Genomic DNA, 112,586 nt, shown 5'->3' with positions numbered 1-112,586 from the left:
CGAGCGCTCGGCGTCGACCTTCAGCCGGGTGCGCGCGGCGAGGAAGGCGACGCCGTCCAGCAGCCGCTCGACATACGGGTCCGGACACGGGACCGTGTCGAGCGACAGGTTGCGCGCCACCGCTGGATGCATGTCGGCAAATTCCGCCGCGAGGCCGCGGATATGGGTCAGTTCTTCCTCGTAATATTCGACGAAGACCCGATCCATCTCAGGCGTCCCTAATTTCGGTCCGCGCCAAGCCGTTATCGAGATTGATCGTGGTGCGCAGGCGCATGCGTTCCGGCGTCGGCGTCATGATCAGCACAGCGTCTATCTCGATCTTCAGGCCAACGGTCTTGTCGCCAAGAGTGACCGTAACCTTTGTTGCGCTTTCCCTAAGGCGAGGCTCGAAGGTGGCGAGCACCGCGCGGATCTCACGCGCCAGCACGTCGCGATCAAAGTCGCGGGACGACCGGCCCGAGAAGGAAGGCACGCCGTAATTGACCACGCTTCGACGCACCTCCGGAAAATCGGCGAGCGACGGCGGGTTGTCCGACACCTGTTCGTTTTCCAGATCGGAAAGAAGCGGTGTGGCCTCGAAGCGCTCGGTGTTGAAGAGCGCCTCGATGTCACGCCGTACCGCCTCCCTGAGCACGCGGGCCGATACGACCACGCCGCGGCTTTCGATCTCGACGCGGTGCTGGGTCTGAAAGGCCAATCGATGCAGACGCCGTTTTTGATCGGGTGTCAGCTCCGCATCGGCGTCGATGGTCCGCGCACTGCCGGCGACGAGGGTGTCGAGACGGTCCGCGCCAAGCTCGTCGTGCAGGACTTGGCGCAGCCCATCTATCTCCGAGGTCAGGCCCGGCAGGTCATTGACGAGGCGATCCCAAAGTGACGGCTGGACGGCCTCGCTTTTTGCCCGCAAGCTGCCGGTAGTCTGCTGCTTGCCCGCGCCGGGTCGCCGAACCTCACTTGCCGACATAGACATCCATTTCGGCTTCATCGTTGCCGTCATAGACGAACTTGATCTTCTTGTAGGCGAAGCTGACCTCTTCCTGAATCAGGTCTTCCTCATCCTGCGCCTGCGACATGTCGTATTCCATAACGAAGGCGTCGGTCAGGGTAACGACCAGATAATCCTTGCTTTCGCCATCGATGGTCCGGCGTGCCGAAAACACCACCTCATCAAGGGCCTTGTTATCGAACAACGCCTTTTTCAGGTAGGGCGAGGATTTGTCGTAGTGTTTGGTGAACTTGATCATGCCCATGGACACGCGGCCACGGCGTGAGATCGAATTCGGATCATAAGGTGCGACCATCTTGTAGTCGACGCCATGGATTTCGATCTCGTCATCGTGGCCGTCGCGGGTGCTGGGGCCTTTGATATCAGGAACCTTCAGAAAACCATCAATCTTCACTGGCATTGTCTTTCTCCACCGCTTTCAAACAAAACAAAGTCTGGTTGCTGCAAATCAAGTCTTCACGGACGGTAGTTCCGACACCAGTCGGAGCGAGGCATTGATGCCCTCCAGCTGGTAATGCGGGCGCAGATAGAAGCGGGCAGCGTAATAGCCGGGCCGCCCCTCCACGCTGTCCACCTGAACCTCGGCGGCGGCAAGCGGGCGCTTGGCGCGCGCCTTGTCGTCGGCAAAGGCCGGGTTGGCCAGCACGTACCGGTTGATCCACTCGGTCAACCAGATCTGCATGTCGGCGCGCTCCTTGAACGAGCCGACCTTGTCGCGCGCAATGGCCTTGAGGTAGTGCGCAAAGCGCGAAACCGGGAAGAGATAGGGCAGGTTGGCGCTCAGCCGCTCGTTCGACTGCGCGTCGGGGTCGACCAGCCGTCCCGCCCGCGTCTCGTCATCCTGCAGTGAGTGTGCCCCGATGAAGGCCGCGAGATCGGTGTTCTTTCGATGCAGGATGGGCATCAGGCCGAGCTTGGCCAATTCCGCTTCGCGCCGGTCGTCGATGGCGACTTCGGTCGGGCATTTCATTGCTATCGACCCATCATCGGTCGGGAAGCTGTGCACCGGCAGGTTTAGCACCGTGCCGCCGTTCTCGACGCCGCGGATCTGCGTGCCCCAGCCGAACAGCTTGTGGCTGCGGTTGATGTTGACGCCCATCGGGAAGGCAGCATTCATCCAGACATATTTGTTGTGGTCGCCCTGCACCTCTTCCTCGAAGGTGAAGCCCTTCACCGGAACGGTGTCGGTGCCATATGGCAGCCGGGCCAGAACGCGGGGCATGGTCAGGCCGATGTAGCGAGCGTCCTCACTCTCGCGCAGCGACTGCCACGAGGCATAGGCCGCATTGGACACGATCTGCTGCAGGTCTTGCGGGTTCGGCAATTCCTGCCAGCTGTCCATGCGGAACAGGCGCGGTGAGGCAGCTGCGATAAACGGCGTATGCGCCGAGGCGCAGATGCCGGAGATGTTGCGCAGCAGACCGACGTCGCGCGGGTGGTTGGAGAATTCGTAGGCGCCAATCACGCAGCCGATCGGCTCGCCGCCAAGCATCGAATACTCGTCCGTATAGACTTTCTTGAAGATCGGGCTCTGATCCCACATCTGGCCTTCATAGTCTTCGAGCGTATCGGCCAGCTGCTCCTTGGAAATGTTCATCACCCGGATCTTTAGCTTCTGATCCGTCTCGGTGTTGTTGATGAGATACCAGAGGCCACGCCATGTGCCCTCCATTTCGCGCACTTCCGGCGCGTGCAGGATCTCGTTGACCTGTGTCGTCAGCATCTTGTCGATGCCGGCGATCAGCGACTTGATCGACTTGATCGCATTGGACGAGATGGTCGTGGTGTCGGAACGGGACTGCGCCGCGAGCGCGAGATTGCGCACGAGTTGCTGCAGCTTCTCGCTGTCGTCCTTCTTGACCTTGAAATCCTTCTCGAGGAGTCCGCTGAATTCTCCAAGGTCTATGGCTTCGGCCTCGGCGGCGACGGCGGCGGTCTTTTGCTGTTCGGCCATGATTTACTCCCCAACCTTGTCGTCGTCGGCCAGCGCCTGGCCGGCGATCTTTCCAAGCAGCGGTTCGTTGTTCAGAAGCTGCGCAATGCGCTTTTCGGCGTCGACGCGGCCATCCATGAAGCCCAGCAATTCCTCGAGCTGACGACGCATCTTGAGGATCTCGGCCAGTTGCGGAACTTGCGCGGCGATCTTGTCAGGGGCGAAATCACCCATTTTGGTGAAGGTCAGATCGAGCGCCAGTTCCTCGTCGCGCTCCTGGCCTTCGGCCTGCGGCAGCGTGTTCTTCACCCGGGCTTTGACGCGGGGCCCGAGCGCCTCCATGAACTTGGGGAAGCGGTTCGCGTCGGTCTCGACAAAGGAGCGGTCCAGCACCGACTTTGACGCTTCCTTGGTTTGCGAAGCACCGGAAAGGTCGGCCATCACGCCCATCACAAACGGCAGTTCGATCGTCGTCGGGCTGCCGTAGGTTTCCACGTCGTAGGCGATCTGCACCCGCGGCGCGCGATTTCGTTCGATGACCTTCGCTTTGCTTTCGGCTGGCATGTGTTGTTACCTTTCATCCTTCTGAGCCGTCTTCTTGACATCGGGAACCCCGGCAAGGAGCCGGAATTCCTTCAGCCCCGACGGGGCGAGATCTTCCATCAGTTCAACGAAATCCATGTGCACCATCCGGCGCACACGTCGCGCCAGGTGCGGAATCGGGCTCGACGGCTCGGTGCGATCATAGAAGGCGACGACGAGGTCGAGGCATTTCACCACGTCGTCGCGCGAGGAAATCCGGTCGGGAAGCCCCGTGCTCGAGTCCGCGTAGCTTGCCATACTTGCCATCGTATCGGCTCCATGACCGTTTCGAGCAGGCGTTGCCGGTTCTGCCGGCGGGGGTGGCTTGGCCGCGCCATTCGCCACGGCGCCGGCTGCCGAATTCCGTTCGAGGGTCGTCAGCAAACGCTGCAGAAACCGCTTTAATTCCGGGACAGGAGCGCCGCCGCCCTCGAGGCGAGCGTTGAGCGCGGTCTCGACCGCATCAAGGGCCGCGATCGCTGCCCGGGCGTCGGCGATAAGCAAGACCATCTCTGCGTTGGCTTGATCGATCTGTGCCGCACATCCGGCACGCACCCGGTTCAGGAGTTGTCCGTGCGCACTGGCCAATGCGGCCTTTTCTGCCGCATTCAAACCCGAGGCGGCTTCCTGGAGCATGACCCGGTCGTCGAGCGCACCCTTTTCCAAGTCTATGCCCTGAATCGGGCCGATTGCGCGCGGCGCGAAGAACGTCATTTGCCGCAGGTTCGCCAACAACCCGTCCTGACCATTCTGCAGGTCGAGCAGCGCATTGATACGACGCAAGGCGGCATCGCGTGGCGAAGCGTTGGGCCGCAGTGCCGGATGCATGGTTTCCCAATGCTGATCGAAGGTCTGCGCAATGAGGGTCAGGCCCTGCACGAGCCCGGCCAGTCCTTCTTCATTGGCCAGCGCGCGGGTGACGATGACGAGCAGGCGCAGGTCCCGGCCATGCGCGCGCAATTCCTCCGCCTTTGCGAGCACTGCAGCCCAGTCGACCGGAATGGTGCTTTGCGAGGTGGCCTTGTTGTTGCCGTCGTGGACGACCTTGACCTGGGCTTCGGTCAGGCGCTCCAGCTCATGAAAAGCCGGGTCGTTGCGCAAATCCTCCCCTGACGGATTTTCACCGTCGAGCGGAGTAAGCCAGAGTGCGAGATCAATCACACCAACCCCCAGCGACCGGCCCTCAAACCGTACGTGACGCAACGTTATCACACCGTTGTACTTTACCACAATTCAACGACTGCTCAAAAATTAACAGAAGCTAAACGCGACCGCCCTGAGTGCCGGCTGACCCGTGCATCGAGCCCCCGCCCATCACGCGCTTTGTCAAGTGACGGCTTATGTGGCAGGTTATCGGCTGGCAGATTGCAGGAGCACGTTCGATGGAACCGCGCCGGTCATCGCAGACCTTCAAACGCAAGGAACTGGTCGGCAAGCTCAATCCTGTCGGTGTGCGCGCCTTCAAGGCTGCGGCCGACACCGCCAAACTGCGCGGCAATCCTTACGTCGAACTCGTCCACTTCATCGAGCAACTGGTGCTTTCCGACCGCTCGGATGTGCAAATGATGATCGCCGATGCGGGACTGGATGCGAGCCGGCTCACCGCCGATATGACCCGCGCCGTCGACAAGCTGCCTTATGGCGCAACGTCGATCGAGGAATTTTCCGACCATATCTTCCATGCCATCCAGGAAGCCTGGAACCTGGCAACGCTTGAGTTCAGCGTCGAGGAAGTCCGCAGCGCACATATTCTCCTTGCCTGCCTGAAGACGCCGGTGCTGGAAGGCCTGCTGTCGAAGATCAGCGGCGAGTTTGACAAGATCGACGCCGATGCGGTCATCGCGCGGTTCGCCGATGTCATGGAAGGTTCGCTCGAAGCCGGCGCCGCCACCGCGGTTCCCGCAGCCGAAACGCCGAAGCGGGCCCTAGGCGGGGATTCGGCACTGGCGAAATACGCCACCGACCTGACCCAGCGCGCTCGCGACGGCAAGATCGATCCGGTCGTCGGCCGCGATCCGGAGATCAGGCAGATCGTCGATATCCTGATGCGACGCCGGCAAAACAACCCGATCCTGACCGGTGAGGCCGGGGTCGGCAAGACGGCGGTCGTCGAGGGCTTTGCCTTGCGTATCGCCCAGGGCGATGTGCCGCCTACACTTGAAGGGGTAAGCGTGCGCATGCTCGATGTCGGATTGATGCAGGCGGGTGCAAGCGTGAAGGGCGAGTTCGAAAAACGGCTGAAGGCCGTTATCGACGAGGTTCAATCGTCCGAAACGCCGGTCATCCTGTTCATCGACGAAGCCCACACCTTGATCGGCGCCGGCGGCGCAGCAGGAACGGGCGATGCCGCCAATCTCCTGAAGCCGGCGCTGGCGCGTGGCGAACTTCGCACCATCGCGGCAACGACCTGGGCCGAATACAAGCAGCACATCGAGAAAGACCCGGCGCTGACCCGCCGTTTCCAGGTGATAAAAATCGACGAGCCGTCGGAGGCCGTGGCCCTTCTCATGTTGCGCGGCGTGGCCGGCGTTCTGGAGCAGCACCACAAGGTGCAGATACTGGACGAGGCGATCGAGGCGGCGGTCGGCCTGTCGCATCGCTACATCCCGGCGCGGCAACTGCCCGACAAGGCGGTAAGCCTTCTCGACACCGCTTGCGCCCGTGTCGCCATATCGCAGCACGCCACGCCGGCCGAGGTCGAAGACATCGTGCGCCGCCGCCAGGCGTTGGAGGTCGAGCGCGGTATCATCAGCCGCGAGGCTGCGATCGGCATCGAGGTGACCGAGCGGCAGGCACGGGTCGACACCGGACTTGCCGAAACCGAGGTTACGCTGGCCGCGGCGCAACAACGTTGGGATCGGGAAAAAGCCCTGGTTGCCGAGATACTCGAATTGCGTGCCCGTCTGCGCGGCGAAGGTGTGCCGCTCGATGCGGTGGAGACGCCTGAGACCGATACCGAGACAGCAGGCGCGGACGCAGCCGAGACCGAGCCCCCCAAGACCGAAACGACAAAAACCGAGACGCCCAAAACCAAAACGGCCAAGACCAAAACGGCCAAGATCGACGTGGTGGCACCGGCGGCGGCCAATGTCCCTCAACCCGATCCGGCCGCCGATCTCGCCCGGCTGCGCGAACTGATGGCCGAACTGGCCGAGGCGCAAGGCGAAACGCCGCTGATCCTGCCGTCGGTCGACCGCAATGCGGTGGCGGCGGTCGTTCAGGACTGGACGGGAATCCCGACCGGGCGGATGCTGTCGAGCCAGACCGAAAAGGCGCTGCGGCTCGCTGCGACCCTGTCCGAGCGCGTGGTCGGCCAGGATCACGCCATGGAGATGATCGCCAAGCGTGTGCAGACCAGCCGCGCCGGGCTCGGCGCGCCGGAAAAACCGGTGGGCGTGTTCCTGCTCTGCGGTCCCTCGGGCGTCGGCAAGACCGAAACCGCATTGGCGTTGGCCGAAACGCTCTATGGTGGTGAGCAGAACCTCATCTCGATCAACATGTCCGAGTTCCAGGAGGCACATACGGTCTCTACCCTGAAGGGCGCTCCGCCCGGATATGTCGGCTATGGCAAGGGCGGAATCCTGACCGAGGCGGTCCGCCGCAAACCCTATTCGGTGATCCTGCTCGACGAGGTCGAGAAGGCCCATCCGGACGTGCACGAAATCTTTTTCCAGGTTTTCGACAAGGGCATGATGGACGACAGCGAAGGCCGGCGTATCGATTTCAAGAACACGCTGATCCTGCTCACCTCGAATGTCGGCTCGGAGGTCATCATGGACCGGACCAGGAACGGCACGCTACGGGCCGGGCTCAACGATCTGGACACCGCGCTGCGCAGCCCGTTGCTGAAGGTCTTCCCTGCGGCCTTTCTCGGCCGGGTGGTGACCATTCCTTACTATCCGCTCTCGGATTCGATGATCGAAGCGATCACCCGCCACCAGTTTGCCAAGATCGCTCGCCGGCTGCGTGCAACCAACGACGCGGAACTGGTGATCGGCGACGGTGTCATGGATCTGGTCAAGGCCCGCTGCACCGAGATCGAATCCGGCGGCCGGATGATCGATGCCATCCTGACCAACACGCTTCTGCCGGAATTGAGCCGCGGCGTGCTGAACCGGTCGCTCGGGGGCGAAAAGATGACGAAGGTGACCGTCGGCGCCTCCAAGGAGGGCTTCACCTATTCCTTCGAGTAGCGGAGGCTGGGCTTCCTGTTAGCGAAAGGCTGGCACATGAAGTCTTCAGCCTTCCGATGCACCCCTACCTGGACGAAGCCACGCAGGACTTCATTGTCGAAGCAATTCATGAAGTCTTGAACCCGTCGGTTTGATTCAATGCATGTCGCTCAAAAGTGGCCCCGGTTTTGAGACAACGACATGCATACAGACAAAGACTTAAAGCGCGTCGCATGAATCCGTTTCGACGCGACGCGCTTTGGCGGCGTTCGCGGAGATTTCGAGGCCGCCCAGTCCGGGCCGCGGCGTTTATGGGTTCAGCTTGTCGGGCGAGCCGACTGAATGAACGATCCGGATGGGATATTTGGGTGACGAAAAAAATCAACTAAATCAAATAGTTTGGAAATTTTGCATCTTTGATCATGTCAGATTTCAACGATGTTCGTAGTGTTGTCTCACATATTGACGTTAAATTAACAACTCTATATGGTTCGTTCAGTCCGCAAGGTACCCGCCGCTTTGTATCGCTGTTGCCCCTTGATTGTCGTTATATCTGTCGCCCTTGCCCCAGCCTGCAGGATTGTCGTGCAGTGCGCATCGCCAGTTGCTGAAAGAGGCGGTGATCATGCCCAGTTTGCTCGGAATCGATAACGGTCTCACGGTTACCAAGGCGGTGATCTTCGATGCCGATGGCACGCAGTTGTCGGTGGCGCGTCGCCGGGTGCCGCAGTCAATGCCCCATGCGCGCTGGGTGGAGCGCGACATGGCAGGCCTCTGGCAAGCGACCGCCGACGCAATCAAGGAAGCGATCGCGCTCTGCGGCCGGCCGGCGGACGACATCGGGGCGGTGGCGGCGACCGCGCATGGCGACGGCCTCTATCTGCTCGACAAGGATCGTCGGCCGCTAGGGCCCGGGATCCTGTCGCTCGACAGCCGCGCCGGCGAGATTGTCGAAAGATGGTCGGCGGATCTGGTCTTCGACGAAGCGCTCGCGTGCACAGGCCAGGCGCCGCATGTCTCGGCGCCGTCGGCGCTGCTTGCCTGGCTCAAGCAGAACGATCCGGATCGCTATGGTCGCATCGGCCACGTGCTGGCCTGCAAGGACTGGCTTCGCTTTTGCCTGACCGGCACGATCGGTACCGACTGTACGGAGGCGAGCACGTCGTTCACGGATTTCCGCACGCAGGCCTACGCGCCGGAAGCGATGCGCCTCTTCGGATTGGGCGACCTTTTCGACGCGCTGCCGCCGGTGGCGCATTCGGCCGACATCGTCGGCCACGTCACCGCCGATGCCGCCGAAATGACTGGCCTTCGCAAGGGAACGCCGGTCGCGTGCGGCCTGCACGACGTGACCGCCTCGGCGCTTGGCATGGGCGGCCATGAGGAGGGCGTGCTCAGCATCGTCGCCGGGACCTATTCCATCAACGAAGTCGTCTCTTCGCAACCGCGCGTCGACCGGCGTTGGTTCTGTCGCAACGCCATCGATGCAGGCCGCTGGAACAACATGTCGATATCGCCGGCCTCGACCGCAAACTACGACTGGTTTCTCGACAATTTCTGCCGCTCGGAGCAGGACAGGACGAACGCGGATGGCGGCTCCATCCACGAACTGCTGGCAGCAGAGATCGACGCGGCGCTGAAGAAGCCTTCGACCATCCTGTTTCATCCCTATCTGTTCGGCTCTCCCTATGGCGACGTTGCCAGCGGCAGTTTTGTTGGTCTTCACGGCTGGCACAATCGTGGCGACATGCTGAAGGCGGTTCTGGAAGGCATTGTTTTCAATCATCGCACCCATGTCGAAGCCCTGCGTGAGGGCTTTGCCGTCCGCGAGATACGCCTGACCGGTGGCGGTTCGCGCAATCCGGCTTTCGTTCAGATGTTTGCCGACGTGCTGAACGCCCCGGTCACCATCACCTCGACCGATGAGGCCGCCGCCTTGGGTGCTGCCCTTTGCGCCGGTGCCGCGGTCGGCATCTTCGCGACGCCGCAACAGGGTGCCAGGCAGGTCGGCATGACGGCGCGCCAGTATCAACCCGTGCCTGCCTCCAGTGCTGTGTTCAGCGACCGGTTTTCCCTCTACTGCCGCATCGCCGAGCAGCTGAAGCCGCAATGGCCGGAGATCGAAAGACTGGCACGGCCAGACACCAGGGGGACTGCATGATCAAGGCCGACGAACGACGCGAAGAGATCGCCGAGTATGTGATCAAGCTCGGCCAGGTGCGCATCGACGATCTGGTCGAGCATTTCGGCGTATCGCGCATGACCATCCACCGGCACATCGACCGGCTGGCGCAGCAGGGCGTGCTGCGCAAGCTGCACGGTGCGGTGACGGTTCAGCCTTCCGGCCTCTACGAAAGCGCCTTCCGCTACCGGGTGACGGTCAACAGAGCCGAGAAGGATACCCTGGCGCGGGCGGCACTGGATTATGTCGAAGCCGGACAGGTGGTCATGCTGGACGATTCATCGACGGCAAACGCCGTCGCCACGCTGCTGCTCGACGTCAAGCCGCTGACCGTCATCACCAACAGCGTGGCGACGGCTTCGCTGCTGACCAATGTCGACGACATCGACTTCATCTGTCTTGGTGGCAAGTACCACGGCACCTACAATGCCTATATCGGCATCGTCTGCGAGAACGCCGTGGCGCAGCTTCGTGCCAATGTTCTGATCTGTTCGGCTTCCGCCATCACCGGGACCACGGCCTTCATCCAGGATCCCAATGTCGTGCGGGTCAAGCAGGCGATGATGGCCGCATCGGTGAAACGCATCCTGCTGGTCGACCATGCCAAGTTCGACCGGATCGCACTGCATGTCTTCGACGATCTGACCAGTTTCGATGCCGTGCTGACGACCGAGGGCCTGGGCGATGCACAGGCACAGAGCCTCGAACGGGCTGGCGTGAAGCTGCGCATCGTCAAGACGACGGCACAATGAGCCCAACTGACGGAGCAGGCGCGGAAAATGCCGCCGGGCGTCTCGCCGCCATGGCCGGGACCGGCGAGGTCGACGTGGTCATTCTTGGCGCCGGCATTAACGGAGCGGGCCTGTTTCGCGACCTGTGCGCGCAAGGCGTCAGCTGCCTGATCGTCGACAAGGCGGATTTCGGCTCGGGCACCAGTGCCGCGCCATCGCGGCTCATCCATGGCGGCCTGAAATATCTCGAAACCGGCGAGTTCGGGCTGGTGGCGCAGTCGACGCTCGAACGCAATCTGCTTTTGAAAACCGCACCGCACTATGTCAGCCCGCTGCCAACCGTCATCCCGATCTTTTCCTGGAGCAAGGGCATGCTGGCGGCGCTGCGAACGCTGTTCGGCTCGACCAGCGCGCCGCGCAGCCGCGGCGCCATCCTGATCAAGATCGGCCTGATGATCTACGATTTCTATGGCTCGCGAAACCAGGTCATGCCGCGCCACCGCATGGTCGGGCGGCGGCAGGCGCTCAGTGAGATGCCGGCGCTCAACCCTTCGATCGTCGCCACCGGCACCTATTACGATGCCAAAGTAAGCCATCCTGAAAGGCTGGTGCTCGAGTTGATCCTCGATGGGTTGCAGGCAAATGCAGCCTCCGCCAGCGCGAACTACACGACGCTGGTGACTTCGGCCGATGGCGTCCTGACCTTCCAGCCGGAAAACGGCGGCGCATTTTCGGTGCGGCCAAAACTGGTGGTCAATGCCGCCGGCCCCTGGATCGACGATGTCAACGCCTTGCTGGGTGCACCGTCGAAGATGATCGGCGGCACCAAGGGCTCGCACATCCTGCTGCAGCATGACGAACTGGTAAAAAGCCTGGCCGGGCGGATGCTTTATTTCGAGGCCGATGACGGCCGCATCTGCCTTGTCTACGACTATCTCGGCCTGGCGCTGGTCGGCTCCACCGACATCAAGGCCGACAACCCCGACGAGGTCCGCTGCGAACCCGACGAAGTCGAGTATCTGCTCGAGAGTGTGCGGACGCTGCTGCCGGGCATGGCGTTCGAACGCGACCAGATCGTCTATGCCTATAGCGGTATCAGGCCGCTGCCGGCCTCGGATGCAGCGCTGCCGGGCCTGATCAGCCGCGATCATTCTGCCCCGGTCGCCGAGCCGGACCGGGACAGGCCCTTCGCGGTCATTTCGCTGGTCGGTGGCAAATGGACGACATTCCGCGGCTTTGCCGAGGAAGTCGCCAACGCCATACTCGACCGTCTGCAACGCAGCCGCAAGGTAACGACGCAATCCATGCCGATCGGCGGCGGCAAGGACTTCCCAGCCAATGCGGCGGCGCGCACGGACTGGCTGGCTCGGGCGGAAACAGGCATCGAGGAACGACGTCTCGACCAATTGCTGTCGCGCTACGGGACCAAAGCCCTGGAGATCGCCAGGCACGGGCTGGATGGCGTGGGCCATCTGCCGGACTCCGACGGCTACAGCAAATCGGAGATCGACTACATCGTCCGCAACGAATTCGTCGAACACCTGGCCGACATCGTCATGCGTCGCAGCACCCTGGCCATAGGCGGTACCCTGACATGCCGGGACCTGCAGGAGATTGCCGCGATCGCCGGGCGGGCACTGGGCTGGAGCGCCAAGCGTATTGCGCAGGAAGTCGAAGCCGCTGTTGTGGAGCTTGAAGGCAGGAACCTGATGCGGCTGGACTGATCGCGCCATCGACAGGGCCAATGCCCTTTCTTGAGGCAATCCGATCGGTTTGCCCATGGCTGCGTCGCATCCGCAAAAACGTTCCAACTCACAGCCGGATTGGGATTTTTATCCCATCGGATATATGTGATTAAAAACAGATGCTTAATGGATAATTCGGCGGCGATGACCTTTGTGCTGCCGCCGTCGGCGGCGTTAAATAACATAGATTGACGTTAAATTAACATCACCATATGATCAACTAACATGCTGACCTCCTAATAGGCCGAGGCTGACTGCCGATGCGCCGGCAGGCGGGGATCGGGGAGGGCGAGGCCTGTTAATTCCCCCGTCGCGGCTTGGGGCCAATCCGCGGAGGGATTGACAGCGATGCAGGGATGTGAAAATTTTTGCACACAAAGATAATAATATCATCTCAGGGAGGAGATGGCTTGAAATCCGGCGGAACCGCTAACCGCGACCACGAGTCCAGTCTCGCCACGCGCGCGGCCTGGCTTCACTATGCCGGCGGTCTCACTCAGGCCCAGGTGGCCAAGCGGCTTGGCCTGACCAGCCTCAAGGCGCATCGGCTCATCACCAAAGCCAACCAGGAAGGTCTGGTCAGGGTCTTCATCGACGGCGACGTCGCCGAGTGTGTGGAGTTGGAGCAGCGCCTGACCGCCGCATACGGGCTCGACTATTGCGAGGTGGTTCCGGATCTGGATCAGGAAGACCTGCCACTGAGGGGGCTGGGCATCGCCGGCGCGCAGTTTCTGAAGCGCGAGATCGATCGTGGCGAAGACATGCTGATCGGCGTCGGCCATGGCCGCACCCTGGCCGCAAGCGTCGAATATCTGACGCGCACCGCAGCCCCCCATATCCGTTTCGTCTCGCTGCTCGGTGGCGTGACGCGAAAGTTTGCGGCCAACCCGCACGACGTCATGCATCGGCTGGCCGAGCGGACCGGCGCGCAGGCCTATGTGATGCCGGTGCCTTTCGTCGCCAACACGACGGAGGACCGCGAGGTGCTGCTTGGCCAGCGCGGCATCAGTGACGTCTTCGCTCTTGCAAGCCGGTCCGACCTGATGTTCGTCGGCATTGGTACCGCCGAGCGGGAAGCCTCGCTGGTTGCAACCGGCATGATCGAACATTCCGAAATCGACGAGGTCAAACGCGATGGCGGCGTCGGCGAGCTGCTCGCCCACTTCTTCGACGACAAGGGGCGCCCGGTGGAAACAGCGCTGTCGGAACGAATCCTGGCGCTCCCGCGCGACCAATTGAAAGGCCGCAGGATCGTCGCCGTCGCTGGCGGCAAGGTGAAAGTGCGGGCGATCAAAGCGGTGCTCGAAAGCCGTTACCTGAGCGGCCTGATCACCGATGAATGCACCGCCCGTGCCCTTGTCGAACTGAACCAATCCAATGGAACGCCCGGCGTGGCGAAGCACCATGTGAACGGAGGATCGTCGAATGCGTGACAACGGCAAATCCGCTTTGCTGGCGATTGCGTCATGAGCGCGAAGGCCACCACGGCGCCAACCCGTCAGGCCTCGCCTGGCCTGCGGCGGACCATCGCTGCCGCCGCGGCCCTGGTTCTGCTCGGCGCCATGGCGCTCGACACCAAGGTCATCAAGATCGGATCCGCGGGCGACGTTCGCAGCGCCGTCTTTTCCGCGGCCGACTATGGCAAGTCGGAGTTTCCCAAGGTTCAGGCCGATGTCGAAGCACGCGCCGCCGACGCGGTGACGGTGGCGACGGCGATCGCCAAGGACAGGACAACTGCCGAGAAGGAATACGGCATGCCTGCGGGCGTCGGACCGGTCATCTCGGTCAAGTTCAATGGCGTCGTCGGCGAGGGAAAATCGGGCATCTACAAGATCGCCGTCGAGGGCGTGCCGGATACGTTGCAGGTTCGCGTGCAGACGGGGCCGGCGATCAACGGCACCGAGCTGCGCGACGCCACCGGCAAGATCACATTTGGCCAGTTCACCAATCAGATCGAATACCAGGACGCCGGCTCGGCGCTGAACAACGAGATGAAGAAGGAAGTCCTGGCAAAGGTCGATACCAGCGCCCTGACCGGCAAGACCATATCGGTGGTGGGCGCGTTCAAGCTGGTCAATCCGAAGAGCTGGCTCGTCACTCCGGTGAGGCTGGAGGTGCAATGAAACCGGCTGCCGAGACCGCGCCCGCGACTGGCGACGCCGTGCTTTCGGCGCGCAACATCGTCATGTCGTATGGTGGCGTTCATGCGCTCAAGGGCGTCAATTTCGACATCCATCGCGGCAAGGTTACTACGCTTTTTGGCGAGAATGGCGCCGGCAAGTCGACGCTGATGAAGATCCTGTCCGGTGTCGTCACGCCGACATCCGGCGACATCGTGCTCGACGGCAATTTTGTCAGTTTTTCCTCGTCCTCGGACGCGCGCGATCGTGGCATCTCGATCATTCACCAGGAACTCAGCCTGGCGCCGAATCTCAGCGTTCGCGACAACATCTTCATGGGCCGTGAGCTGCGCACCAGGACTGGCCTCGACTTCGCCGAGGAGTCGCGCCAGGCGCGCGCGCTGATGGCCGATCTCGAAGAAGACATCGACCCGATGACGCTGGTCGAGGATTTGCGCCTCGGGCAGCAGCAGATCGTCGAGATCGCGCGGGCGCTGTCGGTCGACTCGCGCATCCTCATCATGGACGAACCGACCTCGGCGCTCAGCGCAACGGAAGTGGAGGTGCTGTTCAAGGTTATCCGCGACCTGACCAGCCGCGGCGTCTCCATCGTCTACATTTCGCATCACCTCGAAGAGGCGCTGCAGATCACCGACTACGCCGTTGTCCTGCGCGACGGCGCGATAACGGCAACGGCCGAAGCCAGGGACATCGATCTCGAGTGGATCGTCCGCAACATGGTGGGCGAAAACTTCGATCTCGGCTCGCCGCCGACCGGCCATGAGTTCGGCGAGGTCGCCCTGTCGATCGAGGATGTCAGCGTCATAGACGCTTCGGGTTCAGGCTATTCCGTCGTCGATCACCTGTCGCTGGATGTCAGGGCGGGCGAGATCGTCTGCATCTATGGGCTGATGGGCGCCGGGCGCACGGAATTGCTGGAAGCCGTCGCCGGACGGATGCCGATGGCGGGCGGCCGGGCGCTTCTGGAGGGCGAGGACGTCTCGAGACTGAGCATTGCCCAGCGCATCGCCAAAGGCCTTGTGCTCGTCCCCGAGGACCGCCAACGCGACGGGCTGGTGCAGACGATGACCGTCGGCCGCAATCTTTCGCTTGCCAGCATCGAGGCGTTTGCAAAAGGGCTGTTTCTGTCCCGCTCCAGGGAGCGAGAGCTGGTCGAAGACTCGATCCGCAAGGTGACCGTCAAGACCGCGGGCGGCAATGCCATGATCGGATCGCTGTCGGGCGGCAATCAACAGAAGGTCGTCATCGGCAAGATGCTGACGACAAACCCAAAAGTCATCCTCCTCGACGAGCCGAGCCGCGGTATCGATGTCGGCGCCAAGGCCGAGGTCTTCCGCTTGCTCAGCGAGCGTGCCGCGCAAGGCCTGGCGGTCGTCTTCTCGACTTCCGAGGTCAACGAGTGCCTCAGCATCGCGCACCGGATCGTCGTGATGCGCCGGGGCAGGATTTCAGCAGAGTTCGGCGCCAGCGCCACCAAAGAGCAGATCATGGCCGCCTCCGGCGAAGCCGTGGTCGCCTGATCACCAGGAATTTCGGAGCCCCGATCATGACCGACGTCAGCCAGGCCAGAAAACAGTCCAGTCCAAGCGCGCGCGGCGAAGGCTTCGATCTTGCCAAGCTGCTGCTCGAGGGCCGGGCCTTCTTTGCCCTGATCGTCATCATCGTCGTCTTCTCGATCCTGTCGCCCTACTACCTCTCGGTGGCGAATTTCCTGACCATGGCCTCGCATGTCGCCATCTTCGGAATTCTCGCGGTCGGCATGCTTCTCGTCATCCTCAATGGCGGCATCGATCTGTCTGTGGGCTCGACGCTCGGGCTTGCCGGCGTCGTTGCCGGGTTCCTGATGCAAGGCGTGACGCTGACCTGGCTGGGCGTCGTTCTCTACCCGCCGGTCTGGGTGGTCGCGGTGATTGCCTGCATGCTGGGCGCCGGCGTCGGGCTGATCAACGGCGTGCTCATCGCGCGCTTCAAGGTTCCGGCCTTCGTGGCCACGCTGGGCGTCATGTACATGGCGCGCGGCCTGGCGCTGCTGATGACCAGCGGCCTGACCTACAACAATCTCGGCGGCAAACCGGAGCTGGGAAACACCGGATTTGATGCGCTTGGCTTCAACCGCCTGTTCGGCGTGCCGACCGGCGTGGTGGTTCTGGCGGTTATCGCGCTCATAGGCAGCATCGTCTTGAACCGCACCGCTTTCGGGCGTTGGCTTTACGCATCAGGCGGCAACGAGCGTGCGGCCGAACTGTCCGGCGTTCCGGTCAAGACGGTGCAGGTTTCCGTCTATGTGCTTTCAGGTATCTGTGCCGCCATTGCCGGCCTGATCCTGTCCTCGCAGCTGACCTCGGCGGGGCCGACCGCCGGCACCACCTACGAATTGACGGCCATCGCGGCTGTCGTCATTGGCGGCGCGGCGCTGACCGGCGGGCGCGGCAACATCCGTGGAACCCTGCTCGGCGCCTTCGTCATCGGCTTCCTTTCCGACGGTCTGGTGATCATCGGCATCTCATCCTACTGGCAGACTGTGTTCACCGGCGCGGTCATCGTGCTCGCCGTGCTCCTCAATGCCGTTCAGTATCGCCGCCGCAGCAAGCTCCCAAGCTCGACAGGTGGCCAACCGACTTCTCAGCAACGGGGGAAGGCCGAGCCGGCCAATCCTGCCCAAGGGAAGACTGCCAGGTGACTGGCAGCAACACCGCGTAAATCATTTGGAGGAAATGTACATGAAAACCATGCTGAAAAGTCTGCTTGCCGCCGCGATGGTTGTCGGGTTTACGGCCGCCGCGTCGGCCGCAGGCCTGATCTCGATCATCGTCAACGATCCGGCCAACCCCTACTGGCTGACCGAGGGCAACGTTGCCAAGGCCGAAGCCGAGAAGCTCGGCTATACGGCCAACGTCGCCGCCCACAAGGGCGACACCAACACGGAAAGCAACCTGATCGACACCGCCATCACCAACAAGTCCGTGGCGATCATCCTTGATCCGGCCAACGCCGACGGCTCCGTCGGCGCGGTGAAGAAGGCGATTGCCGCCAATATCCCGGTTTTCCTCGTCAACGCCGAGATCAATCAGGAAGGTCTCGCCAAGGGGCAGCTCGTTTCCAACAATGCCCAGGGTGCTGCTCTGGGCGCCCAGCAATGGGTGCAGGCAGTTGGCGAAAAGGGCAAATATGTCGAACTGCTCGGCGCTCCGTCGGACAACAATGCCGCCACGCGCTCGAACGGTTACGCGACCGTGCTCAGCCAATATCCGGATCTCGAAAAGGCTGCCTCGCAGGTCGCCGACTGGGATCGTACCAAGGGCCATGACAAGATGCAGAGCATGCTGCAGGCCAATCCCGACATCATCGCCGTGATCAGCGGCAATGACGAAATGGCGCTCGGCGCGGTTGCGGCGCTGAAGGAAGCCGGCAAGCTTGCCGGCATCAAGGTCGGCGGCTTCGACGGCTCTCCGGACGCGGTTGCGGCGATCAAGTCCGGTGAACTGCAGTACACCGTGCTTCAGCCAGTGGCCATCTTCTCGGCCAAGGCCGTGCAGCAGGCGGACTCGTTCATCAAGTCGGGCGCCACAGGTGCTGCGACCGAGAAGCAGCTGTTTGATTGCCTTCTCATCACCAAGGACAATGTCGACAAGTACACCGCACCCTTCGTGCTGTCGGAATGAAACCTGCACAGGGGGTGTCCTTGCGGACACTCCCTGCCTCTTCTACGGCTGAGACAGCAAGACTGTCCTTGTGAACTGCCTTCGTAACCAACCGGAATTTGCGGCATGAAAGATCTGCTGATCGGGATCGACGCGGGAACGTCGGTGATCAAATCGGTCGCTTTCGATCTGTCCGGTCGGCAGCTCGCCATGACGTCGGTGACCAACAGCTTCGTCACGCTGGAAGGTGGCGGCGCCGAGCAGGACCTCGATCAGACCTGGCGCGACATGGCACTGACGGTTCGCGACCTGGCGACCAAAATTCCCAACCTCGCGCAACGAACCGCGGCGGTTGCCATCACCGGGCAGGGCGACGGAACCTGGTTGATCGATGGCGACGGCTTGCCTGTCTCGCGCGCCTGGCTGTGGCTCGACGCCCGCGCCGGACATCTGGTGGACGAGATGCGCGCCGATCCCCGCGATCGCACGCGGTTTGAACTGACCGGCACGGGGCTCAATTCCTGCCAGCAGGGCGCCCAGCTTGCCTTTATGAAAAAGAACAATCCGGACATGCTGAAGCAGGCGGCGACCGCGCTGCATTGCAAGGATTGGCTCTACTTCAAGATGACGGGCGAACGCGCCACCGATCCGTCAGAAGGAACCTTCACCTTCGGCGATTTTCGCTCGCGCAGCTATTGCGACGAAGTCTTCGACATCCTGGATCTGACGACGCATCGCCGCCTGTTGCCTCCGATGCTTGAAGGCACCACCGACCATCATCCGCTATCGCGATCGGCGGCAGGAGAGACCGGCCTGCTTGACGGTACGCCGGTGGTCCTGGGCTACGTGGATATGGTCATGACAGCGCTCGGAGCCGGCCTCTATGATCCGAGCGGCAATGTCGGCTGCACGGTCATCGGCTCGACCGGCATACACACGCGCTTCGCCCGCACACCCGGCGATGTCGTGCTCAACGACGATGGGTCCGGCTACACGATCGCCATGCCTATTCCGGGTGCCTTTGCACAATTGCAATCCAATATGGCGGCGACGCTCAACATAGACTGGCTGCTTGGCCTTGCGCGCGACGTGCTCACCGCCGGCGGCGCCGAGCTCTCGCGTGACGAATTGCTGAAAGCGCTCGACGTCTGGGTGGAGGGATCGGAGCCGGGATCGCTGGTCTACCAGCCTTACATATCGCTGGCCGGCGAACGCGGACCATTCGTCGACCCCAATGCGCGCGCAGGCTTCATCGGCCTGTCCGTCAAGCACGGGTTTGGCGATCTGGCGCGCGCCGTTCTTGAGGGATTGGCCTTCGCAGCCCGCGATTGCTACCAGGCGATGGGCACGGTGCCGAGCGAGATCCGGCTGTCGGGGGGTGCTGCGCGCAGCCCGTCTCTGCGTCGCATCATCGCAGCGGCGACCCGGGCGCAAGTGCGAACGAGCAGCCGCCAGGAAGCCGGCGCGGCGGGTGCCGCGATGATGGCCGCCGTCGGCCTTGGCGTCTATCGCTCCATGGACGACTGCGCTGCCGAATGGGTGACGCCGCTTCTCGGCGACTGCGATGCCTATGACGAGGCGCTATCGCAAACCTACGATGCGCTCTTCCCTTCGTTCGTTGCGGCGCATCAGGCACTTCGGCCGGTGTGGAAGGGCATGGCACACCGCACAGGAGCAAAATCTTGAGCAATACAGCAGATGTCGTCGATCTCTTCGTGATTGGCGGCGGCGTCAATGGGGCCGGCATAGCGCGCGACGCGGCAGGTCGCGGGCTGTCCGTCATCCTGTGCGAAAAGGACGATCTCGCGCAAGGCACCAGCTCGCGCTCCGGCAAGCTTGTGCATGGCGGCCTGCGCTATCTGGAATACTACGAGTTTCGGCTGGTTCGCGAAGCGCTGATCGAGCGCGAGGTTCTGCTCGAGGCGGCGCCGCATATTATCTGGCCGATGCGCTTCGTTCTTCCGCACAGTCCCGAAGACAGGCCTGCATGGCTGGTCCGGCTCGGGCTGTTTCTCTACGATCACCTTGGCGGCCGCAAACGGCTGCCGGGAACGAGGACGCTTGATCTGAGAACAGCGCCGGAAGGGGCGCCGATCAAGGACGAATTCAAGCGCGGTTTCGAATATTCCGACTGCTGGGTCGACGATGGGCGCCTGGTGCTGCTCAACGCCCTGGACGCCAGGCAGCGCGGCGCCAGGGTGCTCACGCGCACCGCTTGTGTCGCGGCGCGCCGCGAAGACGGCCTGTGGTCGATCGACATGCAGGATGGCCGCTCAGGCGCGGTGACCAAAGTCCGCGCGCGGGCGCTGGTCAATGCGGCAGGGCCGTGGGTCAATGACATCGTAAGCCGCGTCGCCGGTCAGAATTCCACCCGCAATGTTCGGCTTGTAAAGGGCAGCCATATCGTCGTGCCCAAATTCTGGGAGGGACGGCAGGCCTATCTCATCCAGAACAGCGACAAGCGGGTGATCTTCGTCAACCCCTACGAGAACGATCTGGCGCTGATCGGCACGACCGACATTCCCTATGAAGGCAGGCCTGAGGAAGTGGCTGCTGAGCCAAGCGAAGTCGATTATCTGATCAAGGTGGTCAATCGCTATTTCAAGCGACAGCTGACGCCGCGGGACGTGGTCTACAGCTTCTCCGGCGTGCGCCCGCTCTATGACGACAACGCCGACAATCCAAGCGCGGTGACGCGCGACTATATTTTCGAACTCGACGCCCCGAGCGGCGGCGCACCGCTGCTTTCGGTATTCGGCGGCAAGATCACCACCTTCCGCAAGCTGTCCGAACATGCGCTGGAAAAAATCCAGCCGTTCTTTCCGACAATGGGGAAGGCCTGGACGGCCAAGATTCCCTTGCCGGGGGGCGACCTGCCGAACGCAGATTTCGAACAGTTCCTGAGCGACTTGCATACCGAGTTTCCGTGGCTCAGCCCGTCGCTGGTGAAGCACTACGCTCGAAGCTATGGAAGCCGTGCCAGACAATTGCTCGCCGGCACACAAAGCGAGGCGGATCTCGGCCGCCGCTTCGGCCCCGATTTTTATGAACGGGAGGCAAAGTTCCTGGTCGAGACCGAATGGGCCGGCACATCAGCCGATATCCTGGAACGTCGTACCAAACATGGCCTGCATATCAACGCGACCGAGCGGAAGACATTCGAGGACTGGTTCGGCAACATCATGGCGGTGGCAGACTGATGGCCTTCACGCTTTCCCTCAACACCAATCCGCTGGTCAATCGCTTCGCCGATCCCGACGACCTGATCGACGCGATTGCCTATGGCATCGGCATCCGCGACGTGCAGCTGACGCACGAATTCGTCAATCCGGGCTGGCCGGCGGCGACGATCGCCAAATTCCTGCGCCAGTTCAACAGCGCGCTTTCGCGGACCGGTGTCAGGATCACCTCCGGGATGACCGGACCCTATGGCCGGCTCAATCATTTCGGCCATCCGGACCCGGATGTCCGGCGCTACTATGTCGACTGGTTCAAGACCTTCGCCGACATTTCCGCCGAACTCGGTGCACCAAGCATGGGCACGCAGTTCGCCATATTTACCTACAAGGATTATGACGATCCGCAGCGGCGGGCAGTGCTTCTCGACATCGCGCTTGAATGCTGGCGCGAGGTCGCCGAACACGCCAAGGCGGCGGGCCTGACATATCTGTTCTGGGAGCCGATGTCGGTGGGCAGGGAATTTGGCCACACGATCGAAAGCTGCGTCACGCTGCAGGGCGCCATCGATGCGGCGAAGCTGCTGATCCCGATGAAGATGATGGTGGATATCGACCATGGCGACGTCACCTCGCCAAATCCCGCCGATACCGATCCTTATGCCTGGGCGAAAGCGTTTCCATTGCAATCGCCGATCATCCACATCAAGCAGTCTTCGATGAACAAGGGCGGGCACTGGCCGTTCACGGCTGCCTACAACAAGGACGGCCGCATAATTCCGCAGAAGTTGCTCGACACGGTGCGGCAGGGCGGCGGAACCGACAACGAAATTTGCCTTGAACTTTCCTTCAGGGAGAGGGAACCGGTCGATCATCAGGTTATCGAGATGATCCGCGAGTCGGTGGATTTCTGGGCGCCTTACATCGACAGCGGCCGCGATAGTCTCAAGCCTCGGGCGTGAACGAATACGTCGCCTAAAAGCCGGCGCCGACGTCGGCCGGAAAAGTATCGAAGGAGAAAAAGAATGACCCCATATTGGGTCGGCACGAGCTGGAAGATGAACAAGACGCTGGCGGAGGCGCTGGAGTTTGCCGATGCACTGGCGGCATTCGTGCCTGGTTTCGATCAGGCGATACAACCTTTCGTCATTCCGCCATTCACCGCCGTGCGCGAGGTCAAGGCGGCGCTGGCTGCGACCCGCGTGAAAGTCGGCGCCCAGAACATGCATTGGGCGGACGCCGGTGCCTGGACGGGGGAGGTTTCGCCGGTAATGCTCAGGGATTGCGGGCTCGACCTGATTGAACTCGGCCATAGCGAGCGCCGCGAGCATTTCGGCGAAACGGATGCGACTGTTGGATTGAAGACGGCCGCAGCGGTCAGGCACGGTTTCGTGCCGCTGATCTGCGTTGGAGAGACGCTGGCCGAGCGTGAAGACGGACGCGCCGATGCGGTGTTGACCGCCCAGGTTCTCGGTGCGCTGCAAGGTCTGAAGGACGCCGAGCTGTCGGCAGAAATCCTCTTTGCCTATGAACCGGTCTGGGCGATCGGCGAGAAGGGCATTCCGGCCAGCGCCGACTATGCCGACAAGCAGCAGACGCTGATCAAGCAGGTGGCTGCAAGCCGGTTGCCGAACGCGCCGCCTGTGCTTTACGGCGGCAGTGTCAATCCCGGCAACGCGGCCGAGCTGATCGGCCAGCCGCATGTCGACGGCCTATTCATCGGCCGCTCGGCGTGGCAAGCGGAAGGCTATATCGACATCCTGAAAAAGGCGTCGGCCGCCATCGGGCGCTGACCGTCAGAGCAATTCCAGGAAAAGTGTGAAACGGTTTTCCCGGGAAAAGCGCGTAGCACTTTCCCTAGGGAATTGCGTCAAAACAAGCTCTAAGACACGAAGCAAAGGAGTTCATTGCATGAAAATCGCACTCGGAGCCGACAGCGCCGGCAAGCCGCTGCTCGATGTCATCGCCAAGCATCTCGCCACCAAGCCGGAGCTGCAGGTCGTTGATCTTAGCCAGGCCGGATACTACGCCGATATCGCCGCCAAGGTCGGCCACGAAATTCTGGACGGCAGCTACGACCGGGCCATCCTGTTCTGCGGCACCGGCATCGGCGTCAGCATATCCGCCAACAAAGTCCCGGGCATTCGCGCCGCATTGACCCACGATACCTATTCCGCCGAGCGTGCCGCCAAGTCCAACAACGCCCAGATCATCACCATGGGCGCCCGCGTCATCGGTCCCGAACTGGCGAAATCGATCGCCGACGCGTGGCTGGCCTCGGAGTTCGATCCGAACGGCCCCTCCGCCGCAAACGTCCAGGCCATCGACAAGCTCGACAGCAAGCGCTGAAGACACGAGGGGATCGCAGTTGACCTAGTCGGTCAAGGCGACGCGCATCGCCTCGATCACGGTTACGGCGGACGCGGCGCCTGGATCCATATGGCCAAGCGAGCGTTCGCCGAGGCGGGAGGCCCGGCCCTTGGTGGCGATCATCGCCTTGGTCGCTTCCGCGCCTGCCTTTGCCGCCTGCACTGCTGCCTCGAGACTGCCCGCCAGACCCTTGCCGGAGGCCAGCGCCTCGCCCGCCGCCTGCGCTGCCGGCGCCCATGCATCCATCATTGTCTTTTCGCCAGGCTCGGCCTTGCCGCGATCCTGAATGCCCTTGGCTATGGCCTGGAACATTGCGACTGCGTCGGCGTCGTCGAGCGTTGCCTTGCCCTTGACGGCTGCCGCGCCGCGCATGAACGCGGTGGCATAGAGCGGACCCGAGGAGGCGCCGACGGCATTCAGGAACGATTTTGCCGCCGTGTTCAGCAAGGTGGTCGGATTGGTGGCCCCGGTGTCCAGCGCCGCCACCGCATCGCGTGCCGCGGAAAATCCCAGCTCCATCGCAATGCCGTGGTCGGCGTCGCCGATGATACCGTCAAGCGCGCACAGCCGGTCCCTGTCGGCGGACATGGCGTCTGCGATGGCCGCGAACATGCTGGCAAGGCGGGCAGTGTCGATTGTCGTCATGTCTTTGTCCCTTGCCGCTGAGCAGGTTTAGCCGGCGCGAAACATGGCGCAGTCGCAGGGGTGGTCCAGCATAGTCTGCAACTCCCCGTCCAGCCGATGCAAAGTGATCGAGGCCCCGGCCATTTCGAGCGAGGTGCAATAATTGCCGACCCAGGTCGCGTGAATGGATACGCCGATGTCATCAAGCCTCTGCTTCACCCGCCGGTTCATGATGTAGAGCTCCATCAGCGGCGTCGAGCCCAGCGAATTGACGAGCACGGCGACCTTGTCGCCGCGCGCCGGCGCCATCTCGTCGAGGATCTTGTCCAGCATCTCGTCGGTGATTTCGTCGGCTGTTTTCAGCTTTCCGCGCACGGTGCCGGGTTCGCCGTGGATGCCCATGCCGATCTCCATCTCGTCCGGCCCGATCTCGAAATTCGGCCGGCGGGTCTGCGGCAGCGAACAGGGCGACAGCGCCACGCCCATGGTGAAGGTGTGGTCGTTGGCCTTGCCAGCGATACGCTCGCATTCGTCGAAGGACAGCATCCGGTCGCAGGCGGCACCGGCCGCCTTGAAGATGAAGAAATTGCCGGCGACGCCGCGCCGCTTGTGCCGCTGGTCACGCGGTGCCGAGGCGACGTCGTCGGTGCTCAGCACCGTGCGCACCTCGATTTCGTCCATCGCCGCCATCTCGGCGGCCATGTCGAAATTCATCACGTCGCCGGCATAGTTGCCATACATGAACAGAACGCCGGCGCCGCCGCTGACCGCCTTGGCGCATTCGAGGATCGGATCGGGCGGCGGCGAGGCGAAGACGTTGCCGATGGCCGCCGCATCGGCCAGCCCCTTGCCGACGAAGCCAAGAAAGCTCGGCTCGTGGCCCGAGCCGCCGCCAATGACGAGGCCGACCTTGCCTTGGCGCGGTCCGTCGCGGGCGATGATCGAGCGTGGACTGCCGTCCAGGCTTTTGAGATAGCGGGGATGCGCGGCCAGGATGCCTTCCAGCATCTCGTCGACGGCACGGTTGCCGTCATTGATGATCTTCTTGGTCTGCACCGGCAGCCTCCCGATTTCGATATTTTTTAAAGATAGTACCGGGTGTTATCGGGATTTCCACCCGGCTGCGAGTATTTCACGCGTTGCGGTGTTCTCGCGCCGCCGTTGTTGACAAGCATGCCTGGGCGGACGCGGTTAGTCCGGTTTTGCCAGGCCCGAATTGAACTTGCGGCGGGCGTTTTCGAGATGCTCGCGCATCGCTCGCCCGGCCGCTTCCGGATCGTGCCGCTCGATGGCTTCGAACACGCTTTGGTGGCCAGCAAAACTCCTGCGGTTTTCGACCTCGGTGTTGGCCATGTGGATGCGCTGGTTGATCAGCCACTCCACCAGCGCTTCGTGCGCGGCGAGGAAGATCGGGTTGCCGGGGATTGCGGTCAGCACGCGGTGAAACGCGACGTCGGTGACGGCGAAGGCGCGGGCGCGGGGAATGGCGCGTTCGTTCTCCGCCAGCGCCGCGGCAAGCGCGTCAACCTGCGCGCGCGTCGCCACCTCGGCGGCATGGCGCGCGATCGAGACTTCGAGAAACAGCCGCAACTGCTCGAAATGGCCGATGCCGTCGGGTTGGTCCATCAGCAGATGTGCCGTGCCCGTCAGCTGCTCCAGCATGTTGCGCGGCGTTGGCCGCGTCACCTTCGGCCGCTCGCCGCTGTTGATGCGCACCAGGCCCATCTTCTCCAGCGCAAACAGCGCTTCGCGCACTGAAGGGCGGCCGACATCGAACATCGACATCAGGTCGCGTTCGGACGGCAGTGAGGCGCCGACCGGATAAACCTCGTCCCGGATCATCTCCTCCAGGCGGAGGCGGACTTCGTCGGACAATTTTTTTCGAACCGGCATATTGTGCATGGTCTACCTTTTAAGCTATTAGACCAATCGCCGCAAGCGAGGACTTGCGAGACCGAAGGGTTGGATGAGGCCGCCGCCGACTGACGGCGCGGCGGTCGGCGCGACAGGCGAGGGCTTGGCGCGGAAATCGGCCTGGAGCAGGGGCATTGTCCCGATTTCGGCCGGCGGAAAGCAACGGGAGGAGAATTCCATGAGAAGACTGTTGATGAGCCTTGTGCCGGCGCTGGCGCTGATGTTTGCCGCGGGCCTCGCCAAGGCCGCGGATGGCGGCACGTTCCGCTCGGCCATGCGCACCGGCTGCATCGAGATGGGCACGCTGCACACTACGTGTGGCCATAGGCTCGACGAGACCGTGCTGCAGGGGCTGGTCCACATCAAGTGGACAGGCGACGACGTGCAGCCGATGCTGGCCGAAAGTTGGAAGACGCCGGACGGCGGCAAGACCTATATCTTCAGCCTGCGCCATGGCGTCAAATGGCATGACGGCACCCCGTTCACCGCCAAGGACGTGGTGTTCAGCCTCAACCTCTACGCCAATCCGAAGGTCAACTCGCCGTGGTCGCAGAAGCTCTCGGCGGTGGCCGGATACAAGGCGTTCCAGGATGGCTCGGCCGCCTCGCTTGCCGGGGTCAAGGCGCTTGACGACATGACCGTTCAGGTCGAGCTCGACAGCGCCAAACCGCTCTGGGTGCAGTTGCAGCTTATCGCCATCAGCATCTTTCCCGAACACATTCTGGGCAAGGTCGCGCCCGGCGATATCAAGGGCAATGCCTTCTGGGTCAACCGCGTCGGCACCGGCCCGTTCATCTGGAAGAAATACGAGAGCGACCAGTATGTCGAGGTCGACCGCAATCCCGACTATTTCCTCGGCGCGCCGAAACTCGACCGCATCATCTACCAGATCTACAAGGACGTGCCGCCGATCATCGCGGCACTCGAAACGCAGGAGGTCGACGCCATGTCCTATGAGGGCGGCGGCGTGCCGATCTCAGAGCTCGCCCGCCTGCAGAAACTCGACTATCTGACGGTACTGCCGAAATTCTCCGCCGGCCTGCCGACCTACCTGCAGTTCAACCTGGAGAACAAGCGCTTCGCCGACGTGCGGGTGCGCCAGGCGATGCTCTATGCCATCGATCGCAAAGCCATCATCGAGACGATCAAGCAAGGTGCCGGCGAATTGTCGAACACGCTGTTCCCGCAGGATTGGGCGCGCGCCAACGACCTCGAGCCCTACGACTACAATCCCGACAAGGCCAAGCAATTGCTTTCCGAAGCGGGCTGGGATGGCAGCCAGCCGGTCGATTTCATCTACTATTATTCCGACCAGATGAACGTCGACACCGTCACTGCCATCCAGAGCTATCTGGCCGCTGTCGGCGTCAACATCCAGCCGCGCCTGCTCGATCCGGCGGCAATCAACCAGACCTATGCCGACGGCAGCTTCCAGATGGGCTTTTTCGCCAATGGCATGGGGCTCGATCCATCGCTCGGCTCGCCGGTCGTCGTTTGCGGCGCAAAGCCTCTCAGCATGGGTTATTGCAATCCCAAGGTCGACGAACTCTTTAACAAGGGGCTGGAATCGGCCGACCGCGCCGTGCGCGCCGAGAGCTATCAGGAGGCCTCGCGCATCCTCAACAAGGAGTTGCCCAAGGCCTGGCTGTGGAACGAGGTGCGGCCGCTGGCTTTCAACAACCGCATCGTCGGCCTCGCGCAGCACTTCAAGGAGCAGCCGCTCGTGATCTTCAACCACCCGGTCTACAACGAAGTCGAGAAGTGGGAAGTGGCCAAATAGCCGTTCGAAAAAACCTCATTCACCGATCATGGGGCTCCGCCGGAGCCTCATGATCCACCGCCTCAAGAGCCTTCTTCAGCCATAGGAGAAGCCGATGCTAAGCTATCTCCTGCGAAAACTGCTGCTCAGCATTCCGGTGTTGTTTGGCGTCACCGTGATCGTCTTCGCCATCGCTCACGCTATGCCTGGCGATGCCGTGCTGGCGATGATCACGGCGGAGGCGCCGTCGAGCGAAGCACTGATCGCGATGCGGCGCGGCGAGCTCGGCCTCGACCAGCCGCTCTACATCCAGTACCTCAACTGGATCGGCCAGATCCTGCACGGCAATCTCGGCCGCTCCTTCGTCAATGGCCGCAGCGTCGGCGAGATCATCGGCGAGCGCCTGCCGATGACCCTGGAGCTGATGGGGGTGGCACTGCTCGTCGCCTTCATCATCGGCACCACGCTCGGCGTGATCTCGGCGCTCAGGCAATACCGGCTGACCGACTATTCGCTGACGCTTGGCGGCTTTGTCGGCGTGTCGATCCCGGATTTCTTCATGGGGCTGCTGCTCGTCTACGTCTTTGCGCTGGAGCTGCGCTGGCTGCCGTCGTCTGGCATTTCGACGGCCGGCGACAATTTCTCGCTCCTCGACAATCTCAGGCATCTGATCCTGCCTGCCGCCGCACTCGCTCTGTTCCGCGCCGCGATCTTCATGCGCTATGCCCGCGCCGGCATGCTCGACGTGCTGAACCAGGACTATATGCGCACCGCCAAGGCCAAAGGCCTGCGTCCCAGCACGATCACGCTGCGCCACGGCCTGCGCAACGCGCTGATCCCGCTGGTCACCGTCTTCGGCCTGGCTCTGCCGACGTTGTTCGGCGGCTCGGTGGTGATCGAGACGATTTTCCAGTGGCCGGGCATCGGCCTGATGTTCATCGACGCGGTGGTGAACCGGGATAGCCCCGTCATCATGGACTATGTGCTGATCACCGCCATCATCGTCATGCTGGCGAACCTTGCGACCGACCTTGCCTACAGCGTGCTCGACCCGCGGGTGAACTATGACTGACATCACCGCCGCCGATGTGACGATTGCCGCCGGCGCCTCGCGCGGCTTGTGGGGCGAGGCGTCGCGCCGTTTCTTCAATCACCGTCTGGCGACGCTTGGGCTGGTCATGCTCGCCATCATCGTGCTCGCCTGCGTGCTGGCACCATTGATCGCGCATTACGGCCCCAACGACATCGACCTGCGCGGCCGCAACCAGCCGCCAGGCGGCGTCCACTGGCTCGGCACGGACGGCACCGGCCGCGACATCTTTGCTCGCATCCTCTATGGCGGCCGCATCTCGCTGACGGTGGGCTTCGTCGCCGTGGCGATCTCGGCGGCGATAGGCATCTTCGTTGGCTGCGTCTCCGGCTATTTCGGCGGCAAGGTCGACCTCCTGCTGATGGGTCTGATCGACATGGTGCTGACCTTTCCGCGCCTGGTCATCATCATCGCTTTCGTCGCCGTGGTCGGACCCAGCATCTTCAACACCATGGTGGTCATCGGCCTGCTCAGCTGGCCGTCGATCGCCCGGCTGACGCGCGGCGAGATCCTGGCGCTGCGCAACCAGGAATTCGTGCTTGCCGCGCGCTCGCTCGGCACCTCGCCCTCGGTCATCATCCTCGAGCATATCCTGCCCAATGTGCTGAGCCCCATCCTGGTGGCGATCACGCTCGACGTCGCGACCGTGATCCTGCTCGAGGCGTCGCTTTCCTTCCTCGGCCTCGGCGCGCAGGCGCCGGCGGCCAGCTGGGGCAACATGCTGCGCGATGCGCGCACGCTGTCGATCCTGGAGAGCCAGCCCTGGATGTGGATCCCGCCCGGCGCGATGATCGCGATGGCCGTGCTCAGCATCAATTTCGTCGGCGACGGCCTGCGCGACGCGCTCGACCCGCAGCACATCATGGGCGGGGGTGCGAAATGACCGGTCTCGATGTGCTCGCCGGTCGCAAGCCAACAGCAGCGCCGGGGCAGGGACCCGTACTCGACGTGCAAGGGTTGAGCGTCGAGTTCGGCCCAAAAGGCCGCTCCGTCTATGCCGTCAACGATGTCTCCTTCCAGCTTGCCGAAGGCGAGTCGCTGGCCATTGTCGGCGAAAGCGGTTCCGGCAAGTCGGTCACCGTGCAGACGCTGATGGGGCTGATCCGCAAGCCGCCCGGCCGCGTCACCGCCGGCCGTGCGCTCTATCGCGGCCACGATCTTCTGGCCGTGCCCGACAGCGAATTGCGCCATATCCGCGGCCGCGACATTGCGATGATCTTCCAGGATCCGATGTCGTCGCTGAACCCGGTGCTGACTGTCGGCCTGCAACTGACCGAGGCGCTGTGCGAACATCAAGGCCTGAGCCAGGCGCAAGCCGAACGCCAGGCGCTCGACATGCTCGACCTCGTCGGCATCGCCAACGCGCCGCAGCGCATGCGCGCCTTTCCGCACCAGTTCTCCGGCGGGCAATTGCAGCGCATCGGCATCGCCATGGCGCTGGTCTGCAAGCCGTCGATCCTGATCGCCGATGAGCCGACGACGGCGCTCGACGTCACCATCCAGGCGCAGATCGTCGAGCTGGTCGCACGCCTGCAAAAACAGCTTGGCATGGCGATCATCTGGATCAGCCATGACCTCAGCCTGGTTGCCGGCTTCGTCGATCGCGTCGCGGTGATGTATGCCGGATCGATCGTCGAATGCGCGCCGGTCGATGAGCTGTTTTCGGCGACGACGCACCCCTATACGATCGGCCTGTTGAACTCGATTCCGTCGCTGACGGCGGCAAACACCAGGCTGGTGCCGATCAAGGGGGCGCCGCCCAACGTCACCCTGGCGCCGACCTTCTGTGCCTTCGCACCGCGCTGCGGCTATGCCGAGGCGCGCTGCCGCGAGGCAAAGCCGCCGCTGGAAACGGTCGGCGGCGGCCACACCACCGCGTGCTGGCGCTGGCGGCAAATGGAGCATTTGCCGCGGCCTCAGGCGGCAGCACCAGGCATGACGCGGGCTGCCGCGCCAAAGCAAGAACCGCTGCTCGTCGTTTCCGATCTCAAGGTGCATTTCCCGATCCGGCGCGGTGTGCTCAGGCGGCAGGTCGGCGCGGTGCACGCCGTTGACGGGGTGAGCTTCGAGGTGCTGCGCGGCGAGACGCTGGCGCTGGTCGGTGAAAGCGGTTGCGGCAAGTCGACGACCGGCCGTGCCGTGCTCGGCCTCGAGCGTCCGAGCGCCGGCAGCATCCTGTTCGAGGGCAGGGACTATGCAGGGGCAACAGGCGAACAGCTCAAGCAGCGCCAGCGCGCCATGCAGATGGTGTTCCAGAACCCATTCGGCTCGCTCAACCCGCGCATGACCGTCGGGCGCATCATCGGCGAGGGGCTGCGCGCCCAGAAGATCGGCACGCGCGCGACGCGTGACGCCCGCGTCAGCGAATTGCTGGCGCTGGTCGGCTTGCGGGAAGCGCTGCGCAACCGCTACCCGTTCGAGCTCTCCGGCGGCCAGCGCCAGCGCGTCGGCATCGCCCGCGCGCTCGCTGCCAATCCGAAATTCATCATTGCAGACGAGCCGATCTCGGCGCTCGACGTCTCCATCCAGGCACAGATCGTCAACCTGCTCGACGATCTCAAGGCGCGCCTCGGGCTGACCTATCTGTTCATCGGCCACGATCTGTCGATGATCCGCTATCTCAGCGACCGCGTCGCGGTGATGTATCTGGGCCGGATCGTCGAGATAGGCACCACCGTGGCGGTGTTCGGCAGCCCGCTGCATCCCTATACGCGCGCGCTTCTGTCGGCGATCCCGGTGCCCGATCCCAAGGCTGGCGGAACACGCCGGCGCATCGTGCTGGGTGGCGCGGTGCCCGATCCGTCGAAGCCGCCGCCCGGCTGCCATTTTCATCCGCGCTGCCCGATGGCGAGCGACATCTGCACCAAGGTGGAGCCGCAGGTGCGCGATTTCGGCTCGCCCGTCTCCGGCCAGCATCTCGTCGCCTGCCACCACGCCGGCGAGGCCACCCTATGACACTCCTGGAAAGACTGAGGATCCCTAAATGACCAAGGAATTGGTGGGCATGTATGCCGCCCTGATGACCGGACTGAGCGACGCCGGCGAATTCGATCCGCAGCGCCAGCGCAACATCAACGACTATGTCCTGCGCCAGGGTCTGGCCGGGCTTTATGTCGGCGGCAGCAGCGGCGAATCCGGTCTGCTGACGGTGGACGAGTTGCTGGCTCAGCAAGAGGTGGTCTTCGCCGGCGCGGCAAGCACCGGCACCAGGCTGATCGCCCATGTCGGCATGCCGAACCTGCGCGATTCCATCCGCCTGGCGCGGCAGGCGCAAAAGCTCGGCTATCACGCGCTGTCGGCGCTGCCGCCGCATTCCTATCCGTTCTCCGACGAGGAGGTTTTTGGCTACTACCAGGCGCTGGCGGCGGCGACGGAATTGCCGCTGATCGTCTACGAGATCCCCTTGCGCACCGGCCGGCCGCTGCCGCTCGACTTGCTGGTCCGGCTGCTCGATCTCGGCAATGTCGTCGGCATCAAATTCACCTCCACCGACCTGTTCAAATATTCGCTGCTGCGCAAGCGTCAGCCGGACAAATTGTTCTATTACGGCTTCGACGAGATCTATGCCGCCGCCGGCATGCTCGGCACCGATGGCGGCATCGGCACCACCTACAACCTGCTCGGCAGGCTGTATGTGGCGGTGGACCAGGCGATCCGCGCCGCCGACCTGGAACGGGCGAAAACGCTGCAGATGGTATCGCAGGACTTCGTCGAGGTGCTGCTGGAGACCGGCGTGTTGCCGGGCATGAAAGCGGCCTTCCGCGTTATCGGCGTCGATTGCGGCCCGACCCGCGCCCCGATGGCACCGGCTGTTGCCGACGCCGACGACCGGATGCGCGCGGTTCTTGCTCGCCCGGCGGTGAAAGAGTGGCTGGCGTGAACTGCGCCAGCATCGACGATTATGGTCTCGGAAAAGACTTGGGCTAGCCGGGATTGCGGCCTGCGGACCTCCCTGTCCGCGAAAACGACGTGCGAAGGCGATAGCGGTCGCCGGCATATCGGATCGTTGAGGAGAGCAGCGGCCGGCCGGCCGCATCGACGATGAGCTGACGCATCACTAGGGTGGATTTGCCGACGTCGATGTCGAGGTGGCGCGCCAGTATTGGGTCGGCGCCGCGCGCCTCGATCGTGGTTTCGGCGCGCGCAAGATCAACGCCGGCATCGATCAGCAGGCCGAACAGCGACGCGGTGCGGAAGTCGACACGGCTGAGATCGGGGACGAGGGCGAGGGCAAAAAACGAGGTGTCGACTGCGACCGGAACCTGGTCGAGGCGCCGGATCCTCTCCAGGTGAAACAGCGTCGCGCCGGGCGCGATCGAAAGCTCCTCGGCCTCGTCCAGCGAGGCAGGCGCTTCCTCGGCGCGCAACACGTCGGAGGAGGGTGTCAGGCCGAGACGCCTGGCGGTCTCGCTGAAGGATTCCAGCGTGTTGGGAAACTCCTTCGGTACCTTGGCCGAGACGTACCAGCCGCGCCCATGCGAAGGCGTCAGCACACCCTCGTCGACAAGGCTCTGCAAGGCCCTGCGCAAGGTCACCCTGCTGATCGACATGCGCGTGAACAGATCGCGCTCGGCCGGCAGCCGCGCGCCCGAGGCAAGCTTGCCGGCGGCGATCTCCTGCAGGATCGCATCGGCCGCTTGCCGCCAGAGCGGTTCGGGTCCGTCCGACTGCAGTGGCGAGCCCTCCATCTCAGTTATCCATCCGCCCTGATCTTTTCCCAGACGCCCGTTCGCATCGAACGGTAACAGGCATCAATTACCTGGTTGACGATGACGCCGTCCTCGAAGGTTTCCAGTGGCGTTGTCCCCGCCGCGAAGTGTTCCACAAAATGCCGCATCTGTTGTGAAAAACCGTAGGCCCGGGTCTCCTCGGGCACCGGATAGACCCAGCCGGTCTCGGAATCCGCCTTTTCGACGAGGTAGCCCACGGGTTTTTCGATAAAGCCCCAGACAGGACCGACGGACGTGTCGGTGACGATGCGGCCGGCGGAGCCGACCAGTTCGTGGCGAAGCTGCATGCCGCCTTTCTCGATCCACGACGATTCGATCGTCGCGAGCTGGCCGCCGGTGAATTTCAGCAACGCGATCGCCGTGTCTTCTCCGGTCGTCTTGTCGCCATGGACCAGCGTTGCGCCCCACGCCATCACCTCGGTGATCAGATTGTCCTTGCCGAAGAAATGGCGGGCGCTTTCGACGGTGTGGCAGCCCATGTCGAGCAAGGCGCCGCCGCCGGCGAGCTCGGCGTTCCAGAAATGCGGCGCATGCGGCCCCGAATGCGCTTCCCGGGCGCGCATGGTGAGAAGATTGCCGATGCCACCCGCCTGTATCATCTGATGGGCCTTGGCAATGTTGGGGGAAAACACGGCGCATTCGGCATAGCCGTGCCATATGCCGGCACGCTGGACGATATCGAGGATTTCCTGCGCTTCCTTGCCAGTGCGCGCCAGCGGTTTGGTGCAGATGACGGCCTTGCCGTGCCTGGCTGCGATCCTGACAGCTTCGAGATGGATCTCGTTGGGCAGCGCGATCACCACCAGCTCGACAGCCGGATCGGCGCATAGGGCATCGATATCCCTGTGGGCAGTGACCTTTGGGCCCCACTTCTTGGCGAAGGCTTCCGCGCGCTCGAAGCTGCGCGAGGAGCAGGCCACGAGTTCGGCGTTGCGTACGTCGAGCAGCGAGTCCGCATAGGTCTCGGCAATGAAGCCCGCGCCCAGAATTCCAACTCCAATCATCAAGTCCTCCCAAATCCAGACCTTGTGCCCTGTCTGTTTGCCATGCCCGGTCGGGACACGAGGCCATTCAACAGGAAAAGACAACACAATACCACTTGTCACAACATGTATCAGTAGGTATGGTCCCAGACAACAGTGCAAAATCGTGAATCCACACGAGGCACCATCTTGAGGGAGAGCAGGAAAATGCGTTCCATACGTGTATCGATCCCGCTGGCGGCGACGCTTGGCGTGATGTTTTCAGGCGGCGTAGGCGCCGCGTTTGCAGACCCCGTCACCATCACCTTGAACAGCTGGCGCACCGAGGACATCGCGGTCTGGCAGGACACCATCCTGCCCGCCTTCGAGGCCAAGCATCCCGACATCAAGGTCGAGTTCGCGCCGATCAACACCAATGAATACAACGCCGCCGTCCAGTCGCAGATCGAAGGCGGCGCTGGCGGCGACCTGATCACCTGCCGCCCCTTCGACGTGAACCGCGAATGGATCAAGCGCGGCTATTTCGAGCCGCTGGAAGGGCTGCCGGGCCTGGAAAACTTCGATAAGACGTCCCGCGCGGCGTGGTCGGGCGCCGATGACAAGGCCTACTGTCTGCCTGTCGCCGCCGTGCTCGCCGGCTTCTACTACAACGCCGACATCTTCAAGGAACTGGGGTTGAAGGTGCCGACCACCAGCGCCGAGTTCATCGATGTCCTGCAGGCGATCAAGAAGGACGGCCGCTACACGCCGCTGGCCTACGGCTCGGCCGAATCCTGGCAACTCGCCTATAATGGTCTCTACAGCATCGGCCCCGCCTATTGGAAAGGCGAGGAGGGCCGGCTCGGCCTGATCGACGGCAAGAAGAAGCTGACCGACCCCGAATTCGTCGATGCCATCGCCGCGTTCGAAGCCTGGAAGCCGTTCCTGCCCTCCGGACAGGAGAGCCTGAACTATGCCGACATGACGCAGCTGTTCACGCTCGGCAAGGCGGCGATCCTCCCCGACGGTTCATGGGACATCAACCAGGCGACCTCGACCGGCCTCAATGTCGGCGTGTTCGGTCCTCCGGTGCCGAAGGCCGGCGACCAGCGCTTCCTGCAGGAGATGCCGGACATGGGCATCGGCATCAACGCCAAGAGCGCGCACAAGGAAGCCGCCAAGACCTTCCTCGACTGGGTTGCCGGGCCTGAATTCCAGGAACTCTACGTCAATGCCGCGCCTGGCTTCTTTGCCATGAGCAGCAAGCCGGTCACCTACAAGAACAAGCTGGCGCAGGATTTCGCCGATCTGAAGAAAGGTGCTGAGCTGACACCGCGGCTGGCGCTGGATCGTTTGAGCGCCGGCACGCCGCCGCTCGACGACGAGACCTGGCGTTTGCTGCAGGTGATGTTCACCAAGTCGGACGTCACGCCGCAGCAGGTTGCCACCGAGCTTCAGACCGGGCTCGCCTCCTGGTACGGGCCGCAGAAGAAGTAATCCGGGAACGCCTTGTGCATGCCTTGCCAGCCGGCGAGGCATGCGCGAAGCCTTCGGGCACGCCGGCACATCCATGCCGGCGTGAACATGAGGTCATCAATTGATATCTCCCGCTGCCGCCTACAGAAACCTGTTGCTGTTCGTGCTGCCGGCTCTGGCCGTCTATCTGGTCTTTGCCGTGCTGCCGCTGGCGACCTCGATCGTGATGAGCTTCTTCCAGACCAGTGGCACCTCCAGTGACACCTTTGTCGGCCTCGCCAATTACGAGCGCCTGTTCACTCACCCGACGATCAGCGGCCGCTTCTGGAATGCGCTTCTGAACAACATGCAGTATTTCGCCATCCATCTGATTGTCGAAGTCCCGATGGGGCTGCTGCTGGCGGCGTTGCTGACGTCGGGAAAACTGGCGCGGTCGGAAGGCATCTACCGAACGCTGCTGTTCATACCGGCGACACTGTCGGTGGTCATCGTCGGCTTCGTCTGGCGCCTGATCATCAATCCGCTCTGGGGGCTGGTCGGCTTTCCGCTGCTGGGCACGGAATCGACCGCACTGACCACCATTTCGCTGATGTCGGTCTGGCAATATTTCGGCATCCCAATGGTCTTCCTCTACAGCGCCCTGCTGGCGGTGCCCAACGAGCTTGTCGAAGCCGCCAACATCGACGGCGCCGGCGGCTGGACGACGTTCTGGAAGATCAAGTTTCCGCTGATCGCGCCGCAATTCGGCCTGATCGCGATCCTCACCTACATCTGGACGTTTAACGGCTTCGACCTGGTGTTCGCGCTGAACGGTTCGGCGCCCGGGCCGAACTACAGCACCGATATTCTCGGCACCTATTTCTACCGGACCTTCTTCGGTTCGAGCGGACAGCTTGCCGATCTCGACCTTGGCGCCGCGGTCGCAACGATCATCTTCCTCACGGTTCTGTTGGTGACCGCAGCCTATTTCTGGCTGATCCAGCGCCGCCTGAAATCATACTCGGTCTAGGAGCGGACATGAGCGCCCCGGACCTCACCATACCCGTTGCCCGCCGCCGCCAGGACCGCGAACCCTGGACGCTCGAACGCATCATCGTCCACGCACTGCTGATCTTCTTTGTCGTGCTGGCCATCGGACCGGTGCTGATCGTCATCATCAATTCGCTGAAGACGACACCGGCGATCTTCGGTGGCCCGTTCGACCTGCCGACGGCCAAGACCTTCAGCCTCGAAGGCTACAAGCGGGTCTTCACCCGTGGCAATTTCATCGTCAACTATCGCAACAGCCTGATCGTCACGGTGACGACAATCGTGCTGACGGTGGTGCTGTCGACGCTCGCCGCCTTTGCCCTGGTCGAATACCGTGTGCGGCTTGCTTCGCTGCTCGGCGGCCTGTTCGTGCTCGGCATTATGTTGCCGATCCGGCTCGGCACGATCCCGCTCATTCAGATGATGCTCGCCTGGAAACTGATGGATACGCTGGCGGCCCTCATCCTCGTCTACACCGCCATGAGCATCCCGATCGCGGTGACGCTGATGGTCACCTATTTCCGCACCGTTCCGACCGATCTCAAGGAGGCGGCGCGCATGGATGGCGCCAGCGAGCTGCGCACCTTCTGGATCGTGCTGCCTTTGGTCAGGCCGGGGCTCGCCGCGGTGGCCGCGCTGACCATGCTGCCGGTCTGGAACGACCTCTGGTTCCCGCTGATCCTGGCTCCAAGCCGGCAGAACCAGACGGTGACGCTCGGCGTGCAGCAATTCGTCGGCCAGTTCATGAACGACTATCCGGCACTTCTCGCCGCGCTGACGCTTGGCGCGGTGCCGCTCGTGCTGCTGTTCACCCTGTTTTCGCGGCAATTCATCAGCGGCCTCAGCAAGGGCTACAGCAAATAGCCGGACGGCCGACAGGCAGATTTTCAGAAGACCCTCCAATTTCGAACTGATGGAACACCAAGATGCAGATAGGCACTTACATCCGCCGGCAGCCCTCGACCCTGACCGGGCTGCCCGCCGCCATCGGCGCGGATCTCGACAGTTTCGCCAGCCTGCGCCAGAAGCCGGAGCGGATCGTACTGCTTGGCACCGGTTCCTCGATGAATGCGTTGCTGGCCGGCGCCGAAGCGCTGGAGGAGGGGACGGGCGCATCGGTGATCGCCAAGGAGCCAGAGGCTTTCCTGCGCCTGCCGCCCAAGGCATCGGGCCAACGCACGCTGGTTCTCGCCGCCTCGCAGTCCGGCATGAGCATCACCACGATCGAGGCGGTGCGTTTGTCCGTTGCGCGCGGGTTTCCCACCCTTGTCATTACTGGTGAGGAGGGCAGCCTGATTACGGAGGCGGGCGCCGAGGTGATCGTCATGCCGATCGGCCCGGAGACGGTCGGCCCCAAGACCATGGGCTATACCGCCACCGTTATCTCGGTGCTGGCGGTCGCGGCCAAGCTCGCCAACAAGGCGGTCGATCTGTCGGGGTTGCTTGCGCAACTGGAGCAGACAGCGGAAACCGGTCTGGCGGCTGCAAAGGATCTGATCACGCGGTTCGGCGTCCCCGACTACATACTGGTCGCCGGACAGGCGACGCATCTTGGCACCGCGCTTGAGGCGTCGCTCAAGATCGCCGAGATCAGCGGCGTGCCGACAGCCGCCTTCGACACCGAAGAGGCTTTGCACGGTCATGTCTATGGCACGACGGACAAGAGCCTGGTGATCGCCATCGCACAGACCGCGACCGAAGCGAAGGTCGCCGCCAATCTTGGCGAGGCATTGGCCGAACTCGGACCGCGAACGGTCGTGCTCAACCTCTCCGGCCGTCCAACCCGTTTCGATCTCAATGTCAGCTGGCCGACGGCGCCGGAACAGCAATGGCTCGCCGGTTGCTGGGCGCCGATCCCGCTGCAATGGTATGGCTGCGAGCTGGCGATCGCGCGTGGCATCGATCCGGACAAGATGATCTACCCCAATCTCGGACGCAGGCTCAACGTGCGCATCCGCAAGGAGGCCTGATGGTAACCGCGATCGGAATCGACATTGGTGGCAGCCTGGTCAAGCTCGGCGCCGTCGACGGATCGGGCAAGGTGCTGGCGCGCGGTACTGTCCCGGTGCATCGGGATATCGAGTTTTCGGATTTCGTCCATCTGGTCACCAAGGCCACCGAGGAGCTGACGCGGCAGTTTCCGGACATCGCGGCCATCGGCATTGGTGTGCCGGGCACGCCAAATCCCGAGACCGGCATGCTGAACGGTCGCTGCCCGGCGATCCCGGCGCTGTTGAAGGGGTCGCTGTCAAAACTGTTCGGCATTCGCTTTGGCGTCCCGGCCATCGTCCGCAACGATGCCGTCTGCGCCACCCATGGCGAAATGCGGCACGGCGCCGGCCGTCCCTTCTCCCGCTTTGCGCTGCTGACGCTTGGCACCGGCATCGGCGGCGCCATGGTCATCGACCGCAAGGTCATCGACGGTCCGGACGGTTTGCCGCCACAACTCGGCTGCATCTCGCTCGATCCGGCCCGCACCGACATTGCCGATCCGGTGCCTGGCATGGTCGAGAACCTGGCCAGCGCCCGCGCGCTCGTCAACCGCTATCGCCAGCTCAAGCCGGACACCGACGCCACCAACGCCGAGGCGGTCTGCGATCTTGCCAAGCAGGGTGAGCCGATCGCGCTGCAGGTTGTCGACGAGGTGGCACGCTGGCTCGGCCAGATGATCGGCATCATGTCGAACATGCTCAACATCGAGGCGGCGATCATCGGCGGCGGTCTGGCACTGGCCGGCCCGTTCTTCACCGACCGCATTGCCCGCAATGTCAGGGATTTCGTGCTGCTCAAGCCCGGCCGCCCGCCGGTGATCGTGGCGGTGGAGCATGGCAACGACGCCGGCGTGATTGGTGCCGCGGCGCTGGCGCTCGACATGTTCGCGCCGGCCAGAAAGGAATAGCGCCATGGCGGATGTCGAACTGAGGCAGGTTTCCAAGAGCTTCCAGAATCTGAAGGTCGTGCACGATATCGATCTCGATATCGCCGAGGGCGAATTCGTCGTCCTCGTTGGGCCATCCGGCTGCGGCAAGTCGACGACGCTGCGCATGGTGGCGGGACTGGACAGGCCGAGCGGCGGCGAGATCCATATCGGCGGCAGGCTGGTCAACAACGTTCAGGCCAGGGATCGCGATATCGCGATGGTCTTCCAGAGCTACGCGCTCTATCCGCAGATGACCGTGGCGCAGAACATGGCTTTCGGCCTGCGCATCCGCAAGGTGCCGGATGGCGAGGTGACGCAACGCATCGCCCGTGTCGCCGACATCCTCGACCTCAGCGAACTGCTGCAACGCAAGCCGCACCAACTGTCCGGCGGTCAGCGCCAGCGCGTTGCGATGGGCCGCGCCATGGTGCGCCAGCCGAAAGTGTTTCTGTTCGACGAACCGCTCTCCAACCTCGACGCCAAGCTCAGGGTGAAGATGCGCGCCGAGATCAAGAAGCTGCACCAGATGGTCGCGACCACGACAGTCTACGTCACCCATGACCAGGTCGAGGCGATGACGCTGGCCGACCGTGTCGTGGTGATGAACAAGGGGCGTATCGAGCAGATCGGACCGCCCAACGACCTCTACCATGAGCCGGCCAGCCGCTTCGTCGCCGGCTTCATCGGCAGCCCCGGCATGAACTTTTTCAAGTGTCGCCTGGAAGCACGCGGCGACCGGCTCGCGGTCGTGCTCGTCGATGGCACAGCACTCGCCGTCCCGGCTGTCCGTACCGCACGCTATGCCAGCCATGTCGGGCGCGAACTCGAATTCGGCTTGCGTCCCGAGCACATCACCGAGCAGCGCGAGCGGCCCGACGTTGTCGACATCAAGGCGCCGGTCGAGGTGGTCGAGCCGATGGGCATGGAGACGCTGCTGCATGTGCTGATCGCCGGCGCGGAGGCAACGGCGCGCATCGATCCAGCTTCGACACCGAAGCCCGGCGAGGTCGCGACACTCTCGCTTGGCATGGCCCATATGCACCTGCTCGATCCCGACAGCGGCAAGGTGCTCTGAGCGCCACGGCGTATCGCCACGACCTGCGAAGGGCCCGGCCTAGGGGATGATGGTTCCCTGCCACACTTTCGTGTGTCAGAAAGCAAAAACAATATATTATTTGTTGACAAATATAATTTTGGAGCGAATTTTTAGGCGCGGTTCCGAAAGACCGCGATGGCCTTCGACACGCCCGGCCATCTCACCGCAGTCCCAGGAATTTGCCGGTCATGATCGACATCCAAAGCGTGTCAAAATCCTTCGTGACCAGGGACGCCGATCCGGTTCACGCGCTGAACGAAGTCAGCCTGGAAATCTACGATAATGAGTTCTTCACGTTGCTCGGCCCGTCGGGCTGCGGCAAGACGACCCTCTTGCGGCTGATCGCCGGCTTCGAGGCGCCGAGCTCGGGCGTCATCCGCATCGCCGGCAGCAATGTCGCCGCCTTGCCGCCGCAGAAGCGGCCGGTCAACACCGTGTTCCAGAGCTACGCGCTGTTCCCGCATATGAGCGTCGCCGAGAACATCGCGTTCGGGCTCGAGATGCAGAACGCGCCGAAATCGCTGATCGACGAGCGCGTCAGGGAAGCGCTGGAAATGGTGCGGCTCGAGGGCTTTGCCACGCGCCGCCCGGCGCAATTGTCGGGTGGCCAGCAGCAGCGCGTCGCGGTGGCGCGTGCCCTCGCTCCCAAGCCTAGTGTGCTTCTGCTCGACGAACCGCTGTCGGCTCTCGATCTCAAACTGCGCAAGGGCATGCAGAGCGAGTTGAAGCGCCTGCAGCGCGAAACCGGCATCACCTTCGTGCTGGTCACCCACGACCAGGAAGAGGCGCTCGCCATGTCCGACAGGATCGCGGTGATGCGCAGCGGCGACGTGCTGCAGGTCGGCACGCCGCGGGACATCTACGACAATCCGCAGGACCGCTTCGTCGCCGACTTCATCGGCGAGTCCAACCTGCTGCCGGGTGCAGCGCTTGGCCGCGACCCGGCCAAGACGATCGTCGTGCGTCCGGAGCACATCGTCGTGTCACCGGCATCGGATGGCGCCAGAGGTCACGCCAGGGGAGCCGTTTCAGCCATCACCTTCCTCGGCTCCGACACGCTCTACGAGGTTGTCCTGGAAGAGGGAGCAAGGCTGCATTCGCGCTCGCGCGGTGGTGCGGCACTCGCGACGGGTGACATGGTCGTCGTCGACTGGGCCCGCGACGTCGAACGCGAACTGGCGAACTGAGACGGCGATGGGTCCGAACCGCACCTATCTCTTGATTGCACCGGCCATGCTGGTCATCGGCATCTTCATGGTGCTGCCGCTCTTCCTGGCGGTCGCCTATTCCTTCATGACCGCCAACCCTTATGGCGGCGTCACGGCGCCGGCGACATTCGACGCCTATCTCCAGTTCCTGTATCAGCGCGACTTCGACGACGGCCTGGTTTTTTCGCCGAGCTATGCGCTGATCATCCTGCGTTCGATCTACCTTGCCATTGCCACGACCGCTATCTGCCTCGTGCTCGGCCTGCCGGTTGCCTGGTACATCGTTTGCCAGACGCCGGAGCGCCGGCGGATCCTGCTGTTTGCCGTCACGCTGCCGTTCTGGATCAACACACTGATCCGCACCTATTGCTGGATCCTCATCCTGCGCGACGAGGGCCTGGCGAACGGCGCGCTGCGCCATGCCGGTATCATCTCCGATCCGCTGCCACTGCTCTACAATGACGGGTCGATCCTGCTCGGCCTCGTCTACACCTTCCTGCCCTTCATGGTGCTGCCGATCTATTCGACGCTGGAGCGCATCGACCCCAGGCTGATCGAGGCCGCGCACGACCTCTACGCCAGCCGCGCCGCCGTCTTCCGCCGCATCGTCTGGCCGCTGGCGAGACCCGGTGCGCTGGCCGGCGCCACGCTTGTGTTTGCGCCGGCGCTCGGTTCGTTCCTGGCCCCCGACCTGCTTGGCGGCGGCAAGAAGCTGCTGATCGGCAGCCTGATCCAGATGCAGTTCACCTCGTCGCGCAACTGGCCGTTTGGGGCCGCGCTGTCGACCGTCGTCACGGTCGTAGTGCTGACCGTCTTCGTCATCCGTTCGCGCAAGGCACAGGAGGAACGGCGATGACCGGAGCGAAACCCTTCGACTGGCGGCACACGCCCGGCCTGTCGGCCTACACCGCTCTGATATTCGTGTTCTTCTACGCGCCGTTGCTGATCCTGGTGATCTATGCCTTCAACTCGAGCCGGCTGGTCACCGTATGGGCCGGCTTCAGTTTCAAATGGTTCGTGGCGGTCGCCAACAACAACTCGATCCGCGACGCCGCCTTCAACAGCGTCATCATCGCCATCGTCGCCACCATCGCCTCGACGGCCATTGCCACGGCCGGTGCGCTGGCGCTGGAACGCGGCCGGCTACGCTTCGGACGCAGCGCGGCAACGGCGCTGATCGCGATGCCGCTGGTGGTGCCGGAGATCGTCGTGGCGATCACCACGCTGATCTTCTTCTCCGGGCTCGGCATGCATCACGGGCTCATCAACCTGATGATCGCCCACACCGTCTTCTGCATCCCGTTCGCGCTGTTGCCGATCCAGGCACGGCTGCGCGACATGGGCGGTACGCTGGAGGAGGCCGGCCGTGACCTCTACGCCGACGAGTGGCGGCTGTTTCGCCGCGTCACGCTGCCCTTGCTGCTGCCGGCGATCTCGGCCGGCGCCATCATGGCCTTCGTCGTCTCGCTCGATGATTTCCTGATCTCGATGATGGTGTCGAGCGCCGGCTCGACCACCTTGCCGGTCTACATCTACGGCATGATGCGGCTTGGCGTGACGCCGGAGGTCAACGCCATCTCCACCATCCTTCTTGCCGTTTCCATCGTCTTCGTTGCGGCGGCATTGCTCGTCGGACGGCGCAACAGATTTGCCTGAACCATGATCCCGAAAAGTGGAAGCCGGTTTTCGGAAAAGATCATGGTCACAACAAGAAAACAAAACCAGAGGAGAACGACCGTGACCAAATGGAAAGAAGGACTTTCAGGAATAGCCCTGGCCACCGCCATCATGGGGGCCATCACCACCACCGCGCTCGCCGATGCCGGCGAACTGCGCATCTACAACTGGACCGACTACACGTCGGACGAAATGATCAAGAAATTCGAGGCGGAGACCGGCGTCAAGGTCACCATCGACACCTACGATTCGAACGAGACCGCGCTCGCCAAGCTGAGCTCGGGCGCTGCCGGCTACGATGTGATGATCATCAGCAACGACTTCGTGCCGATCTTCGTCAAGCAGAAGCTGTTCCAGGAGGTCGATGCAGGGGCGATGCCGAATTTCAAGAACGTCGATCCGAAATGGCAGCACCGGTCTTGGGATCCGGATGCGAAATACACCGTGCCATGGGTGTGGGGCACCACGTCCTATTCGGTCGACACCGCCGTCTACAAGGGTCCGACCGACAGCTTGAAGCCACTCTTCGATCCACCGGCGGAGCTCAAGGGCAAGGTCGGCATGTTCGGCTCGCCGACCGAGGTGATGTCGCTGGCGCTCGTCTATCTCGGCAAGGACCAGTGCAACAGCAATCCGGCGGACTTGAAGGAACTCGATGCCTTGCTCGAGGCGCAAAAGCCTTTCGTCAAGGTCTACAATTCCGACGGCATAGTCGAGCGCCAGGTTGCGGGCGAGACGGTCATGCACGAGCAGTGGTCGGGCAAGGCGCTGGCGACACGCCAGCAGAAGTCGACGGTCAAATATGTCTATCCCAAGGAAGGCGTTGTCGGCTGGATGGACAATGTCGCCGTGCCCTCGACGGCGCCGAATGTCGAGAACGCCAAGAAGTTCCTCAACTTCCTGATGGACCCGGAAAACATCGCGTTGCAGCAGAAATACACCGGCTACCAGAGTGCGATCGCTGGATCGAACAAATATCTGGCGGCGGATATTGGCGGCTCGCCGGAGTTCAACCCGCCGGCCGACCTGAAAATCTCGTTTGCACCGTCATGCGACGAGAAGGCGATCCGTGCCTATGACCGGATCTGGACCAATCTGCGCCAGTAGGCCCGTGACGCAAAACGCCGCCCGTTTGTACGGGCGGCGTTTTTACATCCTGTCCGAGGAACTCGAAAATGAAACGCTATGCCCGCACAATTGTCTTGCGCGCCGGCAGGTCATCGGCTTCGGCGGCCAGCAGGATGTCGGTGGTCACCGCCAGATGCGCCGCCAGCAGTTCGGCTGCCTTCTCGGTATCGCGGTCGAGCACGGCATTGGCGAGGTCCTGATGTTCCTTGCTGATGTTGCGGGCATTGGGCGCCAGCGAGACCGAACGTCGGCGGTAGCGCTCGCTCTGATCGTAAAGCTGGTCGCGCAGGCGCAGCAGCCAGCGGCTGTCGCAGCCGCCGACCAGGGCCTTGTGGAAGGCCGCATGCGCGGTCGCCCATTCATCGCTCGAATGCACCGGATCATCCGGTGTGTGCTCGGGCGTGCGCGACAGCCGATGCAGGGCGGCGACCAACTGCGATTCCCAGGCGACGTCGCCGACCTCGATGGCACGGCGGATGCACAGCGTCTCGATCTGGATGCGGGTCTTGGTGAGGTCGAGCAGGTCCTCGGCCGAAATCGGCGCGGCGCGAAAGCCGCGCTGCGGCTCGGCCACGACAAGGCCCTCGGACGTCAGCCGCGACAGTGCCTCGCGGATGGCACCGAGGCTGACGGACAGCCTGTCGCACAGTTCCTGCACCTTGAGCCGGCTGCCGGGCGCGATCCGGCACGACAACAGGTCGGCGCGCAGATCCTCATACGCGCCCTGGGTGAGATTGATCGAGCCTTCCCTAGCCATTGGTTCGCCCGCGGCCGAATCTGTCCATCGAATGCCCCTCATACATTATCCCAGGCAGGAATCAGAATGCAAAATAATATATTCTCTGTTGACAGATATATAATTTCTGAACAAAGTCCAGCCTTCACAAGCGAGGATGTGGCCAGTGCGATTTGCAGCCTATAAATCGTCGCGGGGACCCGGACTGGCAATCGCATTGCCGGAAGGTGAGTTCCGCGGCATCGACGAAAGCGATGCGATGTTTCCCGGACGATTGGAGGACCTGATTGCCGAAGGCGCGCAGGCGCTGCAGGCGGCCGGCGAGCGGCTGGCCAGCGGACGACGGATCGATCCTCAATCGGTCGAATGGCTGCCGCCGATATCGGCGCCGGGCAAGATCATTTGCGTCGGTCTGAACTATGTCGACCATTCGATCGAGAGCGGCTTCGTGCCGCCGACCTATCCGACGCTGTTTGCCCGCTTCTCGACCAGCCTGATCGGGCATGGCGCGGCCATCCGCCGTCCGGAGGCCTCGATCCAGCTCGACTACGAAGGCGAGATGGTCGCCATCATCGGCAAGGCCGGCCGCCACATTGCCCCCGGCCAGGCGCTGAGCCATGTCGCCGGTTACTCCATCTTCAACGATGCCTCGATCCGCGACTTCCAGACCAAGTCGCCGCAATGGACCGTCGGCAAGAACTTCGACGGCACCGGATCCTTCGGGCCGATCTTCGTGACGGCGGACGAATTGCCGCCGGGCGGCAAGGGGCTGCGCATCCAGACACGCCTCAACGGCCAAATCGTCCAGAGCGCCTCGACCAGCGACATGATCTTCGATGTCGCGTCGCTGATCTCGATCATCAGCGAGGCGATCACGCTCGAGCCGGGCGACATCCTCGTCACCGGCACGCCGTCCGGCGTCGGCATGGCGCGCAAGCCGCAGCTGTTCATGAAGCATGGCGACGTCTGCGAAGTGGAGCTGGAGGACGTCGGCATCCTGTCCAATGTCGTTGCCGACGACGTCATATCAGCGCAAGCCGTCAACCAATAAAACCCGTCAACTCCGAAAGGACGATGTCATGACAAGAGTGATGTTTCGAAATGCCATGATCTGGGACGGCACCGGCGCCGATGCCTTTCCGGCCGATCTGCTGGTCGACAACGGCCGCATCGTCACCATCGCGCGCACGCCCGGGCAATTGTCCGGCGACGGCGCGACGACGGTCGAGTGCCGCGGCATGACGCTGATGCCGGGCCTTGTCGAAGGCCATGCCCACATCTCCTTCGGCGGCGCGATCAAGGATTCCGACCTCGGCCTGATCCCGCCCGAGGAGCACCTTCTGCTCACCATGCGCAATGCCAAGACGTTGCTCGACCATGGCTTCACCAGCGCCTACAGCGCCGCGACCTCGAAGCTCAGGCTCGACATCGTCATCCGCAACGAAATCAATGCCGGCCGCCTGCCGGGGCCGCGCATGCGTGCCGGCAGCCCCGAGATCACTGTGACCGGCGGCCTTGGCGACGAGCGCCAGCAGCATATGTATCACGAGAGCTTCGGCATGATCGCCGACGGCGTCGAGGAGATCACCAAGGCGGTGCGCCTGTGCTGCCGCGAAGGCGCCGACAACATCAAGATCAACATTTCCGGCGATGATCTGAGCCCTGCGGCGCATGGCGGCCTCACCGTGATGAGCGAGGCCGAGGTGATGACGGCGGTGTCGGTCGCGCGTGACTTCGGCAAGAAGATCAACTGCCATGCCCGCGCCGCCGGTTCGGTGAAGCGCGCGGTGAAGTGCGGCGTCGACGTCATCTACCACTGCGAATCCGCCGACGAGGAAGCGCTCGACGCGCTGGAATCGGCCAAGGACCGCATCTTCGTCGGCCCGGCCATCGGCATCATCTACGGCACGCTGTACGAGGGCGAGCCCTTCGGCTTCACCCACGAGATGGCGGTCAAGTTCGGCATGCAGCGCATCCTCGACGACAGCCGCAAGGTCTACACCGAACTGCGCAAGCGCGGCGTGCGTGCGCTGATCGGCGGCGACTATGGTTTCGCGCAGACGCCGCAAGGCACCAACGCGCGCGACCTCAAGCATTTCGTCGACCTGCTCGGCTATTCGCCGAGCGAGGCGTTGCAATGCGGCACGCGGCTCGGCGGCCAGGTGATGGGCCTCGGCGACGAACTCGGCATGGTCAAGGAAGGCTTCATCGCCGACCTGCTGCTGGTCAATGGCGACCCGCTGAAGGACCTCGACATGATGGTGCATGAGAAGAACCTCGTCGTCATCATGAAGGACGGCGAGCTCTACAAGGACCAGTCGGCGTCGGTCGCCGCGCAGCGTCAAGCGGCCTAGGCATCATGCAGCCCGCGGTTCCGATCGATGTCGACGAGACGAGCGGCATCTGGCGGACCGACGGGCTGCCGATGGTCTACATGCCCAGGCACTTCCTGGTGAACAATCATCTCGCGGTCGAGGCAGCGCTTGGCCGCGACGCCTATCGCGCCATCCTGCGAGCGGCGACCGCAAAGTCCGCCATCGAATGGTGCGAGGAGCAGGTGCGCGGTAAGGGCCTCGATCCCGAGGCGACGTTCCGCCACTATTTTCAGCGTCTGTCGCAACGCGGCTGGGGCCAGTTCTCGATCGACGCGCTGGATGTCGCCGGCCGTCATGGCAGCATCAGCCTGAGGAATTCGATCTTCGCGCTGGAGGCCGGGCAGGGGCCTGGCCAGCGCGTCTGCTACATGTTCGAGGGTTTTGTCACCGGCGCCTCCTCGTTCCTGCTCGGTCTTGCGACAGCGACGGAAGTCGAATGCGAGGAGACATGCTGCGCTTGCGAAGGCCGGCACGACCATTGCCGGTTCGACTTCGCGGCCAAGCCGTAGCCAATCACTGCCGTCTTCGCCGCAGAACTCGCGGCCTGCAGTCAAGATTTGTTGACCTCCATCCAGGCAGAAATGACTACCGTTCCGCTTTTTGTCGGATCATAAGACAGGCCGCGTGATCAGGTCCCAACTGATCGCACACAGCCGCCGGAATTGGTCACAGCATTGGAACAGCCTCAATTTGCCACCGAGCGTGACCCGAGGCTGAGACTGATCATTCCGACAATCGTCGCCATCGCCTTTCTGATGGAGCAGCTCGATTCCACCATCATCACCACCGCAATCCCGGCCATCGCGCGCAGCCTCGACACGACGCCGGTCAGGCTGAACCTGGCGATCACCACTTACATTCTGACCTTGGCCGTGTTCATTCCCGTCAGCGGCTGGTTCGCGGACAGGTTCGGCGCACGACGCGTGTTCGCGCTGGCGCTTTTCACCTTCACCCTTGGCTCGGCGCTGTGCGGCATCGCCAACAGTTTCGGCATGCTGCTGGCGATGCGCGCCCTGCAGGGGCTGGGCGGCGCCATGATGACGCCCGTCGGGCGGCTGATCCTGCTGCGCAGCTTTCCGCGCAGCGGGCTGATCACCGCCATGACCTACATGACCTTGCCCGCCATCATGGGACCTGTCATCGGGCCGCTGCTCGGCGGCCTGTTGACCACCTATGCCTCGTGGCGCTGGATATTCTATGTCAACGTGCCGTTCGGCTGCCTCGGCATTCTGGCCGCGCTGCGCTTCGTCGACGATTTCCATGAGCAAGCGGTGCAACGCTTCGACTTCGCCGGGTTCCTGATGGTGGGGTGCGGCGTTGCACTGCTGCAATTCGGGCTGGAGAGTATCGGCCGGCCGATCATCCCTGTTTCGGCGACAGTGCTGGTGCTGGCCGCGGCGGTCCTGCTGCTGCTCGCCTTCGGGCGCTATGCGCGCCGCGTCGTCGCGCCGGCAGTCGACCTGACGCTGTTTCGGTTTCGCTCGTTCTGGGTCGGCACGCTGGCCGGCGGCCTGTGCCGCGTCGGCCTCAACGGCGTGCCGTTCCTGTTGCCGCTGATGCTGCAGGTCGGCTTTGGCATGAGCCCGGTCACCTCCGGTTCGCTGACATTCGTCGGCAGCTTCGGCGCCTTGCTCATCCGGCCGCTGCTGTCGCCGCTGTTGCGGCGCTTCGGCTTCAATGTCGTGCTGATCGGCAGCGCGCTTGTCGGCTCCGCCGCCGTAGCGGGCTTCGCCCTGATCGGCGCCGACACGCCGCACTGGATGATCGGCCTCTACGTCTTTGTGTTCGGCATCATCCGTTCGGCGCAGTTCATGACTTCCAACACGCTGTCCTATGCCGACCTGCCGGCGGACAAGCTCAGCCGCGCCACCAGCCTCGGCGGCGTCCTGCAGCAGCTCAGCGTTTCGCTCGGCGTTTCAATCGCCGCCATGGTGCTGGGTCTGGTTGCAGGGGAAACCCACATCGTGACACCGGAGCGCTTTCATGAGGTGTTCCTGCTGACCGCGATCATCCCGCTGCTGTCCATTCCCGGCTTCCTGTATCTGCGTGCCGAGGACGGCGTGCAGGTCAGCGGTCACGTTCGGAAGGGCAGTTCTCGCAAATAAGGCGACGGACGTGGCGTAGCCAGTTTCGAGGCATGCTCTCCTTGCCATGATCCACCGGCGCCGTGCCGATCCTTGCCGCCGCCGCCTGTCTGACGGCGCGTATACGGGCATACTTATATCCATGCAGGGAGTCTTCGGTTAGGCTGGGCGACGTGTGAAAAGGAGCATCGCTTGCGAGGGTTTGCGGAAAGCGTGATGCAGGGCCCGCGGACCGTGGCCGAGCAGGTCGCCAATGTCCTGCGCGAGGCGATTGCCAATGGCACGATAAAGGCAGGCACTCCGCTTCGCCAGGACGAGCTGGCCGAGCAGTTCGGCTTCAGCCGGATGCCCATTCGTGACGCCCTTCGCCAGCTTGAAGCCGAGGGTATTGTTTCCATCCACCCGACAAAGGGCGCGCATGTCGCCCGGATGGACAGCGCCGAGATCAGCGAAATCTATGCATTGCGCGAGCTGCTCGAAAGCGAGGCGCTCCGGCTCTCTGTACCCGGCCTCGCCGGCGCGAAGCTCGAGGAGGCTGAACAGGTGCTCGACCAGATCGACGCGGAGCGCAATGTCGGCCGATGGGGCGCGCTGAACCGGGCCTTTCATCTGGCTCTCTACCATGCCTGCGGCAACCGGCGATTGCTCGGCCTGATCGAGGCGCATCACAACGCGGCTGATCGTTATGTCCGTATCCTGCTGTCGAACCTGGACTATCGCAACCGCTCGCAGACGGAGCACCGCGACCTGCTGGCTGCCTGCCGGCGGCGCGACGGCGACAAGGCCGTAAGCATTTTGATGCAGCATCTTCGCGAAGGAAGCGAGACGCTGGTCAACGCGATAGAGGGAGATGGTCTGTCGCGAAAATCCTAGGCCGTGGTGAAGGCGTGCTCGGAGTCCAGTGGCGGGTGCCGCGCACAGCATGATCCTGGTGGCGGCAACACCGGTCCTGCTGCTCGGGCTGGAGCGCATCACCGCGCGCCACCGGCTCATAGGAATTGCCCCGAGTTTCAGCTCCGCGCCGGCCTGCGTTCGACGATGTAGATGTGGTCGGCTGCCAGCACCACGTCCCCGCGCTGGTTGATCACTTCGCAGCGTTCGATCACCCGTCCGGAGCCCGGCCGCTTGGGATCGTCCTCCTTGGCCGCGATGGTGGTGCGCGTGCGGATCGTGTCGCCGATGAACACCGGCTTGATGAAGCGCAGCCGGTCGTAGCCATAGGAAAAGGCGACGGGATTGACGATGGTCGCCGTCAGCCCGATGCCGATCGAGAACACCAGCGTGCCATGGGCAATGCGCTGGCCGAACGGCGTCATCTTCATGAACTCGGCGTCCATGTGATGCGGGAAGAAATCGCCGGTGTGGCCGGCATGGACGACAAAGTCGGTCTCGGTGATGGTGCGGCCGCTGGTGAGGCGCGAAGCGCCGATCTCGTAGTCTTCGAAATACTGGATCTGTTCCATCAGGGTCTTTCCGCGATCGGCGTCGCCGGTGCCGCACTCGACTGATAAGCGGCCTCGACCAGCGCCATGGTGTACCACGCATCCTCGACCGGACTGATCAGCTTCGCGTCCTCGCCGGCCGCAAAACGCTGGACATTGGCCATGCGGCCGACGAAGGCATCGGGGAACCATGCTCCGGCCAATGGCACCGCGATCCAATCGGTTCCGCCTTTCGGATAAATTTCCAGCACCTCCGGTTCGCCGCGCGGATAGTCGAGGTTGAGGCCAAGCTTGAGATAGGCCGCGCCCTCGGTGCCGCAAATGCGGAACTCGGAGGCCTGGTGCCGGCGGCCGAATTTGTGGTCGTGATTGATCGACAGTGCGCAGCGCACGGTATCGCCATAGTCGAGAATGGCGCTGGTGCGCGTCTGCGCTACGGCATGGTTGGGATGGCCGAGCGTCTTGGCGTGCACGCCATGCGGGTCGCCGAGCAACTGCCGGATCAGGTCGAGATAGTGGATCGAATGCATGGCGATCTCGACGCGCGGCGCCTTGAGCAGGAACTCCCACAGCTGCCATGGTGTCGCCAGCGCCAGCCAGGCGTCGAAGTCGACGATCTCGCCGAGCCAGCCCTTGGCGATGGCATCCTTGAGCGCCAGCACCATCGGCGCGAAACGCGCCTGGAAATTCACCGCCGCCTGCAGCTTCTTGGAACGGCAGATATCGAGGATTGCGGTCGCCTCGGTAAGGTTGCTGCCCATCGGTTTCTGGATCAACGCCACCGCGCCGTCAGGCAATGCGTCAAGCACATCGGCATGGTGAGTGGGTGGCGTCGCGAGGTCGAAGATCGCACCCTCGACAGTGGCCGCTTCCTCGGGCGTGCGGAAGACCGTCACACCCCATTGGCTGGCCAGCTTTTCCGCTTTGGCATGATCGGGATCGTAAAGCCCGGCGATCGGGAAGCCGGCCTTCCTGTAAGCCGGGAAATGCGCATCGCCGACGATCGAACCGGCGCCGAAGGTGACGATCGGCCGGGGCGTCGAGGGTTTGGGCCAGGACTGGACGAGTGAGGCAGGGTCGAAACCGCCCTCAATCATGATGGAAAACCTCGTCCATCGCTGCCCACCATTCGCCTTCCCCGCGCGTCGCCAGCGGTTCCTGGCAAGGCATGCAAACCGCCCACCATTCCTGCGTCTTCGGGTCGGCCGCCATCCTGGCCATGTCGGCCGCGTAGTCGGTGCCGTGGTATTCGAACGTGCTGAACAGCAGGTTCTCCGGTCGCTTCAGGTAGATCGAGTAATTCTTGATGTTGCAGGCCGAGATCATGGTCAGCACGTCGGGCCAGACGGCGGCATGAAGGCGGACATACTCCTCGACCTTTTCCAGCTTCAGCCCCAGAACCATCCCCATCCGCTGCATGTCCGTCTCCCTATCTGGTGATCGCCGTGGTGAATTCGGCGATGCTCATGGCCTTGACCGCGTCCCAGTCCCAATCGATGCCGATGCCCGGCTCGTCGGGCGCCAGCGCCTGCCCATCCTCGATGCGCATGTGCTTGCCGGTCAACTGGTCGAGCTGCGGAATGTACTCGACATAGCGGCCGTTCTGAACAGCGCAGGTCAGGCTGACATGCAGTTCCATCAGGAAATGCGGGCAGACCGGAATGTCGAAGGCCTCCGCCGCATGGGCGATCTTGAGCCAGGGTGTGATGCCGCCGATGCGGCCGACATCGACCTGGACGATCGAGCAGGCGCCTTTCTGCATGTATTCGCGGAAATGGCGGATGGAATAGAGCGACTCGCCGATGGCGATCGGCGTCGGCGTCGAGTTCGACAACCGCACATGCCCGTCGATGTCGTCGGCCGGCAATGGCTCTTCGATCCAGGCGAGGTCGAGCTCGCGCAACCTGGCCGCGCGCCGGATCGCCTCATCGACCGAGAACCCCTGATTGGCGTCGGTCATGATTTCGTAGCCGTCGCCAACCGCCTTGCGCACCGCCGACAGGCGGGCAAGATCTTCCGAGCCGTGCGGCTTGCCGATCTTCACCTTCGAGCCGCGAAAGCCCTTGGCCTTGGCGGCCAGCGCATCGTCGACCAGCGCCTGCGTCTCGATGTGCAGCCAGCCGCCTTCGGTCGTGTAGAGCGGGCAGCGGTCCTTGGCACCGCCGGCCAGCTTCCACAGTGGTAGCTTCTGCTTCTTCGCCCGCAGATCCCACAGCGCCGTGTCGATCGCCGCGATCGCTATGGCCGTGATCGCACCGATCGTGGTGGCATGGGTGGCAAATTCGAGATCGTGCCAGATCGCCTCGATCATGTCGGGGTCGCGGCCGATCAGGCGCGGCGCGAGATGGTCGGAAAGGAGCCGCATCACCGACGAACCGCCGGTGCCGATCGTATAGCTGTAGCCGGTGCCGACCGCGCCGTCGGAATCGGTGATCGTCACGATCGGCGTTTCCTGGCTGACGAAGCTCTGGATCGCGTCGGTGCGCTTGACCTTGGGGACAAGGTCCACCATCCGCAGTTCGACTTTCTCGATTCTGGCCATGTCCGTCAGCTCCGCAATGTCTTCCCGGTGTCGGCGGCAAACAGATGTGCCTGCGACATGTCGAAACTCATGGCGATCCGCTCGCCCGATTTCAGCGGCCTCGGATTCAGCATGCGCGACACCCAGTCAGTGCCGTTGAATTCGACGAACACCAGCGTCTCGTTGCCGAGCGGTTCGGTCACCGTGATCGGCAGTTCGATCTGGTGGACGTCGGCGACGCCGCCGGAACTGATGCCATGGCCGGTCGGATAGATGTCGTCCGGCCGCAGCCCGAACACGACCTTGTCACCGGTAGCGACATTGGTCTTGAACTGGCCTGGCAGCGGCAGTTTTTCACCACTGCCGAAAATCATCTGGCCACCGTCGATCGTGGCCTCGTGCAAGTTCATCGGCGGCGAGCCGATGAAGCCGGCAACGAAGCGCGTCGCCGGTCGCCGGAAAACCTCGTCGGGGGTGCCGACCTGTTCGATGTAGCCGTCACGCATGATGACGATGCGGTCGGCAAGCGTCATCGCCTCGACCTGGTCATGGGTGACGTAGATCACCGTCGACTGCACCTTGGCATGCAGTTTCTTGATCTCGGTGCGCATCTGTGTGCGCAGCTTGGCGTCGAGGTTGGAAAGCGGCTCGTCGAACAGGAAGACGTCGGGATCGCGTACGATGGCACGACCCATGGCAACGCGCTGACGCTGGCCACCGGACAGTTGCGACGGGCGGCGGTCCAGCAGCGTGTCGAGGCCGAGGATGGCCGAGGCCTCGGCGACGCGGCGGTCCATGTCTTCCTTGGCCGCACCGGCGATCTTCAGGGAGAAGCCGAGATTCTCGCGCACCGTCATATGCGGATAGAGCGCGTAGGACTGGAACACCATCGAGATGTTGCGCGAGCGCGGCGGCAGGTCGTTGACGACGCGGCCGCCGATCTCGATCGAGCCGGCGCTGATCTCCTCCAGTCCGGCGATCATGCGCAGCGTTGTCGACTTGCCGCAGCCGGAGGGGCCGACCAGCGCGATGAATTCGCGGTCGGCGATGTCGAGATCGATGCCGTGCACGATCCCGACATTGCCGTAGCGCTTGGTCAGCTTGGTGAGGGAAACAGTTGCCATGGATCAGCCTTTCACCGCGCCGGAGGTCAGGCCGCCGACAAGGTGTTTCTGGACGATAAAGGTGAGGGTGAGCGCCGGAATGATCATCACCACGGCGAGCGCGCACATGCCGCGCCAGTCGATGGTGAACTCGGCCGTGTAGTCGAGCAGGCCGACCGGCAGCGTCTTGGCGCTCACCGAGCGGGTCAGCTGCGAGGCCAGCGCGAATTCATTCCAGCAGGTCAGGAAGGCGAAGATCGCTGCGGAAGCGATGCCCGGCCCGGCGAGCGGGAACTCGACCTGCCAGAACGCCTGCCAGCGCGTGCAGCCATCGATCTGCGCCGCTTCCGCGAGGTCCTTCGGCACCTGGCGGAAGAAGCCGTCGATCAGCCAGATCGTGAACGGCACGTTGAGCGCGACATAGGCAAGGATCAGCCCGAAATGCGTGTCGATGATGCCAAGCCGCACATAGAGGAAGAACAGCGGCAGCGACAGAGCGATGCCTGGCACCGTGCGTGTCAGCATCAGGCCAAGGAAGACACTCGATTTGCCGCGGAAGCGGTAGCGCGCAAACGCATAGCCGCCGGCCATGCCGATGGCCACGGCAATGACCGTCGAGGTCACCGAGATGATCAGCGAGTTGCGGAAGTACTCGATCACCGGGATGCCGCCCTTGCCGATGCCGCTGAACATGGCGACATAGGCGTCGAACGAGATCTCCTGCGGGATCCATACCGGCGGCTTGGCCATGATCTCGACGGTCGGTCGCAGCGACGACAGGACGATCCACAGACCAGGCAGACAGATGGTCAGCATCGCCAGGAACAAGCCGATGCGATAGACGACGCCTACGAGCCGGCGCTTCAAGCGGGCGGAAGAATTCTCGTCCATTCTCACCACTCAGCACCGATCTGCGTGCGCGCCGCGGCGAGCTTGTTGAAGAAGTAGACGGTGAAGGCGATCGACAGCAGGATCGAGACATAGGCCATGGCGTTGGCCATGCCCATGCGCCCGTCGCTATAGGCGGTGCGCGCCACCAGCGTCCAAAGAAGTTCCGTGCGGCCCGCCGGTCCGCCATCGGTCATGATCTTGACGATGTCGTAGGCGCGCGCCACGTCCAGCGAACGGATGGTCATGGCGATATAGGCGAAGGGCATGACGAACGGCCACGTCACATAACGGAATGTCTGCCAGGGCGTGCAGCCGTCGACGCGTGCCGCCTCGATCGGCTCCTTGGGCATGGCGAGCAGGCCGGCGAGGATCAGGATGGCGAAGATCGCGGTCGACGACCAGATTTCGGCGATCGAAATGGCGATGAAGGCGAGGTGGCTCTCGATCAGCCACGGTATGGCGTCTTGCGTGATGCCGAGCGACTGCAAGGCATTGTTCACCAGGCCGATATTGTCGTTGAACATGAACTTGAACTGGAAACCGACGAGGATCGGCGAGAACATCATCGGAAACATCATCAGCGTGCGCAGGATGCGCTGGCCGCGCGTCGCCTTCTCGACCAGCATTGCCAGGCCGAGGCCAAGCAGCATCTCGAGATTGAGCGCGATCGTCAGCAGCAGCACCGTGCGACCGAACGCCCACCAGAAATCGGTGTTGGACAGGATCGAAAGATAGTTCCTGATGCCGATGACGACGAAAAATGTCTCGGGCCGCGTCAGGCGGAACGGCGTGAAGCTGGAATAGAGCGACAAAAGCAGCGGCACCACGACCACCGCCGCCAGCACGATCATGGCCGGAAGCAGCAGCAGGAATGGCGCAGATGGCTTGAAGCCCTTCATCAGGATCCTGTCAGGTAAAGTGAACTGAGTGATGGAGCCAGGAGCAGCTAAGGACGATCGTGAATCCTCGGCTGCCCTCATGGCGCAAGGCGCGATCGCCTCCCCCATTGCTGATGGGGGAGGCAGCCTTGGGAGCGGTTGCTAGAGTTTGCCGGCGTCTTCGAGAATTTGCGTCGCCTTGGCGGCGGCTTCATCCAAAGCCTGCTTGGACGTCTTGTCGCCAAGGATAGCCGCCTGCAATTCAGGATAGACAGCGTTCGAGATCTCGATCCACTCAGGCGTCTGCGGCACGGCGAAGGCGTGCTTGGCCTCTTCCTGGAAGGCGGCGAGAACTTCCTTCTTGTAAGGATCGTTTGCCGCTTGCTGGAGGTCCCAGTCCCACACCGCGGTGCGGGTCGGCAACGGACCAGCGGCCGCCTCGAGCTTCTGGCTGTCCTCGTTGGTCAGCCACCACACCAGGGAAGCCGCGGCCTCCTTATTGGGGCAGTTCTCGGTCACCGAGAAGCCGTGGAAACCGGACCAGCCGGTGCGCTTGCCCGACGAGCCCTTCGGCGCAACCTTGACGCCGACATTGCCGGCGACCTTCGACGACTTCGGATCGTTGAAGAAGCCGGCCCAGCCCGGCCAGTCGAGATTGATGGCGACGGTGCCTGAAGCAAAGCCCTGGCCGAGATCGTCCCACAAATAGTTGGTCGTCCCGGCCGGCACGGCCTTGGCCTTGTAGAGGTTGACGAACCAGTCGAGCGCCCTGATGCCGGCCTCGGAGTTGAAGACCGGCTTGCCGTCCTTGTCGAGGTATTCGCCGCCTTCGGCGACGACCATCTCGTAGAAGCGGCCATTGATCGCCTCTTCCTTGCCGGCAAACTGCGTGCCGTAGAAATTGGGTGGGTTGGCGAAGAACTCGGCCTGGTCGGTGACTTCCTTCCAGGTGTCCGGCGGCATCAGATCATAGCCGTATTTCGCCTTGAACTTGGTCTTGTTGTCGGCGTTCTCGTACAGGCTCTTCTGGTAATAGAGCGCCGAAACGTCGAACTGCGCGCGCGGCAGCATCTCCAGCTTGCCGTCGATGGTCGCCGCCTTGATCGTCGAAGGCACGAAGGCGTCGATCTCCTCCTTGGGCAAGAGCTTGCTGAGGTCGGTGTAGAGGCTCGTATACTGCGGCGCGAACGACGAATGGTTCCAGCCGACGCACCAGTTGGTGCTGCCCGAGGCGATGTCGGATTTGAGCTCCTTGTCGATGTCGAAGCCGTTTTTCTTGGTCAGGATGTTGACCTTGGCGCCGGTCAGCTTCTCCCATTCAGGGATGCGCTCATAGAGCTTTTCATATTGCTGGCCGCCGATCAGCTTGGCGTCGATGGTGACGCCTTCGAACTTGCCGGGCAGGTCGCCGGCAAGGGCCGTGCCTGCACCGAATGCAAGCAACAATGCGCCGGCGGACACGCCGGAAAGCAGTCTGTTCATTGGTATCCTCCCTTGGTGCGCCTCAGCGGCGACCGCAACTCGTCTGATGACAAGAAGTGCTACATTCATATACAAACAAAACATTCACGAATACGTCAAGGCGAAATTTGTTTCCGTCGACAGCATTCCTGCGTATATGAAGAATCGAATTCACTGGAGGGATGAGCCATGGACGACAGCGAAGACGAGCGCTATCGCGCCCCGGCGCTCGACAAGGGGCTCGACATCCTCGAACTGCTGGCCGGCGTCGACGGCGGCCTGACGCAGGCCGAAATCGCCAAGAAACTCGACCGCAGTCCCAATGAATTCTACCGCATGCTCGACCGGCTGGTGCGGCGCGGCTACGTCACCAGGCTGGATGGCGACCGTTATTCGCTGACGCTGAAGCTGTTCGGCCTGGCGCAATTGCACGCGCCGGTGCGGCGGCTGGTTTCCTACGCCACGCCGCTGATGCGCGAGCTGGCCGAGACATCGCAGCAGGCCAACCAACTCGTTGTTTTTGATCGTGGTTCCGCCGTTGTGATTGGCCAGCAGGAGGCGCCGAATTACTGGGGCATTTCGATCCGCGTCGGCTCACACATCAGCCTGTTCGACACCGGTTCGGGACATGTGCTGCTGGCCTTCCGTTCGCAGGAAGAGCGGCAGATGATGATATCGGAACATATCCGCAGCACTGACAAGGCGGCGCAGTCGGCCGAGTTCTTCGCCCGCCTCGACCAGATCCGCGACCGCGGCTACGAGATGATGGCTTCGATGCAGACCGCCGGTGTCTTCAACCTGTCGGCCCCGGTGCGCAGTTCCGATGGCAAGGCCATTGCGGCACTGTCGATTCCCTACATCACCGTCGTCAACGCGCCTTCCGCGCCCGACATCACCAGGACCATCGAACTGTTGCTGGTCACGGCCGAAAAGCTTTCGCACCTAGCCGGATCGGCGGTCGGCTCGTCGACGTGAATTCTTATTTGAATGAAGAATTCCTCCGTGAGATGATTTAACCGCCCAAGAGGAGGAGCTACAGTGATCGTCGACACCCATCTGCATCTCATCGATCGTTCGGTGCTGCGCTATCCCTGGCTTGCTGGTGTGCCGGCGCTCAATCGCGATTTTTCTTACGACGAATACGCCGTGGAGGCCCATCGCGTCGGCGTCGAACGCGTGCTGCATATGGAGGTCGATGTCGATCCCGCCGACATCGAGGCCGAGACCGCTCGTGTCGAAGGACTGTCGCGGCAGCCCGGCAGCATGCTGGCCGGAGTGATCGCATCCTGCCGGCCGGAAGAGGCGGATTTTGCAACCTATCTCGAACGGCAGCGAACAAATCCCTTCGTCAAAGGGTTCCGCCGCGTCCTTCATGTCGTGCCCGACGATCTCTCGGAAGGCGCACTGTTCCGGGACAACATCAAGCGGCTTGGCGGCACCGGCCTGAGCTTCGATCTTGTCGTGTTGCCGCACCAGATTCCCAAGGCGACAGCGCTTGCTGATTTGGCGCCCAATGTGCAGTTCGTCCTCGACCATTGCGGCGTCCCTGACATCAAGGGCAATGGCGAACATCCATGGCGCGAACACATGAGCGAGATCGCGCGCCGCCCGAATGTCGCGGCCAAGGTCTCCGGTGTCGTCGCCTATGCCGAGCCCGGCAGTTGGACGGCCGAGACACTGCGGCCTTATGTCGAACACACCATCGGTGCGTTCGGCTGGGACCGCGTCGTCTGGGGCAGCGACTGGCCGGTCTGCACGCTCGGCGGCGGCCTCTCGACCTGGGTGGCGGCGACCCATGCGCTGCTGTCAGGTAGCAGCGTCGATGAACGCGACAGGCTCTTGTTCGCAAACGCCAGCAAGCTGTGGCAGCTCGATTAGCCGGTCTCGTTCAGGCTCCTCCACCGTCAGCGCCGGGCGCCGGAACACTCTCCCGGAACAGGCGATTGAGATCGGCAACGACCTGGCCAGCCCGATGCCTGGAAGTCAGGCCGGCGATGATGCGATCGGACGCCGCTTGCTGGAACGCCATGGAGCCATCGTGGCGCGGTCGCACCCATGCGCCCTCCAGCGTCGCGCGCGTATCGCGATAAAAGTTGCCGGTCGCGGCATTGACGGCCTCGTCCTCCCAGGCCGCGGCGTGGCCGGGTTGGCCGCCGGCGGCGGCATAGGCGCCGCGCTGGACATCGCCGCTGGCGACCCAGTAGGCGAAGTCGATCGCGGCATCTTTTGCTTTGGAAAAGGCTGAAACCGCTATGCCGGTGCCACCAAGCGCCGAACCGATGGGACCACTGGCACCGATGACCGGGATGTCGGCAAAGGCCAGTCGGTTCACCCGAAAACCCGTCACCGCATAGGAGACATAACCGTAGATCAGCGGCGCGCAGACGATTTTGGAATCGGCTTCTGCCATACGTTCCGAAACGGCGATTGGATCCATCTCGAAGCAGGCCGGGTCGACCAGTGCCGCGATCTCGCGCATCGCCTCGAAGACTTCGCCGCCGGTCGCAATGTCGATGAGATCGCGGGACGGATCGGTCGCGCACGAGTGTCCGAGATTGCCGGCAAGCGTGTAGAACACCATCAGTGAGTGGGGTGGGCGCAGCGGCAACAGCACGCGGCCTTGCCGGGCGAGATCGAGCACGTCGCTCCAGCGCGCCGGCGGCGCATCGAGCGCATCCGGCCGCCATGCCTGGACTTGGCTGGCCGCATCGATCGGAAACGCCCATTGCCGTCCCTGCCAGCTGTAGCTCGGATAGGACTGGCCGACGCTGCCTGAGGCAAGGGCTGTGCGCTCCGCCTCGCGGCCGGCGACATCGAGCGGCTCGAGGCAGCCCTCCGCTATGATCTGGCCGACATGCGGATGGTCGATGACGATAAGGTCATAGGCCCGCGCCAGTTCCTCGACCGGGAAGGACTCGAAATCCTGCAGCGAGCGCTTGTCCCATTCGATCGCAACGCCGGTCTTCTGCTGCCAGAGCGACGAACAGGCGACCATCGGATCGTAGCCGCGCGGATGGCTCCAGGTCATGCCCCTGAGGGTGGGCACGAGCGTGCGCACGCTCACAGCCCGAACTCCTCACGGATTGCCGCACTGTGCTCGCCGATCCGCGGTGCTGCCCGGTCGACCTTGGCCCTGATACCGTCGACCCTGAGCGGCGAGCTGGTGGTCAGGATCGACACGTCGTCCTCGCGCGTCACCGTCTGCAGCATGTCGAGCGACTGGAACCCTTCGCTTGCCAGCATCTCCGGCCAGGTCAGCACCTTGGCGCACCAGATGTCGGCAGGCTCGAGGATATCAAGCCATTCGTCGATGGTCTTGGTGGCGATCCTTTGCGCGATGATCGCCTTGATGTCGTCGCGCGCGGTGAACCACGATGCCGGCCTGTCGCGATAGGGCGCCAGTTCGCCAAGCGACAGCAGGTCGGCCAGCTTGGGGATCGGCGTCATGGCGATGGCGAGATAACCGTCCTTGGCGGCATACACGCCATAAGGCGCCGACAGATAGGCATGAGCACTCCGGAAGCTGGAGCGCCGGGGCAAGCGGCGGCCATCATTGAGATGCGTGGTCAGCACCTCGAACTGGAAGTCGACCAGCGCTTCGAGCAGGCTGGTTTCGATATGGCTTCCCTGGCCGGTGATGCCGCGCCGCACCAGCGCCGCCAGGATGCCTTGCGCGCAGGCAGCGCCCGCCAGCATGTCGCCGATGGCAAGGCCGAACGGCACCGGTCCCTGGTCTTCGTCGCCGTTCAGCCACATCACACCGGAGCGCGACTGGGCCAGAAGGTCCTGGCCGGGCCGCTTGACCCAGGGACCGTCCTCGCCATAGCCGCTGATCGAGGCATAGACCAGGCGCGGGTTGATCTTGCGGACGGCCTCGTAGTCGAAGCCCAGCCGTTCGATGACGCCCGGCCGGAAATTCTGGATCAGCACATCGGCATTGGCCAGGAGCCCGCGCAGCACCTTGAGATCGGCCTCGTTCTTGAGGTCGATGGCAAAACTTTCCTTGGCCCGGTTGATGGCATGGAAGATCGTCGAGTCGCCTCCGATCTCGGTGTCGCTGAGATAGAGCCGGCGCGACAGGTCGCCGCCATCCGGACGCTCGATCTTGATGACGCGAGCGCCGAGATCGAGCAGCCTGAGCGAGCAGTAAGGCCCGGACAGGAATTGGCTCATGTCGACGACGACGAGACCGGCGAGCGGCAATTCGGCTACTGCCGGCATCGTTATTTCTCCGTCTTGCCGACGAAGTCGGTAGGGTTGCGGTACTTCACCGTCTGCAGATGCTCGCAGTAGAGAACGAGTTCGCCTTCGCCCTTGAACACCTCGTAGCTAGCGCGGATCAGCCCCATCTCCTTGTAGCGGGGCTTCTTGTCGAGGTTGGAGCGGATCGAATAGATCGTATCGCCAATGAAGACAGGCTTTATGAAACGCAGCCTGTCGTAGCCATAGGAAAAGGCATTGATACAATTGGTGGCGACCAGTCCGAGACCAGCAGAAAAGACGAAAGCGCCGGCGATCAGCCGCTTGCCGAAAATGCCTTCGGTCTCGGCAAACATCTGGTCCTGCACATAGGGGTGGATGTCGAGCACCAGCGTGTTGAACAGGTGGCTGTCGCCCTCCGCCATGGTGCGGCGCAGCGAGCGGATCTTCTGACCGACCGGCCAGTCCTCGTAAAACCAGTTCTCGGCGTTCCAAACCGGCAGCGCGGCGTGCTCCTCAGGCATATTTTTGGGGTGCGTCGAGGCGACGCCGACGGTGGGCGCGAAGTCATTCATGGCTGGCCCCGTACGGCCAGCAGGAGATTGCCGGCAACCGTTGGAACACGCATCAAAGCGCCTGAAAGCACGACGTCTCCTCCCGTCAATCTTCTTTTGTAAATAGTATTTTCACATATGGGGTTGCGTTGCAAGCGTGAACAGGCGAAATTTTGGCCGTTCCCGCGCGCCGCAGCGCCGGCGGGCAGGGGAGGAAAACATGGGCAATGCCTGTCTGGTCTTCGTCGGCAGCCTGAACCGTGAGGCGCCGTATTTTCAGGGCGCGCGCGGCGTCGGTCTCGGTGTCTACAGCTTCGACGAAGCGACGCCGATGTGCGTCAAGATCGTGCGCTGAACGCCCGCAACCACCCATCACATCTGCATCGAAGCCTCGGACAAAACTGGCCGGGCTCAAGCCTGTTGTATTGCCGACAGCTTCCAGCTCGAGCCATTCTCACGCATGAATGTCCACAGCTCGGTCGTCTCTGTCGGATGATCATCGTCGCCCTCGACGACCTTGCCGCTGGCCCGTTCGCGCGTCACGTCACGAGACTCGTAGCGCAATGCGGCCGTGGCGTAATCGCGGTCATCCTCGCGCCAGCTTTCCGCGATGTCGGCCTGCAGTAAGGTAATGTCCGTTACCTCGTTCCTGAGACCTTTCTGGGCATTTTCGGCCAGCTCTTCGGACAGATAGGACACCATCTCGGGGGTCACCGCCCGGCGCAGAGCGGCATGGTCTTCGCGCCCGAATGCTTCCTGGACATCAGTCAACAGCTGCTGGAATGCGTCGAGGTCGGTCTGGGCCAGCGTGATCTCATCAGAACCGGTGGCCGGGGAGCCTCCGCCCGAACCGCCGCCAAAGCCGGGAATTGTGAAGGAGCGTGCAGTGTCCGTCTGCTGCTGTGGCGATGCGAGGTTCTCAAATTTCGAACCTTGGGCATTGGAAGCTTGGGCATTGCCGGCGCCGGCGAGCGCAGGGGCAGGACCACGCGCGGATTGCGACCGGAAGTAGCGAATGGCCAGCATGATTGCGCCACCTATGAGCAGGGCCTGAAGCAAGAAACCGAACATGCCGGCCAAGCCGCCGAAGCCTTGGCCCACGAGCAGGCCGATCAGGCCGCCGAGCAGCAGGCCGCGCATCATTGTTCCACCGAAGCCGCTCATGAAGCCGGGCCTCTGCAGGCCGGCCTGCGGCTGCCGGGCCGGAGTGTTCACACCGGTGTTGGGCGTCATCGAACGCTCGACCGGGGCGGTCGGCGCCGGTGCGGTTCTGGTCGGCGGTGCCGATTGGAACGTGCGCGTGCCACGACTGCCGAAACTGCCGCCGCGACGAGCCTCGGCATGATCCATCGCGACCATGGAGAATGCAAGGAACAGGCCTGCAAAGAGGGCGGCAAATCGGCTTGTGCGGGAAGTCATCTGGGATGGACCTTTATCGATGCGGTTTCGGAAGTTTTCAGCAAACGGTGCCCGGGTACCGGGCGTCATGCGGTCAATCGAACAACTCTTCGAAGAATGATTTCTTCCGCTTCGGATAGCGGTGGTTCTGCGAACGGGGATAATCGTCGCCGCCGCCGTGGCCATGTTGCGGCTGGGAGAATGCTGCCGGGTGAGGTTGCGGTGCGGGCGCCGCGTCCCTGCCGGAACGCTCGATTATCTTGTCGAGTTCCCCTCGATCAAGCCAGACGCCGCGGCACTGCGGACAGTAATCGATCTCGATACCCTGGCGTTCGCTCATCACGAGCGCGACGCGGCAGGAGGGGCAAACCAAACCAAGGAGGGAAGATGTCATGCGGGGCTCCGAACCGAAAAGGAATGAGCCCGCTTGACCGAAAAGGATGGAAACGGGCCCGTTACAGCGGTCCGACATCACAATCGCCCAAAAGCGATAGTCAGAGGGGCCCGGCCCGCATGCAACAACTAGGAATGCAGAGCCGCGCCTTCAAGGGTGATGTTGCCTGCAAGAATGATTTGTTTCGCCATCGCAGGCTTTGGTCTTGTCGGAGTGCGGCTGGGGCCGGCATATTCGGCCGGAGTGCCGCCACGCAACATGATCGTGTCTTGAGCGCGGCGGTCTGATGCCTGAGCTGATGACGGGGAAGGTTGGCGCTCAAACCGTCACAACGATTTTGCCGAACTGCTCGTTCGATTCCAGAAAGCGATGCGCCTCGACGATCTGCTCGAACGGGAAAGTTCTGTCGATGATCGGCCTCAGCGCGCCGGTCTCCAGGCCTTCGAGGATGAAGGCCTTTGCTGCCTCCAGCTTCGCCGTGTTGCCGGTGATCTCGTGGACGAGATAGCCGCGCAGCGTCAGCGTCTTGGCCAGCACGACGGACAGCGGGAACGGCGTCGGCTCGCGGCTGAGGCCGCCATATTCGATGAGAATGCCGCCCGGCGACATCGCCGCCGTCAACGGCTCGAAGATCGGCCCGCCGATCGCATCGAACACGACGCGCACGCCTTGCGGCCCGGCGATCTCGTTCAGCCGTGCCGCCAGATCCTCCTCCGCCGAGGCCACGACATAAGCCGCGCCGGCGTCGAGCAGGGCCTGCTTCTTCGCCGATGTCCGCGTCACTGCGATCGCGATCGCGCCGACCCTGTTGGCGATCTGGATCGCGGCAAGCCCGACACTGCTCGATGCCGCGGTGATCACCACGACATCTCCGGCGTGCAGCCTGGCGATATCGATCAACGCGCCATAGGCGGTGAGATATTGCATCCAGATCGCCGCCGCCGTTTGCCAGTCGAGCGATGACGGGTGCTTGACGACGAGCCCGGCGGGATAGGTTGCAAGCTCGCCATAAGCGGGCCAGCGGATCATCGATTGCGGCGGGATGATGCTGACGCTGTCGCCTGGCGCGAAGTTCTTCACGCCTTCGCCCACCGCCTCGATGATACCAGCCGCTTCGAGGCCAAGCCCCGAAGGCAGCGTCGGCGTCTCGATATAGGCACCCGCGCGCAACAACGCCTCGGCGCGATTGAGGCCGAGCGCCTTGACGCGGATTTGAACTTCGCCCGAACCCGGTCGGGGAAGCTCGACATCCTCGATGCGCAGGACTTCGGGGCCACCATGCTGGTGGAAGCGAACAAGACGTGCCATTCGGTCTACTCCAAATTATTTGAACTGAATGAGCTATGCAGACAAAGATTCGCGGCAATAAATGGCTGTGCAGATAGAACAGTAAAAACCAGGAGTTCCGAATATGGATCGGCTTGAGAGCATGGCCGTGTTCGTCAAGGCGGTCGACCTCGGCTCGTTCGCGGCCGCGGCAATCGCGCTCGACCTGTCCGGACCGATGGTCGGCAAGCATGTCCGGTTTCTCGAGGAACGGCTGGGCGTGCGGCTGCTCAACCGGACCACGCGCCGGCAGAGCCTGACCGACTTCGGCCGCGCCTACTATGAACGCTGCCGGGTCGTGCTGGCCGAGGCCGACGCGGCCGATGCGCTCGCCGCCGACCAGTTCACCGAACCGCGGGGAAAACTGCGCGTCACCATGCCGGCGCATTTCGGTCGCCACTGCGTGACACCCGTGCTGCTGCGGCTGGCACGGCAATATCCGATGCTGGAACTCGACCTATCGCTCAATGATCGCTTCGCCGATCTCGCCGACGACGGCTACGATCTTGCCATCCGGACCGGTGCCCTGGACGACAAGGCCGGAGTGATCGCGCGCCGCGTCGCGCGCCAGGGCATGGTCGTCTGCGCTGCACCCTCTTATCTCCAGCGCCACGGCGAACCACGGCGGATCGAGGATCTCGCCGACCATCAGGCCATCGTCTACCGCCGGCTTGGCCAGGTCGTTCAGCCGTGGCTGTTCGTCCGCGAGGGGCAAACCGCGCAGGAGATCATGCCGACCGGCCGGCTGCGGCTCGACGATCTCGATGCCATCGCCGATGCCGCGGTCGAAGGCATGGGCCTTGCCTGGTTGCCCTATTGGCTGGTTCGCGAGCGCATCGAGGCCGGCGCGCTGGCGGCACTGTTGCCGGATCAGCCGCGATATCTCTACGACTGTTATGCGCTTTGGCTGCAGACACCGCATCTGCCGTTGAAGGTCCGGCTTGCCGTCGATGCGCTTGCGGCTGCCTTGCCGAAATCGATGGCCTAACCGCAGCGGTGCCATCGGAAGTTCTGCGCGGCTCAGGCCACCTTGCGGTGCCTGAGCTGCGCAGCTAGTTCGCTACAGTTTGCAGTAAGGCGTCACCGGTGCGATGACGCCGAAATCCCTAGCGATCTCGTAGCCGATGCCATCTGCCACCGCCTTGCCGACATAGGAATGGCAGAGCGTGTGGTTGTTGGTGGCGTCGACGCGGATCTTGCCTTGCGGCGCATCGAACTCGATCGATGGCAACGCCGCCAGCACATCGTCGTCCTTCAGCGATCCGGCCTTCTCGGCGGCCAGCGCGTAGAGGTGCAGGCCGTTGTAGCCGGCCTCGCCAATGCCGTTGACCATCTTCTCCTGGCCGAACTTTTCGCGGAAGCTCGAGATGAACTTCTTGTTGACCGGGTTGTCGAGCGCCATCCAGTAGGGCTGTGGCGCGTAGGTGCCTGCAGCCACGCCGGCCGGCAGTGCATCCTTGTTGAAGACCTCGTCGAGCGGTGCGATCAGCGGCTGCTTGATGTCGAAGCTGCGATACTGCTTGAGCTGGGTGACGGCGTCGTTGCCCACCACCATCGACCAGACGACATCGGGCTTCAGCGACTTGATCTTCTGGAAGGCCGGACCGAAATCCGTGGTGCCGAACGGATAATAGTCGGCGCCGATGATCTTGCCGCCGGCCTTCTCATAGGCCGCCGTGATCGCTTCGGTCATCTTCTGCGGCCAGGCATAGTCGGAGGCCATGACATAGATCGTCTTGCCGAGGTTCTCGGCCACCCACGGCATCATCGGGTCGACCTGCTGCATCGGGATCGGGCCGGTGGCGACGAAGTAGCGGTTGCATTCGCCGCCCTCGAAATTGGTCGGGTAGAAGAACAGCTTCTTGGCCTTCGCGGTCACCGACAGCGTGGCACTACGCTCGGGCGAGATGATCGTGCCCATGATCACGTCGACCTTGTCTTCGTTGATGAGCTTGCGTGCCTTGTCGATCGCGCCCTTGGTCGTGGTCTGGTTGTCCTCGATGAACAATTCGACCTGGCGGCCGCCAATGCCATTGGCGGCGTTGAGTTCGGCGGCGGCCAGCTTGTAGCAATTGAGCAGCGTCTCGCCGAGGATCGCCTGCAGTCCGGTGATCGGGATCGACAGGCCGACCTTTACGGTGTCGGCGGCGCGCAGGATTGACGGCGCGCCGACCATTGCGAAGGCGGCCGCGGCGCCGCCCGATTTCAAAACAGTTCTTCTGCTTATCATTTTTGTGTTCCCTTCCAGTTCCAGGCGCGCCCCATGCACGCCTTACAAAGCCAACAGGTCCCAGGCGCGCTTCAGGCGCGCCTTATAAAGCCAACAAATCCTTGAGCAGGGTCTCGTCGGCGAACGCCTCCGGCGCGCCTTCGTGCACGATCCTGCCCTTCTCCATCACCAGGCAGCGGTCCGCCGCCTTGAGAACGAGATCGAGATTCTGCTCGACGAGAACGATCGCGATGCCGCGTTCGCGGGCGATGCGCGGCACCAGCTCGGCGATCGACTGCACGATGTTCGGCTGGATGCCTTCCGAGGGTTCGTCAAGCAGCAGCACCGATGGCAGGCCGCACAGCGCGCGGCCGATCGCCAGCATCTGCTGCTGGCCACCCGAGAGCGTTCCGGCGACCTGCGCTTCGCGTTCGCGCAGGATCGGGAAATAGCCGAAGATGTCGGTCGGAATGCCGCCGTCGCCACGCTCCTTGGCGGCGCGGGTGCCGACTTCCAGATTCTGCCGCACGGTCAGCTGGTTGAAGATGCCGCGACCCTGCGGCACATGCGCGATGCCGGCCCGCGCCCGGCGGAAGGCCGGAGCATTGGTGAGGTCCTGGTCGCCGAGAACCACGGCGCCGCCACTTGCCCGCAAGGCGCCAGCGATGACGCGCAGCAGCGTCGTCTTGCCGGCGCCGTTGCGGCCGAGCAGGCCGACGACTTCGCCCGGCGCGACGCTGAGGTCGATGCCGTTCAACACCGGGAGCAGGCCGTAGCCGGCCGAGATCGCTAGTGTCCGCAGCATGGTCAGCGCCTCCCCAGATAAACGTCGCGGACCATCTCGTCGGTCTCGATGTCGTGGAAAGGACCGCTGCGCAGCCGGCGCCCCTGATGCAGCACCAGCGTTTCGCAATTCAGCGCCCGCACGAAGCGGATGTCGTGTTCGACCGCGACGATCGAGAACTCGCCCTTGAGCCGCAGCAGCATCTCGGCCGTCGCCAGTGTCTCCTGCGGCGTCATACCGGCGGTCGGCTCGTCGAGCAGGAGCAGCCGCGGCTCGATCGCCAGCGCCATGCCGATCTCCAGCCATTGCTTCTGGCCGTGCGCGAGTTCGCCGGCCAGTGTGGCGGCACGATTGGTGAGCGCAACCAGCTCCAGCAACTCAGCGACCGGGCGGACCGGTGAGGGCGCGCCCCACCGCGCCACCTTCAGATTGTCCTCCACCGACAGGCTGGGGAAGACCGACGGGATCTGGAACTTGCGGGCGATGCCGAGCCGGGCGATGCGGTGCAGCGGCAGGCCGGCTATATCGCGGCCGCGAAAGCGCACGCTGCCGCTGGTCGGGCGCAGCGTGCCGGTCAGCACGTTAAGGAACGTGCTTTTGCCGGCGCCGTTCGGCCCGATGATGCAGCAAAGCTCCTTGTCGCGCACGGTGAGATCAAGCGCCTCCAGCGCTTGCAGCCCGCCAAAGCGGATACCGACATTTTCGGCCTGGAGCAGGACGTCGCTCATTGCGCGCGCCTCCGGCCTTTGAACAGGCTCTTCAGCCGCGCGTAGATCGACAGGATGCCGTCCGGTAAGACGAAGACGATGACGACGAAGACACAGCCGAGCAACAGCGGCCACAGGCTCGGGTTGAAGCTGCTGATCGTCTGCTGCGCCCGCTGGATGAAGATGGCGCCGAGCACCGGACCAAGCAGCGTGCCGCGCCCGCCGACAGCCACCCAGACGATGACTTCCGTCGACAGAAGCAGCCCGGAAAGGTCCGGCGCCACCAGCCCCGCCATGCAGACATAGAGGGCGCCGGCAAGTCCGGCGATGGCCGCGGACAGGACGAAGGTGACGAGCAGCCGCAAGGGTGCGTTGTGGCCAAGTGCTGCCGCCCGGACCTCATTGTCCTGGATGGCGGTGAGCACCGTGCCCCAGCGCCCGCGGCTGATCGACCACAACGCCAGCACGGCCACCGCAACGATGGCCGAGACGAAGATATAGGAGGGCAGGTCCTGGCTGAGATCGACAGGCAGCCCGGCAACATCGAACTCGATCGGCGGAATGCCGATCAGCCCGCTGTCGCCGCCAGTGACCGAGCTCCAGGAGACCGCCGCCTGCTGACAGATGACGCCCATCGCCAGCGTGACGATGGTGAAATAGCTGCCACGGATGCCGCCGAAGAACAGGAAGTAACCGATGATCGCGGCGACGAAAGCCGCGCCAGCGACCGCGCCGGCAAGGCCGAGCAGGCTGGCAAAGGGGATGGCGTCGTTGAGCGTGACCAGCGCCATGATGTAGCCGCCAATGCCGAAAAAGGCGGCGTGGCCGAAACACAGAATGCCGGTGCGACCCCAGAAGAAGTCGAGGCTTGCCGCGAACAGGCCGAAGATCAGTGCGTCGCGGATCACCGTCAGCTGATAGCCGTCGGCAATGAACGGATAGAGGATAGCCAGCGCCACGCAGACGACGAAGATCAGCAGCCAGTTGCGGTCCCGGGCGATCATCGCGACGCCCCGTTGAACAGGCCGTTGGGCCGCAGCCGCACGGCGACGATGGCCGCCAGCAGCACGATCGCTTGCGCCAGCGATGGCGATATCTGGTAGTTCAGAACACTCGTCAGACCGCCGACGAAAACACTGCCGGCGACGAGGCCGCCGATCGAGCCGACGCCGCCGACGATGACGACGAAGAAGGCATTGGCGAGATAGTTCACCCCCATCTGCGGCAGTACGATCGCCAGCGGCGCGACCAGTCCGCCGGCGAGGCCCGCGATTGCCGCGCCGAAGGTGAAGGCGATGGCATAGGTGCGCCGCGTGTTGATGCCGACGCCCTCGGCCATTTCACGGTTCTGGATGACGGTGCGGATATCGAGGCCGAAGGACGTTCGGCTGATCAGCAGGACGACGCCGAGCAGGGTCAGCGCGGCGATGGCGATCAGGATCAGCCGGTAGGCCGGATAGACGGTGAAGACGAGATCGAGCGTGCCTTCGATCGGCGGTGTCACCGGCTTGGCGCCGAGACCGAAGGTCAGTTCCAGCCCTTGCTGCAGGATCAGGCTGACGCCCCAGGTGGCGAGCACGGTCGAGACCGGCCGCGAATAGAGATGGCGGATGATGGCGAACTCGAGGATGCAGCCGACAACCGCGCCGGCGATGGGCGCAGCGGCCAGCCCCAGCCAGAAGGAACCGCCCATGCTCTGGACGAAATAGACCGCGAAGGCGCCGACGGTGACGAACTCGCCATGCGCCAGATTGGTCACGTTCATCAGTCCGAAGCTGATCGCCAGCCCGAGGCCGACCAGCATCAGGATGCTGATCAGCGTCAGCGCATTGAGGAGCGTGGTGACGACAAAATCCATCGCGTCAGGCCGCGCCGGCGAGGCGTTGGCGCAGGCCGGCGAGCAGGCCTTCGGCGGCATCGATCACATCGGCCTGATGCGGCTGCAGATTCTGCCCGGCCCATTCGTCGATATGGTCCGACAGCGGGTCGACCACTTCGGTACGATGATTGGCCAGCGTCTCGATGACGGCATGGCCGCAGAACGGCACATAACCTTCGGAATAGCCGCCCTCATGGCTCATGATCAGGCGTCCGTTCGACGTCTCCGCGGCCAGCGCCACCATGCGTGCGGCAAGGCGCCGGAAGCACTCGCTGTTGAGCATCATGCGGCCGAGCGGGTCGAAACCCGATGCGTCGAAACCGGAAGCGACGATGACGAGGTCCGGCTTGAAGGCGCGCAGCGCAGGGGCGATGACGCGGTCGAAAGCCAATTCATAGGCGCCGGTGCCGCTGCCCGCCGGCAACGGGATGTTGATGTTGTAGCCTTCGCCGGCGCCTTTGCCGTTGTCGGCCAGCGCACCGCGCCCGGTCGGATAGAGATTGTCCTGATGTACGGACATAGTCAGCACCGACGGGTCGGAATAAAACACCGTCTCGGTGCCGTTGCCGTGATGCACGTCCCAATCAACCACCGCCGCGCGGCCAAGCAAGCCTTCATGCTGCAGCCGGCGCACGGACACGCCGATGTTGGAGAACAGGCAATTGCCCATCGCCTGGTCTGGCTCGGCATGGTGCCCCGGCGGCCGCGCCAGCGCATAGGCGTTGTCGACCCGGCCGGTCAGCACGGCGCGCATGGCGGCATAGGTGGTGCCGGCCGACAGCAGGGCGATGTCGAAACTGTTGAGGCCGATCGGCGCCTGCGGGCCGGCGAAGCCGGAACCGCGCTCACTGAGCATTCTGATATCGTCGACATGGCGTTGCGTATGCACGCGCAGCAGGTCCTCGACCGAGACCGGCTCGGGAATGATCGGCACGAGGTGGCGCGACAGGCCGCTGACCTGGATCAGGTTGTTCAGCCGACGCTTCGAGCCGGGCGATTCCAGATGCCGGCCAGGTTCCACAAAACGGCCGGGAGGCATCATGTCGGCGCTGGAGCCGGTGTCATGCCACATCAGCTGTTCGTGAAAAACGTAGCCTGTCGCCATCCGCAGCGTCCTCTAAAAACCAGGTGACGCTAGCAGGCTAACGATGACATGGCCCGACCCGAAAGAGGGGTTGTGCCAGTTATCTATGCCCCTCCTTTCGGAGGGGTGTGGAGGTTTGCGGAGCCTTGCGCGGCACGCACGGCCTGGACCCGGTTGCTCACCGCCAGCTTGCCGAAAATGTTTTTGAGATGCCACTTCACCGTCGTTTCGCTGACCGACAGGGCAAGCGCGATATCGCGGTTGGACATGCCTTCGGTGAGATAGCGCAGCAGCTCGGCCTCGCGCTGGGTGAGGTGTTCCTTCTCGGCGGCTGGCGTGGCCGGCTTGCGCGTCGCCACAGGCGTCGTCTGCGCGGCATCGATGATGCGCGTGGCGTAGGCTGACAGCGCCGGATCGGTCTTTGCCTGTGCCGCACGCAGCCGCATCAACCCATCGATAACGGGCCTTCCCTCATCGACGAAGGAGCGGATGAAGCCAGAGGGGTGGGCGAGGCGCAGCGCCTCGAGCAGATAGCGGTCGGCCTCGTGTGGGTCATGGCCGGCACTCTTGGCGCGCAGGATCAGCGCCAGGATATGGCGGCGCATGCGCCCGCTGTTTTTCGTTCGCTCCAGCAGCGCGTCGAAGACACCGGCGGCCGCGGCATAGGATTTCTCCGCCGTCAGCAGTCTGCCCTCGGCGAAGAACTCGAATTCGTTGGCGACAGTGGGAGTGGTCTCGGCCCGTTCGCTGCGATGCTCATTCAACAAGGCGCGCGCCTCGGCGCTGCGGTTCTGGTCGAGCAGCAGCCTGACGCGATCATGCACGAGCACCGAAGCGAGGCGGCGATACACGGAGCCGCGCACACGTTGGTAGACGCGCTCCAGCATATCGAGCGCGGCCTCCGTGCGACCGGTCAGCTGCAGCACGCGGGCATAGGTCGGCACGCTGGCGAGCGGATAGACGATGACCGCTGCCCCCTCGATCAATGGCCCGAGATTCTCGACCAGCGTCAGCGCCTCGCCCGACGCATTGGTCTCGTAAGCGAGTTCGGCAAGCAGCGTGCCGGCCAGCGCTTCGGCGTAGGAATTCGGGCCGATCCGCGCCCTGGCCTCGGCGATTGCGTCGCGCAGCAGCCGTTCGGCGGCGGGCAAGCGACCGGCCGAGCGCTCGATGACGGCCATGTAGCAATTGGCAATGGTGACGCCGAGCAGGCTGCCGCTTCGCTCATGCGCCTTGCGCGCCGCGTCCACCGCCGCGCGTGCGCCGTCGAGGTCGCCCAGCGCATAAAGATTGTAGCCGATGACATTGGCCGTCGCGCCTTCCATGAACCAGGCATCGGGTGCGATGACGCGCAGGGCCGCCAGTGCCGTGTCGCGCGCCTGATCGAACTGCTCCAGCGTGCTGTGCACGGCAGCGGCGAGCACCACGAGTTCGGCCTCGATCGTGGTGCCGGTCAGCGTGCCGGGGTCATTGCTGTCAGCCGGCCCGGTCTCGACCAGCTTGCGCGCATTGTTCAGCGTCTGTTGGGCAAGCTCGGGTTGGCTGCTGTGCACCGCAAGCCACAGCACGACCAACTGCAGCCGGATGCGCTGGTCGATCAGCTTTTTGGGCAGCAGCGCCAGCAACTGGCGCACATAGAGAAGCTGGCACTGGGCAATGAGGTCGAGCGCGTTGTTTTCGACGAACACCGCCGCGCGGGCCTGGTCGCCGGCGGCGAGCGCATGCCCGATCGCCTCGGTCAGCATCTTGCGTTCGCCAAACCATTCGGCGGCCGCCAGATGCAGCGGCGCGATCATCTCCGGTTCGCGCCGTTCCATCTCGCGGCTGAGGAAGTCGCGGAACAGATGATGATAGCGGAACCATCGACGCTCCTCGTCAAGCGGCACCAGGAACAGATTGCGCGTCTCGATTTCGGTGATCGCCGCCTCGGCATCCGCCGCCCGCATCACCGCTCGGCAGGCCTCGGCGCTGAATCGTTCGAAGATCGAACTGTAGAGCAGGAATTTTGCGATCGCCGGCGGCAGTTCCAAAAACACTTCCCCCATCAGGAAGTCGGCAACGTTGCGGTTGGCGCCGGTGAAATTGCCGATGACAGTTTCGGGCGCATGCGCAGCACCGAGCGACAGCGAGGCGAGCTGCAGGCCGGCGGCCCATCCTTCCGTCCGCGAACACAAGGTCTCCACAGTGCTACTGCTGACGCTCAAGCCCAGCTTATCGTTGAAGAACGCCTCCGCTTCGGAGGAGGCGAAGCGCAAATCGTCGGGGCCGATTTCGCAGACGTCGCCCAGCACCCTGAGCTTGCCGAGCTGCAGGTCGGGCAGGCTGCGCGAGCCGATGACGAAGGCGACGTTTGCCGGCGCCTGCCGCGTCAGGCGTTCCATGAACCGCTTCACCGCCGGCGCTTCGATGGCGTGGTAGTCGTCGAAGAACAAGGTGATGTCGGCGTCGCGCGCCGCCAACCCCGCAACCAGCGCGGCGAGCACCACATCCAACTGCGGGATCGGGCTCGACTGGAAGGCGAGGTCGAGTTCCGCCGGGCTCTGCACGAGGTGGCGCAGCGCTCCCACCAGATGCGACAGGAAGGCGCCTTCGTCATTGTCTGATACCTCGCAGGACAGCCATGCGGTCAGCCGGCCGAGGCGCGCGGCTTCCGCAGCCCATTGCGCCATCGTCGTCGACTTGCCGAAGCCGGCGGGCGCGGCGAACAGCACGATGCGGGTATCGATATGCCGCTCCAGCGTCGACAGGATGGTCTCGCGACGGACCCATCGGCGGTGATGCGGCGACGCGTGCGGAGTGGGTTGCGGAGCTGTTCTCATCTAGGCTCGCGCAACCTGTCGGTTCTCTGGACCGCGGGTGCTCCACTCGGCTTCGATCAGCGGAATCTGCGGCGCGGCATTGCGCGGCAAGGTTCCCTTTATCCGGGGATCGTCGACGATTTCAAAACCGGTCGCGAAGGGCACGAAACCGCAGGCGCTGTAGAAACCGATGACGCTGTGATGATCGAAGCTGCTTGTGTGCAGCCAGATGCGGCTCGGATCGAGGCGCCATGCCAGCTCGAGCGCCCCGGCCATCAGCCGCTTGCCGAAACCGCGGCCAGTCAATGAGGGGAACAGGCCGAAATAGATGATCTCGATTTCGTTGCTGTCGGCGACGAAGAATTCGACCATGCCAAGATGCACGCCGCTTTCATCGTAGCCGTAGTAGAGATGCTGACGCGGATCGGCGAATTGAGTTGCGATCTCGGCGTCGGACATTTCGGACACGCGGTCCCACAGCCAGGGCGCGCCGATCTCCAGGAACATCGCCCGATACGAAGCGCAGTCGGGCATGGTGATGCGGGTCATGGCCAAGGGTTTTGCGAGAGCGGGCTGCGGCGCGCGCGCCTCCATCCACGTCACGGCATTGGCGAGCTTGCCCGCCGGCAGGCGCCGGTAGCCAATGGCGAGATCGGTGATTTCGGCGGGCATCGTATCTTCGGTGATCAACGCATTCCTCTTGGTGTCTGCCCGATAGCAGTATCGGCTTGCGGCCGCTGATGCCAACAGCGCGAATGAACTGACCAGAGGCGGCTGGGCGTGGATCGGATTTTTTGGCGCCGCTGCCTCTTGCATTTCACAGAAATGGCATATGAGATATGATACACCATTCGAATGGAAGTGAAATATGATGCCTGAGCGGATTGCTGACGAGGCCATTCTCAGCGCGGTCGACGACGGCTTCGCGCGACAGGTCGCGTTCCTGGCCGATCTCGTGCGCTTTCCCTCGCAGCGCGGCGAGGAACACGCGGCGCAATCGTTCATGGCGGCCGCCTATGAGGCTGACGGCTATGCGGTCGACATGTGGCGCGTCGATGTCGATGCGATTCGCGACCTGCCGGGTTTTTCACCTGTGGCGGTTTCCTATGACGACGCCTTCAATGTCGTTGCCACTCATACGCCGAGAAACGCGACCGGCCGCTCGCTGATCCTCAATGGCCATATCGATGTCGTGCCGACAGGACCGCTCGACCGCTGGGCGCGCGATCCCTACGATCCGGCGATCGAGGACGGCTGGATGTATGGCCGCGGCGCCGGCGACATGAAGGCTGGCCTGTCCGCCTGCCTCTATGCGCTGACCGCATTGCGCAGCCTCGGCTATCAGCCGGCCGCGAAATTGTTCCTGCAGTCGGTGGTCGAGGAAGAGTGCACCGGCAATGGCGCGCTCGCTTGCCTGCAGCGCGGCTATCGCGCCGATGCCGCCTTCATCCCCGAGCCGTTGGAACCAAGGCTGATGCGGGCGCAGGTCGGGCCGATCTGGTTCAGGGTTGAGGTCGACGGTGATCCGCAGCACGCGTCAGGGGCTTTTTCCGCCGGCGCCAATGCCATCGAAAAGGCATTCGCCATCATCCAGGCGCTGAAGCAGCTCGAAATCGTCTGGAACGCGCGCAAGGTCGATGACCCGCATTTTTGCGGCCACCCGCACCCGATCCGCTTCAATCTAGGCAAGATCGAAGGCGGCGAGTGGACATCGAGCGTTCCGGCGCGCTGTGTCTTCGAGATGCGGGTCGCGACCTATCCCAGCCAGAAGTTAAGGGATGCCCGGGCCGAAATCGAGGCCTGCATCGCCGATGCGGCGTGCGCCGACGCGTTCCTGGCCAACCGCCCGCCGCGCCTCACCTACAATGGCTTCATGGCCGAGGGCTATGTGCTGCAAGGAGCGGACGAGATGGAAGCCGTGCTGCGCCGCAGCCATACCGCTGTCTGGGGCGAGCCGTTGAAGGAACACGTCACCTCGGCGACGACCGATGCGCGCTTCTTTGGCCTTTATGCCGACACGCCGGCGATCGTCTATGGCCCGATCTGCCGCATGCCGCATGGCTATGACGAGGCCGTCGATCTGGATTCCGTGCGCAAGGTCACCCAGACAATCGCGCTGTTCATCGCTGACTGGTGCGGCCTCGAACCCATCGATCCCGAGGCCAGGCGATGAACGCGGCTGTGCCTGACGCTTTCGGCGACACACTGGCCGAGGATGCGCCTGACGTCTCTGCAGCCGATGCGCTGGCCATCCTGCGCCGGCACTACGGGCTCACCGGCACCGCGCGTCCGTTGCCGGGCGAACGCGACCACAACTTCCACATCCAGACGGACGGTGAGGGTGAGTTCGTCCTCAAAATCTCGCATCCGGCGGAAGAGGCCGGCTTCACCGACTTCCAGAACAAGGCGCTCGATCACATCCTTGCGGTCGACCCGACCTTGCCGGTTCCCTCGGTGCGCAAAAGCCTGCAAGGTGAAGCGCAATTCGCGGTCGGCGTCGGTGGATCGGCGCCGCGCATCGTCCGGCTGGTCACCTATCTGCCCGGCCAGCTGCTTTCGCGCTCGCCCACATCGGCGGCGCAGGATCGCAATCTCGGCATCTTCCTTGCCCGCCTTGGCCGCGCGCTGCGCGGCTTCTTCCACCCGGCCGCCGGCAGCGACCTGCTCTGGGATATCCGCAAGGTCGCCAAGACGCAGCCGATGCTGGCGCACATCGCTGACCCCAGCCGGCGGGCGATGGTCGAGCGTGCGATCGACGCCTTCGAGGAGCATGCAGCGCCGGTCATCCCGAAATTGCGCGCGCAGATCGTCCACAACGACATGAACTCCTACAATGTGGTGATGGATGCGTCGCGGCCGGAAGTGGTCAGCGGCATTCTCGACTTTGGCGACATGATCCACTCGCCGCTAATCTGCGATCTCGCCATCGGCGCCGTCTATCGCTGGCCGGCCGAAGGTCATCCACTGGCGCCGGCGGCGCGCTTCGTCGCCGGTTACCAGTCGGTGCAGCCGCTCGAGGCCGAAGAAGTCGGCATCCTCTTCGATCTGATCCGCGCCCGCCTTGCGCTCATCGCCAACATCGCCAGCTGGCAGGCCGAGCGCTTCCCGGCCAAGCGCGAGTATGTCCTGCGGCTCGCCACCGAAGTCTGGGCATCGCTCGAACGGCTGGACGAGCTGTCGTCCACTGACGCCCGCCGTTATTTTCTCGACAATTCCAATCCGGAGTAGATGCTCGTGCCCCAATCCTCGCCTGCAGATGCCTTTGCCGATGCCGGCGCGTCGGCAAAAGAGCGTGCCCTGCTCGAGCGCCGCGCCAGGCTGCTTGGCCCGACCTACCGCGCCTTCTACCGCAACCCGATCCATCTGGTGCGGGGCAGCGGCGTCTGGCTCTACGATGCCCAGGGCCGAAAATTCCTCGACGCCTACAACAATGTCGCCTCGGTCGGCCACTGCCATCCGCGCGTCGTCGAGGCGCTGTCGGGGCAGGCGGCGACACTCAACACGCACACACGCTATCTCAGCGAGATCATCCTCGATTACGCCGAGAAGTTGCTCGGCACCTGTCCGGCCCATCTCGGCCACGCCATGTTCACCTGCACCGGCAGCGAGGCCAACGACCTTGCCATCCGCATAGCACAGCATTCCAGCGGCGGCACCGGGGTGATCATCACCGACTTCGCCTACCATGGCGCCACGATCGCGACTGCACAATTGTCTCCGGCCGCGGTCGGGGTGAAAGCGGTGCCCGCGCAGCACCGCACTGTTGCGGCGCCGGATACGTTCCGCGATCATGGCCGGGCCGCGCGCGATTTCGCCAGGAATGTCACCACCGCCATCGACGACATGCGCGCGCAGAACGTCCGTCCGGCCGCACTGCTTCTCGACTCCGCGTTTTCCAGTGACGGCATCTTCTTTCCCGATGCGGCGGTGATGCGCGAGGCAGCAAGCCTCGTTAGAAAAGCCGGCGGCATCGTCATTGCCGATGAGGTTCAGTCCGGCTTCGGCCGGCTCGGCCAGGGCATGTGGGGTTTCGCCAATTATGGCATCGAGCCTGACATCATCACGATGGGCAAGCCGATCGGTGACGGGCATCCGATGGGCGCGGTGATCGTGCGGCCGCAGCTTGTCGCCTCCTTCGGCTCGAACACCGGTTACTTCAACACCTTCGGCGGCAATCCGGTCGCGGCCGCCGTCGGCATCGCCGTTCTCGAGGTGATCGAAGGCGAGGGCCTGATCGAGAATGCGCGCATGGTTGGCGCCTATACGGGCGAGCTGCTGCGCGCCCTGCAGAGCCGGCATGACGCGGTCGCCGACGTCAGGCACAACGGCCTCTATTTCGCCGTCGAGTTGACGGCGGAGGGCGACGAGGCTCTGGCCGCCACCAAGACATCGGCGGTTGTCGAAGCCATGCGCGAGGACGGCGTGCTGATCTCCTCCTGCGGTCCGCGCGGCAATGTGCTGAAGATCAGGCCGCCGCTGCCCTTTGCCAGGGACAATGCCGAGCAACTGGCCGAGACGCTCGATCGCGCACTGTCGAACAGGTGATCGGAGCGGGCCGCGCATGCTGAAGCTCGAACATCAAACCCTGAACGACCGCGCCTATGGCGCGCTCAAGCAGGAATTGATTTCCGGCGGCTTCAGCCCGGGCCAGACACTGGTCATCCGCAAGCTCGCCGAGACGTTCGGCATATCCACCACGCCGATCCGCGAGGCGCTGCAAAGGCTCGTCGCCGAGCGGCTGCTCGAGATGCAGAACAACCGCTCGGTCATCGTGCCCTTGCTGTCCGCGCCAGCCTTCGAGGAACTGACGCGCATCCGCATCGCCGTCGAGGGACTGGCGGGCGAGATGGCCGCGTCGCGGATGACGGAAAGCGGTCTGGTCGATATCAAGGCTGCGCTCGCCGGTATGCAGCAAGCCATCGAGACCGGTGACGCAAAGGCCTATCTCGCGCTGAACGAGGCCTTCCACTTCGCCATCTACCAGCATGCCGGCGCGCCGATCCTTTTGAATATGATCCGCGACCTCTGGGGTCGGGTAGGGCCGTATCTCAAGCTGCTGATGCAGGCCGATCGCTACGTTCCGCAGTCGAACGATGCGCATCGCCAGATCGTCGCCGCGCTGGAGCAGCGCGGCGGTCCCGCGGTCCGGACTTTCATTGAAGAGGACATCACTGTAGCGGCTGCTGTTCTGTCGGCAAACCTTGGCGCGGCCACGTGACGGTCCGCCTATCCCGTCTCGTCCATCCGGTCGCGCAGCATGCTCCAGCCGAGCAGCAAGTTGGGTGCGTGCCGCAGCAAGGCGTGGAACGGGATCGGTGCCGGCAGCGCAAACGGTAGTGGCAGATCACGGGCATCGGTTCCAGCCGCCCAGTCGGCCAGTACCTTGCCCATCGCCGTCGTCATGGCAATGCCGCGCCCGTTGCAGGCGCGACCGGCGATGAGCCCCGGCCCAAGGTCCAAGAGGTGCGGCAGGAAATCCGGCTCGACCGCGGCCATTCCCGACCAGCTATAGGCAAGCGGAGGCAACTCGGGCAAATCAAGATGCCTGGCGAGCCGTCGCCAGATCCTCTGCGGCACGCGCGCATCGGCACCGGCACCAAGGATATGCATGCCGCCGCTGATCAGCCGGTTCTCGCTGTCGAAGCGGAAGGTGAAGAGATTGCGCCTGGTGTCGCCGACGCCTTGCCCGCCGGGCAAGAGACGGGTGCGGATTTCCTGCGGCAGCGGTCCTGTCGCGATCTGGAAAACCTTCAGCGGAAAATAGGTTCGTTGCAGCAACGGATTGAGCGACCCCCCATAGGCGTTGGTGGCGACCAGCACCTTGCCGGCGAGCACCGAGCCCGATGGCGTTTTCAACGCCCAGCCATCCGTCGTGCGATCGACCGAGGTGACGCGCGTATGCTCGAAGATGCGCGCGCCGGCCTTCTCGGCCGCATCGGCCAGCCCACGCGCGTATTCGACTGGATTGAGCACGCCGCCCGAACGATCCATCCAGCCGCCGACATAACCCCGCGCACCGGTCAGCGCTTCGACCTCCTGCCGGGCCAGGGTAACGGCCGGCCGGCCGCGCTGCGCCCATTGCCCGGCGCGGGATTTGACCTTCTCGAACGCGGCGGGCGAATGCGCCGGCTGGATCCAGCCGCTCTGCACGGCGTCACAGTCGATGCCGTGCCGGCGGATCAGGCCGAAGACCAGATCGGCGCTGCCGGCGGCGAAATCAATCAGCCTCTCGCCGCGCCCGGGTCCGAGATGGGCGAGTATGTTGACCGGGTCCATCTTGGCGAAGTTCGGCACGACGAAGCCGGCATTCCTGCCGGTCGCGCCCCAAGCGATGAATTCGGCTTCGAGAACGGCAACGGAAAGCCCTTTCCCGGCGGCGTGCAGCGCTGTCGAGAGGCCGGAAAAGCCGCCGCCGACTATGGCGAGGTCGACATCGAGCCCGCCTTGCAGCGCCGGCCGGTCACGGTGGTTGCGGCTGACAGCATGCCAGAGCGAAGCGTCACGCGCTTCCTGCCGGACCACGGCATTCATGACTGGGAATTGCTCTTGGCCGCAGCTGCCTTCGCCCGCTTGCCGAACCATGGCCGCCGCGGTCTGTCCCCGAACAGGCCGTTCGGCCGGATCAGCAGGATGACGCAGAGCATGACGCCGATGGCGGCGATCTGCAGCGCGGCGGCGCGGGCCTGCTGCTCCGGCGGGAACAGGACGCTGGTCAAGGTGCCCGATCCAGCCCATATCGCCCAGACCAGGATGCTGCCGATGACGGCGCCGAGATTGCTGCCCGAGCCGCCGACGATCAGCATCACCCAGACCTGGAAAGTCAGGATCGGCAGGTAATTGTCCGGCGCGATGAAGCCGGTGAAATGCGCCTGCAGCGCGCCCGCCAGCGCCATGATGGCGCCACCGACGGCAAAGGCCTGGACGCGGTAAAAACGCGCGCTCTTGCCCAAAGAGATCGCTGCCCGCTCGTCTTCCCGCAACGCCTTCAGCACCCGCCCCCAAGGGCTGCGCGACAGGTGCTCCAAGGCGAGATAGGCGATCAGCGTCACCGCGCAGACCACGGCAAGGTTGGACAGGTTGAAGAGCAGCGGCGTCTCGGCGAGGCTGCCGAACGGGCGCGGGATGAAACCGATGCCGAACGGGCCGCCGGTCAGCCTCTGCGCGTTGAGCGCGACCAGTTGCACGACGACGGCGACGCCGAAGGTGGTGATCGCCAGATAGTCGGATCGCAGACGCAGCGTGGCCATGCCGGTGAGCGCGGCGGCGATGCCACCGACGGCCATGGCGCCGAGCCAGCCGACGACGATCGGCAGGTCGAAGCCGCCGAGCCTCGCGACATCGTCGGGTGTCGTCAGCAGTGCGGATGTATAGGCGCCGATGGCGACGAAGCCGGCGAGGCCGACATTGAACAGCCCGGTCAGCCCCCACTGCAGATTGAGCCCCAGCGTGACCAGCGAAAAGATCAGCGCGGTGGTCAGGAAGAAGGCGCCGTAGCCGAGCAGGTCCATCAGCGTTCCCTCACACCAAACAGGCCGATTGGTCGCACGAACAGCACCGCCATCAGGATGATGAAGGAGACGGCGGCGCGCCATTCGGCGCCGATCAGCTGCACCGCGCCGGCCTCGGCGAGCCCGATGATCAGGCCGCCGAGCACGGCGCCGGGAATGCTGCCGATGCCGCCGAGAATGGCGGCGGCGAACATCGGCAGCAGCATGTCGAAGCCCATGAACGGGCGGATCTGCACCAGAATGCCGATCATCACGCCGGCGACGCAGGCCAGCGCGCCGCCGATGATCCAGGTGACGCGCACCACGCTGGCGACGTCGATGCCGACGATGCGGGCCAGTGCCGCGTTCTGGCTCAAGGCCTGCATCGAGCGGCCGGTCTGGGTGCGCGTCATCAACAGATGCACGCCGAGCACCAGCACGGCGGTCAGCAGCAACAAGGTGATCTGGTCGGGTGTGATGCGGATGCCGAAGCCGACCGGCATGGCGATCTGAATCGCCCGGCTGAAATAGGTCGGCCGCGAGGTGAAGGTGAATTCGAGCAGGCTTCTGAGCGCCATCGAGGCGCCGAAGCTCGCCATCACCACGATGATGGCCTGGCCTTGCGAGCGCAACCGCGCGAACAGCACCTTGTCGAGCAGCAGCGCCAAGAGGGCGGTGAATGCCATGCCGATGACCAGTGCGACAATCAGCGGCCAGCCGAAGGACAGCGGTCCGATCGGCGCCACCTTGCCGACCATCGCGCCGATGGCGCTGACGACGGCCAGCGTCGCATAGGTGCCCCAGGCCATGAAGTCGCCATGGGCGAAGTTGGAAAAACGCAGGATCGAATAGGTGAGCGTCACGCCGATGGCGCCGAGGCCGATCATCGAGCCGGTCAGCAACCCGTCGACGATGAATTGCAGGCTCATGCCGCGCCTCCTTTCCCGGTCTGCGACGTCTTTTCTGCCTTGAGGGGGCGCTGGCCAAGATAGAGTTCGGCAACCACAGGGTCGTTCCACAGTTCGGAGGCGACACCTTCGTGCCGGTCCTTGCCTTCGACCAGCACATAGGCGCGATCGCCGATGGCAAGTGCTGCCTTGGCATTCTGTTCGACCAGCAGGATGGTGACGCCGGATTTACGAATGCCGGCCAGCATCTCGAACACCATCGACACGAATTTCGGCGACAGGCCGGCCGACGGCTCGTCCAGCACCAGCACCTTGGGGTGGACGATCAGCGCCCGCGCGACGGCGAGCATCTGCCGCTGTCCGCCCGAGAGGTTGCCGGCGGCGGTTCGCCGCTGGCGGATGAGGTCGGGGAAGGCGGCATACATCTCCTCGATGCGGGCAGGGATTTCGGGTCGTTCGAGGATGCCGCAGGCGACCTTCAAATTGTCCTCGACCGACATCAGCGGGAAGATGTTTTCGGTCTGCGGCACGAAGGCAAGACCGAGGCGCACCATGGTGTGCGCCGGTGCGGCGGTGATGTCGTTGCCGTCCAGAAACACCGTGCCGCCGGTGATCGGGACGAGGCCGGCGATCGCCTTGATGAAGCTCGACTTGCCGGCGCCGTTGGGGCCGAGCACGACGACAATCTCGCCCTTGCCGACGGTGATCGAGGCGCCGCGCACGATCGGTACGCCGGGCTCGTAGCCGGCCTCGAGATTGCGGACATCGAGGACGATTTCGCTCATGCCGCGCCTCCGAGATAGGCCTCGATGACGCGCGGGTCGCGGGCGACCTGTTCCGCCGTGCCTTCGCTGAGCAACTGGCCGCTCGCCATGACGAGGACGCGATGGCAGAGCCGCGTCACCATGTCGATATTGTGCTCGATCAGCAGGAAGGTGATGCCGCGCGCGTTGATATCGCGGATGCGGTCGATGATGACCTCGAGCAGCGTTGCGTTGACGCCGGCCGCCGGTTCGTCGAGCAGGATGATCGCCGGGTCGGCCATCATGACGCGGGCGAGTTCGAGCAGCTTGCGCTGGCCGCCGGAAAGCACGCGCGCCGGCTCATGCGCAAGATGGGTAAGGGTGACGAGCTCCAGCAGTTCGAGCGCCTTGGTCCTGGCGGCTCTTTCCTGCGCCGCCACCCGCCACGGTGTGACGAAATTGGCGAGCAGTCTCTCGCCGGCCTGGCCCTGTGCCGCCAGCATGATGTTTTCGATCAGCGTCAGATTGGGCAGCGGGCGCGGGATCTGGAAGGTGCGGCCAAGACCGCGACCGATGCGCAGATGCGCGGCTTCCCCCGAAACGCGCGTGCCGTTGAGAAGGATATCGCCGCTGGTCGGCAGGGTGCTGCCGGCAAGCAGATCGAACGTCGTCGTCTTGCCGGCGCCGTTCGGCCCGATCAGGCCGAGGATTTCTCCCGCCCTGACGTCAAACGAGACATCGTTGACGGCGACAAGGCCGCCGAACCGCCTGACGACGTTCCTTGCCGTCAGAACCGGCGCACGGGTCTTCTGCCCCTGCTGTTCCGCTGCCTCGCTCATCAAACCCTCTGGCCGAAGACGATCGTTGCCGTCTCCTGATTTTTGATTTGTGATCACACTTGCTTTGATCACGCTATTCGGCTTTAATTTCGTCTGCAAGCCGAAAACCGCCAAGACCGGAAATCCATGCAAAAGGCTGCCATCGAAAGGAACAATGAGGCGATCGCGGCCCAGCTTGCGCCGGTCGGCCGCGAAACCGTGCAGGATCGCGTCTATTCGGAATTGCGCCGCGCCCTGATCGGCGGCCTGTTCGAGCCAAGCCAGGTGCTGACCATCCGTGGGCTCGCCGATGCGCTGGTGACGTCGACCATGCCGGTGCGCGAGGCGCTCGGCCGGCTGATCACGGAAAAGGCGCTGGAGGCGCTGCCCAACCGTTCGGTGCGGGTGCCGCCGATCACGCTGGAACGCCTCGACGATCTCTTGCGTGCCCGCATCCTCATCGAAGGCGAGGCCATCGCGCTGGCCGCCGCTCGTATGGGGCCGCGCCAGATCGCCACCATCGAGACCATTCTCGGCGAATGGGACGAGATGCGGGCGTTGAAGCACAAGAAGGATGTCGATCGCGAAGTGACGCTCAACCAGAGTTTTCATTTCGAGATTTACCGTTCCTGCGGCTCGGCCGTGCTGATCCCGATGATCGAGAGCCTGTGGCTGCAATCAGGCCCCTGCATTCGTGTCGCCATCTACGCCTTCTCGGAAGCCGGCGAGGTCGACACCGCCCAGTATCACCGCCGCATCGTCACGGCGCTGGCCACGCAGGATGCGCAAGCAGCGCGGGAATCGCTGGTCGCCGACATCAGCCGGCCCTTCACCTTCCTGCGCAGCAAGCTGCAATCCGCCGCCGCGAAAGACCAGACATGACCGCCATCAGGATCACCGAGCCGCGCTCGCAGCTTTCCGTCACGGCGCTGTTGCTGCCGGAGAAGGCGCCGGAAAACGCCGCCTTTCTCAAGGCATATCTCGGCACGCCACGCGTCGTCCCGGGCATCCATGCGATGTGGACGGGGCCGGAAATCTCCTGTCCGGTTCCCGCTGCCGATCTCGAGGGCCAGCCCTATGCCAGGCCCTTGCCGGCGGAGAACGCGACGTTGACACCGCAGCCGGGCGACATCGTGCTGTCCTATGTGCCACCGCGCATGTGGGGCGGCAATCCCAATGCGATCTTCGACATCGGGCTCTATTACGGGCAGGGCGCGCGCCTGCTGTTCCCGATCGGCTGGCTCGCCGGCAGCGTGGTGGCGCAAGTGCGCGCCGAAGAGCGCGATCGGTTCGCCGCCGCCTGCGGCGTCATCCGCCGCAACGGCGCCTGCGACGTCACCTTCAGCCTGGTGGAGGTCTGAAATGGCTGACGATAGTTTCGAACTCTTCGATCTTCGCATCGAGGCGGTCATTCCTGAAGGCAAGCCGATCTATTGCGGCGCCAAGGCCGGCGACTATTTCGAGCTCAAGGGCGAGATGCTGTCGATGCCGGCCCGCCAGGGCTTTTCGATCTATTCGATATCGGCCGTGTTGCCGCTGCTGGCAGCCAAGCAGCGCCCCAGCCACCCGAACGACTGGATGACCTCGGACGCCGAGATCGCTTGTCCCGATCCCAATTGCGCCAGCCGGCTGAGGATCGTCAGGACCGGCAAGCGGCGGTTCAGCCATGCCGAGACCACGGCCGTGCCGCTGCCGAAGCCGAGAGACGACAAATGAGTGCCAAGACCTTCGAACTCGGCCCCGGCTACACGATCTCGCGCGTCATCCGCGGTGGCTGGCAATTGGCCGGCGGCCATGGCGCCATCGACCGCCAGCAGGCGGTGACCGATCTGATCGCCACCTTCGATGCCGGCATCTGGACCTATGATTGCGCCGACATCTACACCGGCGTCGAGGAGCTGATCGGCGCCGCGCGCCTGCGACTGGCCAGCGAGCGCGGCCTCGACGCCGCCGCCAGGATGAAGGTGCACACCAAGCTGGTGCCCGACCTCGAACGGCTGGCCGGCATCAGCCGCGACTACATCAGGAGTATCGTCGACCAGTCGCTGCGGCGGCTGAAGACCGAGCGGCTCGATCTCGTGCAGTTCCACTGGTGGGACTATGCGCAGCCGCGCTATGTCGAGGCGATGGGCTGGCTCAATGAGCTTCGGCTTGAGGGCAAGGTGCGCAATCTCGGCACCACCAATTTCGACACGCCGCGGCTCGCCGAAATCCTCGCCGCCGGCATCCCGCTGGTCAGCCAGCAGTTGCAATATTCGGTGCTCGACCAGCGGCCGGGCAACAGCCTTGCCGCACTCGCCGCGAAGAACCGCGTCAGCTTCCTCTGCTACGGCTCCGTTGCCGGCGGTTTCCTCAGCGACAAATGGCTAGGCATGGCCGAGCCTGCCACGCCGCTCGAAAACCGCTCGCTGGTCAAATACAAGCTGATCATCGATGACTTTGGCGGCTGGGACCTGTTCCAGCAACTGCTTCAGGCGCTGAAGGCCGTCGGCGACCGCCATGGCGTCGACATCGCCACCGTCGCCAGCGCCTGGGTGCTGGAGCAGCCGCAAGTGGCGGCCGTCATCGTCGGTGCCCGCAACCAGGCGCATGCGCTTGCCAATGCTGGCATCATGGACGTTGCGCTCGACGCCGAGGACCGGGCGCGGATTGCCGCCGTCATCGCACAGGGCTCCGGGCTTGAAGGAGATGTCTACACGCTGGAGCGCGACCGCCACGGCCGCCACGGTTCGATCATGCACTACAACCTCAATGCGGGGAAACAATGAGCGGCGAGCCTTCCCTGTTTTCACGCGCCAGCGCCGAGGTCGTCGACCTGCATCGCTTTTTCGTCGACTGGTTCGTCGCCGCGCGCGCCGGCAAGGCCGACTTCAGCCGCTTCGAGCGCGTCATTGGCGACGGCTTCGCCATGGTCGCGCCGGACGGCCAGGTCCTCGATCGCGCCGCGGTCGTCGATCATGTCCGCACCAGCCGCGCCACTTGCGACGACGGCTTCGCCATTTCGATCGAGGACATCCGCCCCGGCTGGCAGGGCGGGGACACGATCGTCGTCCTCTACGTCGAGGCGCAGCTGCGCGGCGGCAAGCACAACCGTCGCCAATCGAGTGCCGTCTTCACCACCAGTTCATCGGCGCCCAACGGTGTCGAATGGCGACATCTGCAAGAAACCTGGCTGCAGGTGCCGGAACGCTGAACAGGAGCATCGGGCCAAAAAGTGCGAAGGTAAATCCGATGCGCAGACAAAGAGACATGTAATCCAGTTCGTGTAGCTCAAAGGGGAACAACAATGAGAAAGACGATACTCCAACTCACCACCGCGCTCGCTCTCGTGACGATGGCCGGCGTAGCGCAGGCCGCCGATTGCAAGATCACCGTCGGCCTCGTCATGGAACTGACCGGCCCGGCCGGCGAATACGGCCAGGCCGGCGCCAAATCGGTCGAGATGGCCTTCCGTGACATCAACGCCGCCGGCGGCGTGCGCGGCTGCGACCTGGCGACCGACACCCGCGACAGCCAGAGCCAGGGCAACATCGCGGTCGACGCCGCCACCCAGCTGGTTCAGGTCAAGAAGGTCCCGGTCATCATCGGCGGCATCATCTCGTCTGTGTCGATCCCGATCCTGACCTCGGTCACGGCACCGGCCAAGATCGTCCAGGTGTCGCCGGCTTCGTCATCGCCGACGCTGACCGCGCTTGGCCGCGATGGCAAGACCAACGGCATCTTCTTCCGCACCATCACCTCGGATGCGTTGCAGGGTGTCGCTGCCGCCAAATACGCCGTCGACAAGGGCTTCAAGAAGCTGTCGATCATCCATGTCAACAACGACTTCGGCGTCAACATGGTGGCCGAATTCTCGCGCGCCTACAAAGCGCTCGGCGGCGCCATTGTCTCCGACACGCCTTACAACGAAAAGCAGTCGAGCTATGCCTCGGAAGTGACGGCGGCGATGGCCGGCGAGCCGGACGGGCTCTATCTCGTCAGCACGCCGGTCGACGGCGCAACGGTTGCCCGCACCTGGATTTCGCAAGGCGGCGTGCAGAAATTCCTGCTCAATGACGGCATGAACAGCCCGGACTTCATCGAGTCCGTCGGTGCCGATTATCTGAAGGAAGCCTATGGCACGTCGTCCGGCACCAGCCCGACCGCCTCCACCGACTATTTCATGAAGAACTACAAGGAATTTTCCGGCATCGAGCCGTCCAATCCGGCGGCCGACCGTTCCTACGATGCCGGCGCCATCGTTGGCCTCGCCATTGCCATTGCCGGCTCCGAGGATCCGACCAAGATCAAGGATGCGATGTACAAGGCGGTCGACCCGGCTGGCACGCCGATCTTTGCCGGCAAGGACGAGTTCGCCAAGGCACTCGGCCTGATCAAGGACGGCAAGCCGATCCGCTACGAAGGCGTCATCGGCCCGGTCGCCTTCGACAAATATGGCGACATCACCGGTCCGTTCCGCCTCTGGAAGATCGTCGACGGCAAGGTGACGACCGACGGTGAAATGACCACCGACGACGTCAACGCGCTGCAGGCCAAACTTCAGTAAGACAACCTACCGTCCGGCGTCGATCCGATCTCAACGCGATCGATGCTGGACGGTCGGCCTGTCCTGCATTGTCGCAACCGGTCATGCGGACGATGGTGCTTGCACGGACAGGGGTTTGACCGGCGGGCGATCATGATTAGGATTGGTCAATGTCGCCTAAAACCCAACAGCTTCTATCTGCTCTGGACGACCGGTTGGGCGCGGGCGGTGTCCTCGCCGGCTCCGACGTGGACCAGCGCTATCGCGACGATCCCGACGGCAAGCTCGGCGCGCTTCCCGAAGCGGTGCTGCGCCCGCGCGACACCGAGGGTGTCGCGGCAGCACTCGCCGCATGCAACGATCTCGGCCAGCCAGTTGTCGTGCAGGGCGGACGCACCGGGCTGACCGGCGCCGCGCGTGTGCAGCCGGGCGAGGTCGTGTTGTCGCTGGAGCGCATGACCGGTCTCGATGCACCGGATCGTCAGGCTGCCAGCATCGTCACCGAGGCGGGCGCAACGCTGCAGGCGGTGCAGGAGGCAGCCGACGGCGCCGGTCTGATGTTCGGCGTCGACATCGGCGCACGCGGTTCTGCCACGGTCGGCGGCAATGTCGCCACCAATGCCGGCGGCATCCGCGTGCTGCGCTACGGCATGTACCGGGCGCAGGTGCTGGGGCTGGAAGCGGTGCTTGCCGATGGCAGCGTGCTGACATCGCTAAAAGGCCTGCCCAAGGACAATTCCGGCTACGACCTCAGCCAGCTCTTCATCGGCACGGAAGGGACGCTTGGCGTCGTCACACGCGCGGCGCTCAGGCTGCATCCGAAGCCGGTGTCCGAGGTGAACGCCTTCTGCGCGCTGTCTTCGCTCGATGCGGCGATCGCCCTGCTCGGGCTGCTCCGGCAAAAGCTCGGTCCACTCTTGTCCGCCTATGAGGTCAACTTCGCGCCGCTCTATGACGCGATGGTCGCCAGCATGGACATCCCGGCGCCGCTGCCTGCGGGTTCGTCCGTCTACGTGCTGGCCGAGATCCAGGGCAGTGAGCTCGAACGCGACGGCGAGCGCTTTGCCGAAGTGCTGATGCAAGCGGTCGAAGACGGTGTCATCGACGATGTGGTCGTCTCGCAGTCGCCGCGCGAAGTCCGGGCGCTGTGGGCCGTGCGCGAGGACGCCAATCGCGTCCTGTTTTCGATCAAAGGTCTGATCGGCGTCGACATCAGCATCCCGCTGGCGCGGATGGGAGCTTTCCTGCGGGAAGCGGACGCCGCCATCCACGCCGTCGATCCCGGCGCCGACATCTATGTCTTCGGCCATCTCGGTGACGGCAATCTGCACTACCAGGTCCGCACGGTGGATCCGGCGGCGGCATACGACATCGTCTATCGCGGCGTGGCGGCAGCCGGCGGCGGCGTTTCGGCCGAGCATGGCATCGGCCTCGACAAGAAGAAGTGGCTGCATCTGGTTCGCAGCGACGCAGAAATCGCTGCGATGCGGCGGCTGAAAGCAGCGCTTGACCCCGGAAACATCCTGAATCCGGGACGGGTCTTCGACCTTGGCCCATCGGTTCAGAACGGATAGTGCTGGCCTGGATCCTCGATCGTCACCCAGCGTAAATCGGTGAACTCAGCGATCGATGCCTTTCCGCCGAAGCGGCCATGGCCCGAGCCCTTGACGCCGCCGAAGGGCATCTGTGCCTCGTCGCCGACGGTCGGGCCATTGATATGGCAGATGCCGGCTTCGATGCGCGCGGCCACCGCCATCGCACGCTTGATGTCGCGGCTGAACACGGCTGACGACAGGCCGTATTCGGTGTCGTTGGCGACACGCACGGCCTCATCCTCGCCCTTGACGCGGATCACCGGCTTGACCGGCCCGAAGGATTCTTCGGCATAGACGCGCATTGCCGGCGTAACATGGTCGAGCAAAGTCGCCTCCACCACGGTACCGCTGCGCTTGCCGCCGGCGACCAGCCTGGCGCCCTTGGCGACGGCATCAGTGATGAGTTCCTCCATCTTGTCGGCCGCCTGGCTGCTGATCAGCGAGCCCAGCACGACATGGCCACGCGGGTCGCCGGCCGGCAGCTGCGACGCGCGTGCCGCTAGCTTGGAAACGAATTCATCGGCGACCTTGTCGTCGACGATCAGCCGTTCGGTCGACATGCAGATCTGACCTTGATGCATGAAGGCGCCGAAGGTGGCGGCGTTGACCGCGGCGTCGATGTCGGCATCGTCCAGCACCAGCAATGGCGCCTTGCCGCCGAGTTCGAGCAGCGCCGGCTTCAGATACCGTCCGGCGAGCTCGGCAATGATCCTGCCGACCTTGGTCGAGCCAGTGAAGTTGACGCGCTTGACTAAAGGGTTCGCGACCAGCGCCTCGACGATACCGGCGGCGTCCTTGGGATCGTTGGTGACGACATTGATGACGCCCTTGGGCAGGCCGGCCTCGACCAGCACCTGGCCAATCAGCCGGTGCGTGCCAGGGCTCATCTCGGATGCTTTCAGCACCACCGTGTTGCCGCAGGCGATCGGCATTGCGATGGCGCGGGTGCCGAGAATGACCGGTGCATTCCACGGCGCGATGCCAAGGCACACACCAGCCGCTTGGCGGATCGCCATGGCCAGCGTGCCCGGCTTGTCGGAGGGTATGATCTCGCCCGAAATCTGCGTCGTCATCGCCGCCGCCTCGCGCAGCATGTTGGCCGCCAGCATGACATTGAAACCGGCCCACGGGCCGGTGGCGCCTGTCTCTTCCATCATCAACCTGGTGAATTCGCCGACCTTCGAGGCCATCACGTCAGCCGCCTTGCTCAGCAAGGCGCGGCGCTCGCCAGGCCCGGTCTTCGACCAGGCCGGAAAAGCGGCTGCGGCGGCCTCGACCGCGGCATTGGCGTCGGCGATGCTGGCCGCCGCGGCGCGCGTCGCCAGCCTGCCGGTGAACGGGTCCATGCGTTCGAAGGACACCGCACCTGAGGCAGCCCGTTCGTCGCCGTCGATCAGAAGTCCGATGTCCATGACTGTCTCCATCGCTCCCCTTGGAGCGTATTCTTTTGGGTTAGAATCCGAACATTTCGGCATTGATCGATGCTTCGAGGCCACCATCGACCGGCACGTTGGCGCCGTTGATCCAGCGCGCGCCGTCCGAGCACAGGAACAGCACCACCGGCGCGATGTCGCCGGAGGTGCCGGCCCGTCCGACCCTGGCAATGTCGCTGTCGACGCGGGCGTCGCCGAGCACGGTGCGGAACTGTTTCAGGATCGGTGTCTCGACCGGGCCGGGGCTCACCGCATTGACGCGGATGCCTCGGCGTTTGAACAGATCCTGGTGCGCCGCGCGAAACGTCCACAAGAGCAGCAGTTCCTTGGAGACGGGATAGCCTTCCTCGTTCCTGACTGCATGGTCGCAAACCACCTCGGCGACATCCGGAAAACCTTCGATGCCGACCATCGAGGCGGCGCGATTGAGATTGGCGCGCCAGCCATAGCCGGCGATCGAGGCCACGTTGACGATGGCACCGCCTTCGCGAAGTTTTGGCACGAGACCTTCCGAAAGCGCCCGCAGCCCGAAGAAGTTGACGGCCAGCGTCGCCGCCGCACCGGTGTTGCCGGAGAGGCCGGCGACATTGCAGAGCGCGTCGATACGCTGCGGCAGACGCGCGATGAGATCGTCGACGCCGGCCTTCGACGAGATGTCGGCTTTGACGAAACTGCCAACCGCTGCAGCAGGCTCACGAACATCGACGCCGATCACGTCGGCGCCGAGCTGGCCGGCGAGTTCCGCCGTGCGCGCGCCGATGCCGGAGGCGACACCGGTGATGAGGATGGTCTTGCCGAAGAGCATGGTCATGCCTTTTCCTGATGCATCGTGGTTTGTTGTGGCGAAGGCATCGCGTCGTCATCGGCGGAGGCCGCCGCGAGCCTGACGCGATAGCCGACCGGCAGCAGGCGAAGCCCAAAGCGCTCCTCGATCGTTCCCCACAAGCCGCGCGGCAGGAAGAGCGAGAACAGCACCGCCGTGGCGCCGAGGCCGACCAGGTACCAGACGCCGGTGCCGCCGAACCAGGTCTCGATGAGGAAGAACGCCAGCGCGCCGAGGATGGCGCCCTCGAAAGTGCCGATGCCGCCGACCAGCACCATGAAGATCATGTAGGCGGTCCATTGCACGTTGAAGTAGGTTTTCGGCTGGAAGGTGATCGAGGTCGCCAGCCACAGCGCGCCGGCAATGCCGATGCCGAAGGCGGCAAGCACGAACAGCAGCCGCTTGGTGCCGGTGACGCGCACGCCGACCGAGGCGGCGGCGTCCTCATTGTCCCGGATCGCGCGGATCGCGGCACCCGTGCTGCCGCGCAGCAGGCCAAACAGGATGGCGAGCAGGGCGGTCATCGAGGCCAGTGCCAGCCAGTAGATCGTCGCCCGCCTGGTGCCGGCGTCATAGACATTGAGCGAGATCAGCGACGTGCCGGTTTCGCCCTGCACCAGCCGGTCGAGATTGACCAAGAGATGCGTCAATGCCGCGATGACCCACATGCCGATGGCAAACTCGCCGTTCCTGAGCCGCAGCATGAACAGCGACAGCGGGATAGACACCACGCCGACGACAATTCCCGACGCGAACAGCGCCAGGAATGGGTTGAGGCCTGCATCGGCCAGCCGGATGGCGAAATAGGCGCCGAGCCCGAAGAACACCTGCTGCCCGACCGAGACCAAGCCGCCGAAGCCGGCCAGCGCATTCCACATCGCTGCCAGGATCACATAGATGAACAGCGCGGTCATGCGATCGACCGCGCCGGCCGACAGCAATTGCGGAGCAATCGCAAGCAGCGTGATGATGATAGCGACGGCCATTGCGGCGATCCGCGACGTCGCAGTGCCGCGCTCGATGACAGGCATGGTGGCGGGAGTGCTCATGACGTCCTCCCGAGGCGCAACAGGCCGCGCACGCCGAGGCCGGACGCGGACAGCCGCACGAACAGCACGACGAGAAAGACAGCGTGGCCGCCGATCAGAAACCCCTGCGGATGCACTTGCGCGCCGAGCGTCTGGGCAAGCGCCAGTACGATGCCGCCGATCAGCGTTCCCCACAGCGATCCGGCGCCGCCGATCACCGCCGCCTCGAAGGCGAACAGCAATTGCGGCGCGCCGGCATAGGGATCGAAGGTGGCGCGCATGCCCAGGAACGCGCCGGCAAGACCAACCGTGACCATGGCGATGGCGGCGGCAATTGCGTTGGCGCGGCGCGCATCGACACCGACCAGGCCGGCGGTGTCGGGGTCTTCCGATGTGGCGCGGATCGAGCGGCCAAGCCGGGTGCGGGTGAGGAACAGCTGCAGCCCGCCCAGCAGGACCACGGCCGTGGCGAACATGATCACGGCGAGCTTGCCGACATAGATGTTGCCGGGCCATTCCCAGGAATCATAGGACAGGCTGCCGATATAGGGAGCCAGCGAACGCGTGTCCGCGCCGAATTGCTCGAACAGCAGATTGTCGATGACGATGGCGAGGCCGAACGTCGTCAGGATCGGCAGCAGGGCGCCGCCGCGTGCGCTGCGTTCGAGCAGGAAGCGCTGCAATGCCCAGCCGATCGCCGCCATCAGCGGCAGGACGATGAGCAGGCCGGCAAAGGGCGAGACGTGGAATCGCGACGCGAGCAGCCACAGCGCATAGGCAGCGAACACAGCAAGGCTGCCATGGGCGAGGTTGATGATGCGCATCACCGAAAACATGAACGACAGGCCGCAGGCGATCAGCGCGTAATAGCCGCCGAGAAGGATGCCCTGGATGATCTGGTTGCTCATGCGGGAACGCTCCCGGTGCCTTTCCGGTGCAGGCCGAAATAGGCCTTCGTTACCTCGTCGCGCGAAACCTCCTTGCTTGGTCCTTCAAGCGCGACACGGCCTTCGAGCATGCAGATGACCCTGTCGGATACCGCGAGCGCCCGGTTGAGGTCCTGTTCGACCAGGATGATCGTCGTGCCTGAAGCGATCAGCCCTTGCAGCGCGGCATAGACACGGTCGACGATCAGCGGCGACAGGCCGAGCGAAACCTCGTCGAGCAGCAGCACGCCCGGATTGCTCATCAAAGCGCGGCCGATCGCCGTCGCCTGCTGCTCGCCGCCCGAGAGATGGCCCGTCTTGGCATGACGGCGCGGCTTGAGGTTGGGGAACATCTCCAGCACCTTGTCGACGCTCCAGTCGCCCGGCCGGCCGGCGGTCTTGCCGAGCAGAAGGTTCTCCTCGACCGTCATCTGAACGAACAGTCTGCGCCCCTCCGGCACCAGCGCGACACCCATGCCGACGCGCCTGTGCGACGGAATATTGGTGAGATCGGCGCCGTCGAGCAGCACGCGGCCGGCTGCCGGCTGATGCGCACCCGCGATTGCCCGGAGCAGCGTCGTCTTGCCGGCGCCATTGGCGCCGACCAGCGCCAGTGTTTCGCCGCGTTCGATCGTGAAGCTCACGCCGCGCACCGCCTGCAGGAGGCCGTGCCGGACAACCAGGTTCTCGACCGACAGCAGGCTCATTTCGGGCCTCCGCCGAGATAGGCGCGCACGACCTCGGGATTGCCCATCACCGCTTGCGGCTCGCCGTCGGCGATAATCTTGCCGGCGTCCATGCAGATCAGCCGCTCTGCCACCTGCAGCAGGATGTGGACGATGTGCTCGATCCAGACGATGCCGATCTTGCGCCGGCGCAATTCCTTGATCGTGTCGACAAGTTCGCCGGCTTCGCCATCGGTCAGGCCGCCGCCGATCTCGTCGAGCAGCAGCAGCGTCGGTCTTGCCGCGAGCGCCCGCGCCAGTTCCAGCCGCTTGCGGTCGAGCAGCCCGAGCGTTTCGGCGCGCCGGTTGGCAACGCCCAGCATGCCGCACAGCTTCAGCGAGCCGAGCGCTTCCTCATAGGCCTCGTCGCGGCCGAGGCCGGCGCCATGCGAGGCGGCGACGAAGACATTCTCGAAGGTGGTCATGCCGCTGAACGGTTTCGGCACCTGGTGCGTGCGCACCAGGCCGAGCCGGCAGCGCTGCGTTGCCGACAGCGGAGTCACATCGCCGCCCTTGAAGCTGACCGTGCCCGAACTCGGCAGAAATGCCCCGGCCAGCACGCTGAGCAGCGTGGTCTTGCCGGCGCCGTTCGGGCCGACAATGCCGACCGCCTCGTCAGCGGCTATGGTGAAGTCGATAGCATCCAGCACCACCAGTGCACCGAAGCGCTTGTGGATACCGGCGGCGGTCAGGATCGCCTGTTGTTGCGGATGGGTCACCAGGTGATCCTCGTCAGCGGTCCATCAGCCGTTGTAAGGCAGAAGCTTGGCTTCGACGGGCACTTTCGGGTCCGTGGCATTCTCGGTCACGACATAATCGAGCGGGAACTTGCTGCCTTCCTTGGCGGCGACCCACTGCGTGCCGATGATCGGGCCGGGCGAGACATTGGCCACCGGCCCGCTGGTGAAGTCGACCTTGCCGATCATGGTCTCGGTCTTGAGCTGGCTCAGCGCCTTGGCCACCGCCGCCTTGTCCTTGGCGTCGGTGCTGGCCTTCAGCGCCTCGAAGCCGGCGTCGAGTAGCGACATCGAGGCGCCGAGCTGCTGCGTCCACTGCTTGCCGCTCGCGGCCTCATAGCCGTCGGCCAGCTCGGAGCCCGAAACACCGGTCAGCGGCGACTTGTAGGGGAAGGCCTTGTGCCAGTAGGCGGCGCTTGAAATCTTCATGCCGAGATCGCCGAGCGCCTCGATATCCGAGGGGAACAGCCCGGTCTTGGCGACCTGGCAGATCTTGATCTGCTTGATCAGCCCTTGCTGCGCCGCCTGGCGCCAGAACGCCGCGAAATCCGGCGGGATCGGGAAGGAATTGAAGATCTCGACGCCTTCCTGCTTGAACAGCGCGATCTGCGAGGAATAGTCGGTGGTGCCGGTCTCATAGGCGCCGGGATCGACAATGGTGAAGCCTTGCTTGGCCAGCAGCGGTGCCAGGTTGGCGCGGATGGCGTTGCCGTCGGCATCATTCGGATACATGACGCCGACCTTCTTGTTGGTCTCGATCAGGTTCCATTGCGAGATGTAGGTCTTGAAGAACTCGCCGACGCCGAAGCCGAAGTGATAGGTCCATTTGAACGGCGAGGGCGCGCCGGGCTTGGCGCCACGGCCGAAATACCAGGCTTCCCAAGGCATGACTGTCGACAGGCACGGCACGCCGGCGGCTTCGCAGGCGTCGGCCACCGGGTTGATCACTTCGGGCGTCGACACCGCCAGCATCAAGTCGATGGCCTGGTTGTTGATCAGGTCCTTGGCCAACTGGCCGGCGCGCGACGGATCGGACTGCGTGTCCTGGTCTAGGATTTCGACGCTGTATTTCTTGCCGCCGATGTCGAGCCCGCCGGCCAGCGCCTTGCGGGCCAGGTCGAGCACGTAACCATCGGTCTGGCCGAAGCCGGCGAGCGGCCCGGTGCGCGGGCTGACAAAGCCGATTTTGAGCGTGTCGCCGGCCTTGGCAAAGGCGCTGTGGCCGCCAAGCGCGAGCGCCGTGCCGCCGGCGATCGACGTGGCGATGAACTGGCGTCGCGATATGCCTGGAACGGTGGATCTGCTGCCGATGGCGTGGGTCATGTGTTCCTCCCTCTATGGTGGCGCCTCGCGGCAACCACCGGTTCGTTCAACGCTTTTGCCGCTTGAGACGGTGATCCACCGCCATCGATGGCGACGAATGGCACGATTTTTGGTCCTCCATCGTCACAGTGCACCACCGGTTTGGTTCGGTAAAATGATATTTTGCGGTGTTTCATTAACCCCTGGGTTAGGAAACGGCGTGGCCGGGATGACGTCCGGTTGAAATGCTCGGAGACCGTCAGCTGCCTTGCCTTGCCGCTTCGCGGATGGTCTGCAGCAAGATGGAGAAGGCCGGCGAGGGCGCCGTGTCCGTCCGCATCGTCAGGCCGACCGGACCCTTGGTTTCCTCGGTGTTGACCGGCAAGGCGACGAAGGCGCCGCTGCCGAGTTCATTGGCGACGACGCCGGCTGAAATGATCCAGACGGCATTGCTCTGTCGCAGGAAGGCGCGGCCGAAGGAGTCCGAGACGGTTTCGATCTCGGTTGCCGGTGCGGTCATGCCGTTGGTGATGAACAGCCGGTCGACGAAGGGGCGGATGACCGATTCCCGCGTCGGCATCAGCATCGGGAATTCGTCGAGCCGTGCGAACACATCCTGATTGGGATCAAGCAGCGGGTGTCCCGCTCGCACCACGAACAGCACCTGTTCGGAGTAGAGGTGCTCGAAGAAGAAGCCGGTCATGTTCTCCGGCGCCGCCAGCCGCCCGACGACGAGATCGAGCGCGCCGATGCGCAATTGTTCGAGCAGCACCGCGTTCTCGCCGGTGACGATCTTGATCGCCGCCCGGGTGCCCTCCTTGAGAAACAGGGTCATGGCAAGCGGCATCACCCGCGCTGACACCGTCGGCAGCGCGCCGATGCGGATCGGGTGCCGGTTGACCGCCCCGTCCTGCCTGACGGAATCGACGCCTTGCTTGAGCGCCGTGATCGCCGTGCCGGCATGGCGAAGGAAGATCTCGCCGATGCGCGTCAGCCTGATGCCGCGGCCGTCGCGTTCGACCACCGCCACGCCGAGCGCCTCTTCCAGCTCGCGCAACGTCTTGGTCACCGCTGGTGGGCTGACATGCAGAAAATCGGCCGCTCTCGCCACGCTTCCCTGCCGCGCAACTTCCAGGAATGCCTGTAGGTGACGGAACCGGATGCGGCCCTCGGACATGGATTTGATAACCCCTGAGTTAATGAAACGGCGCAAAATATCATTTTACCGAACCAAATGCCTTGTGCAATGTGGAGATGGAGGACCGAAATCGTGCCATTCGTCACCATCGGCGGCATCACGCTGCACCACCGTCGCATCGAGGCGAACGGCAGTGCGCGCCCGATCGTGTTCATCAATTCGCTCGGCACCGACTTCCGGATCTGGGACCAGGTCCTGTCGATCCTGGACGGTGAAATGCCGCTGCTGGTCTACGACAAGCGTGGCCACGGGCTCTCTGACATCGGCGGTATCAGGTCGATCGACGATCATGTCGATGATCTCTCGGCGCTCATCGATCATTTCGGGCTGGGCAAGGTCGTGCTGTGCGGCCTGTCGGTCGGCGGTATGATCGCGCAAGGGCTCTATGCCAGGCGCCCGGAGATCGTCGAGGCCATGATCCTGTGCGACACTGCCCACAAGATCGGCACGACCGAGAGCTGGAACACGCGCATTTCGATCGTGGAACGGGACGGCATCGAGGCGATCGCCGACGGCGTGATGAAAGTATGGTTCACGCCGGATTTCCATGTCGCGCGCGCTGCCGACCTTGCTGGCTGCCGCAACATGCTGACCCGGCAAGCGCTGCCCGACTATGTTGGAACCTGCATGGCGGTCCGCGACGCCGATTTCACCGATAGCGCTAGACGGATCGCGGTGCCGACGCTTTGCATCGCCGGCGACCAGGACGGCTCGACGCCTCCCGACCTCGTCCGCTCGCTGGCCGGTCTCATTCCCGGCGCGCGTTTCGAGATCATCCGCGACGCCGGACACATTCCTTGTGTCGAACAGCCCGAAGCGCTGACCGCCCTGATCCGCAATTTTATCGCATCGCTTGCCCTTGGAGCCGAAACCCATGGATGAAGTCCCCGCCAACGCCGCCAGATATCGCACGGGCCTCGCGGTGCGGCGGTCCGTGCTCGGCGACCGCCATGTCGACCGGGCCGAGGTCGCCGCCACCGATTTCGACCAGCCTTTCCAGGAGCTGATCACCGAGGCCGCGTGGGGAACGGTGTGGGCGCGGCCGGGCTTCACCAAGCGCGAGCGCTCGATCGTCACGCTGGCGCTGCTGGCCGCACTCGGCCATGATGAGGAGGTCGCCATGCATGTGCGCGCCACCGTCAACACCGGTGCCTCGCGCGACGATATCTGCGAAGCGTTCCTGCATGTCGCCATCTATGCCGGCGTGCCGGCCGCCAACCGTGCCTTCAAGATCGCCAAGGACGTGTTTTCGGAAATGGACGGAGCCAAGAATGCCCGCTGAGTCCGGATCGAACCGGAGGCCCGAGACCGGCGCCTTCTTCCAGCGCGACCGGACATGGCATCCGCCGGCGCTGACGCCGAACTACAAGACCTCCGTGCTGCGCTCGCCGCAGAAGGCGCCGCTCGCCTTCGACAACACGCTGTCGGAAATATCCGGCCCGGTCTTCGGTCACGCCATGCTCGGCGAACTCGACGCCGACCTGATCCACAATTTCGCCAGACCCGGCGAGAGCGCCATCGGCGAGCGCATCATCGTCTATGGGCGGGTGCTCGACGAACGCGGCGTTGGCGTTCCCGGCGCGCTGCTCGAATTCTGGCAGGCCAATGCCGGCGGCCGCTACCGCCACAAGAAGGACGGCTATCTGGCGCCGCTCGACCCGAATTTCGGCGGCTGCGGCCGCGCCATCACCGATGAGGATGGCGGCTATGGCTTTCGCACCGTCAAGCCCGGTCCCTATCCCTGGCCGAACGGGCCGAACGACTGGCGGCCCTCGCATATTCACTTTTCGGTCTTCGGCCACGGCTTTGCGCAACGGCTGATCACGCAGATGTATTTCGAAGGCGACCCGCTGATCTGGCACTGCCCGATCGCGCGCGGCATCCCCGACAGGGCAGCCATCGAAACGCTGATCGCCGCGCTCGACATGCAGGCGACGATCCCTTTCGACGCGCGCGCCTACAAGTTCGACATCGTGCTGCGCGGGCGCCGCTCCTCGCTGTTCGAAAACAGGCTGGAGGGCAATTGATGGCCCAGTCGCTCGACCGGCTCAGGGAAAGCCCTTCGCAGACCGCGGGACCCTATGTCCATATCGGGCTGACCCCAAATTTCTGCGGCATCGGCGGCGTCTATGCGAGCGACCTTGGTGCGACCATGGTCAACGACAAGACCAGGGGCGAGCGCATCGGCCTGAGCATCCGCGTGCTCGACGGCACCGGCACGCCGCTCAAGGACGCGCTGATCGAGGTCTGGCAGGCGGATGCGGACGGGCTCTACAATTCGCCGGCTGAATTGCGCGGCGCTGCCGATCCGAATTTCCTCGGTTGGGGCCGTTGCCCGACCGACATGGACACCGGCCTGTGCGCGTTCGAGACGATCAAGCCCGGCCGCGTACCGTTCGGCGATGGCCGCCTGATGGCGCCGCACATCACGCTCTGGATCGTTGCCCGCGGCATCAATCTCGGCTTGCACACGCGGCTCTATTTTTCGGACGAGGAAAAGGCCAATGCGCAGGATCCGATCCTGGCGCGCATCGAGCACCGCATTCGTGTGCCGACACTGATCGCCGATCGCACCGGCGATATTTATGTCTTCGACGTCCATCTCCAGGGGGAGAAGGAAACGGTCTTCTTCGACAGCTAGGAGAGCCGCGACATGACCGTATCGCCCTTCGACCATCCATTGCTCTCCGCCCTTCTCGGCGACGAGGAAGCGAGCCGACATTTTTCCGTCGAGGCGGAAATCGAGGCGATGCTGGCGTTCGAGCGTGCGCTGGCCGAAGTGGAAGCGGAAAACGGACTGATCACAAGGGAGGCGGCAGCAGCCATCGTGTCGGCGCTGGCCTCGTTCCGGCCTGACACCGCCCTGCTGCGCGCCGGCGTCGCAAGGGACGGCGTCATGGTGCCGGAACTGGTTCGCCAGATCAGGACGGCGGTCGGCGAACCGCATGGTGCCTCCGTTCATTTCGGCGCGACCAGCCAGGATGTCATCGATACGGGCCTGATGCTTCGGCTCAAATCCGTCGTCGAACATCTCGGCCTGCTGTTGACCGAAACCGTCATGCGCTTCGCTTCGCTCGAAGAGCGTTTTGGGGGCAGGGCGCTGACCGGGATGACACGCATGCAGCCGGCGGTTCCGATCAAGGTGGCGGATCGCATAGTGGCGTGGCGGGAGCCGCTGCAACGGCACCAGGAGAGGCTGTCGGAACAATCGAGGCGCCTGCTGGCGGTGCAATTCGGCGGTGCCGCCGGCACGCTGGAAAAGTTGGATGACAAGGGGCCGGCGGTACGCGCCGCACTTGCGGCAAAGCTCGGCCTTGCCGATGCGCCGCAATGGCAGAGCCAGCGCGACGCGCTCGCCGATTTTGCCGGCTGGCTGTCGCTGGTGACGGGCAGCCTCGGCAAGTTCGGCCAGGACATTGCGCTGATGGCGCAAGGCGGCACCGACAGCGCGCTTTCGGGCGGTGGCGGCTCGTCGGCCATGCCGCACAAGCAGAACCCGGTGAAGGCCGAAGCGCTGGTGGCACTTGCCCGCTTCAACGCCACGCAGCTTTCCGGCATGCATCAGGCCGTGGTGCATGAGCAGGAGCGGTCGGGCGCCGCCTGGACGCTGGAATGGCTGCTGCTGCCGCAGATGGTGGTGGCGACAGCCGCGTCGCTTCGGCTTGCCGCCGGACTGGCCGGGCAGATCGAAAGCCTGGGGCGCTGATGCGCACGCAAATCCTCATTGTCGGTTCCGGACCCTCCGGCCTGCTGCTTGGCCAGCTTCTCGGCACGATCGGAGTCGAGACGGTCATTCTCGAGCGCTCGAGCCGCGAGCATGTGCTCGGCCGTGTGCGCGCCGGTGTGCTCGAACAAGGCACGGTCGAACTGCTGGAGGAAGCGGATGCCGCGGCGCGGCTGCACGCCGAGGGGCTGCCGCATTCCGGTATCTCGCTCGCCTTCGACCAACGCCTGCACCGCATCGACCTTGAGGCGCTGACTGGCGGCAAGCATGTCACCGTCTACGGCCAGACCGAAGTGACGCATGATTTGATGGACAAGCGCGATGCGGCAGGGCTGACCACGATCTACGAGGCGGCAAACGTCACGCTGAACGATTTCGACGGTGAGGCGCCTTTTGCCACCTATGACAAGGATGGCGTCACGCATCGCATCGACTGCGACTTCATTGCCGGCTGTGACGGCTATCACGGCGTCAGCCGCAAATCGGTGCCTGAGCGGGCGCTGAAAACCTTCGAGCGGCACTATCCGTTCGGTTGGCTCGGTGTGCTGGCCGAAGTGCCGCCGGCCGATCACGAACTGGTCTACGCCAATCACGAGCGGGGTTTTGCGCTATGCTCGATGCGCTCGACGCACCGCAGCCGCTACTATGTGCAATGCCCCGAGGGCGACCGCGTCGAGGCGTGGTCCGACGACCGCTTCTGGGACGAGTTGCGTCGCCGCTTGCCGGAGCAGACGGCAGCAGGCGTCGTTACCGGCCCATCCTTCGAGAAGTCGATCGCGCCGTTGCGCTCCTTCGTAGCCGAGCCGCTGCGTTTCGGCCGGCTGTTCCTGGTTGGGGACGCCGCCCACATCGTGCCGCCGACCGGCGCCAAGGGTCTTAACCTCGCCGCCAGCGATGTGCGCTACCTCTTTACCGGCCTGCGCGACTACTACCGCGAGAAATCGCACGCAGGCATCGACGCCTATTCAGGCAAGGCGCTGGCCCGCGTCTGGAAGGCGGTGCGCTTTTCCTGGTGGATGACGACGATGCTGCACCGCTTTCCCGACACCGGCGATTTCGGCCAGCGCATCCAGGAAGCCGAGCTCGACTACCTCGTACATTCGCGTGCCGCGTCGACCGCGCTGGCCGAGAACTATGTCGGGCTGCCTTACTAATGCATGTCGCCCAAAAGTGGTCCCGGTTTTGGGACAACGACATGCATAAAGACAAAGCCTTAAAGCGCGGCGCGCTTTAAGGGCCGCACCGCCGGCGATCATCATTCAGCGTCTTGCTGCCTGGCGAAGTCCGACAGCATCGGGCGCTGCCCCTTGAGGATTTTTACCTCGGCCTCCGGCAAGGTGAACCAGCCCGCTCTGTCGACCTCCGGGAACTCCTTCAGGGATCCCGACCTTGGCGGCCATTCCATGGTGAAAGTGTTGCTCTTGATGGCAGCCACATCGATGTCGATGCGCGCCTCGACAGACCATGCCATAACGATCTTTCCGCCCGGTTGCCTGTAGTCGCCGAGCCGCGCGAAGGGACCATCGACCTTGACGCCGAGCTCTTCCTCGGTCTCGCGTTGCGCTGCCGTCAACTCGTCCTCGTTCTCGTCGACGAGGCCCTTCGGTATCGACCACGCGCCATCGTCCTTCTTCGCCCAGAACGGTCCGCCTGGATGAACCAGCAACACCCTGAGATCGCCGTCGCCTCGACGGTAGATCAGCAATCCCGCACTGCGTTTTGCCATTTTTTAATGTCCGTTTGTGAAGCTGGTTGCGAAGGCGGCGGTCTACCGATTCTCCCGGATCATGGGTGCCGACCTTGCGCCAGATGATTGCGACGCTATGTCAGGTGCAGCTGCATTGCTCCTCACCCGCGAGTCCGGCAATCTGGCACCATCGCTTGTTTGGCGGCTCGAAGGCTAGTTGGGGCGTGACGATGCAACTTGGTCTTATTGGCTACTACAGCGACTTCGTGGTGTATCCGCTGGTGATCGCCTTGCTGGCAGTGGCCGGGCTGATCGAGGCCGGCGAAGACAATGCGCCTGGCTGGATAGTCACTGTCGTCGCCTGTCTCTTCCTCTGGACGCTGACCGAATACCTGCTGCACCGGTTCGTCCTTCACCATATTCCCTACATCAAGGATTTGCATGATCGTCACCATGTCGAGGAGCGCAGTTCGGTGGGCACGCCGACCTGGCTCAGTCTGGGGGTGCATGCGCTGGTCGCGTTTTTCCCGGTTTGGATGGTTTCAGATTTTGCAACGGCAAGCGCGGTCAGTTGCGGGCTGATGCTGGGGTACCTCTGGTACATCAGCATCCATCACATGATTCATCATTGGCACCCCTCCCATCCGAGTTATCTCTACACACTCAAGCGTCGCCACGCGCTGCATCATCATGTCGACGAAACGGCCAATTTTGGCGTGACGTCCATATTCTGGGATCGTGTTTTCGGCACGGCGCGGCTTTGAAGCCAGAGGCGCGTGCCTCAGTCGTTCAACGCCTTTTTCCGCGACCGCCGGGGGATTTGGCTCCGCGAGGTCCGCTCTGAACCGGCGTGTTGTTCTGGTTTTCGTCGGACAGTTTTCGCCAGCGGGCAAGACGCTCCGGATCGAGCGTACCAGCCTTCAACGCAGCCTGCACCGCGCAGCCCGGTTCATGCACGTGGGTGCAGTCGCGGAACTTGCAGAGCGGCGCGAGCTCGGTGATTTCGGCAAACAGCGTGTCGATGCCGTAAGCGACGTCGCTGACCTGCAGCGTCCGCATTCCCGGTGTGTCGATCACCCAACCACCACCCGCGATGGAATGCAGCGACCGCGACGTGGTGGTGTGGCGTCCCTTGGCGTCGTGTTCGCGGATGTCTCCGGTCTGTTGCGGCAAGTGCTGTGCCGACCCGGCCAGCGTGTTGACCAGCGTCGATTTGCCGACCCCGGAGGAGCCGACCAGCGCGACCGTCTGCCCCGCGCCGCACCAGGCAGCGAGCGCGGATGCCGCATCTGATGTGCGGGGGTTCAGCGTCACGACCGCCAAGCCACGCTGCAGCGCGGCAGCCCCCCGCTGATATGCCTCGGCGTCAGCTGCGGTATCGGCTTTGGTCAGCAGGATCACCGGCGTCGTCCCGGCCTCGTTGGCCAGCGCCAGATAGCGCTCGAGCCGGGCCGGATTGAAGTCGGCATTGCATGAGGTGACGATGAACAGCGTGTCGACATTGGCCGCGGCAAGCTGCGGCACCCTGCCGCCCTGGGTGCGGCGTTCCAGCACCGTCTTGCGGGTCAGGCGGCGCTGCACAAGCTGGTCATGCGCGTCGACGAGCACCCAGTCGCCGACCGCATAGTCACCGGTGTTCGCCTGCGCCGGCAGCGTCAGATCGATTGGCCCTGCCTGAGACAGGCCGGTCAGGCGGTCGCGATGGACCGTGGCGATACGCGTCGGGACGAGATTTGCTTCGCCGGACTCGAGCTGGTCGCCGAAGAAATCCGTCCAGCCCAGGCTGGCGAGCGATGGTGTGGCGTGATCCGTCACGGCTTTGACCAAGGGCACGGCGTCGCAGACATCGGACAGTATCCCTGGCAGGTGGGGCGCGAACGGGGTGGGGCGTTTGCCCAGCCGTGTATGGGCGGCATGGCGGCATTTGGCAAGCCGGACCCTTGCCGATGGCCGAGCGGCAAGCGTCTGTGCGGAACCTATCCAGGCGACCATGCGCGGTGAGTGACGGACCAGATCGGGGAGGCGTCGCGTGAGCCCCCGATTGCTACCGTCCCAGCAGATTGCGCTCGACGGTTCTCAGATGCGCCAGCATCGCCTGGCTGGCACTCTCGGGATCGCGCCGCAACAGCGCATCGAGAACCATCTGGTGCTCGCTGCAATAGATGCTGCGGCGTTCTTCCGAAAACGATCGCTTCTTCATTTCGAACCATGGCGCCTGGTTGCGTAGGATGCGCATCAGATTGTGGATCTCCTTGAGGAAGTCGTTGCGCGAGCAAGCGAAGATGCGGTGGTGAAACTCCGCGTCCCAGTGCTCGAAGGTCGGCATGTCTTGCGACTCCGAGGCGATCTTGTGCGCCTCGCGCACAGCGTTGAGTTCGGTGGCGCTGGCATTGGTGGCGGCGAAGGATGCCGCTGCCGGCTCGAGCAATTGCCGGATCTCCATCATGTCGGCCGGGCTGGTGCCTTCCATCCGGCTGACGGTCGCCGCCATCGAGCCTGGATTGGTGGCGGTCAGGAACGTTCCGCGCCCGACATGGCGGACCACTGTACCGTCATCCTCGAGGAAGGAGACGGCGCGCCGCACCGTGTTACGCGCCACACCGAATTCGCTTGCCAGGTCGCGCTCGGGCGGCATGCGGCCATTCTCGATCCATTCGCCTGACGAGATGCGTTTCTTCAGGGCGGTGGCGATATCGTTGGCGACGAGCTTTGGCATGTCTGGCAGCTTTTATCTGATCCGGTATTGAACCATAGATATCAGCTTCCGAAGCCGTCGTCCATTCCGCCAGATTGCCGGCATCCCCCGCGGAAGTCCATTGGCAGCCAACGAACGCGGTTGGTAGGACCAAGTCAGATTCCACTTGCGGCCTAAACCAATCGGCGATAGCGTGTAACGAAAGAGCGAAAAATTGGCTCAGTATTGGTTCAGGGAGGATGTGGATGCGGGTCGCGACTTTTTCGATCGCTGGCGAACGTCGCGTGGGTCTTGTCGACCTTGATGCCCAGACCGTCGCCCCTTTCGATTTTGCCGTCGATCAGGCCAAGGCCGGCATCCTGGCCTTGATCGAGCGCAATGGCGCCGGCTTGCCGCGCACCCTGTCGCCGATTCCGTTGGCGCAGGTCGAGATCGAGGCGCCGATCCCGCGGCCGCGCCGCAACATCTTTTGCGTCGGCAAGAACTATCACGAGCATGCGCATGAATTCGCCCGCAGCGGCTTCGATTCCAGCGCCGGCGCCGGCGCGATCCCGAAACACCCGATCATCTTTTCCAAGGTTCCGGAATCGGTCGTCGCCAATCATGCCAGCGTGCTGATCGATTCCTCCGTCTCGACGGCCATCGACTATGAGGCCGAACTCGCCGTCATCATCGGCAAGGGCGGACGCGGCATCTCGAAAGCGGACGCCCTCGACCATGTCTGGGGCTACACCATCGTCAACGACGTCACGGCCCGCGACCTGCAAGGCAAATACAGTCAGTGGCTGATCGGCAAATCGCAGGACACGTTCTGTCCGATGGGGCCGTGGGCGGTGACCAGGGATGAACTCGATCTGGCGACCGCCGGCATCCGCTGTTTCGTCAACGAGGACCTGCGCCAGGATTCCCGGATATCGCTGCTCATCTTCGACATTCCGACCATCATCGCCACCCTCTCGCAAGGCATCACGCTGAAACCCGGCGACATCATCGCCACCGGCACGCCGGTCGGCGTCGGCATCGGCTTTGATCCGCCAAAATATTTGAAGGCCGGCGACGTCGTTCGCATCGAGATCGACGGCATCGGCACGCTGGAAAACCGCTTCGCGGAGTATGCGCAATGACGACGGTGACAGTTGGCCAGGTCGTTGCGGAAGTCGTCGGCGAGGGCGCTGCCGTGGTGATGATCCATGGCCTCGGCGGCACCTCGAACATGTTCCAGCCGCAGATGGCGGCGCTTTCGGCCTATCGTGTCATCCGGCTCGACCTGCCGGGCTCCGGCCGTTCGCCGCGCCCGATCGAGCCGCTGACCATGGAACTGATGAGCGACGCCGTCATCCGCGCCATGGCCGGCATGGGTGTCACTACTGCGCATTTCGTCGGCCATTCGATGGGCACCATCGTTTGCCAGCAGATTGCAGCAACGCAGCCCTCGCTGGTCGCCTCGCTGGCGCTGTTCGGTGCACTGGCCGAGCCGGCTGAAGCCACCAGGCAAGGGCTTGCCAACCGGGCACGGCTGGCGCGCTCGGGCGGCATCGCCGATATCGCCGACCAGATCGTCGCCAATGCGATCTCGGCGCACGCCCGGGAAACCTCGCCGGCAGCCGTCGCCTTCGTGCGGGAATCGATCACCCGCCAGGATCCGGAATCCTACGCCCGCACCTGCGAGGCGCTGGCCAAGACGATCGCGGTCGATGCGCGCCGGATCTCGGCGCCGGCGCTGCTCGTCACCGGCGATGCCGACACGGTCAATCCGGCGGGCGTCGGCCAGGCGCTTGCCGACAAGATCAAGGGCGCCGTATTCTCGTCACTGGATCGGTGCGGGCACTGGGCCACGGTGGAAAGCCCGCGCGAAAGCAGCCAGAAGCTCGCCGATTTTTTGAGACGGGTTGATAGGTGAGAATTTCTGATCGGGCGTAGAACTACGCGCTCGGCAAGTTGGGAGGCTTGTGATGGCAGACGACAGCTGGAACAGCAACGGTTCGAGCAGCACGCTGTTCACCAATGTGCGCGTGCTCGACGCCACCGGTGAATATCCCTACACCGGCGAGGTGCTGGTGCAGGGCAACCGCATCAAGCAGATCACCAAGGGCTCGTCGCGCTTCGGCTCGTCCTCGTCGTCTTCCTACGGCGGTGGCGCAACGGTCATTGACGGCATGGGCGCGACGCTGATGCCCGGCATGATCGACGCGCATCTGCATCTGTCCTGGAACAACGCGCCCGGCATCGATCCCATCCAGATGATGGAGGTCGAAGAGCACATGCTGGTCACCATGGAAATGGCCAAGCTGGTGCTCGATGCCGGCTTCACCGCCGGCCGGGGTGCGGCCGCCGCCAAGCCGCGTCTCGATGTCGTCGCGAAGAAATTCATCAACCAGGGCCGTTTCCCGGGACCGCGTTATCTCGCGGCCGGTCCGGAGATCACCACGCTCGGCGGCCTCGGCGATTCCGCGCCGTCGCACATTCCGCACGAAGGCCTCAATCTCGGCATCGTCGTCTCCGGCCCCGAGGAAATCCGCCGCACCGTGCGCCAGCTGATCAAATACGGCGTCGATTCCATCAAGCTCAATTTGTCCGGCGAGAGCATCACCGGCATGGGCGCCGAAGAGACGCCGATGTCGGAAGAGGAGGTCGCCATGGCTGCCTCCGAGGCGCGCTGCCGCAACAAGGTGCTGTCGGCGCATGCGCGTTCGTCCGGATCGGTCAAGCAGTGCGTCCGCCACGGCATCCAGAACATCTACCATGCCTCCTTTGCCGACGAGGAAGCGCTCGACATGCTCGAGGCGGTCAAGGACAAGCATTTCGTCGCGCCCGGCATTGCCTGGCTGATCAACACCGCGCGTTATGCCGAGCAATGGGGCATCAAGCCGGGTTCGCCGATGTCGCTCGAATATGAGCGCGAGCTGGAAATGTGCATCGAGACGATGAAGAAGATGCACCGGCGCGGCATCCGCGTCTGCATCGGCGGTGACTACGGCTTTGCCTGGACGCCGCAAGGCACCAACGCCAAGGATATCCAGACCTTCGTCGAGATGCTCGGCTTCTCGCCGATGGAAGCGATCCAGGCCGGCACCAAATATGGCGGCCAGATCATGAACATGGGCGACGAGCTCGGCATGATCAAGGAAGGCTATCTCGCCGACATCCTGCTGGTCGACGGCGATCCGATCTCCGATGTGCGCATCCTGCAGGACAAGAACCGCATCCTCGCCATCATGAAGGACGGCAAGTTCCACAAGGCGCCGCGCATGAACGAGCAGCGCCGGCGGCTGACGGCATGAGCCTGCTCGACCAGCCATCCTCGTCGTCGCTTGCCGGCGGCGGCATGACACGCCGGCAGGCCTGGGGCCTCGTCGGCCTGCTTGCCGCCGCCGTCATCGCATGGCTGGTCTTTGCCGTCTGGCCGGATTGGCTGAACGCGATCCTGATCTCGAAGAAGGCCTTTGTCAGCGCCATCCTCAACGGCATCACGCTGGCCGGCCTGTATTTCCTCGTCGCCAGCGGTTTCACGCTGATCTTCGGCCTGATGCGCAACGTCAATCTGGCGCATGGCTCGCTCTATCTGCTCGGCGCCTATATCGGCTACGAGGTCACCAATCGCACCGGCTACTGGCTGCTCGGCGTCGCTGCCGGCTTTGCCGTGCTGGCCATCGTCGGCGTCGTCATGCAGGTCTTCGTCTTCCGCCGCCTGGAAGGCGACGACCTGCGCCAGACCCTGGTCAGCATCGGCATCTCGATCGTCGCCGCCGACCTGATGCTGGCTGTATGGGCGGGCGGCACCTATCAGATCACCACGCCGGAATGGCTCGACGGCGCCCTGACGCTCCCGATCATCACGGCGGTGCGCTCCAACGGCGCCTCGGTCTTCCTCACCTATCCGCTCTACCGCGTCGTCGTGCTGGCGGCGGCGATCGTCATCGGCGTCGGGCTCTGGCTGATGCTGCACCGGACCCGTGTAGGCATGATGATCCGCGCCGGCGTCGATGACCGCGCCATGCTGCAGGCGTCCGGCGTCAATGTGCATGCGGTGTTTGCCATCGTCTTTGCGGTCGGCGCCGGGCTTGCCGGCTTTGCCGGTGTCGTCGGCGGTTCGGCGCTGTCCGTCGCGCCCGGCGA

110 protein-coding genes (2 of these 110 cut by a window edge) are annotated in these 112,586 nt (G+C 63.8%); 60 read left to right on the top strand and 50 right to left on the bottom strand.

The window, feature by feature from the left end; translation table 11 throughout:
* The 6 genes in view from tssF to tssA are tightly spaced (at most 48 nt apart) and all read right to left on the bottom strand, a layout consistent with a single transcriptional unit that may run on beyond the window.
* A protein-coding gene (tssF, locus tag B5V02_RS27115; protein ID WP_111547100.1) for a type VI secretion system baseplate subunit TssF crosses the window boundary here: on the bottom strand, positions 1 to 207 show its 5' portion. The gene continues 1,668 nt to the left of window position 1, outside the view; 207 of the gene's 1,875 nt are visible here — the first part of the coding sequence; its start codon is at positions 205 to 207; its stop codon lies beyond the left edge, outside the window.
* Between the two features lies 1 nt (position 208).
* Positions 209 to 964: a type VI secretion system baseplate subunit TssE gene (gene tssE / locus B5V02_RS27110; RefSeq protein WP_111547099.1), complete on the bottom strand. Its 756-nt coding sequence runs from the start codon at positions 962 to 964 to the stop codon at positions 209 to 211.
* Positions 951 to 1,406 (bottom strand): Hcp family type VI secretion system effector, encoded by a 456-nt coding sequence (locus B5V02_RS27105; protein WP_111547098.1) that lies wholly within the window; start codon positions 1,404 to 1,406, stop codon positions 951 to 953. The genes tssE and B5V02_RS27105 overlap by 14 nt, the downstream gene beginning before the upstream one ends.
* A gap of 48 nt (positions 1,407 to 1,454) precedes the next feature.
* Positions 1,455 to 2,960, bottom strand: coding sequence for a type VI secretion system contractile sheath large subunit (gene tssC / locus B5V02_RS27100; RefSeq protein WP_111547097.1), 1,506 nt, complete (start codon positions 2,958 to 2,960; stop codon positions 1,455 to 1,457).
* 3 nt (positions 2,961 to 2,963) lie between these two features.
* Positions 2,964 to 3,503, bottom strand: a complete 540-nt coding sequence (gene tssB, locus B5V02_RS27095; RefSeq protein WP_111547096.1) for a type VI secretion system contractile sheath small subunit — start codon at positions 3,501 to 3,503, stop codon at positions 2,964 to 2,966.
* Positions 3,504 to 3,509: 6 nt separating this feature from the next.
* Complete coding sequence (gene tssA, locus B5V02_RS27090; protein WP_111547095.1) at positions 3,510 to 4,682, bottom strand: type VI secretion system protein TssA; 1,173 nt, start codon at positions 4,680 to 4,682, stop codon at positions 3,510 to 3,512.
* A 221-nt stretch (positions 4,683 to 4,903) separates the two neighbouring features.
* Here tssA and tssH point away from each other — a divergent pair, with 221 nt between their 5' ends.
* The 14 genes from tssH (at position 4,904) to derI (ending at position 23,658) form a co-directional block, all read left to right on the top strand.
* Positions 4,904 to 7,714 (top strand): type VI secretion system ATPase TssH, encoded by a 2,811-nt coding sequence (tssH, locus tag B5V02_RS27085; protein ID WP_111547225.1) that lies wholly within the window; start codon positions 4,904 to 4,906, stop codon positions 7,712 to 7,714.
* Positions 7,715 to 8,318: 604 nt separating this feature from the next.
* On the top strand, positions 8,319 to 9,854 hold the full coding sequence (locus tag B5V02_RS27075) for an FGGY-family carbohydrate kinase (protein WP_111547224.1): 1,536 nt from the start codon (positions 8,319 to 8,321) through the stop codon (positions 9,852 to 9,854).
* Positions 9,851 to 10,627 carry a DeoR/GlpR family DNA-binding transcription regulator gene (locus B5V02_RS27070; RefSeq protein ID WP_111547094.1) on the top strand — a complete coding sequence of 259 codons (777 nt, stop codon included), beginning with the start codon at positions 9,851 to 9,853 and terminating at the stop codon, positions 10,625 to 10,627. The genes B5V02_RS27075 and B5V02_RS27070 overlap by 4 nt, the downstream gene beginning before the upstream one ends.
* Entirely contained in the window at positions 10,624 to 12,330 is a 1,707-nt protein-coding gene (locus B5V02_RS27065; protein ID WP_111547093.1) for a glycerol-3-phosphate dehydrogenase/oxidase, read from the top strand. Before B5V02_RS27070 ends, B5V02_RS27065 begins: the two co-directional genes overlap by 4 nt.
* Before the next feature lie 431 nt (positions 12,331 to 12,761).
* Positions 12,762 to 13,784 (top strand): sugar-binding transcriptional regulator, encoded by a 1,023-nt coding sequence (locus tag B5V02_RS27060; protein ID WP_111547092.1) that lies wholly within the window; start codon positions 12,762 to 12,764, stop codon positions 13,782 to 13,784.
* 33 nt (positions 13,785 to 13,817) lie between these two features.
* Entirely contained in the window at positions 13,818 to 14,474 is a 657-nt protein-coding gene (locus B5V02_RS27055; RefSeq protein WP_111547091.1) for a DUF2291 family protein, read from the top strand.
* Positions 14,471 to 16,012: a sugar ABC transporter ATP-binding protein gene (locus B5V02_RS27050; RefSeq protein WP_111547090.1), complete on the top strand. Its 1,542-nt coding sequence runs from the start codon at positions 14,471 to 14,473 to the stop codon at positions 16,010 to 16,012. Before B5V02_RS27055 ends, B5V02_RS27050 begins: the two co-directional genes overlap by 4 nt.
* A gap of 26 nt (positions 16,013 to 16,038) precedes the next feature.
* The gene (locus B5V02_RS27045) at positions 16,039 to 17,172 is read left to right on the top strand and encodes an ABC transporter permease (RefSeq protein WP_111547089.1); all 1,134 of its coding nucleotides are present in this window, start codon (positions 16,039 to 16,041) and stop codon (positions 17,170 to 17,172) included.
* Between the two features lie 40 nt (positions 17,173 to 17,212).
* Positions 17,213 to 18,154, top strand: a complete 942-nt coding sequence (locus B5V02_RS27040; protein ID WP_111547223.1) for a D-ribose ABC transporter substrate-binding protein — start codon at positions 17,213 to 17,215, stop codon at positions 18,152 to 18,154.
* A gap of 105 nt (positions 18,155 to 18,259) precedes the next feature.
* Positions 18,260 to 19,819, top strand: a complete 1,560-nt coding sequence (locus tag B5V02_RS27035) for an FGGY-family carbohydrate kinase (protein WP_111547088.1) — start codon at positions 18,260 to 18,262, stop codon at positions 19,817 to 19,819.
* The gene (locus tag B5V02_RS27030) at positions 19,816 to 21,333 is read left to right on the top strand and encodes a glycerol-3-phosphate dehydrogenase (protein WP_111547087.1); all 1,518 of its coding nucleotides are present in this window, start codon (positions 19,816 to 19,818) and stop codon (positions 21,331 to 21,333) included. The genes B5V02_RS27035 and B5V02_RS27030 overlap by 4 nt, the downstream gene beginning before the upstream one ends.
* Entirely contained in the window at positions 21,333 to 22,271 is a 939-nt protein-coding gene (locus B5V02_RS27025; RefSeq protein WP_111547086.1) for a sugar phosphate isomerase/epimerase family protein, read from the top strand. Before B5V02_RS27030 ends, B5V02_RS27025 begins: the two co-directional genes overlap by 1 nt.
* Positions 22,272 to 22,334: 63 nt before the next feature.
* Positions 22,335 to 23,102, top strand: a complete 768-nt coding sequence (locus B5V02_RS27020; protein WP_111547085.1) for a triose-phosphate isomerase — start codon at positions 22,335 to 22,337, stop codon at positions 23,100 to 23,102.
* Between the two features lie 118 nt (positions 23,103 to 23,220).
* Entirely contained in the window at positions 23,221 to 23,658 is a 438-nt protein-coding gene (gene derI / locus B5V02_RS27015) for a D-erythrulose-4-phosphate isomerase (RefSeq protein ID WP_111547084.1), read from the top strand.
* A 24-nt stretch (positions 23,659 to 23,682) separates the two neighbouring features.
* Here the strand turns inward: derI and dhaL are convergent, their stop codons facing one another.
* The 3 genes from dhaL to nanR all read right to left on the bottom strand — a co-directional run bounded on the left by dhaL (position 23,683) and on the right by nanR (position 26,196).
* A complete protein-coding gene (gene dhaL / locus B5V02_RS27010; protein WP_111547083.1) occupies positions 23,683 to 24,324 on the bottom strand; it encodes a dihydroxyacetone kinase subunit DhaL in 642 nt (213 codons plus the stop codon).
* Positions 24,325 to 24,351: 27 nt separating this feature from the next.
* Positions 24,352 to 25,359, bottom strand: a complete 1,008-nt coding sequence (locus B5V02_RS27005; protein ID WP_111547082.1) for a dihydroxyacetone kinase subunit DhaK — start codon at positions 25,357 to 25,359, stop codon at positions 24,352 to 24,354.
* 135 nt (positions 25,360 to 25,494) lie between these two features.
* On the bottom strand, positions 25,495 to 26,196 hold the full coding sequence (gene nanR / locus B5V02_RS27000) for a transcriptional regulator NanR (protein ID WP_342633882.1): 702 nt from the start codon (positions 26,194 to 26,196) through the stop codon (positions 25,495 to 25,497).
* 199 nt (positions 26,197 to 26,395) lie between these two features.
* Here nanR and B5V02_RS26995 point away from each other — a divergent pair, with 199 nt between their 5' ends.
* The 5 genes from B5V02_RS26995 (at position 26,396) to B5V02_RS26975 (ending at position 32,946) form a co-directional block, all read left to right on the top strand.
* Complete coding sequence (locus B5V02_RS26995; protein WP_167458674.1) at positions 26,396 to 27,997, top strand: ABC transporter substrate-binding protein; 1,602 nt, start codon at positions 26,396 to 26,398, stop codon at positions 27,995 to 27,997.
* Between the two features lie 94 nt (positions 27,998 to 28,091).
* Entirely contained in the window at positions 28,092 to 29,048 is a 957-nt protein-coding gene (locus B5V02_RS26990) for an ABC transporter permease (protein ID WP_111547080.1), read from the top strand.
* A complete protein-coding gene (gene opp4C / locus B5V02_RS26985) occupies positions 29,041 to 29,949 on the top strand; it encodes an oligopeptide ABC transporter permease (protein ID WP_111547079.1) in 909 nt (302 codons plus the stop codon). The genes B5V02_RS26990 and opp4C overlap by 8 nt, the downstream gene beginning before the upstream one ends.
* Positions 29,946 to 32,021, top strand: a complete 2,076-nt coding sequence (locus B5V02_RS41915) for an ABC transporter ATP-binding protein (protein WP_111547078.1) — start codon at positions 29,946 to 29,948, stop codon at positions 32,019 to 32,021. Before opp4C ends, B5V02_RS41915 begins: the two co-directional genes overlap by 4 nt.
* A gap of 28 nt (positions 32,022 to 32,049) precedes the next feature.
* The gene (locus B5V02_RS26975) at positions 32,050 to 32,946 is read left to right on the top strand and encodes a dihydrodipicolinate synthase family protein (RefSeq protein ID WP_167458673.1); all 897 of its coding nucleotides are present in this window, start codon (positions 32,050 to 32,052) and stop codon (positions 32,944 to 32,946) included.
* Positions 32,947 to 32,989: 43 nt separating this feature from the next.
* Here the strand turns inward: B5V02_RS26975 and B5V02_RS26970 are convergent, their stop codons facing one another.
* The gene (locus tag B5V02_RS26970; RefSeq protein WP_111547077.1) at positions 32,990 to 33,754 is read right to left on the bottom strand and encodes a GntR family transcriptional regulator; all 765 of its coding nucleotides are present in this window, start codon (positions 33,752 to 33,754) and stop codon (positions 32,990 to 32,992) included.
* 5 nt (positions 33,755 to 33,759) lie between these two features.
* Positions 33,760 to 34,800, bottom strand: coding sequence for a Gfo/Idh/MocA family protein (locus B5V02_RS26965; RefSeq protein WP_111547076.1), 1,041 nt, complete (start codon positions 34,798 to 34,800; stop codon positions 33,760 to 33,762).
* A gap of 186 nt (positions 34,801 to 34,986) precedes the next feature.
* Between B5V02_RS26965 and B5V02_RS26960 the strand changes: the two genes are divergently transcribed.
* The 10 genes from B5V02_RS26960 to B5V02_RS26915 all read left to right on the top strand — a co-directional run bounded on the left by B5V02_RS26960 (position 34,987) and on the right by B5V02_RS26915 (position 45,271).
* Complete coding sequence (locus B5V02_RS26960) at positions 34,987 to 36,255, top strand: ABC transporter substrate-binding protein (RefSeq protein ID WP_111547075.1); 1,269 nt, start codon at positions 34,987 to 34,989, stop codon at positions 36,253 to 36,255.
* A gap of 100 nt (positions 36,256 to 36,355) precedes the next feature.
* Positions 36,356 to 37,243 (top strand): carbohydrate ABC transporter permease, encoded by an 888-nt coding sequence (locus tag B5V02_RS26955; protein WP_111547074.1) that lies wholly within the window; start codon positions 36,356 to 36,358, stop codon positions 37,241 to 37,243.
* An 8-nt stretch (positions 37,244 to 37,251) separates the two neighbouring features.
* Positions 37,252 to 38,127: a carbohydrate ABC transporter permease gene (locus tag B5V02_RS26950; RefSeq protein ID WP_111547073.1), complete on the top strand. Its 876-nt coding sequence runs from the start codon at positions 37,252 to 37,254 to the stop codon at positions 38,125 to 38,127.
* Between the two features lie 62 nt (positions 38,128 to 38,189).
* Entirely contained in the window at positions 38,190 to 39,233 is a 1,044-nt protein-coding gene (locus tag B5V02_RS26945) for an SIS domain-containing protein (RefSeq protein ID WP_111547072.1), read from the top strand.
* A complete protein-coding gene (locus B5V02_RS26940) occupies positions 39,233 to 40,162 on the top strand; it encodes an ROK family protein (RefSeq protein ID WP_167458672.1) in 930 nt (309 codons plus the stop codon). Before B5V02_RS26945 ends, B5V02_RS26940 begins: the two co-directional genes overlap by 1 nt.
* 4 nt (positions 40,163 to 40,166) lie before the next feature.
* On the top strand, positions 40,167 to 41,258 hold the full coding sequence (locus tag B5V02_RS26935) for an ABC transporter ATP-binding protein (protein ID WP_111547070.1): 1,092 nt from the start codon (positions 40,167 to 40,169) through the stop codon (positions 41,256 to 41,258).
* A 209-nt stretch (positions 41,259 to 41,467) separates the two neighbouring features.
* On the top strand, positions 41,468 to 42,466 hold the full coding sequence (locus B5V02_RS26930; RefSeq protein ID WP_111547069.1) for an ABC transporter ATP-binding protein: 999 nt from the start codon (positions 41,468 to 41,470) through the stop codon (positions 42,464 to 42,466).
* Positions 42,467 to 42,473: 7 nt separating this feature from the next.
* Positions 42,474 to 43,343 (top strand): ABC transporter permease, encoded by an 870-nt coding sequence (locus B5V02_RS26925; RefSeq protein WP_111547068.1) that lies wholly within the window; start codon positions 42,474 to 42,476, stop codon positions 43,341 to 43,343.
* Positions 43,340 to 44,143 (top strand): ABC transporter permease, encoded by an 804-nt coding sequence (locus B5V02_RS26920; RefSeq protein ID WP_111547067.1) that lies wholly within the window; start codon positions 43,340 to 43,342, stop codon positions 44,141 to 44,143. The genes B5V02_RS26925 and B5V02_RS26920 overlap by 4 nt, the downstream gene beginning before the upstream one ends.
* Positions 44,144 to 44,224: 81 nt before the next feature.
* The gene (locus B5V02_RS26915) at positions 44,225 to 45,271 is read left to right on the top strand and encodes an extracellular solute-binding protein (RefSeq protein ID WP_208647139.1); all 1,047 of its coding nucleotides are present in this window, start codon (positions 44,225 to 44,227) and stop codon (positions 45,269 to 45,271) included.
* Between the two features lie 76 nt (positions 45,272 to 45,347).
* On the opposite strand, the gene B5V02_RS26910 is transcribed toward B5V02_RS26915, so the two are convergent.
* A complete protein-coding gene (locus tag B5V02_RS26910; protein WP_111547065.1) occupies positions 45,348 to 46,049 on the bottom strand; it encodes a GntR family transcriptional regulator in 702 nt (233 codons plus the stop codon).
* Positions 46,050 to 46,194: 145 nt separating this feature from the next.
* Here B5V02_RS26910 and B5V02_RS26905 point away from each other — a divergent pair, with 145 nt between their 5' ends.
* The 5 genes from B5V02_RS26905 (at position 46,195) to B5V02_RS26885 (ending at position 51,360) form a co-directional block, all read left to right on the top strand.
* Positions 46,195 to 47,079 (top strand): fumarylacetoacetate hydrolase family protein, encoded by an 885-nt coding sequence (locus B5V02_RS26905; protein WP_111547220.1) that lies wholly within the window; start codon positions 46,195 to 46,197, stop codon positions 47,077 to 47,079.
* 28 nt (positions 47,080 to 47,107) lie between these two features.
* A complete protein-coding gene (locus B5V02_RS26900; protein ID WP_111547064.1) occupies positions 47,108 to 48,382 on the top strand; it encodes a metal-dependent hydrolase family protein in 1,275 nt (424 codons plus the stop codon).
* A 5-nt stretch (positions 48,383 to 48,387) separates the two neighbouring features.
* Positions 48,388 to 48,912: a DUF5943 domain-containing protein gene (locus B5V02_RS26895; RefSeq protein ID WP_111547063.1), complete on the top strand. Its 525-nt coding sequence runs from the start codon at positions 48,388 to 48,390 to the stop codon at positions 48,910 to 48,912.
* Positions 48,913 to 49,077: 165 nt separating this feature from the next.
* Positions 49,078 to 50,508, top strand: a complete 1,431-nt coding sequence (locus tag B5V02_RS26890; protein ID WP_245446206.1) for a DHA2 family efflux MFS transporter permease subunit — start codon at positions 49,078 to 49,080, stop codon at positions 50,506 to 50,508.
* Between the two features lie 195 nt (positions 50,509 to 50,703).
* Positions 50,704 to 51,360: a GntR family transcriptional regulator gene (locus B5V02_RS26885; RefSeq protein ID WP_111547061.1), complete on the top strand. Its 657-nt coding sequence runs from the start codon at positions 50,704 to 50,706 to the stop codon at positions 51,358 to 51,360.
* Between the two features lie 137 nt (positions 51,361 to 51,497).
* Here the strand turns inward: B5V02_RS26885 and B5V02_RS26880 are convergent, their stop codons facing one another.
* The 8 genes from B5V02_RS26880 to B5V02_RS26845 all read right to left on the bottom strand — a co-directional run bounded on the left by B5V02_RS26880 (position 51,498) and on the right by B5V02_RS26845 (position 58,804).
* Positions 51,498 to 51,953: a MaoC/PaaZ C-terminal domain-containing protein gene (locus tag B5V02_RS26880; RefSeq protein WP_167458694.1), complete on the bottom strand. Its 456-nt coding sequence runs from the start codon at positions 51,951 to 51,953 to the stop codon at positions 51,498 to 51,500.
* Complete coding sequence (locus B5V02_RS26875) at positions 51,950 to 53,023, bottom strand: Gfo/Idh/MocA family protein (protein ID WP_208647144.1); 1,074 nt, start codon at positions 53,021 to 53,023, stop codon at positions 51,950 to 51,952. Before B5V02_RS26875 ends, B5V02_RS26880 begins: the two co-directional genes overlap by 4 nt.
* Positions 53,019 to 53,348, bottom strand: coding sequence for an L-rhamnose mutarotase (locus B5V02_RS26870; RefSeq protein WP_111547058.1), 330 nt, complete (start codon positions 53,346 to 53,348; stop codon positions 53,019 to 53,021). The genes B5V02_RS26875 and B5V02_RS26870 overlap by 5 nt, the downstream gene beginning before the upstream one ends.
* 10 nt (positions 53,349 to 53,358) lie before the next feature.
* Positions 53,359 to 54,471, bottom strand: coding sequence for a mandelate racemase/muconate lactonizing enzyme family protein (locus B5V02_RS26865; protein ID WP_111547057.1), 1,113 nt, complete (start codon positions 54,469 to 54,471; stop codon positions 53,359 to 53,361).
* Between the two features lie 5 nt (positions 54,472 to 54,476).
* Entirely contained in the window at positions 54,477 to 55,574 is a 1,098-nt protein-coding gene (locus B5V02_RS26860; protein WP_111547056.1) for an ABC transporter ATP-binding protein, read from the bottom strand.
* Positions 55,575 to 55,577: 3 nt separating this feature from the next.
* The gene (locus B5V02_RS26855) at positions 55,578 to 56,444 is read right to left on the bottom strand and encodes a carbohydrate ABC transporter permease (protein WP_111547055.1); all 867 of its coding nucleotides are present in this window, start codon (positions 56,442 to 56,444) and stop codon (positions 55,578 to 55,580) included.
* 2 nt (positions 56,445 to 56,446) lie between these two features.
* On the bottom strand, positions 56,447 to 57,343 hold the full coding sequence (locus tag B5V02_RS26850; RefSeq protein WP_111547054.1) for a carbohydrate ABC transporter permease: 897 nt from the start codon (positions 57,341 to 57,343) through the stop codon (positions 56,447 to 56,449).
* A 141-nt stretch (positions 57,344 to 57,484) separates the two neighbouring features.
* Positions 57,485 to 58,804 (bottom strand): ABC transporter substrate-binding protein, encoded by a 1,320-nt coding sequence (locus tag B5V02_RS26845; protein WP_111547053.1) that lies wholly within the window; start codon positions 58,802 to 58,804, stop codon positions 57,485 to 57,487.
* A gap of 168 nt (positions 58,805 to 58,972) precedes the next feature.
* Here B5V02_RS26845 and B5V02_RS26840 point away from each other — a divergent pair, with 168 nt between their 5' ends.
* Complete coding sequence (locus B5V02_RS26840; protein WP_111547052.1) at positions 58,973 to 59,758, top strand: IclR family transcriptional regulator; 786 nt, start codon at positions 58,973 to 58,975, stop codon at positions 59,756 to 59,758.
* Positions 59,759 to 59,821: 63 nt separating this feature from the next.
* Positions 59,822 to 60,661 carry an amidohydrolase family protein gene (locus B5V02_RS26835; RefSeq protein WP_111547051.1) on the top strand — a complete coding sequence of 280 codons (840 nt, stop codon included), beginning with the start codon at positions 59,822 to 59,824 and terminating at the stop codon, positions 60,659 to 60,661.
* Between the two features lie 10 nt (positions 60,662 to 60,671).
* Here the strand turns inward: B5V02_RS26835 and B5V02_RS26830 are convergent, their stop codons facing one another.
* From B5V02_RS26830 to B5V02_RS26820, 3 genes are read right to left on the bottom strand one after another with little or no spacing between them, the layout of a single operon-like run.
* On the bottom strand, positions 60,672 to 61,811 hold the full coding sequence (locus B5V02_RS26830) for an extracellular solute-binding protein (RefSeq protein WP_111547050.1): 1,140 nt from the start codon (positions 61,809 to 61,811) through the stop codon (positions 60,672 to 60,674).
* A 32-nt stretch (positions 61,812 to 61,843) separates the two neighbouring features.
* Positions 61,844 to 63,004: a CaiB/BaiF CoA transferase family protein gene (locus tag B5V02_RS26825; protein ID WP_111547049.1), complete on the bottom strand. Its 1,161-nt coding sequence runs from the start codon at positions 63,002 to 63,004 to the stop codon at positions 61,844 to 61,846.
* Positions 63,005 to 63,006: 2 nt separating this feature from the next.
* Entirely contained in the window at positions 63,007 to 63,558 is a 552-nt protein-coding gene (locus tag B5V02_RS26820) for a MaoC family dehydratase (RefSeq protein WP_111547048.1), read from the bottom strand.
* Between the two features lie 199 nt (positions 63,559 to 63,757).
* Between B5V02_RS26820 and B5V02_RS42305 the strand changes: the two genes are divergently transcribed.
* Complete coding sequence (locus tag B5V02_RS42305) at positions 63,758 to 63,892, top strand: hypothetical protein (protein WP_281004986.1); 135 nt, start codon at positions 63,758 to 63,760, stop codon at positions 63,890 to 63,892.
* A 56-nt stretch (positions 63,893 to 63,948) separates the two neighbouring features.
* Here B5V02_RS42305 and B5V02_RS26810 read toward each other — a convergent pair whose 3' ends face one another.
* From B5V02_RS26810 to B5V02_RS26800, 3 genes are all read right to left on the bottom strand, one after another.
* Positions 63,949 to 64,956 (bottom strand): Tim44 domain-containing protein, encoded by a 1,008-nt coding sequence (locus B5V02_RS26810; RefSeq protein ID WP_111547046.1) that lies wholly within the window; start codon positions 64,954 to 64,956, stop codon positions 63,949 to 63,951.
* A 73-nt stretch (positions 64,957 to 65,029) separates the two neighbouring features.
* The gene (locus B5V02_RS26805) at positions 65,030 to 65,329 is read right to left on the bottom strand and encodes a TFIIB-type zinc ribbon-containing protein (protein WP_111547219.1); all 300 of its coding nucleotides are present in this window, start codon (positions 65,327 to 65,329) and stop codon (positions 65,030 to 65,032) included.
* A 318-nt stretch (positions 65,330 to 65,647) separates the two neighbouring features.
* A complete protein-coding gene (locus B5V02_RS26800; protein WP_111547045.1) occupies positions 65,648 to 66,637 on the bottom strand; it encodes a zinc-dependent alcohol dehydrogenase family protein in 990 nt (329 codons plus the stop codon).
* 103 nt (positions 66,638 to 66,740) lie between these two features.
* Here B5V02_RS26800 and B5V02_RS26795 point away from each other — a divergent pair, with 103 nt between their 5' ends.
* Positions 66,741 to 67,643 carry a LysR family transcriptional regulator gene (locus B5V02_RS26795; protein ID WP_111547044.1) on the top strand — a complete coding sequence of 301 codons (903 nt, stop codon included), beginning with the start codon at positions 66,741 to 66,743 and terminating at the stop codon, positions 67,641 to 67,643.
* A gap of 72 nt (positions 67,644 to 67,715) precedes the next feature.
* Here B5V02_RS26795 and B5V02_RS26790 read toward each other — a convergent pair whose 3' ends face one another.
* The 8 genes from B5V02_RS26790 to B5V02_RS26755 form a co-directional block, all read right to left on the bottom strand.
* Entirely contained in the window at positions 67,716 to 68,885 is a 1,170-nt protein-coding gene (locus B5V02_RS26790) for a substrate-binding protein (RefSeq protein WP_111547043.1), read from the bottom strand.
* Between the two features lie 82 nt (positions 68,886 to 68,967).
* Entirely contained in the window at positions 68,968 to 69,669 is a 702-nt protein-coding gene (locus B5V02_RS26785) for an ABC transporter ATP-binding protein (RefSeq protein ID WP_111547042.1), read from the bottom strand.
* Positions 69,670 to 69,671: 2 nt separating this feature from the next.
* On the bottom strand, positions 69,672 to 70,376 hold the full coding sequence (locus B5V02_RS26780) for an ATP-binding cassette domain-containing protein (protein ID WP_111547041.1): 705 nt from the start codon (positions 70,374 to 70,376) through the stop codon (positions 69,672 to 69,674).
* Entirely contained in the window at positions 70,373 to 71,359 is a 987-nt protein-coding gene (locus B5V02_RS26775) for a branched-chain amino acid ABC transporter permease (RefSeq protein WP_111547040.1), read from the bottom strand. The genes B5V02_RS26780 and B5V02_RS26775 overlap by 4 nt, the downstream gene beginning before the upstream one ends.
* Positions 71,356 to 72,273, bottom strand: coding sequence for an urea ABC transporter permease subunit UrtB (gene urtB / locus B5V02_RS26770; protein WP_245446204.1), 918 nt, complete (start codon positions 72,271 to 72,273; stop codon positions 71,356 to 71,358). The genes B5V02_RS26775 and urtB overlap by 4 nt, the downstream gene beginning before the upstream one ends.
* The gene (locus B5V02_RS26765; protein ID WP_111547039.1) at positions 72,218 to 73,339 is read right to left on the bottom strand and encodes a class II histone deacetylase; all 1,122 of its coding nucleotides are present in this window, start codon (positions 73,337 to 73,339) and stop codon (positions 72,218 to 72,220) included. Before B5V02_RS26765 ends, urtB begins: the two co-directional genes overlap by 56 nt.
* A gap of 83 nt (positions 73,340 to 73,422) precedes the next feature.
* A complete protein-coding gene (locus tag B5V02_RS26760; RefSeq protein WP_111547038.1) occupies positions 73,423 to 76,137 on the bottom strand; it encodes a winged helix-turn-helix domain-containing protein in 2,715 nt (904 codons plus the stop codon).
* On the bottom strand, positions 76,138 to 76,806 hold the full coding sequence (locus B5V02_RS26755; RefSeq protein WP_111547217.1) for a GNAT family N-acetyltransferase: 669 nt from the start codon (positions 76,804 to 76,806) through the stop codon (positions 76,138 to 76,140).
* A 181-nt stretch (positions 76,807 to 76,987) separates the two neighbouring features.
* On the opposite strand from B5V02_RS26755, the gene B5V02_RS26750 reads away from it, so the two are divergent.
* From B5V02_RS26750 to B5V02_RS26735, 4 genes are read left to right on the top strand one after another with little or no spacing between them, the layout of a single operon-like run.
* Entirely contained in the window at positions 76,988 to 78,289 is a 1,302-nt protein-coding gene (locus B5V02_RS26750; protein WP_167458670.1) for an ArgE/DapE family deacylase, read from the top strand.
* Positions 78,286 to 79,344 carry a phosphotransferase gene (locus B5V02_RS26745; RefSeq protein ID WP_111547036.1) on the top strand — a complete coding sequence of 353 codons (1,059 nt, stop codon included), beginning with the start codon at positions 78,286 to 78,288 and terminating at the stop codon, positions 79,342 to 79,344. Before B5V02_RS26750 ends, B5V02_RS26745 begins: the two co-directional genes overlap by 4 nt.
* The gene (locus tag B5V02_RS26740; protein ID WP_167458669.1) at positions 79,345 to 80,661 is read left to right on the top strand and encodes an aspartate aminotransferase family protein; all 1,317 of its coding nucleotides are present in this window, start codon (positions 79,345 to 79,347) and stop codon (positions 80,659 to 80,661) included.
* A 16-nt stretch (positions 80,662 to 80,677) separates the two neighbouring features.
* Entirely contained in the window at positions 80,678 to 81,334 is a 657-nt protein-coding gene (locus B5V02_RS26735; protein WP_111547035.1) for a GntR family transcriptional regulator, read from the top strand.
* Between the two features lie 8 nt (positions 81,335 to 81,342).
* Here B5V02_RS26735 and B5V02_RS26730 read toward each other — a convergent pair whose 3' ends face one another.
* Genes B5V02_RS26730 through B5V02_RS26710 form a run of 5 tightly spaced genes read right to left on the bottom strand, consistent with a single transcriptional unit; the run spans position 81,343 to position 86,093 of the window.
* On the bottom strand, positions 81,343 to 82,647 hold the full coding sequence (locus B5V02_RS26730; RefSeq protein WP_111547034.1) for an NAD(P)/FAD-dependent oxidoreductase: 1,305 nt from the start codon (positions 82,645 to 82,647) through the stop codon (positions 81,343 to 81,345).
* Positions 82,644 to 83,627, bottom strand: a complete 984-nt coding sequence (locus B5V02_RS26725; RefSeq protein ID WP_167458693.1) for a branched-chain amino acid ABC transporter permease — start codon at positions 83,625 to 83,627, stop codon at positions 82,644 to 82,646. The genes B5V02_RS26730 and B5V02_RS26725 overlap by 4 nt, the downstream gene beginning before the upstream one ends.
* Entirely contained in the window at positions 83,624 to 84,532 is a 909-nt protein-coding gene (locus tag B5V02_RS26720) for a branched-chain amino acid ABC transporter permease (protein ID WP_111547032.1), read from the bottom strand. Before B5V02_RS26720 ends, B5V02_RS26725 begins: the two co-directional genes overlap by 4 nt.
* Positions 84,529 to 85,296, bottom strand: coding sequence for a branched-chain amino acid ABC transporter ATP-binding protein (locus B5V02_RS26715; protein WP_111547031.1), 768 nt, complete (start codon positions 85,294 to 85,296; stop codon positions 84,529 to 84,531). Before B5V02_RS26715 ends, B5V02_RS26720 begins: the two co-directional genes overlap by 4 nt.
* Positions 85,293 to 86,093: an ABC transporter ATP-binding protein gene (locus B5V02_RS26710; protein WP_111547030.1), complete on the bottom strand. Its 801-nt coding sequence runs from the start codon at positions 86,091 to 86,093 to the stop codon at positions 85,293 to 85,295. Before B5V02_RS26710 ends, B5V02_RS26715 begins: the two co-directional genes overlap by 4 nt.
* A gap of 126 nt (positions 86,094 to 86,219) precedes the next feature.
* Here B5V02_RS26710 and B5V02_RS26705 point away from each other — a divergent pair, with 126 nt between their 5' ends.
* From B5V02_RS26705 to B5V02_RS26675, 7 genes are all read left to right on the top strand, one after another.
* Positions 86,220 to 86,954, top strand: a complete 735-nt coding sequence (locus tag B5V02_RS26705) for a GntR family transcriptional regulator (protein ID WP_111547029.1) — start codon at positions 86,220 to 86,222, stop codon at positions 86,952 to 86,954.
* Positions 86,951 to 87,433 carry a DUF3830 family protein gene (locus B5V02_RS26700; protein ID WP_111547028.1) on the top strand — a complete coding sequence of 161 codons (483 nt, stop codon included), beginning with the start codon at positions 86,951 to 86,953 and terminating at the stop codon, positions 87,431 to 87,433. The genes B5V02_RS26705 and B5V02_RS26700 overlap by 4 nt, the downstream gene beginning before the upstream one ends.
* A 1-nt stretch (position 87,434) precedes the next feature.
* Positions 87,435 to 87,788: a TIGR04076 family protein gene (locus tag B5V02_RS26695; protein WP_111547027.1), complete on the top strand. Its 354-nt coding sequence runs from the start codon at positions 87,435 to 87,437 to the stop codon at positions 87,786 to 87,788.
* On the top strand, positions 87,785 to 88,840 hold the full coding sequence (locus B5V02_RS26690) for an aldo/keto reductase (RefSeq protein ID WP_111547026.1): 1,056 nt from the start codon (positions 87,785 to 87,787) through the stop codon (positions 88,838 to 88,840). The genes B5V02_RS26695 and B5V02_RS26690 overlap by 4 nt, the downstream gene beginning before the upstream one ends.
* Positions 88,837 to 89,265: a DUF4440 domain-containing protein gene (locus tag B5V02_RS26685; RefSeq protein ID WP_111547025.1), complete on the top strand. Its 429-nt coding sequence runs from the start codon at positions 88,837 to 88,839 to the stop codon at positions 89,263 to 89,265. Before B5V02_RS26690 ends, B5V02_RS26685 begins: the two co-directional genes overlap by 4 nt.
* A gap of 93 nt (positions 89,266 to 89,358) precedes the next feature.
* Positions 89,359 to 90,618, top strand: coding sequence for an ABC transporter substrate-binding protein (locus B5V02_RS26680; RefSeq protein ID WP_111547024.1), 1,260 nt, complete (start codon positions 89,359 to 89,361; stop codon positions 90,616 to 90,618).
* 149 nt (positions 90,619 to 90,767) lie between these two features.
* The gene (locus B5V02_RS26675; RefSeq protein ID WP_111547023.1) at positions 90,768 to 92,171 is read left to right on the top strand and encodes an FAD-binding oxidoreductase; all 1,404 of its coding nucleotides are present in this window, start codon (positions 90,768 to 90,770) and stop codon (positions 92,169 to 92,171) included.
* Here the strand turns inward: B5V02_RS26675 and B5V02_RS26670 are convergent.
* The 8 genes from B5V02_RS26670 to pcaQ all read right to left on the bottom strand — a co-directional run bounded on the left by B5V02_RS26670 (position 92,159) and on the right by pcaQ (position 100,343).
* Positions 92,159 to 93,604, bottom strand: a complete 1,446-nt coding sequence (locus B5V02_RS26670; RefSeq protein WP_111547215.1) for an aldehyde dehydrogenase — start codon at positions 93,602 to 93,604, stop codon at positions 92,159 to 92,161. The two genes, B5V02_RS26675 and B5V02_RS26670, sit on opposite strands and share 13 nt — an antisense overlap.
* Before the next feature lie 40 nt (positions 93,605 to 93,644).
* Positions 93,645 to 94,430: a coniferyl-alcohol dehydrogenase gene (locus B5V02_RS26665; RefSeq protein ID WP_111547214.1), complete on the bottom strand. Its 786-nt coding sequence runs from the start codon at positions 94,428 to 94,430 to the stop codon at positions 93,645 to 93,647.
* Between the two features lie 2 nt (positions 94,431 to 94,432).
* Positions 94,433 to 95,497, bottom strand: a complete 1,065-nt coding sequence (locus B5V02_RS26660) for a branched-chain amino acid ABC transporter permease (protein WP_111547022.1) — start codon at positions 95,495 to 95,497, stop codon at positions 94,433 to 94,435.
* Positions 95,494 to 96,384, bottom strand: a complete 891-nt coding sequence (locus B5V02_RS26655; RefSeq protein ID WP_111547021.1) for a branched-chain amino acid ABC transporter permease — start codon at positions 96,382 to 96,384, stop codon at positions 95,494 to 95,496. The genes B5V02_RS26660 and B5V02_RS26655 overlap by 4 nt, the downstream gene beginning before the upstream one ends.
* A complete protein-coding gene (locus B5V02_RS26650; RefSeq protein WP_111547020.1) occupies positions 96,381 to 97,109 on the bottom strand; it encodes an ABC transporter ATP-binding protein in 729 nt (242 codons plus the stop codon). The genes B5V02_RS26655 and B5V02_RS26650 overlap by 4 nt, the downstream gene beginning before the upstream one ends.
* On the bottom strand, positions 97,106 to 97,849 hold the full coding sequence (locus B5V02_RS26645) for an ABC transporter ATP-binding protein (RefSeq protein WP_208647143.1): 744 nt from the start codon (positions 97,847 to 97,849) through the stop codon (positions 97,106 to 97,108). The genes B5V02_RS26650 and B5V02_RS26645 overlap by 4 nt, the downstream gene beginning before the upstream one ends.
* A gap of 21 nt (positions 97,850 to 97,870) precedes the next feature.
* Complete coding sequence (locus B5V02_RS26640; RefSeq protein ID WP_111547019.1) at positions 97,871 to 99,187, bottom strand: ABC transporter substrate-binding protein; 1,317 nt, start codon at positions 99,185 to 99,187, stop codon at positions 97,871 to 97,873.
* Between the two features lie 238 nt (positions 99,188 to 99,425).
* Positions 99,426 to 100,343, bottom strand: coding sequence for a pca operon transcription factor PcaQ (gene pcaQ, locus B5V02_RS26635; RefSeq protein WP_111547018.1), 918 nt, complete (start codon positions 100,341 to 100,343; stop codon positions 99,426 to 99,428).
* A 93-nt stretch (positions 100,344 to 100,436) separates the two neighbouring features.
* On the opposite strand from pcaQ, the gene pcaD reads away from it, so the two are divergent.
* From pcaD to pobA, 6 genes are read left to right on the top strand one after another with little or no spacing between them, the layout of a single operon-like run.
* Positions 100,437 to 101,246, top strand: coding sequence for a 3-oxoadipate enol-lactonase (gene pcaD, locus B5V02_RS26630; RefSeq protein WP_111547212.1), 810 nt, complete (start codon positions 100,437 to 100,439; stop codon positions 101,244 to 101,246).
* Positions 101,239 to 101,646, top strand: a complete 408-nt coding sequence (pcaC, locus tag B5V02_RS26625; RefSeq protein WP_111547017.1) for a 4-carboxymuconolactone decarboxylase — start codon at positions 101,239 to 101,241, stop codon at positions 101,644 to 101,646. Before pcaD ends, pcaC begins: the two co-directional genes overlap by 8 nt.
* Entirely contained in the window at positions 101,636 to 102,391 is a 756-nt protein-coding gene (gene pcaH / locus B5V02_RS26620; protein WP_111547016.1) for a protocatechuate 3,4-dioxygenase subunit beta, read from the top strand. Before pcaC ends, pcaH begins: the two co-directional genes overlap by 11 nt.
* Positions 102,391 to 103,005 carry a protocatechuate 3,4-dioxygenase subunit alpha gene (gene pcaG / locus B5V02_RS26615; RefSeq protein ID WP_111547015.1) on the top strand — a complete coding sequence of 205 codons (615 nt, stop codon included), beginning with the start codon at positions 102,391 to 102,393 and terminating at the stop codon, positions 103,003 to 103,005. The genes pcaH and pcaG overlap by 1 nt, the downstream gene beginning before the upstream one ends.
* Positions 103,006 to 103,017: 12 nt before the next feature.
* Positions 103,018 to 104,070, top strand: a complete 1,053-nt coding sequence (locus tag B5V02_RS26610; protein WP_111547014.1) for a 3-carboxy-cis,cis-muconate cycloisomerase — start codon at positions 103,018 to 103,020, stop codon at positions 104,068 to 104,070.
* Positions 104,070 to 105,242: a 4-hydroxybenzoate 3-monooxygenase gene (gene pobA, locus B5V02_RS26605; RefSeq protein ID WP_111547013.1), complete on the top strand. Its 1,173-nt coding sequence runs from the start codon at positions 104,070 to 104,072 to the stop codon at positions 105,240 to 105,242. The genes B5V02_RS26610 and pobA overlap by 1 nt, the downstream gene beginning before the upstream one ends.
* A gap of 101 nt (positions 105,243 to 105,343) precedes the next feature.
* On the opposite strand, the gene B5V02_RS26600 is transcribed toward pobA, so the two are convergent.
* Positions 105,344 to 105,814 (bottom strand): NUDIX hydrolase, encoded by a 471-nt coding sequence (locus tag B5V02_RS26600; protein WP_111547012.1) that lies wholly within the window; start codon positions 105,812 to 105,814, stop codon positions 105,344 to 105,346.
* Positions 105,815 to 105,879: 65 nt separating this feature from the next.
* On the opposite strand from B5V02_RS26600, the gene B5V02_RS26595 reads away from it, so the two are divergent.
* The gene (locus B5V02_RS26595; protein ID WP_245446203.1) at positions 105,880 to 106,539 is read left to right on the top strand and encodes a sterol desaturase family protein; all 660 of its coding nucleotides are present in this window, start codon (positions 105,880 to 105,882) and stop codon (positions 106,537 to 106,539) included.
* Between the two features lie 25 nt (positions 106,540 to 106,564).
* Here B5V02_RS26595 and rsgA read toward each other — a convergent pair whose 3' ends face one another.
* Positions 106,565 to 107,608 carry a ribosome small subunit-dependent GTPase A gene (gene rsgA / locus B5V02_RS26590; protein ID WP_167458668.1) on the bottom strand — a complete coding sequence of 348 codons (1,044 nt, stop codon included), beginning with the start codon at positions 107,606 to 107,608 and terminating at the stop codon, positions 106,565 to 106,567.
* Positions 107,609 to 107,819: 211 nt separating this feature from the next.
* Positions 107,820 to 108,491 carry a FadR/GntR family transcriptional regulator gene (locus tag B5V02_RS26585; protein ID WP_111547010.1) on the bottom strand — a complete coding sequence of 224 codons (672 nt, stop codon included), beginning with the start codon at positions 108,489 to 108,491 and terminating at the stop codon, positions 107,820 to 107,822.
* Positions 108,492 to 108,715: 224 nt separating this feature from the next.
* Here B5V02_RS26585 and B5V02_RS26580 point away from each other — a divergent pair, with 224 nt between their 5' ends.
* The 4 genes in view from B5V02_RS26580 to B5V02_RS26565 are tightly spaced (at most 52 nt apart) and all read left to right on the top strand, a layout consistent with a single transcriptional unit that may run on beyond the window.
* The gene (locus B5V02_RS26580) at positions 108,716 to 109,594 is read left to right on the top strand and encodes a fumarylacetoacetate hydrolase family protein (protein WP_111547210.1); all 879 of its coding nucleotides are present in this window, start codon (positions 108,716 to 108,718) and stop codon (positions 109,592 to 109,594) included.
* Positions 109,591 to 110,370 (top strand): alpha/beta fold hydrolase, encoded by a 780-nt coding sequence (locus B5V02_RS26575; protein ID WP_111547009.1) that lies wholly within the window; start codon positions 109,591 to 109,593, stop codon positions 110,368 to 110,370. The genes B5V02_RS26580 and B5V02_RS26575 overlap by 4 nt, the downstream gene beginning before the upstream one ends.
* A gap of 52 nt (positions 110,371 to 110,422) precedes the next feature.
* The gene (locus tag B5V02_RS26570; RefSeq protein WP_111547008.1) at positions 110,423 to 111,751 is read left to right on the top strand and encodes a metal-dependent hydrolase family protein; all 1,329 of its coding nucleotides are present in this window, start codon (positions 110,423 to 110,425) and stop codon (positions 111,749 to 111,751) included.
* Positions 111,748 to 112,586: the 5' portion of a branched-chain amino acid ABC transporter permease gene (locus B5V02_RS26565; protein ID WP_111547007.1), read on the top strand. It continues 211 nt past the right edge of the window; only the first 839 of its 1,050 coding nucleotides appear in the window; the start codon lies at positions 111,748 to 111,750; its stop codon lies beyond the right edge, outside the window. Before B5V02_RS26570 ends, B5V02_RS26565 begins: the two co-directional genes overlap by 4 nt.

The sequence above is a fragment of the Mesorhizobium kowhaii genome, assembly GCF_003253745.1.
In the GTDB taxonomy this organism is placed as follows: Bacteria; Pseudomonadota; Alphaproteobacteria; order Rhizobiales; family Rhizobiaceae; genus Mesorhizobium; species Mesorhizobium kowhaii.
Note: the sequence above shows the minus strand (reverse complement) of the source record. Positions and strands in the feature narration are given on the sequence as shown.

Excerpts from the sequence above, each read along its gene's own strand:
- pcaH (WP_111547016.1), top strand. The coding sequence starts at position 101,636 with ATGCCCGCTGAGTCCGGATCGAACCGGAGGCCCGAGACCGGCGCCTTC.
- B5V02_RS26810 (WP_111547046.1), bottom strand. The coding sequence starts at position 64,956 with ATGACTTCCCGCACAAGCCGATTTGCCGCCCTCTTTGCAGGCCTGTTC.
- B5V02_RS26580 (WP_111547210.1), top strand. The coding sequence starts at position 108,716 with ATGCGGGTCGCGACTTTTTCGATCGCTGGCGAACGTCGCGTGGGTCTT.
- B5V02_RS27040 (WP_111547223.1), top strand. The coding sequence starts at position 17,213 with ATGAAAACCATGCTGAAAAGTCTGCTTGCCGCCGCGATGGTTGTCGGG.
- B5V02_RS26575 (WP_111547009.1), top strand. The coding sequence starts at position 109,591 with ATGACGACGGTGACAGTTGGCCAGGTCGTTGCGGAAGTCGTCGGCGAG.
- B5V02_RS26680 (WP_111547024.1), top strand. The coding sequence starts at position 89,359 with ATGAGAAAGACGATACTCCAACTCACCACCGCGCTCGCTCTCGTGACG.
- B5V02_RS26800 (WP_111547045.1), bottom strand. The coding sequence starts at position 66,637 with ATGGCACGTCTTGTTCGCTTCCACCAGCATGGTGGCCCCGAAGTCCTG.
- B5V02_RS26685 (WP_111547025.1), top strand. The coding sequence starts at position 88,837 with ATGAGCGGCGAGCCTTCCCTGTTTTCACGCGCCAGCGCCGAGGTCGTC.
- B5V02_RS26885 (WP_111547061.1), top strand. The coding sequence starts at position 50,704 with ATGCAGGGCCCGCGGACCGTGGCCGAGCAGGTCGCCAATGTCCTGCGC.
- B5V02_RS26805 (WP_111547219.1), bottom strand. The coding sequence starts at position 65,329 with ATGACATCTTCCCTCCTTGGTTTGGTTTGCCCCTCCTGCCGCGTCGCG.
- B5V02_RS26650 (WP_111547020.1), bottom strand. The coding sequence starts at position 97,109 with ATGAGCCTGCTGTCGGTCGAGAACCTGGTTGTCCGGCACGGCCTCCTG.
- B5V02_RS42305 (WP_281004986.1), top strand. The coding sequence starts at position 63,758 with ATGGGCAATGCCTGTCTGGTCTTCGTCGGCAGCCTGAACCGTGAGGCG.
- B5V02_RS26960 (WP_111547075.1), top strand. The coding sequence starts at position 34,987 with ATGCGTTCCATACGTGTATCGATCCCGCTGGCGGCGACGCTTGGCGTG.
- B5V02_RS26760 (WP_111547038.1), bottom strand. The coding sequence starts at position 76,137 with ATGAGAACAGCTCCGCAACCCACTCCGCACGCGTCGCCGCATCACCGC.
- B5V02_RS26965 (WP_111547076.1), bottom strand. The coding sequence starts at position 34,800 with ATGATTGGAGTTGGAATTCTGGGCGCGGGCTTCATTGCCGAGACCTAT.
- B5V02_RS27070 (WP_111547094.1), top strand. The coding sequence starts at position 9,851 with ATGATCAAGGCCGACGAACGACGCGAAGAGATCGCCGAGTATGTGATC.
- B5V02_RS26730 (WP_111547034.1), bottom strand. The coding sequence starts at position 82,647 with ATGAATGCCGTGGTCCGGCAGGAAGCGCGTGACGCTTCGCTCTGGCAT.
- B5V02_RS26750 (WP_167458670.1), top strand. The coding sequence starts at position 76,988 with ATGCCTGAGCGGATTGCTGACGAGGCCATTCTCAGCGCGGTCGACGAC.
- B5V02_RS26745 (WP_111547036.1), top strand. The coding sequence starts at position 78,286 with ATGAACGCGGCTGTGCCTGACGCTTTCGGCGACACACTGGCCGAGGAT.
- B5V02_RS26940 (WP_167458672.1), top strand. The coding sequence starts at position 39,233 with ATGGTAACCGCGATCGGAATCGACATTGGTGGCAGCCTGGTCAAGCTC.
- B5V02_RS26710 (WP_111547030.1), bottom strand. The coding sequence starts at position 86,093 with ATGAGCGAGGCAGCGGAACAGCAGGGGCAGAAGACCCGTGCGCCGGTT.
- pobA (WP_111547013.1), top strand. The coding sequence starts at position 104,070 with ATGCGCACGCAAATCCTCATTGTCGGTTCCGGACCCTCCGGCCTGCTG.
- B5V02_RS26950 (WP_111547073.1), top strand. The coding sequence starts at position 37,252 with ATGAGCGCCCCGGACCTCACCATACCCGTTGCCCGCCGCCGCCAGGAC.
- B5V02_RS27035 (WP_111547088.1), top strand. The coding sequence starts at position 18,260 with ATGAAAGATCTGCTGATCGGGATCGACGCGGGAACGTCGGTGATCAAA.
- B5V02_RS26610 (WP_111547014.1), top strand. The coding sequence starts at position 103,018 with ATGACCGTATCGCCCTTCGACCATCCATTGCTCTCCGCCCTTCTCGGC.
- tssB (WP_111547096.1), bottom strand. The coding sequence starts at position 3,503 with ATGCCAGCCGAAAGCAAAGCGAAGGTCATCGAACGAAATCGCGCGCCG.
- dhaL (WP_111547083.1), bottom strand. The coding sequence starts at position 24,324 with ATGACGACAATCGACACTGCCCGCCTTGCCAGCATGTTCGCGGCCATC.
- B5V02_RS26690 (WP_111547026.1), top strand. The coding sequence starts at position 87,785 with ATGAGTGCCAAGACCTTCGAACTCGGCCCCGGCTACACGATCTCGCGC.
- B5V02_RS27025 (WP_111547086.1), top strand. The coding sequence starts at position 21,333 with ATGGCCTTCACGCTTTCCCTCAACACCAATCCGCTGGTCAATCGCTTC.
- B5V02_RS41915 (WP_111547078.1), top strand. The coding sequence starts at position 29,946 with ATGACCGGTCTCGATGTGCTCGCCGGTCGCAAGCCAACAGCAGCGCCG.
- B5V02_RS26845 (WP_111547053.1), bottom strand. The coding sequence starts at position 58,804 with ATGAACAGACTGCTTTCCGGCGTGTCCGCCGGCGCATTGTTGCTTGCA.
- nanR (WP_342633882.1), bottom strand. The coding sequence starts at position 26,196 with ATGCCGGTTCGAAAAAAATTGTCCGACGAAGTCCGCCTCCGCCTGGAG.
- derI (WP_111547084.1), top strand. The coding sequence starts at position 23,221 with ATGAAAATCGCACTCGGAGCCGACAGCGCCGGCAAGCCGCTGCTCGAT.
- B5V02_RS26975 (WP_167458673.1), top strand. The coding sequence starts at position 32,050 with ATGACCAAGGAATTGGTGGGCATGTATGCCGCCCTGATGACCGGACTG.
- B5V02_RS27075 (WP_111547224.1), top strand. The coding sequence starts at position 8,319 with ATGCCCAGTTTGCTCGGAATCGATAACGGTCTCACGGTTACCAAGGCG.
- B5V02_RS26720 (WP_111547032.1), bottom strand. The coding sequence starts at position 84,532 with ATGAGCCTGCAATTCATCGTCGACGGGTTGCTGACCGGCTCGATGATC.
- B5V02_RS26790 (WP_111547043.1), bottom strand. The coding sequence starts at position 68,885 with ATGATAAGCAGAAGAACTGTTTTGAAATCGGGCGGCGCCGCGGCCGCC.
- B5V02_RS26715 (WP_111547031.1), bottom strand. The coding sequence starts at position 85,296 with ATGAGCGAAATCGTCCTCGATGTCCGCAATCTCGAGGCCGGCTACGAG.
- B5V02_RS26990 (WP_111547080.1), top strand. The coding sequence starts at position 28,092 with ATGCTAAGCTATCTCCTGCGAAAACTGCTGCTCAGCATTCCGGTGTTG.
- B5V02_RS26705 (WP_111547029.1), top strand. The coding sequence starts at position 86,220 with ATGCAAAAGGCTGCCATCGAAAGGAACAATGAGGCGATCGCGGCCCAG.
- B5V02_RS26860 (WP_111547056.1), bottom strand. The coding sequence starts at position 55,574 with ATGGCAACTGTTTCCCTCACCAAGCTGACCAAGCGCTACGGCAATGTC.
- B5V02_RS26795 (WP_111547044.1), top strand. The coding sequence starts at position 66,741 with ATGGATCGGCTTGAGAGCATGGCCGTGTTCGTCAAGGCGGTCGACCTC.
- B5V02_RS26695 (WP_111547027.1), top strand. The coding sequence starts at position 87,435 with ATGGCTGACGATAGTTTCGAACTCTTCGATCTTCGCATCGAGGCGGTC.
- B5V02_RS27105 (WP_111547098.1), bottom strand. The coding sequence starts at position 1,406 with ATGCCAGTGAAGATTGATGGTTTTCTGAAGGTTCCTGATATCAAAGGC.
- urtB (WP_245446204.1), bottom strand. The coding sequence starts at position 72,273 with ATGCCGCCGAAGGCCTGCTCGCCGGCCTGCGCCAACGCCTCGCCGGCG.
- B5V02_RS27045 (WP_111547089.1), top strand. The coding sequence starts at position 16,039 with ATGACCGACGTCAGCCAGGCCAGAAAACAGTCCAGTCCAAGCGCGCGC.
- B5V02_RS26675 (WP_111547023.1), top strand. The coding sequence starts at position 90,768 with ATGTCGCCTAAAACCCAACAGCTTCTATCTGCTCTGGACGACCGGTTG.
- B5V02_RS26830 (WP_111547050.1), bottom strand. The coding sequence starts at position 61,811 with ATGACCTGGAGCCATCCGCGCGGCTACGATCCGATGGTCGCCTGTTCG.
- B5V02_RS26640 (WP_111547019.1), bottom strand. The coding sequence starts at position 99,187 with ATGACCCACGCCATCGGCAGCAGATCCACCGTTCCAGGCATATCGCGA.
- B5V02_RS26925 (WP_111547068.1), top strand. The coding sequence starts at position 42,474 with ATGGGTCCGAACCGCACCTATCTCTTGATTGCACCGGCCATGCTGGTC.
- tssC (WP_111547097.1), bottom strand. The coding sequence starts at position 2,960 with ATGGCCGAACAGCAAAAGACCGCCGCCGTCGCCGCCGAGGCCGAAGCC.
- B5V02_RS26920 (WP_111547067.1), top strand. The coding sequence starts at position 43,340 with ATGACCGGAGCGAAACCCTTCGACTGGCGGCACACGCCCGGCCTGTCG.
- opp4C (WP_111547079.1), top strand. The coding sequence starts at position 29,041 with ATGACTGACATCACCGCCGCCGATGTGACGATTGCCGCCGGCGCCTCG.
- B5V02_RS26785 (WP_111547042.1), bottom strand. The coding sequence starts at position 69,669 with ATGCTGCGGACACTAGCGATCTCGGCCGGCTACGGCCTGCTCCCGGTG.
- B5V02_RS27020 (WP_111547085.1), top strand. The coding sequence starts at position 22,335 with ATGACCCCATATTGGGTCGGCACGAGCTGGAAGATGAACAAGACGCTG.
- B5V02_RS26935 (WP_111547070.1), top strand. The coding sequence starts at position 40,167 with ATGGCGGATGTCGAACTGAGGCAGGTTTCCAAGAGCTTCCAGAATCTG.
- B5V02_RS26930 (WP_111547069.1), top strand. The coding sequence starts at position 41,468 with ATGATCGACATCCAAAGCGTGTCAAAATCCTTCGTGACCAGGGACGCC.
- B5V02_RS27050 (WP_111547090.1), top strand. The coding sequence starts at position 14,471 with ATGAAACCGGCTGCCGAGACCGCGCCCGCGACTGGCGACGCCGTGCTT.
- pcaQ (WP_111547018.1), bottom strand. The coding sequence starts at position 100,343 with ATGTCCGAGGGCCGCATCCGGTTCCGTCACCTACAGGCATTCCTGGAA.
- B5V02_RS26895 (WP_111547063.1), top strand. The coding sequence starts at position 48,388 with ATGCAGCCCGCGGTTCCGATCGATGTCGACGAGACGAGCGGCATCTGG.
- B5V02_RS26655 (WP_111547021.1), bottom strand. The coding sequence starts at position 96,384 with ATGAGCAACCAGATCATCCAGGGCATCCTTCTCGGCGGCTATTACGCG.
- B5V02_RS27055 (WP_111547091.1), top strand. The coding sequence starts at position 13,818 with ATGAGCGCGAAGGCCACCACGGCGCCAACCCGTCAGGCCTCGCCTGGC.
- B5V02_RS26995 (WP_167458674.1), top strand. The coding sequence starts at position 26,396 with ATGAGAAGACTGTTGATGAGCCTTGTGCCGGCGCTGGCGCTGATGTTT.
- B5V02_RS26900 (WP_111547064.1), top strand. The coding sequence starts at position 47,108 with ATGACAAGAGTGATGTTTCGAAATGCCATGATCTGGGACGGCACCGGC.
- B5V02_RS27065 (WP_111547093.1), top strand. The coding sequence starts at position 10,624 with ATGAGCCCAACTGACGGAGCAGGCGCGGAAAATGCCGCCGGGCGTCTC.
- B5V02_RS26600 (WP_111547012.1), bottom strand. The coding sequence starts at position 105,814 with ATGGCAAAACGCAGTGCGGGATTGCTGATCTACCGTCGAGGCGACGGC.
- B5V02_RS26665 (WP_111547214.1), bottom strand. The coding sequence starts at position 94,430 with ATGCTCTTCGGCAAGACCATCCTCATCACCGGTGTCGCCTCCGGCATC.
- B5V02_RS26945 (WP_111547072.1), top strand. The coding sequence starts at position 38,190 with ATGCAGATAGGCACTTACATCCGCCGGCAGCCCTCGACCCTGACCGGG.
- B5V02_RS26775 (WP_111547040.1), bottom strand. The coding sequence starts at position 71,359 with ATGATCGCCCGGGACCGCAACTGGCTGCTGATCTTCGTCGTCTGCGTG.
- tssH (WP_111547225.1), top strand. The coding sequence starts at position 4,904 with ATGGAACCGCGCCGGTCATCGCAGACCTTCAAACGCAAGGAACTGGTC.
- pcaC (WP_111547017.1), top strand. The coding sequence starts at position 101,239 with ATGGATGAAGTCCCCGCCAACGCCGCCAGATATCGCACGGGCCTCGCG.
- B5V02_RS26840 (WP_111547052.1), top strand. The coding sequence starts at position 58,973 with ATGGACGACAGCGAAGACGAGCGCTATCGCGCCCCGGCGCTCGACAAG.
- B5V02_RS26870 (WP_111547058.1), bottom strand. The coding sequence starts at position 53,348 with ATGCAGCGGATGGGGATGGTTCTGGGGCTGAAGCTGGAAAAGGTCGAG.
- B5V02_RS26765 (WP_111547039.1), bottom strand. The coding sequence starts at position 73,339 with ATGGCGACAGGCTACGTTTTTCACGAACAGCTGATGTGGCATGACACC.
- B5V02_RS26865 (WP_111547057.1), bottom strand. The coding sequence starts at position 54,471 with ATGGCCAGAATCGAGAAAGTCGAACTGCGGATGGTGGACCTTGTCCCC.
- B5V02_RS26780 (WP_111547041.1), bottom strand. The coding sequence starts at position 70,376 with ATGAGCGACGTCCTGCTCCAGGCCGAAAATGTCGGTATCCGCTTTGGC.
- B5V02_RS26585 (WP_111547010.1), bottom strand. The coding sequence starts at position 108,491 with ATGCCAAAGCTCGTCGCCAACGATATCGCCACCGCCCTGAAGAAACGC.
- B5V02_RS26825 (WP_111547049.1), bottom strand. The coding sequence starts at position 63,004 with ATGCCGGCAGTAGCCGAATTGCCGCTCGCCGGTCTCGTCGTCGTCGAC.
- B5V02_RS26820 (WP_111547048.1), bottom strand. The coding sequence starts at position 63,558 with ATGAATGACTTCGCGCCCACCGTCGGCGTCGCCTCGACGCACCCCAAA.
- B5V02_RS26910 (WP_111547065.1), bottom strand. The coding sequence starts at position 46,049 with ATGGCTAGGGAAGGCTCGATCAATCTCACCCAGGGCGCGTATGAGGAT.
- B5V02_RS26670 (WP_111547215.1), bottom strand. The coding sequence starts at position 93,604 with ATGGACATCGGACTTCTGATCGACGGCGACGAACGGGCTGCCTCAGGT.
- B5V02_RS26855 (WP_111547055.1), bottom strand. The coding sequence starts at position 56,444 with ATGGACGAGAATTCTTCCGCCCGCTTGAAGCGCCGGCTCGTAGGCGTC.
- B5V02_RS26740 (WP_167458669.1), top strand. The coding sequence starts at position 79,345 with ATGCTCGTGCCCCAATCCTCGCCTGCAGATGCCTTTGCCGATGCCGGC.
- pcaG (WP_111547015.1), top strand. The coding sequence starts at position 102,391 with ATGGCCCAGTCGCTCGACCGGCTCAGGGAAAGCCCTTCGCAGACCGCG.
- B5V02_RS26700 (WP_111547028.1), top strand. The coding sequence starts at position 86,951 with ATGACCGCCATCAGGATCACCGAGCCGCGCTCGCAGCTTTCCGTCACG.
- B5V02_RS26660 (WP_111547022.1), bottom strand. The coding sequence starts at position 95,497 with ATGAGCACTCCCGCCACCATGCCTGTCATCGAGCGCGGCACTGCGACG.
- B5V02_RS26850 (WP_111547054.1), bottom strand. The coding sequence starts at position 57,343 with ATGAAGGGCTTCAAGCCATCTGCGCCATTCCTGCTGCTGCTTCCGGCC.
- tssE (WP_111547099.1), bottom strand. The coding sequence starts at position 964 with ATGTCGGCAAGTGAGGTTCGGCGACCCGGCGCGGGCAAGCAGCAGACT.
- B5V02_RS26735 (WP_111547035.1), top strand. The coding sequence starts at position 80,678 with ATGCTGAAGCTCGAACATCAAACCCTGAACGACCGCGCCTATGGCGCG.
- B5V02_RS26970 (WP_111547077.1), bottom strand. The coding sequence starts at position 33,754 with ATGGAGGGCTCGCCACTGCAGTCGGACGGACCCGAACCGCTCTGGCGG.
- B5V02_RS26570 (WP_111547008.1), top strand. The coding sequence starts at position 110,423 with ATGGCAGACGACAGCTGGAACAGCAACGGTTCGAGCAGCACGCTGTTC.